The sequence below is a fragment of the Thermoflavimicrobium daqui genome, assembly GCF_003313465.1.
GTDB classification, from domain to species: Bacteria; Bacillota; Bacilli; order Thermoactinomycetales; family Thermoactinomycetaceae; genus Thermoflavimicrobium; species Thermoflavimicrobium daqui.
The window spans coordinates 1-115343 of the sequence record NZ_KZ845669.1; the positions used below are offsets into that span (position 1 = coordinate 1).

Annotated in this window: 111 protein-coding genes, 2 tRNA genes, 2 rRNA genes and 3 other annotated features (1 of these 118 running past the window's edge); of the genes, 102 read left to right on the forward strand and 13 right to left on the reverse strand. The window is 38.0% G+C overall.

What is annotated here, in order from left to right; all coding sequences use genetic code 11:
• The 10 genes from DL897_RS12330 to rsmI all read left to right on the forward strand — a co-directional run.
• Positions 1 to 91, forward strand: a 23S ribosomal RNA gene (locus DL897_RS12330); the annotation flags it as partial.
• A gap of 95 nt (positions 92 to 186) precedes the next feature.
• A 5S ribosomal RNA gene (rrf, locus tag DL897_RS12335) occupies positions 187 to 303 on the forward strand.
• A 370-nt stretch (positions 304 to 673) separates the two neighbouring features.
• The gene (locus DL897_RS12340) at positions 674 to 1711 is read left to right on the forward strand and encodes a tetratricopeptide repeat protein (RefSeq protein ID WP_240627432.1); all 1038 of its coding nucleotides are present in this window, start codon (positions 674 to 676) and stop codon (positions 1709 to 1711) included.
• Positions 1712 to 1929: 218 nt separating this feature from the next.
• Complete coding sequence (locus tag DL897_RS12345; RefSeq protein ID WP_113659460.1) at positions 1930 to 2118, forward strand: sigma factor G inhibitor Gin; 189 nt, start codon at positions 1930 to 1932, stop codon at positions 2116 to 2118.
• A 157-nt stretch (positions 2119 to 2275) separates the two neighbouring features.
• Positions 2276 to 3724, forward strand: a complete 1449-nt coding sequence (locus DL897_RS12350; protein WP_113659461.1) for an aminotransferase class I/II-fold pyridoxal phosphate-dependent enzyme — start codon at positions 2276 to 2278, stop codon at positions 3722 to 3724.
• 139 nt (positions 3725 to 3863) lie between these two features.
• A complete protein-coding gene (gene tmk, locus DL897_RS12355; protein ID WP_168188783.1) occupies positions 3864 to 4508 on the forward strand; it encodes a dTMP kinase in 645 nt (214 codons plus the stop codon).
• Between the two features lie 511 nt (positions 4509 to 5019).
• Entirely contained in the window at positions 5020 to 5826 is an 807-nt protein-coding gene (locus tag DL897_RS12360; protein WP_113659463.1) for a PSP1 domain-containing protein, read from the forward strand.
• Between the two features lie 273 nt (positions 5827 to 6099).
• Positions 6100 to 6462, forward strand: a complete 363-nt coding sequence (gene yabA, locus DL897_RS12365; protein ID WP_113659464.1) for a DNA replication initiation control protein YabA — start codon at positions 6100 to 6102, stop codon at positions 6460 to 6462.
• Positions 6463 to 6602: 140 nt separating this feature from the next.
• The gene (locus DL897_RS12370) at positions 6603 to 6890 is read left to right on the forward strand and encodes a GIY-YIG nuclease family protein (protein ID WP_206186525.1); all 288 of its coding nucleotides are present in this window, start codon (positions 6603 to 6605) and stop codon (positions 6888 to 6890) included.
• The gene (gene rsmI, locus DL897_RS12375; RefSeq protein WP_113659465.1) at positions 6868 to 7743 is read left to right on the forward strand and encodes a 16S rRNA (cytidine(1402)-2'-O)-methyltransferase; all 876 of its coding nucleotides are present in this window, start codon (positions 6868 to 6870) and stop codon (positions 7741 to 7743) included. Before DL897_RS12370 ends, rsmI begins: the two co-directional genes overlap by 23 nt.
• A 177-nt stretch (positions 7744 to 7920) precedes the next feature.
• Here the strand turns inward: rsmI and DL897_RS12380 are convergent, their stop codons facing one another.
• On the reverse strand, positions 7921 to 8193 hold the full coding sequence (locus DL897_RS12380) for an AbrB/MazE/SpoVT family DNA-binding domain-containing protein (RefSeq protein ID WP_113659466.1): 273 nt from the start codon (positions 8191 to 8193) through the stop codon (positions 7921 to 7923).
• A gap of 238 nt (positions 8194 to 8431) precedes the next feature.
• Between DL897_RS12380 and DL897_RS12385 the strand changes: the two genes are divergently transcribed.
• From DL897_RS12385 to DL897_RS12635, 51 genes are all read left to right on the forward strand, one after another.
• A complete protein-coding gene (locus DL897_RS12385) occupies positions 8432 to 9388 on the forward strand; it encodes a DNA double-strand break repair nuclease NurA (RefSeq protein ID WP_113659467.1) in 957 nt (318 codons plus the stop codon).
• Between the two features lie 17 nt (positions 9389 to 9405).
• On the forward strand, positions 9406 to 11244 hold the full coding sequence (locus DL897_RS12390) for an ATP-binding protein (protein ID WP_113659468.1): 1839 nt from the start codon (positions 9406 to 9408) through the stop codon (positions 11242 to 11244).
• 70 nt (positions 11245 to 11314) lie between these two features.
• Positions 11315 to 11549: a binding site (T-box leader), on the forward strand.
• Between the two features lie 90 nt (positions 11550 to 11639).
• Positions 11640 to 13619: a methionine--tRNA ligase gene (gene metG, locus DL897_RS12395; RefSeq protein ID WP_113659469.1), complete on the forward strand. Its 1980-nt coding sequence runs from the start codon at positions 11640 to 11642 to the stop codon at positions 13617 to 13619.
• A 231-nt stretch (positions 13620 to 13850) separates the two neighbouring features.
• Positions 13851 to 14393 (forward strand): signal peptidase I, encoded by a 543-nt coding sequence (gene lepB, locus DL897_RS12400; protein WP_113659470.1) that lies wholly within the window; start codon positions 13851 to 13853, stop codon positions 14391 to 14393.
• 15 nt (positions 14394 to 14408) lie between these two features.
• Positions 14409 to 15179, forward strand: a complete 771-nt coding sequence (locus DL897_RS12405; protein WP_113659471.1) for a TatD family hydrolase — start codon at positions 14409 to 14411, stop codon at positions 15177 to 15179.
• A 248-nt stretch (positions 15180 to 15427) separates the two neighbouring features.
• Positions 15428 to 16024 carry a ribonuclease M5 gene (gene rnmV, locus DL897_RS12410; RefSeq protein WP_113659472.1) on the forward strand — a complete coding sequence of 199 codons (597 nt, stop codon included), beginning with the start codon at positions 15428 to 15430 and terminating at the stop codon, positions 16022 to 16024.
• Positions 15990 to 16865 (forward strand): 16S rRNA (adenine(1518)-N(6)/adenine(1519)-N(6))-dimethyltransferase RsmA, encoded by an 876-nt coding sequence (gene rsmA / locus DL897_RS12415; protein ID WP_113659473.1) that lies wholly within the window; start codon positions 15990 to 15992, stop codon positions 16863 to 16865. Before rnmV ends, rsmA begins: the two co-directional genes overlap by 35 nt.
• Before the next feature lie 58 nt (positions 16866 to 16923).
• The gene (locus DL897_RS12420; protein ID WP_113659474.1) at positions 16924 to 17397 is read left to right on the forward strand and encodes a ribonuclease H-like YkuK family protein; all 474 of its coding nucleotides are present in this window, start codon (positions 16924 to 16926) and stop codon (positions 17395 to 17397) included.
• Positions 17398 to 17499: 102 nt separating this feature from the next.
• Entirely contained in the window at positions 17500 to 17781 is a 282-nt protein-coding gene (gene veg, locus DL897_RS12425; protein ID WP_113659475.1) for a biofilm formation stimulator Veg, read from the forward strand.
• A 142-nt stretch (positions 17782 to 17923) separates the two neighbouring features.
• Positions 17924 to 18112 (forward strand): small, acid-soluble spore protein, alpha/beta type, encoded by a 189-nt coding sequence (locus tag DL897_RS12430; RefSeq protein WP_113659476.1) that lies wholly within the window; start codon positions 17924 to 17926, stop codon positions 18110 to 18112.
• Positions 18113 to 18478: 366 nt separating this feature from the next.
• Positions 18479 to 19342 carry a 4-(cytidine 5'-diphospho)-2-C-methyl-D-erythritol kinase gene (gene ispE, locus DL897_RS12435; RefSeq protein ID WP_113659477.1) on the forward strand — a complete coding sequence of 288 codons (864 nt, stop codon included), beginning with the start codon at positions 18479 to 18481 and terminating at the stop codon, positions 19340 to 19342.
• Between the two features lie 54 nt (positions 19343 to 19396).
• Positions 19397 to 20239 (forward strand): pur operon repressor, encoded by an 843-nt coding sequence (purR, locus tag DL897_RS12440; RefSeq protein WP_113659478.1) that lies wholly within the window; start codon positions 19397 to 19399, stop codon positions 20237 to 20239.
• Positions 20226 to 20606, forward strand: coding sequence for a RidA family protein (locus DL897_RS12445; protein ID WP_113659479.1), 381 nt, complete (start codon positions 20226 to 20228; stop codon positions 20604 to 20606). Before purR ends, DL897_RS12445 begins: the two co-directional genes overlap by 14 nt.
• Positions 20607 to 20890: 284 nt before the next feature.
• Positions 20891 to 21187: a septation regulator SpoVG gene (gene spoVG / locus DL897_RS12450; protein ID WP_113659480.1), complete on the forward strand. Its 297-nt coding sequence runs from the start codon at positions 20891 to 20893 to the stop codon at positions 21185 to 21187.
• A gap of 715 nt (positions 21188 to 21902) precedes the next feature.
• The gene (gene glmU, locus DL897_RS12455) at positions 21903 to 23294 is read left to right on the forward strand and encodes a bifunctional UDP-N-acetylglucosamine diphosphorylase/glucosamine-1-phosphate N-acetyltransferase GlmU (protein ID WP_113659481.1); all 1392 of its coding nucleotides are present in this window, start codon (positions 21903 to 21905) and stop codon (positions 23292 to 23294) included.
• A gap of 19 nt (positions 23295 to 23313) precedes the next feature.
• Positions 23314 to 24264, forward strand: a complete 951-nt coding sequence (locus tag DL897_RS12460; RefSeq protein ID WP_113659482.1) for a ribose-phosphate diphosphokinase — start codon at positions 23314 to 23316, stop codon at positions 24262 to 24264.
• 68 nt (positions 24265 to 24332) lie between these two features.
• Positions 24333 to 24899: an aminoacyl-tRNA hydrolase gene (pth, locus tag DL897_RS12465; RefSeq protein WP_113659483.1), complete on the forward strand. Its 567-nt coding sequence runs from the start codon at positions 24333 to 24335 to the stop codon at positions 24897 to 24899.
• A 94-nt stretch (positions 24900 to 24993) separates the two neighbouring features.
• On the forward strand, positions 24994 to 25224 hold the full coding sequence (locus DL897_RS12470) for an anti-sigma-F factor Fin (RefSeq protein WP_113659484.1): 231 nt from the start codon (positions 24994 to 24996) through the stop codon (positions 25222 to 25224).
• Positions 25225 to 25490: 266 nt separating this feature from the next.
• Positions 25491 to 29036 carry a transcription-repair coupling factor gene (mfd, locus tag DL897_RS12475; protein WP_113659485.1) on the forward strand — a complete coding sequence of 1182 codons (3546 nt, stop codon included), beginning with the start codon at positions 25491 to 25493 and terminating at the stop codon, positions 29034 to 29036.
• Positions 29020 to 30063 (forward strand): peptidylprolyl isomerase, encoded by a 1044-nt coding sequence (locus DL897_RS12480; RefSeq protein ID WP_168188784.1) that lies wholly within the window; start codon positions 29020 to 29022, stop codon positions 30061 to 30063. The genes mfd and DL897_RS12480 overlap by 17 nt, the downstream gene beginning before the upstream one ends.
• Before the next feature lie 155 nt (positions 30064 to 30218).
• On the forward strand, positions 30219 to 30761 hold the full coding sequence (spoVT, locus tag DL897_RS12485) for a stage V sporulation protein T (RefSeq protein ID WP_113659608.1): 543 nt from the start codon (positions 30219 to 30221) through the stop codon (positions 30759 to 30761).
• 313 nt (positions 30762 to 31074) lie between these two features.
• Entirely contained in the window at positions 31075 to 32676 is a 1602-nt protein-coding gene (locus DL897_RS12490) for a putative polysaccharide biosynthesis protein (protein ID WP_113659487.1), read from the forward strand.
• 12 nt (positions 32677 to 32688) lie between these two features.
• Positions 32689 to 34167, forward strand: a complete 1479-nt coding sequence (gene yabN, locus DL897_RS12495) for a bifunctional methyltransferase/pyrophosphohydrolase YabN (protein WP_113659488.1) — start codon at positions 32689 to 32691, stop codon at positions 34165 to 34167.
• Positions 34168 to 34297: 130 nt separating this feature from the next.
• Positions 34298 to 34579 carry an RNA-binding S4 domain-containing protein gene (locus tag DL897_RS12500; protein ID WP_240627427.1) on the forward strand — a complete coding sequence of 94 codons (282 nt, stop codon included), beginning with the start codon at positions 34298 to 34300 and terminating at the stop codon, positions 34577 to 34579.
• 41 nt (positions 34580 to 34620) lie between these two features.
• Positions 34621 to 34908, forward strand: a complete 288-nt coding sequence (gene yabP, locus DL897_RS12505) for a sporulation protein YabP (RefSeq protein WP_113659489.1) — start codon at positions 34621 to 34623, stop codon at positions 34906 to 34908.
• Positions 34905 to 35444 carry a spore cortex biosynthesis protein YabQ gene (gene yabQ / locus DL897_RS12510; protein ID WP_113659490.1) on the forward strand — a complete coding sequence of 180 codons (540 nt, stop codon included), beginning with the start codon at positions 34905 to 34907 and terminating at the stop codon, positions 35442 to 35444. The genes yabP and yabQ overlap by 4 nt, the downstream gene beginning before the upstream one ends.
• 5 nt (positions 35445 to 35449) lie before the next feature.
• Entirely contained in the window at positions 35450 to 35836 is a 387-nt protein-coding gene (locus DL897_RS12515) for an FtsB family cell division protein (protein WP_113659491.1), read from the forward strand.
• 182 nt (positions 35837 to 36018) lie between these two features.
• Positions 36019 to 36094: transfer RNA gene (locus DL897_RS12520), tRNA-Met, on the forward strand.
• 7 nt (positions 36095 to 36101) lie between these two features.
• Positions 36102 to 36178: transfer RNA gene (locus DL897_RS12525), tRNA-Met, on the forward strand.
• 140 nt (positions 36179 to 36318) lie between these two features.
• Complete coding sequence (locus DL897_RS12530) at positions 36319 to 36801, forward strand: ribonuclease FAU-1 family protein (RefSeq protein ID WP_168188785.1); 483 nt, start codon at positions 36319 to 36321, stop codon at positions 36799 to 36801.
• 370 nt (positions 36802 to 37171) lie between these two features.
• Positions 37172 to 39631, forward strand: coding sequence for a stage II sporulation protein E (spoIIE, locus tag DL897_RS12535; RefSeq protein ID WP_113659493.1), 2460 nt, complete (start codon positions 37172 to 37174; stop codon positions 39629 to 39631).
• Positions 39632 to 39910: 279 nt separating this feature from the next.
• The gene (tilS, locus tag DL897_RS12540; protein ID WP_113659494.1) at positions 39911 to 41338 is read left to right on the forward strand and encodes a tRNA lysidine(34) synthetase TilS; all 1428 of its coding nucleotides are present in this window, start codon (positions 39911 to 39913) and stop codon (positions 41336 to 41338) included.
• A 56-nt stretch (positions 41339 to 41394) separates the two neighbouring features.
• Entirely contained in the window at positions 41395 to 41934 is a 540-nt protein-coding gene (gene hpt / locus DL897_RS12545; protein WP_113659495.1) for a hypoxanthine phosphoribosyltransferase, read from the forward strand.
• A gap of 89 nt (positions 41935 to 42023) precedes the next feature.
• A complete protein-coding gene (ftsH, locus tag DL897_RS12550; RefSeq protein WP_113659496.1) occupies positions 42024 to 44036 on the forward strand; it encodes an ATP-dependent zinc metalloprotease FtsH in 2013 nt (670 codons plus the stop codon).
• A 376-nt stretch (positions 44037 to 44412) separates the two neighbouring features.
• The gene (locus DL897_RS12555) at positions 44413 to 45198 is read left to right on the forward strand and encodes a type III pantothenate kinase (RefSeq protein WP_113659497.1); all 786 of its coding nucleotides are present in this window, start codon (positions 44413 to 44415) and stop codon (positions 45196 to 45198) included.
• A gap of 251 nt (positions 45199 to 45449) precedes the next feature.
• Complete coding sequence (gene hslO / locus DL897_RS12560; RefSeq protein WP_113659498.1) at positions 45450 to 46319, forward strand: Hsp33 family molecular chaperone HslO; 870 nt, start codon at positions 45450 to 45452, stop codon at positions 46317 to 46319.
• 83 nt (positions 46320 to 46402) lie between these two features.
• Positions 46403 to 47329, forward strand: a complete 927-nt coding sequence (gene cysK, locus DL897_RS12565; protein ID WP_113659499.1) for a cysteine synthase A — start codon at positions 46403 to 46405, stop codon at positions 47327 to 47329.
• A 152-nt stretch (positions 47330 to 47481) separates the two neighbouring features.
• Complete coding sequence (locus DL897_RS12570) at positions 47482 to 48063, forward strand: anthranilate synthase component II (RefSeq protein ID WP_113659500.1); 582 nt, start codon at positions 47482 to 47484, stop codon at positions 48061 to 48063.
• 108 nt (positions 48064 to 48171) lie between these two features.
• Positions 48172 to 49050, forward strand: a complete 879-nt coding sequence (locus DL897_RS12575) for an aminotransferase class IV (RefSeq protein WP_168188786.1) — start codon at positions 48172 to 48174, stop codon at positions 49048 to 49050.
• Entirely contained in the window at positions 49051 to 49905 is an 855-nt protein-coding gene (gene folP / locus DL897_RS12580) for a dihydropteroate synthase (protein WP_113659502.1), read from the forward strand. It abuts the gene before it with no gap.
• Entirely contained in the window at positions 49898 to 50257 is a 360-nt protein-coding gene (gene folB / locus DL897_RS12585) for a dihydroneopterin aldolase (RefSeq protein WP_113659503.1), read from the forward strand. The genes folP and folB overlap by 8 nt, the downstream gene beginning before the upstream one ends.
• Positions 50254 to 50787: a 2-amino-4-hydroxy-6-hydroxymethyldihydropteridine diphosphokinase gene (folK, locus tag DL897_RS12590; RefSeq protein ID WP_113659504.1), complete on the forward strand. Its 534-nt coding sequence runs from the start codon at positions 50254 to 50256 to the stop codon at positions 50785 to 50787. Before folB ends, folK begins: the two co-directional genes overlap by 4 nt.
• A 147-nt stretch (positions 50788 to 50934) precedes the next feature.
• Positions 50935 to 51942 (forward strand): tRNA dihydrouridine synthase DusB, encoded by a 1008-nt coding sequence (gene dusB, locus DL897_RS12595; RefSeq protein ID WP_113659505.1) that lies wholly within the window; start codon positions 50935 to 50937, stop codon positions 51940 to 51942.
• Positions 51943 to 51972: 30 nt separating this feature from the next.
• Positions 51973 to 53466: a lysine--tRNA ligase gene (lysS, locus tag DL897_RS12600; protein ID WP_113659506.1), complete on the forward strand. Its 1494-nt coding sequence runs from the start codon at positions 51973 to 51975 to the stop codon at positions 53464 to 53466.
• Positions 53467 to 54291: 825 nt separating this feature from the next.
• Positions 54292 to 54903: a nucleotide exchange factor GrpE gene (locus DL897_RS12610; protein WP_113659508.1), complete on the forward strand. Its 612-nt coding sequence runs from the start codon at positions 54292 to 54294 to the stop codon at positions 54901 to 54903.
• A 172-nt stretch (positions 54904 to 55075) separates the two neighbouring features.
• Positions 55076 to 56602, forward strand: a complete 1527-nt coding sequence (locus tag DL897_RS12615; RefSeq protein WP_113659509.1) for an Hsp70 family protein — start codon at positions 55076 to 55078, stop codon at positions 56600 to 56602.
• A gap of 31 nt (positions 56603 to 56633) precedes the next feature.
• Entirely contained in the window at positions 56634 to 57962 is a 1329-nt protein-coding gene (locus DL897_RS12620) for a tetratricopeptide repeat protein (RefSeq protein ID WP_113659510.1), read from the forward strand.
• A gap of 422 nt (positions 57963 to 58384) precedes the next feature.
• On the forward strand, positions 58385 to 58735 hold the full coding sequence (locus DL897_RS12625) for a hypothetical protein (RefSeq protein WP_113659511.1): 351 nt from the start codon (positions 58385 to 58387) through the stop codon (positions 58733 to 58735).
• Positions 58736 to 58939: 204 nt separating this feature from the next.
• Positions 58940 to 59113 carry a hypothetical protein gene (locus tag DL897_RS18285; protein ID WP_168188787.1) on the forward strand — a complete coding sequence of 58 codons (174 nt, stop codon included), beginning with the start codon at positions 58940 to 58942 and terminating at the stop codon, positions 59111 to 59113.
• Positions 59114 to 59574: 461 nt separating this feature from the next.
• Positions 59575 to 60444, forward strand: coding sequence for a polysaccharide deacetylase family protein (locus DL897_RS12630; RefSeq protein ID WP_168188788.1), 870 nt, complete (start codon positions 59575 to 59577; stop codon positions 60442 to 60444).
• A gap of 257 nt (positions 60445 to 60701) precedes the next feature.
• Positions 60702 to 61637, forward strand: coding sequence for a PIG-L deacetylase family protein (locus DL897_RS12635; protein WP_113659513.1), 936 nt, complete (start codon positions 60702 to 60704; stop codon positions 61635 to 61637).
• A 176-nt stretch (positions 61638 to 61813) separates the two neighbouring features.
• Here DL897_RS12635 and DL897_RS12640 read toward each other — a convergent pair whose 3' ends face one another.
• Complete coding sequence (locus DL897_RS12640) at positions 61814 to 63097, reverse strand: MFS transporter (protein WP_113659514.1); 1284 nt, start codon at positions 63095 to 63097, stop codon at positions 61814 to 61816.
• Between the two features lie 252 nt (positions 63098 to 63349).
• Here DL897_RS12640 and DL897_RS12645 point away from each other — a divergent pair, with 252 nt between their 5' ends.
• From DL897_RS12645 to DL897_RS12655, 4 genes are all read left to right on the forward strand, one after another.
• Positions 63350 to 64090: a protein kinase family protein gene (locus tag DL897_RS12645; RefSeq protein ID WP_113659515.1), complete on the forward strand. Its 741-nt coding sequence runs from the start codon at positions 63350 to 63352 to the stop codon at positions 64088 to 64090.
• A gap of 25 nt (positions 64091 to 64115) precedes the next feature.
• On the forward strand, positions 64116 to 66098 hold the full coding sequence (locus DL897_RS12650) for a tetratricopeptide repeat protein (RefSeq protein ID WP_113659516.1): 1983 nt from the start codon (positions 64116 to 64118) through the stop codon (positions 66096 to 66098).
• A complete protein-coding gene (locus tag DL897_RS18290; RefSeq protein WP_168188789.1) occupies positions 66095 to 66250 on the forward strand; it encodes a hypothetical protein in 156 nt (51 codons plus the stop codon). The genes DL897_RS12650 and DL897_RS18290 overlap by 4 nt, the downstream gene beginning before the upstream one ends.
• Positions 66251 to 66671: 421 nt before the next feature.
• Positions 66672 to 67781, forward strand: coding sequence for a site-2 protease family protein (locus DL897_RS12655; RefSeq protein ID WP_240627429.1), 1110 nt, complete (start codon positions 66672 to 66674; stop codon positions 67779 to 67781).
• 83 nt (positions 67782 to 67864) lie between these two features.
• Here DL897_RS12655 and DL897_RS12660 read toward each other — a convergent pair whose 3' ends face one another.
• The 3 genes from DL897_RS12660 to DL897_RS12670 all read right to left on the reverse strand — a co-directional run bounded on the left by DL897_RS12660 (position 67865) and on the right by DL897_RS12670 (position 70257).
• Positions 67865 to 68650, reverse strand: a complete 786-nt coding sequence (locus DL897_RS12660; protein ID WP_113659517.1) for a FixH family protein — start codon at positions 68648 to 68650, stop codon at positions 67865 to 67867.
• A gap of 154 nt (positions 68651 to 68804) precedes the next feature.
• The gene (locus DL897_RS12665; RefSeq protein ID WP_113659518.1) at positions 68805 to 69440 is read right to left on the reverse strand and encodes a response regulator; all 636 of its coding nucleotides are present in this window, start codon (positions 69438 to 69440) and stop codon (positions 68805 to 68807) included.
• Positions 69415 to 70257, reverse strand: coding sequence for a sensor histidine kinase (locus DL897_RS12670; protein WP_113659519.1), 843 nt, complete (start codon positions 70255 to 70257; stop codon positions 69415 to 69417). Before DL897_RS12670 ends, DL897_RS12665 begins: the two co-directional genes overlap by 26 nt.
• 248 nt (positions 70258 to 70505) lie before the next feature.
• Here DL897_RS12670 and DL897_RS12675 point away from each other — a divergent pair, with 248 nt between their 5' ends.
• The 9 genes from DL897_RS12675 to pssA all read left to right on the forward strand — a co-directional run bounded on the left by DL897_RS12675 (position 70506) and on the right by pssA (position 80051).
• The gene (locus DL897_RS12675) at positions 70506 to 71168 is read left to right on the forward strand and encodes an HAD family hydrolase (protein ID WP_113659520.1); all 663 of its coding nucleotides are present in this window, start codon (positions 70506 to 70508) and stop codon (positions 71166 to 71168) included.
• Positions 71169 to 71221: 53 nt separating this feature from the next.
• Entirely contained in the window at positions 71222 to 71914 is a 693-nt protein-coding gene (locus DL897_RS12680) for an MgtC/SapB family protein (RefSeq protein WP_113659521.1), read from the forward strand.
• Between the two features lie 125 nt (positions 71915 to 72039).
• Positions 72040 to 72513 carry a CtsR family transcriptional regulator gene (locus DL897_RS12685; RefSeq protein WP_113659522.1) on the forward strand — a complete coding sequence of 158 codons (474 nt, stop codon included), beginning with the start codon at positions 72040 to 72042 and terminating at the stop codon, positions 72511 to 72513.
• 6 nt (positions 72514 to 72519) lie between these two features.
• Positions 72520 to 73041, forward strand: a complete 522-nt coding sequence (locus DL897_RS12690; RefSeq protein ID WP_113659523.1) for a protein-arginine kinase activator protein McsA — start codon at positions 72520 to 72522, stop codon at positions 73039 to 73041.
• 13 nt (positions 73042 to 73054) lie between these two features.
• Positions 73055 to 74146 (forward strand): protein-arginine kinase McsB, encoded by a 1092-nt coding sequence (locus DL897_RS12695; RefSeq protein ID WP_113659524.1) that lies wholly within the window; start codon positions 73055 to 73057, stop codon positions 74144 to 74146.
• A 7-nt stretch (positions 74147 to 74153) separates the two neighbouring features.
• Positions 74154 to 76595, forward strand: a complete 2442-nt coding sequence (locus DL897_RS12700) for an ATP-dependent Clp protease ATP-binding subunit (protein ID WP_113659525.1) — start codon at positions 74154 to 74156, stop codon at positions 76593 to 76595.
• A gap of 217 nt (positions 76596 to 76812) precedes the next feature.
• The gene (gene radA, locus DL897_RS12705; protein WP_113659526.1) at positions 76813 to 78186 is read left to right on the forward strand and encodes a DNA repair protein RadA; all 1374 of its coding nucleotides are present in this window, start codon (positions 76813 to 76815) and stop codon (positions 78184 to 78186) included.
• Between the two features lie 24 nt (positions 78187 to 78210).
• A complete protein-coding gene (gene disA, locus DL897_RS12710) occupies positions 78211 to 79260 on the forward strand; it encodes a DNA integrity scanning diadenylate cyclase DisA (protein WP_113659611.1) in 1050 nt (349 codons plus the stop codon).
• Between the two features lie 107 nt (positions 79261 to 79367).
• Entirely contained in the window at positions 79368 to 80051 is a 684-nt protein-coding gene (gene pssA / locus DL897_RS12715; protein ID WP_113659527.1) for a CDP-diacylglycerol--serine O-phosphatidyltransferase, read from the forward strand.
• Positions 80052 to 80418: 367 nt separating this feature from the next.
• On the opposite strand, the gene DL897_RS12720 is transcribed toward pssA, so the two are convergent.
• Positions 80419 to 80817, reverse strand: a complete 399-nt coding sequence (locus DL897_RS12720) for a nucleoside triphosphate pyrophosphohydrolase family protein (protein ID WP_113659528.1) — start codon at positions 80815 to 80817, stop codon at positions 80419 to 80421.
• A 243-nt stretch (positions 80818 to 81060) separates the two neighbouring features.
• Between DL897_RS12720 and DL897_RS12725 the strand changes: the two genes are divergently transcribed.
• The 27 genes from DL897_RS12725 (at position 81061) to tuf (ending at position 107958) form a co-directional block, all read left to right on the forward strand.
• Positions 81061 to 81549, forward strand: coding sequence for a CarD family transcriptional regulator (locus DL897_RS12725; protein WP_113659529.1), 489 nt, complete (start codon positions 81061 to 81063; stop codon positions 81547 to 81549).
• 185 nt (positions 81550 to 81734) lie between these two features.
• Positions 81735 to 82832 (forward strand): PIN/TRAM domain-containing protein, encoded by a 1098-nt coding sequence (locus DL897_RS12730; protein WP_113659530.1) that lies wholly within the window; start codon positions 81735 to 81737, stop codon positions 82830 to 82832.
• 120 nt (positions 82833 to 82952) lie between these two features.
• Positions 82953 to 83597, forward strand: coding sequence for a 2-C-methyl-D-erythritol 4-phosphate cytidylyltransferase (ispD, locus tag DL897_RS12735; RefSeq protein ID WP_113659612.1), 645 nt, complete (start codon positions 82953 to 82955; stop codon positions 83595 to 83597).
• Positions 83594 to 84067 carry a 2-C-methyl-D-erythritol 2,4-cyclodiphosphate synthase gene (ispF, locus tag DL897_RS12740; protein WP_113659531.1) on the forward strand — a complete coding sequence of 158 codons (474 nt, stop codon included), beginning with the start codon at positions 83594 to 83596 and terminating at the stop codon, positions 84065 to 84067. Before ispD ends, ispF begins: the two co-directional genes overlap by 4 nt.
• A 285-nt stretch (positions 84068 to 84352) precedes the next feature.
• Positions 84353 to 85831, forward strand: coding sequence for a glutamate--tRNA ligase (gene gltX, locus DL897_RS12745; RefSeq protein ID WP_113659532.1), 1479 nt, complete (start codon positions 84353 to 84355; stop codon positions 85829 to 85831).
• Positions 85832 to 85937: 106 nt separating this feature from the next.
• Positions 85938 to 86164: a binding site (T-box leader), on the forward strand.
• Between the two features lie 46 nt (positions 86165 to 86210).
• Positions 86211 to 86939 carry a serine O-acetyltransferase gene (gene cysE / locus DL897_RS12750; RefSeq protein ID WP_113659533.1) on the forward strand — a complete coding sequence of 243 codons (729 nt, stop codon included), beginning with the start codon at positions 86211 to 86213 and terminating at the stop codon, positions 86937 to 86939.
• The gene (gene cysS, locus DL897_RS12755) at positions 86908 to 88308 is read left to right on the forward strand and encodes a cysteine--tRNA ligase (RefSeq protein ID WP_113659534.1); all 1401 of its coding nucleotides are present in this window, start codon (positions 86908 to 86910) and stop codon (positions 88306 to 88308) included. The genes cysE and cysS overlap by 32 nt, the downstream gene beginning before the upstream one ends.
• Positions 88305 to 88718, forward strand: a complete 414-nt coding sequence (locus DL897_RS12760) for a Mini-ribonuclease 3 (protein WP_113659535.1) — start codon at positions 88305 to 88307, stop codon at positions 88716 to 88718. Before cysS ends, DL897_RS12760 begins: the two co-directional genes overlap by 4 nt.
• Positions 88719 to 88722: 4 nt before the next feature.
• A complete protein-coding gene (rlmB, locus tag DL897_RS12765; RefSeq protein ID WP_113659536.1) occupies positions 88723 to 89466 on the forward strand; it encodes a 23S rRNA (guanosine(2251)-2'-O)-methyltransferase RlmB in 744 nt (247 codons plus the stop codon).
• Positions 89459 to 89998 (forward strand): NYN domain-containing protein, encoded by a 540-nt coding sequence (locus tag DL897_RS12770; protein WP_113659537.1) that lies wholly within the window; start codon positions 89459 to 89461, stop codon positions 89996 to 89998. Before rlmB ends, DL897_RS12770 begins: the two co-directional genes overlap by 8 nt.
• An 81-nt stretch (positions 89999 to 90079) precedes the next feature.
• Positions 90080 to 90745: an RNA polymerase sporulation sigma factor SigH gene (sigH, locus tag DL897_RS12775; RefSeq protein ID WP_206186526.1), complete on the forward strand. Its 666-nt coding sequence runs from the start codon at positions 90080 to 90082 to the stop codon at positions 90743 to 90745.
• Between the two features lie 234 nt (positions 90746 to 90979).
• Positions 90980 to 91234 carry a hypothetical protein gene (locus tag DL897_RS12780; protein ID WP_113659538.1) on the forward strand — a complete coding sequence of 85 codons (255 nt, stop codon included), beginning with the start codon at positions 90980 to 90982 and terminating at the stop codon, positions 91232 to 91234.
• A 160-nt stretch (positions 91235 to 91394) separates the two neighbouring features.
• Positions 91395 to 91544, forward strand: a complete 150-nt coding sequence (rpmG, locus tag DL897_RS12785) for a 50S ribosomal protein L33 (protein WP_113659539.1) — start codon at positions 91395 to 91397, stop codon at positions 91542 to 91544.
• Between the two features lie 36 nt (positions 91545 to 91580).
• The gene (gene secE / locus DL897_RS12790; protein WP_113659540.1) at positions 91581 to 91808 is read left to right on the forward strand and encodes a preprotein translocase subunit SecE; all 228 of its coding nucleotides are present in this window, start codon (positions 91581 to 91583) and stop codon (positions 91806 to 91808) included.
• A 50-nt stretch (positions 91809 to 91858) separates the two neighbouring features.
• A complete protein-coding gene (gene nusG, locus DL897_RS12795; protein WP_113659541.1) occupies positions 91859 to 92392 on the forward strand; it encodes a transcription termination/antitermination protein NusG in 534 nt (177 codons plus the stop codon).
• 144 nt (positions 92393 to 92536) lie between these two features.
• Positions 92537 to 92962 (forward strand): 50S ribosomal protein L11, encoded by a 426-nt coding sequence (gene rplK, locus DL897_RS12800; protein WP_113659542.1) that lies wholly within the window; start codon positions 92537 to 92539, stop codon positions 92960 to 92962.
• Positions 92963 to 92995: 33 nt separating this feature from the next.
• Entirely contained in the window at positions 92996 to 93736 is a 741-nt protein-coding gene (gene rplA, locus DL897_RS12805) for a 50S ribosomal protein L1 (RefSeq protein ID WP_420824137.1), read from the forward strand.
• Between the two features lie 55 nt (positions 93737 to 93791).
• Positions 93792 to 93918 (forward strand) — a sequence feature (ribosomal protein L10 leader region).
• Positions 93919 to 93944: 26 nt separating this feature from the next.
• Positions 93945 to 94457, forward strand: coding sequence for a 50S ribosomal protein L10 (gene rplJ / locus DL897_RS12810; protein ID WP_113659544.1), 513 nt, complete (start codon positions 93945 to 93947; stop codon positions 94455 to 94457).
• A gap of 49 nt (positions 94458 to 94506) precedes the next feature.
• Positions 94507 to 94869, forward strand: a complete 363-nt coding sequence (rplL, locus tag DL897_RS12815; RefSeq protein ID WP_113659545.1) for a 50S ribosomal protein L7/L12 — start codon at positions 94507 to 94509, stop codon at positions 94867 to 94869.
• A 158-nt stretch (positions 94870 to 95027) separates the two neighbouring features.
• Positions 95028 to 95630, forward strand: a complete 603-nt coding sequence (locus tag DL897_RS12820; protein WP_113659546.1) for a class I SAM-dependent methyltransferase — start codon at positions 95028 to 95030, stop codon at positions 95628 to 95630.
• A gap of 238 nt (positions 95631 to 95868) precedes the next feature.
• Positions 95869 to 99405, forward strand: a complete 3537-nt coding sequence (gene rpoB, locus DL897_RS12825; RefSeq protein ID WP_420824139.1) for a DNA-directed RNA polymerase subunit beta — start codon at positions 95869 to 95871, stop codon at positions 99403 to 99405.
• 86 nt (positions 99406 to 99491) lie between these two features.
• Positions 99492 to 103109, forward strand: coding sequence for a DNA-directed RNA polymerase subunit beta' (gene rpoC / locus DL897_RS12830; RefSeq protein ID WP_113659548.1), 3618 nt, complete (start codon positions 99492 to 99494; stop codon positions 103107 to 103109).
• 105 nt (positions 103110 to 103214) lie between these two features.
• Positions 103215 to 103466: a 50S ribosomal protein L7ae-like protein gene (locus DL897_RS12835; RefSeq protein WP_113659549.1), complete on the forward strand. Its 252-nt coding sequence runs from the start codon at positions 103215 to 103217 to the stop codon at positions 103464 to 103466.
• A gap of 135 nt (positions 103467 to 103601) precedes the next feature.
• On the forward strand, positions 103602 to 104015 hold the full coding sequence (rpsL, locus tag DL897_RS12840; RefSeq protein WP_113659550.1) for a 30S ribosomal protein S12: 414 nt from the start codon (positions 103602 to 103604) through the stop codon (positions 104013 to 104015).
• A 50-nt stretch (positions 104016 to 104065) separates the two neighbouring features.
• Complete coding sequence (rpsG, locus tag DL897_RS12845) at positions 104066 to 104536, forward strand: 30S ribosomal protein S7 (RefSeq protein WP_113659551.1); 471 nt, start codon at positions 104066 to 104068, stop codon at positions 104534 to 104536.
• Between the two features lie 40 nt (positions 104537 to 104576).
• Positions 104577 to 106652 carry an elongation factor G gene (gene fusA / locus DL897_RS12850; RefSeq protein WP_113659552.1) on the forward strand — a complete coding sequence of 692 codons (2076 nt, stop codon included), beginning with the start codon at positions 104577 to 104579 and terminating at the stop codon, positions 106650 to 106652.
• Positions 106653 to 106767: 115 nt separating this feature from the next.
• Positions 106768 to 107958, forward strand: coding sequence for an elongation factor Tu (gene tuf, locus DL897_RS12855; RefSeq protein ID WP_113659553.1), 1191 nt, complete (start codon positions 106768 to 106770; stop codon positions 107956 to 107958).
• A gap of 385 nt (positions 107959 to 108343) precedes the next feature.
• Here tuf and DL897_RS12860 read toward each other — a convergent pair whose 3' ends face one another.
• From DL897_RS12860 to DL897_RS12890, 7 genes are all read right to left on the reverse strand, one after another.
• Positions 108344 to 109048: a hypothetical protein gene (locus DL897_RS12860; protein WP_113659554.1), complete on the reverse strand. Its 705-nt coding sequence runs from the start codon at positions 109046 to 109048 to the stop codon at positions 108344 to 108346.
• 24 nt (positions 109049 to 109072) lie between these two features.
• Positions 109073 to 109963, reverse strand: coding sequence for an ATP-binding cassette domain-containing protein (locus DL897_RS12865; RefSeq protein WP_113659555.1), 891 nt, complete (start codon positions 109961 to 109963; stop codon positions 109073 to 109075).
• A gap of 24 nt (positions 109964 to 109987) precedes the next feature.
• Positions 109988 to 110512, reverse strand: coding sequence for a GntR family transcriptional regulator (locus DL897_RS12870; RefSeq protein ID WP_338067096.1), 525 nt, complete (start codon positions 110510 to 110512; stop codon positions 109988 to 109990).
• Positions 110513 to 110789: 277 nt separating this feature from the next.
• Positions 110790 to 111500 (reverse strand): hypothetical protein, encoded by a 711-nt coding sequence (locus DL897_RS12875; RefSeq protein WP_113659556.1) that lies wholly within the window; start codon positions 111498 to 111500, stop codon positions 110790 to 110792.
• A gap of 203 nt (positions 111501 to 111703) precedes the next feature.
• Entirely contained in the window at positions 111704 to 112852 is a 1149-nt protein-coding gene (locus DL897_RS12880; RefSeq protein ID WP_113659557.1) for an ABC transporter permease, read from the reverse strand.
• A 4-nt stretch (positions 112853 to 112856) separates the two neighbouring features.
• Complete coding sequence (locus DL897_RS12885; RefSeq protein WP_113659558.1) at positions 112857 to 113588, reverse strand: ABC transporter ATP-binding protein; 732 nt, start codon at positions 113586 to 113588, stop codon at positions 112857 to 112859.
• Positions 113589 to 114320: 732 nt separating this feature from the next.
• The gene (locus DL897_RS12890) at positions 114321 to 114506 is read right to left on the reverse strand and encodes a hypothetical protein (RefSeq protein ID WP_113659559.1); all 186 of its coding nucleotides are present in this window, start codon (positions 114504 to 114506) and stop codon (positions 114321 to 114323) included.
• Between the two features lie 443 nt (positions 114507 to 114949).
• Between DL897_RS12890 and DL897_RS12895 the strand changes: the two genes are divergently transcribed.
• Positions 114950 to 115343, forward strand: partial view of an NCS2 family permease gene (locus DL897_RS12895; RefSeq protein WP_420824138.1) — the start only. Its footprint extends 944 nt past the window's final position; 394 of the gene's 1338 nt are visible here — the first part of the coding sequence; its start codon is at positions 114950 to 114952; the stop codon falls past the right edge of the window.

Sequence of the window (115343 nt, forward strand, 5' to 3'; positions counted from 1 at the left end):
CCCCTTGTAGATGACGAGGTGGATCGGTCCGAGGTGTAAGCACAGCAATGTGTTTAGCTGACGGATACGAATCGGTCGAGGGCTTAACCTACTTACTCTCACTCTGACTTCATTTCCTTTCTAATTTTCAAGGTGTGTGATTCACACATCTGAATATTGTCCCAGAATCACAGATTCTGGGAAACGTCTGGTGATTATAGCGAAGGGGTTCCACTCGTTCCCATCCCGAACACGACAGTTAAGCCCTTCTGCGCCGATGGTACTTGGGGTGCAGACCCCTGGGAGAGTAGGTCGTTGCCAGGCATACCAAAAAGCCATCCAGAAAAACTGGATGGCTTTTTTATTTACTATAGACTATATTAGAATCAAGTTGCTCTGTACGTGAAAATGTTGAAGGCTATTATAATCGTAAAAGCTTAATGAATCTAATCTATTTTCGAAGGTCTAAATGACTAATTTTTCGCTTGGATCCATTTAAAAGATTATGTATAAATATCAGAATAATTTGTATACAATTCACCTGCTTGAGCTATTTTACACATAAAATAAGTGGAATATGTATTATATTACTAAATAGATTTATTTAAAATATAATTTAATTGACTGGTTTATTTTTGGGGATATAGTATGATGTCTAGGAGTTTATAAATAGGTGGTGATCAATTTGCCGAAAATGTATGGACATACACTTCATGAATTAAGTTTAGCAGCTCAATCAGGAGATGTTTGGGCTATGGGGCATTTAGGCTTCTGCCTTCTAGGTGAGGCTGCTCTCCCTTCCTATTGGAAAGAAGGAGAAAAGTGGCTACGTCGTTCTGCTCAAGCAGGTGGGAAAGAGGCGATGGGCTGGCTTGGCTATTGTTTAATCACTGGCTATAAATTACAAAAAAACATAAAAGAAGGAGAATGGTGGCTTAGAAAAGCAGCTGAACTAGGAGATGTTTGGGCTATGGATCAATTAGGGACATTACTTCTATCTGGCCATGGGCTAGCTAAAAACTTTAGAGAAGGAGAATACTGGCTTGATCGGGCATCTGTAGCTGGAAGTATCACATCCATGTTGAAATTGGGAAAACATTTGTTACATGTAGGAAATTATAGAGAGTATAGACAAAAAGGAGAAAAGTGGTTAAGAGAAGCAGCCAAATTAGGTAGTTATGAAGCGATGATTTGTTTGGGAAATCATCTACTTAAAAATACACAAAACCCAAAAGGAAAGCAAGAAGGAGCAATGTGGTTATTAAAAGTAATTGAATTTGAGGTAAAACAATATGAGTTTGATCTTAGCCAAATATGTGCACAGTTAATCATGGAATTTATGACAAGTAAAAATGACCCAACAAAATTAGAATCCTTATATAGGCAAATAAAAAAATTTAGTAATGTATGGACATTAAGAGAGATAAGCCGGTATATATCTAGTGGGGATTTATCAAGGTGTAACATTAAAATAATTCGAAAGGCTCTTTATAAGGCTGGAGAGGCAGGTGATATACAAGCAATGAGAGAGTTAGGAACACGGATGCTCGGAGGATATGAGATGATGAAAAGTCCTATTGAAGGAGAGCTTTGGTTACAAAAAGCAGCTGACTTAGGTGATCGGTTAGCAATGGGAATTCTAGGAGTTCGTTTTCTGAAAGGAGAAGGATTACCGAAAGATAAAAAAGAAGGGGTTCGTTGGTTAGGTCAAGCTGTTAGGTTATTAGCATGATAAATAAATACATATACCATTTCACCAAAATCAATTGAAATACTCCAAGGCTTTTCATTGATAGGAACTAATTTTATAAGTTTAGAATATATTATAAGAAATAAATATATCAGGGCTGTAGGCCTTTTTATAATTTTTGTTATTATTGTTTAAATATATCTTTTTTTGTTAATAATAGACAATAGATAGAACCATTTGACAAAGTAGGTGATGGAATCATGGGACAATTAGCGTCTTTAAATTGTTTAGTTTGTAAAAAGAATAGTTGGAAAGGAATTGTTGTATTGGAAAAACAGATCTGTCCATCTTGTGAGCAAAAAATAGTAAAATTAGATACAAGTGATCATACATACTTAGAATATGTTATATCCTTAAAACAATTATGGAGAGATAAACCCTCTATTTAGAGCTTCCCAGAAACGGAGGTTTCTTATAATATAAAATCTCGCTCATTTTATATAAAAAGGCTTGCATTATAGTCTGAAGTATTTATTATTCGATTTTTAATCTCAGACTAGTATTCAAGCCTTTTTTATAAGGTTGTATCGCTTTAGGAGGAGAATCATGTATAAACAAGATAGAGCACCCTTATTCGAAAAGATGTTGGAGCATTCCTATCAAAGCAAAGGAAATTTTCACGTCCCTGGTCATAAGCAAAGCAAGGCATTTGATCCTATAGCTAAACCGTACTTTCAGCCAATCTTACAGATGGATTTAACCGAAATTGGAGAGCTTGATGATTTACATGATCCAGCTGGAGTCATACATGAAGCGCAACAGCTAGCAGCAGAATTGTTTGGAGCAGAAGATACTTTTTTTTTAGTTGGAGGAACGACAGCTGGAATTATTGCTTCGATTCTTTCTTTATGCCAACCAAATGATATTTTGATTGTCCAACGTAGCTGTCACCAATCGGTTTTTCACGGCTGCTTATTAGCAGGGGCTCGACCTGTCTATCTAGAAAGTGATATAGATTTGCAAAGTGGCTTAGAAATACCTATTTCCCCTGAAGAGCTCGAAAGGGTGTTGGAAAATTACAACGAAGCTAAAGCAGTAGTCATCACTAGTCCTTCTTATTTTGGGATTGTGCAGCCACTCAAAGAAATCAAGAGGGTTTGTGATCAATTTAAAGTTCCTTTGGTAGTAGATGAAGCACATGGTGCTCATTTTTCTTTTCATCCTGATTTACCTAGGTCAGCGATGAATTGTGGTGCTGATATATCTATCCAATCCACACATAAAATGTTGACTGCAATGACGATGTCTTCGATGCTACATATACAAGGAGAGAATATATCTAGATCAGAGCTAAAGCGCTGGTTAAGGGTTATTGAGTCAAGCAGCCCTTCTTATCCTTTAATGGCTTCATTAGACCTAGCTCGACGGGATTTAGCGTTACGTGGTCGAGATTGTATAGAACGTACATTAAATGGCTTAAGATGGTTACGTAAAAAGTTATTAAATCTTAATTGTTTACATGAAGTAACAATGGATGTAGTTCAAGACCCGTTTAAGTTCGTTCTTCGTGCTAATAAGACTATTTCTGGTTATCAAATGGCGGATTGGTTAGCAAAGCAAGGTATTTATTCGGAGCTTGCTGATCATGAAAAAGTATTATTTTGTTGTTCATATGCTCATGATAAAGAGGATTTTCATAACCTATATGTCAAATTAAAGGAATTAGATAAATTTATCTCAGATTTTAATTCCAATCATGTAAAATCTTGGCCCAAATTTCCAAAGAGGGGCTCATCTATATATTCCTTATCTGATCTGAAAAGGGGTCAGAACCGTAAGCGAGTACCTCTCGATGAAGCGATAGGACAAGTGTCGACAGAGATGGTTATTCCCTATCCACCAGGAATTCCTTTGGTGCTTCCAGGAGAAATATTTACGTATGAAGTTGTTTCTTACCTTTTACATATAAAGGAATTAGGAGGAAAAATTAGAGGGGTTTTTGAATCTTTCACTCCTGAAGTGTACGTGTTAGAATTAAATAATACAAGTAAATAATTATTTTTATGTTTCTTGCAATATATTTTCCAGTATATTCATGAAGATCAACTTTATTTACTTGTAATAGGTATAAAATGATAAGCGGTAGGTTTTTTGAGGGCAACCTCTGTAATATATTAAGTTGGAGGCCTTTGCTGTGAAAGGATTATTCGTCAGCTTTGAAGGACCAGAAGGAGCTGGAAAGACAACACAGATTATGCTAGTGCGCAATTTCTTACAAGCACAAGGCATTCCCTGTGTCACTTATAGAGAGCCAGGTGGTACACGTATTGGTGATGCGATTCGCGAGATTTTGCTTAATCCTGAGCTAACGGAAATGAAACCTCGTACGGAAATGCTATTATACGCTGCATCAAGAGCACAACTAGTTGAACAAGAAATCCTGCCTGCTTTGACGAAGGGTTATACTGTTTTATGCGATCGATACGTGGATTCAAGCATTGTTTATCAAAGTATCGGGGCAAATTGGGAACTTGAAGAAGTAATTGCTGTTAATCAAATTGCTACAGGAAATCTAAAGCCTCATCGTACGTATTTATTGGATCTGCCTGTAGAACTAAGTCAAAAACGTTTACAAGCTCGGAATCAAAGAGATCGTATGGAATTAAAGGATGTATCTTTTCATAGCCGAGTACGAGAAGGATACCTCTCTTTGGCGAAAAAAGAACCAGAACGTTTCCGCATGATAAAAGCGATTGGGAATATTGAGGATATTGGTAAGCAAATTGCAAATGATTTACTCGATTTGGTTAAAGAGAGTCAAGCTAACCATAATTTTTGAGTAAAAATATACCATTAATTGAAAAAGAGGATGTTTGCTCTAGTATATTGTTAGATGCTAGAATGATGATAGGTGCCCTTAAAATGAAGCTTATTTTAATAAGTAACTAATCAGTCTAGATATTATATAGATAGAAGAAGTAAATCGGTTTTGTAAGAACCTACTTCCTCCACATAGAATATTGCTTTATTTGTTTTTAGAGCTCAGATCATTTTTGGGTGAGAGAGCAACGCTTTCATAAGTGGATGGAATAAGTACAAAAACGGTTAGCTAGTGAATAATAAGGGAACCGCTGAACCGCTAATTAATTAAAGATAAGCCTTGACGGTTTTTGCTTATAAACTTTCAGACCGTTTGTCTTTTTGCCTGTTTTATCCCTTCTTAATCAAATGGTAAACCACTTGATCTTAAAAGTAGTGGTTGCTAATGTTTGGAGCTTAGAATAGGGATGCTGCTCCTCCCTAAAGCCGTACTAGAGCAGAGGGCATTGGCTGCATAGGAGGGATTATCAATGTTAAAAGTGATTGGAGTTCGCTTTAGACAAGCGGGTAAGATATATTATTTTGATCCGGTCGATTTTCAGATTCAACGAGGGGAAAATGTTATTGTCGAAACAGTTCGTGGGATAGAATATGGCAAAGTTGTCATGGGGACCCGCTTTGTCAAAGAAGATCAAGTTGTCCTTCCGCTGAAAAAAGTTTTACGTATCGCAACTGAAGAAGATACAGCACAAATGGAGGCAAATCGTAAAGATGCATTATTTGCATTGAATGTTTGTCAAGAGAAAGTAAGTAGTCATGGCTTAGAAATGAAGTTAGTGGATGCGGAATATACTTTTGATCGCAACAAAGTCATTTTCTATTTTACCGCGGATGGTCGTGTCGACTTCCGTGAGTTGGTTCGTGATTTAGCTGCTGTCTTCCGAACAAGAATCGAACTCCGACAAATCGGGGTACGTGATGAAGCAAAAATGCTGGGAGGACTCGGACCTTGTGGACGGATTTTATGCTGCTCTTCATTTTTAGGTGATTTTGAACCTGTTTCGATTAAAATGGCCAAGGATCAGAATCTATCACTAAATCCTGCCAAAATTTCTGGATTATGCGGACGTTTAATGTGTTGTCTTAAGTATGAAAATGATCACTATGAAGCGAGTAAACAATCGATACCCGATATCGGTGAACAAGTATATACTCCGGATGGAGAGGGACAGATCGTTGTGCTAAACTTACTTGAGCGTAGAGCACAGGTCCAACTATTAGATACAGGGGTAACTGTAGAACATTCACTGGATGAGTTGTCTCCTGTTCATTCATAATAGAAACTCCTTAAAGAGGTATTAGGCTAGATTGGATGATCAATCTAGCCTAAATTACAAGGAAAATGCAAGCTGATTGGCAAACAAATAAGATAGGCTCTTTTTTAAAAAATAGGAGCTTGTTAAATTCGCTGGCTATCATGTAATGGCCTAAAGAGATGAGACCTCAAATTGATATGAATCGAACTGACACCAAGTCATTTGCTCATGTTCTGTGAAGAGATTCACGTAAGTGAATTTTTCTTATCATGTTGTAAGTAATGAGGTGGGGGCTTGGATAAACAAGCAATTTTAAAACAAGTAACACAAGTAGAAGAGCAAATTGGGGAGCTTTATAAAGAACTAGGTGGTTTAAAAGAGCAGATTGTAGAGCTAATGGAGGAAAATACCCGACTAGTCCTAGAAAATCAGCGCTTAAGAGAAGCACAAGAAAGGAAGCCTTCAGATATGCCTGTAAGAGATCTACAAGATAAAGAAGACAGCGAAGAGATGGAAGAGCGTGAAGGATACAACAATTTAGCTCAATTGTATGAAGAAGGATTTCATATTTGTAATGTACATTATGGTCGATTACGAGGTGAGGGCGACTGTCTGTTTTGTTTAGCTTTTCTTAATAAATCAACCAAAGAAGTATGACGCCGAAATAACTAGTTTGAGCTAAGGGATGAATAGATTAGGGGGTGGTTTTCCACTTAGGTTCAGAGGAAAATTTCTTCTTAGTCGATCATCCATACTGGTTGTCGGCGTTTTTTTTCATAAAAAGAAGGGAACAAAGGATGATTTACTTTGTTTATATTTTGGAGTGTGTAGATGGTACATATTATACAGGTATTACGAACAAGTTAAGAAATCGGATAAGAAGACATCAACAAGGTAAGGGAGCTAAGTATACAAGAGGACGTCTCCCTGTTATTTTAAGGTATATCGAGATTTGTTCTGGAAAGTCGGAGGCCTTAAAACGAGAATATCAGATTAAAAAGATGAAAAGAGGGGAGAAGGAATATCTGATCAAGATGTTTGATAAAGAGAGGATGAAAAACAGTGTATATCCAAAAGAGCTTTAAGCAAGAACAGGAGGTGGGCTCGCTTTATATAGTAGGAACACCCATTGGGAACCTTGAGGATCTGAGTCCAAGGGCTCAAGAAATTTTAACACAAGTTCAATGTATTGCTGCTGAAGATACGAGACAAACGAGAAAATTACTTGCTAAATTCTCCTTTTCAACTCCTTTGATTAGTTATCATGAGCATAATCAGCAGTCGAGAGGAGAGGAGCTAATAGAGAGGCTGTTAGCAGGAGAGTCCATTGCATTAGTAAGTGATGCTGGGATGCCAGCTATCTCAGACCCAGGCGAGGACTTAGTCCAAAAGGCAGTTCGTTCTCATATTCCTGTAATTCCTATTCCAGGGCCGAATGCAGCTCTATCTGCTCTTGTTGCATCTGGAATACAAACTCAGCCTTTTTTGTTTTTGGGCTTTTTACCACGTTCATCCAAGGCAAGAAAATGTGAGCTAGCAAAGTGGGCTAAACTCCCAGCTACTTTACTATGTTATGAAGCTCCACATCGTTTAGTGTCGATGTTAGAAGATGTGTATGAGATATGTGGTGATCGCATAGTAGCTATTTCTCGGGAAATGACGAAAAAACATGAAGAATGGCTAAGAGGATTGCTCAGCGATTGTTTAGCTTATATCAAAGAGTCAGGAACAAAAGGTGAGTACACCATTGTGATATCAGGAGTAGACAGTATCCAAGAAGAGGAAGAGAAAGTACTTTGGTGGGATCAGCTATCCATTTTGGATCATGTTAAGTACTATATAGATCAAGGAAAGACCAAAAAGGAGGCAATTCAATTGACAGCCAAAGAGCGTGGGTTACCTAAACGAGAAGTATATAATTTGTATCATACAAAGTAGAACCGCATGTTGTATAAACCTAGATCATTCCTAGAACTTTTAAGCAAAATCAAAAAGCGAGGCTTGCCCAGATAACCTCGCTTTCTTTTTCACAAATTATAATATGATTGGCAACTGTCTTAATATGTTTCGTTAGTCAATGTCATTTATGTGATGAGAGCCTGATTAGGTATTGTATTATTCAGAGGCGACTTTGTCGGTTAGAATCAGACGATACATCTCTTCAATGCACTTCTTGCTAACTACTTTGTTGCGATAACGAACGGTATCATCTACTTCACCTGTAAAGATACAAGCTGGTTCATATTTTTTTAGAACAATACGTTCCCCATCCACATAGATTTCTAATGCGTCTTTTTCACCAATTCCCAATGTTCGACGTAATTCGATAGGAATAACTACGCGACCCAGCTCGTCCACTTTACGTACAATACCGGTTGACTTAAGCATCTCAGTAATCTCCTCTCAATTCTGGTCTTTGGTTTTTTCGCATTATCTTTATAAATTGCCGTCAAATTTCGACATTGACGACATTAAAATCATCATACCAACGATTCCCAAACCAGTCAATATTACATTAGAAGCTTTATAGAAATTTTCTTGACTATCTGCTTGTTATATGTTTATTAAAATATGAAACTTTATATTATAAAAACGTGCTTTCCTTAGATTGAGGAGATGATTATCGTTGCTATCTGTTTCAGAAGAATTAAAAAGAAAACTTAAAAAAGTAAATGAATCATTAAGAAAAGTATATCCAATCTCTTCGCTAGATACATCCGCTATTCGAGATAGACTATCCAAAATTGGAAATTTTTATAAATTAGAGAAATGGAAGGATAAAGAATTAAAAAATTGGTTAAATGGAAAAACATTGGTAGGAGTTGACGGATCGGTCAATTCAACTAAAGGAATGCAGACACGAACGTTATCCGTTTTCCAAGCATTAGCAAAAGGAACGAAAGGTGAAGAGAAATGGGAAGCTGATGTTGTAACTCCTTTATTAATGCCTGAAGAGGAAAAAGAAGAGGGGAAAGCAGCTCGGGAAGCTAAACAGAGAGGGACTATTTTATCTATATTGGAGATGGAAGTTGCTAAATTTGCTATGAAAGAATGGGAACCAAAAGCTATATTAATGGATGGTTCGCTTCTGCATTACTATATTGATGATATGGAAACTTGGATAAAAGTGGCTGAGATAGCAAAGCAATATCAGGTCTTTATTACAGGTGTGGCTGAGGAAATTGGTACACATAGTTTGGTGAAAGAAGTGTTTCCTGAGTATCGAAACTGGTCGGACCGAGACTTGTTATATGGGATACTACAAGTGGGAGAGGTTTTCGAATGGGAAGGTTGGAGTCCTTCTGGAAGCCAGATGTGGAAGATAGTTATGCGCTCTTCACGTAGCCCTCAGCCGATCGGCATAGATGGAATCTTATCACAAAAAGAGCAACGCCTTGATTTAGCAAGATTGGTCTATACATTGACTCCTGAACAAGGACGAGGTATTCCCTTTTGGCTCGATATTGTTGATAATCAGGTGAGAGTTACGGACCCATTGGTTGAAATGATGGTAGAGGAATATATTGATCCAGACTTACGTTATCGTTTATTTGGACAAAAGAGAAGTGAGCGAGTCATATAAAATGGGAGGGGATATACATGCAAGTCGTTGGAGTAACTACACAACAAGAAGTACATATTGTCTCGCGTGAACGGAAATTTCGTATCAATGAAATTCTAGTAATTGAAGACCCATCTCTAAATGATCCCAAAGGGGAAGTTGTCGAAACAATGGCTTATAACCGTTTAATTCCGATGGGTTATGATAAATCATTAGTGGATCATCAAATTTTGGAGACCTTGCGTAATATCGGTTATGATATCGAATCGGATGAAATTAATTTGGCTAAGCTTAGGCTATTTGAAGAAGCACCTTATCCAGTGCGAACAGGATGTTCTGTACGTTTACCACAATTTGCTGAGGTAAGAAATTTACTAGTAAAAACAACCCCGCAAGATGGAATGGTACTAGGGGAAATACGAGGAACTGAATCGATGGTAGAATCGATGAGTGAAGATTTGCAAGATCAAGTGATGATGTTGGAACAAGAAGAACTGCGATCCCAATGTGGCGTTCCATTTATATTTGATATAAAAACGATGCAACAGTATCCACATGTGGGTGTGTTTGGTGGATCCGGTTCTGGAAAATCTTTTGGTTTACGTGTTATGTTGGAAGAATTAATGAAATTAAGGATTCCGACGATTGTATTTGATCCGCACTTTGAGATGGATTTTCGTGATCAAGTACCTCAGCTAAAAGATAAGTGTACCCGATTACATGATCGTTCTATCATTGTGCAAATTGGACAAAATGTAGGTATTTCTTTTAGTGAATTATCTACACGTGATGTTGAGCAGTTATTAGGGGCTGCGGGTGGTCATTTAACGGAATCGATGGTAAATGTGGTCCAATCTTTACATAAGCGTAGAGATTCATATACATCCTTTAGTGATCGACTCAATAATCTAGTCCAGGCACAAGATGAAGGAAGCAATCAATTAAAGCGAAAATTAAATGACTCAGAATTAACGCCTCTGGAAGCAGAACGGATTAAAGATCTACTCTCATTATTACAAGAATATGGAACACTTCCATCCGCTTCTGTAAGAGGGATTCATTGGAGGCTCAATCGATTAGAGAAAGCAGGGCTCTTTCAACATGATATTTGTGCGATTGAACAAGGTTTAGAACAAGGGAAATTGGTGGTTGTGCAAGGTTCTGCTTGGGTATTACAAGTATTTGCGACTTATGTAATCGGAGCTTTGTATCGAAAGAGAAGAGAATATAAAGACCGTAAAATGAATGGAGAAGAAGGGCACTTTTTCCCTCCATTTGTCATTGTGACGGATGAGGCGCATAATTTTGCTCCGAAAGGTGTTGATTCTCCAGCGAAACATATCTTAAAGGAAATTGCTCAAGAAGGACGGAAATATGGTGTATTTTTATTCCTAGCTACACAACGCCCAACATTATTAGATGAAACGATTACAGCTCAGCTTAACTCAAAGTTTGTGTTTCGAACAGTTCGTGGAACGGATATTCAAACATTAAAAGAAGAGACGGATCTAACTCCTGAAGAAGCTAAAAGGCTACCTTATTTACGCTCAGGGGATACCTTCGTTTCATCAGCTGCTTTTGGACGAACGATTTTTATTCGAATCCGTGCAGCTTATACTAGAAGTCCACATATCTCTAATCCATTTGATGAGTTAAAACAGATTGCCGAAGAGAGAGATGAAAAAGTAATTCAAGTAATTAGAAAGCATCTCCCGTTATTTGATACGGATCTTTTGCAAATCGTGGGTGTAGTGCGTCGTGAGTGTGGTTTAGACTGGGATGTAGCCCGTTTTAAACAAGAATTAGATCGCTTAGCGGAGGAAGGGCGCATTACAAAACACGAAACACCATTTACGACACGTTATGATCAAGCATAGGTAAAAATTAATCACAAGAAAGTTGAAATTTCGTTCACTAACTGTCTATAATGTAGTTAAATCATAAGCATGAAGATCAATGACGGGGATGAGTAATTCACTCTGAGCTATCAACAGAGAGCCGGGCAAGGTGAAAGCCGGTATAGCTAGATGGATGAACATGGCCCTTGAGATTTTCTACTGAAATTGGGTAAAAAGAGTAGGTAGAAACGCACACCAGCGTTATCGGGTTGACCAGAGGATATCATTTTTCTAGGTGATATCGAAATTGGGTGGTACCGCGTGAGCCATATCTCGCCCCAAAGTTGGGCGGGATTTTTTAGTTTATCTTGAGTATTGGAACGATCTGTTTTTTTATTTCTTGAAGCTCTATATCAAAGAAAGGAGATACAATCATGAGCAATAAACAAACATTTTATATTACAACTCCGATTTTTTATCCAAGTGGAAAACTACACATTGGTCATACCTATACGACCGTAGCTGCGGATGCTATGGCACGTTATAAAAGACTACGTGGTTTTGATGTTATGTATTTAACAGGTACAGATGAACATGGACAAAAGATTCAAAAAAGGGCAGAAGAAGCAGGGAAAGATCCTCAATCTTTTGTGGATGAAATGGTAGAAGATATAAAAAGTTTGTGGGAAAAGCTTGATATCTCTTATGATGACTTCATTCGTACAACGGAAGACCGACATAAAAATGTGGTCCAAAAGATTTTTCAGCGTTTTAAAGAGCAAGGAGATATCTATTTAGGTGAGTATGAAGGTTGGTATTGTATGGACTGTGAATCATACTTTACAGATCGCCAAGCCAAAGATGAGAAATGTCCTGATTGTGGAAGACCCGTGAAAAAAATGAAGGAAAAGAGTTATTTTTTCCGGATGAGTAAGTATGCAGGTCGATTGCTTGCTTATTATGAGGAACACCCTGAGTTTATTGAGCCATTCAATCGTAGAAATGAAATGATTGAAAACTTTATTAAGCTAGGATTAGAGGATTTATGTGTCTCACGAACAACGTTTGAATGGGGTGTAAAAGTACCAGATGACCCTGAACATGTGATGTATGTATGGCTTGATGCATTAACGAACTATATTACTGCCATTGGCTATCTTTCAGAAGATCCGGTACAAATGGAGAGATTCCGCAAATATTGGCCTGCTGATGTCCATTTAATCGGAAAAGATATACTGCGTTTCCATACCATTTATTGGCCTATTTTCTTAATGGCTTTAGACTTACCTCTGCCCAAAAAAGTATTTAGTCATGGCTTTTTCCTAGTAAAGGGAGAAAAAATGTCCAAATCGAAGGGGAATGTGATTGATCCTGTTCCATTGATTGATCGCTACGGTTTAGATGCAGTTCGTTATTATCTATTTCGTGAAGTACCTTTTGGTAGTGATGGTATATTTACGCCCGATGCCTTTATCGAACGGATCAATGCTGACTTGGCTAACGATTTAGGAAATCTGCTTCATCGTACTTTAACCATGGTTGAAAAGTATAATGGGGGTCTGATTCCAGAATCAATGAATCATGCTACCGATTTCGACCAGGACCTCATCCAGTTGACAGCTAAAACGATCAAAAGTTATGAAGAGACAATGGATAAAATGCAGTTTTCAGTAGCGTTAACCACTGTTTGGGATCTCGTTAGAGCTGGAAATAAATATATTGAGTCAACAACACCATGGAATTTGGCTAAGGACGAAGCGAAAAAGAATATTCTAGGGGCTGTTCTTTACAACTTACTTGAGGTATTACGGATTGTCAGTATCTTAATTCAACCATTTTTGATACAAGCTCCAGCGAAAATATGGCAACAATTAGGCTTGCAAGCTGGAGAACATACTCATTGGGACAGTATCTATCACTTTGGTCATCTACCAACGGGTATAAAAGTAAAAAAGGAAAAACCCATATTTCCACGTTTAGAAATGGAAAAAGAAGTGGAGGAGATTTTAGCGATGATGACAGGTCCAGCAAAAGATGAAGTAATTAAAAAAGAAGAAGTACCTAAAAAAGAGTCGAAAGATCAGGTAGAAGGGATCATTACCATTGATGACTTTATGAAAGTAGATCTTCGGGTTGCAGAAGTTGTCCAAGCAGAACCAGTAAAAGGAGCAGATCGTTTACTCAAATTGCAGCTTAACCTGGGTGGGCAAATTAGACAAGTCGTATCGGGAATTGCTGAGTTTTATCGACCCGAAGAGCTAATTGGGCAGAAAGTAATTTGTGTGGTTAACTTAAAACCGGTTAAACTACGAGGTGAAAAATCAGAAGGAATGATTCTAGCTGCCAAAGAAGGAAATCAGTTTGCTTTAGTTACTGTTTCTAGTGACATTCCGACCGGAGTACGTGTTAAATAATCCAAAATGACTACCTCCCTTTATGGGAGGTACATTTTTATAAGAGAATGTTGCATAAGCTGATCAAAATCTTTTATTAGAGCTAGATTAAGAGAGGGTTATTTATTATTGTAAATAGACTTTTCCTAGTGAAGGAAAAGAATTGAAAGTCATATTTGTTAGGGAAAGGGAAAATATTGATTAAGACTATGGGCTGTTACTGACTACTTAAGATAGAAAGTAGGTATCAGTATGAACAATAAAAATGCCCCTTTCCCGTACTGGATTATTATTTTGCTGATCACATTAGCGATCGCTTATTTTATCCGTCATGATGTGTTTACACCATATGAAGTACAAGGTAAATCGATGTATCCTACCTTATATGGTGGTGAAATACTAATAGTCAATAAATGGATCTATCAATTTGATGAAGTAGAATTTGGTGAAATTATTGTTTTCCATATGCATGAACCTGGAAAAAAATCGAAGGATTTTATTAAACGAGTGATTGGTTTGCCAGGGGATCATATTATCATCCAAGCCGGGAAATTAATTCGAAACGGAGAATTATTACAAGAAGATTATATTAATGAGCCAATGAATAACGATCGTCCAGTTGATATAACAATTCCGAAAGAAAAGCTATTTGTTTTAGGGGATAATCGAAATAATAGTAAGGATAGTCGAGAAATTGGCTTAGTAGATCTTCATGATGTTGTAGGTCGAGTCGAGGTTATCATATATCCTTGGGAGCGCATGAGATGCTTATCAGATGATGATGGAGCGAATTAATGGAGGAATTTTATTATGTTGTTTGATACACATACTCATCTAAACGATGTTCAATTTTCGGAAGATCAAGCAGAAGTCATACAAAGAGCAAAAGAGGAGTACGGAGTAAGTTATATATTAAATGTTGGCTATAACCGAGAAACCATCCCTACTTCACTTACCTTAGCTGAAAAATATGACTTTATCTATTCGAGTGTAGGATGGCATCCACATGATGCGGTGGACTGTACGGAAGAGGATTTAGAGTGGATTCGTTCGTTAACCAATCATCCGAAAGTGGTTGCACTGGGTGAAATAGGACTTGATTACTATTGGGATAATTCACCAAGAGATATGCAACAGGATGTATTTCGTAAACAAATTCGCATGGCACGAGAAGTAGGACTTCCTATTATTATTCATGATCGGGATGCACATGAAGATGTGGTCAAGATTTTAGCAGAAGAACATGCTGAAGAAGTTGGAGGGGTTATGCATTGTTTTAGTGGTGATCTCTCTATCATGGAGACTTGTTTAAAAATGAACTTTATGATTGGATTAGGTGGACCTGTAACATTTAAAAATGCAAAACTTCCTAAAGAAGTAGCTATTCATGTCCCAGAAGATCGTTTATTAATTGAGACAGATTGCCCTTATTTAGCTCCACACCCCTTTCGTGGTAAACGAAATGAAACGGGCTATGTTCGTCTTGTCGCCGAACAAATAGCTGAGTTAAGAGGAATTACGCTAGAGGGCTTAGCTCAAATAACGATGGATAATGCTAAACGACTTTTTAGAATCCCATAAACAGCATGACATAGATAGCTAGGAGAAAGAAAATCCCGATTGATTATCCAATGATTATGAACCTCTCCCACCCGTTGAGGTGGGAAACCTCTTGTATGAATATAGATTATATGAAATAAGGAGAGTCAGTTTCGTCCAAGAGATCTTCTAGTGTCCATCTCACCATTTTTTGTATTAGGGTAAATCGATATCACTGGGAAAGGCATTCAGTAAATAAAGTCTATGAGTAATAGAAAGAGGTTTATCTATTGAAATTAAAGAGAATAAAGGAAGTAATTGTAGTTGAAGGAAAGAATGATACGGCTACAATTAAACGGGCTGTATCAGCAGATACGATCGAAACAAGAGGATCTGCTATTAATAAGCAAATACTTGCTGAAATTGAGCGAGCACAGCATCTGCGTGGTGTTATTGTTTTTACAGATCCGGATTATGCAGGTGAACGGATTCGACGTATTATTTCTAAGCATGTTCCAGGGGTAAAACATGCTTTTATATCACAAAAACACGCTAAGGGAAAAGATAAAGTGGGTATTGAACATGCTTCTGATGAAGCGATTGTTCAAGCCTTAGAACAAGTACGTTCTCTGGAGAAGTTTGATAAAGGAGAAGCACCGATTACTTGGGAAGAATATTTAGACTGGGGCTTTGTAGGAAATGCAAATTCACGTGAGTTTCGTGAACGTGTCGCAGAGGAATTAGGAATTGGCTATGGGAATGCTAAGCAATTCTATCAACGAATAAACGTTTTATGTGTAAACCGAGAAGAATTATTACATGCAATTCAGCAAGTGAGAAAGGGTGCAAGAAATGAAGCAAAAATGGATACCTGCACAGACACGTGAAATATTAAATAAATATGGCATTACATTAAAAAAAAGCTTAGGTCAAAACTTTCTCACGGATTTGCATGTATTAGATAAAATTGTTCGTGCTGCGAATCTAACTGAAACATCTGGAGTCATTGAGATTGGACCAGGAATTGGGGCATTAACAGAACAGTTGGCTAAAGTAGCTAAAAAAGTAGTAGCTATTGAAATTGATCACCGATTAATTCCAGTTTTAAATGATTTATTTAAGGAAACAGATAATATAGAGGTTATTCATGGAGATGCCTTAAAAGTAGATTTACATCAGTTAATACAGGAACACTTTCAGGATGTCCAGTCTCTCCATGTTGTCGCTAACCTTCCTTACTATGTAACCTCGCCCTTAATCACTCGTCTTTTAGAGGGAAGATTGCCACTTAAAAATATGGTACTCATGATTCAAAAAGAGGTAGCGGATCGCCTAATCGCACATCCTGGAACCAAAGATTATGGTTCATTAAGTGTGTTTGTACAATACTTTGCTGAGCCTAGTGGAGTAGCTCGGGTTCCTAGTCATGTATTTGTTCCACGACCCAAAGTAGATTCAAGCGTCGTTAAACTTCATATTCGCGAGAAGCCGAACGTACAGGTTATCAATGAGGATTTGTTTTTCCGAGTTGTTCGCGCTGCATTTGGGCAACGTCGAAAAACATTGCTCAATACATTGCATACCCGTTTACTTTCCAATGTAAGCAAAACAGAAGTAGAAAATTTGATTACATCTGCAGGAATTGATCCGAAACGAAGAGGGGAAACATTAGATTTAAAAGAATTTGCAGCTTTAACCGAAGTGATCTATACATCTGCTAATCAATAAGATCAAGGGTCCCGTAGGTGAATTGAACATAACCAGATAGTTCTGGGAGGGATTAAAGTTGGAGTTTTTTCATCCGCGCAAAGGTAGATGTAGTTTAAGCCAAATGATCGAAGGAATCCAAGCCTATGTACGAGAAGACGAAGCTGCGGAGTATAAGGTTGTAATTGGAACCGACTCGCAAACACGGAATACTGAAACTTTATTTGTGACGGCGATTATTGTACAGCGAATCGGCCGAGGCGCATTATTTTACTATACTCGTTTTCAACATCGAGCGATTAAAGAACTGCGCTATCGGATTTATCGTGAGACAGAATACAGCTTGACTTGTGTTGAAATGTTAAAAGAGGAAGGATTTTTTCGGTTTTTTTCCAACTTTCCCATGGAAATTCACCTCGATGTCGGACAAAAAGGTGAAACAAGGAAATTGATCCAAGAAGTAGTTGGTTGGGTAACATCAGTTGGTTATACTGCTAAAATAAAACCAGATTCTTATGCAGCTAGTGCAGTAGCTGATCGATTTACCAAATAAAAATTTATTGACAAAATGATTGTCCCCTTGCTATAATACTTAAATTTGACTTACGCCCCCTCTTTATAGTATAATCTTCTATAAGTGAGGTGGTCGTAAGTCATGGGTAGAAATGCGCTATCTGAAATAAAATGTACACTAGATGGCTATATTGGGCAAAAAATTCGCCTAAAAGCCAATAGCGGAAGACGAAAGACCATTGAACGTACAGGGATTTTAGAGGAAACTTATCCGTCTGTCTTTATTGTCAAATTAGACGAAGAACAGCATGCATTTAAACGTGTCTCATATAGTTATGCTGATATTTTGACGGAATCTGTGGAGTTAACCATTCTCAATAATGATAATGAACTAGTCCCTGTCAAATATGTGAAAGAAACGTAACCAATAGAACACTGCGGTGTTCTATTTTTTTTACGAACTAGATGTAATTCTAACATAGATTAGGAACTGAATATAGTACAAGAAGTTGAACATAATAAGAACACCCTGTTAACTTCACTTGAATTAAAGGAGGGCTCTAAAAATGGCGCGTCGAAAAGGTGTCATGTCAGAAGCCTTAAAAGTCGAGTTAGCCAAGGAACTAGGATTTTATGATGTAGTTCAAAAGGAAGGCTGGGGCGGAATCAAAACTCGTGATGCCGGGAATATGGTTCGAAGAGCAATTGAGATCGCCGAAGAGCAGATGGCTAATCGTATGAATTCAAGTAAGTAACAGGGAGAAGGATGTAAAAGAGAGTGATCTTTCACATCCAAAATCACTCCGCAGCTCATTTGTTGCGGAGTGATTTATTTTTGATTGAACAAAGGGGATTGCGTTAACAATTATGATAAAATAAGATAAATTGTCTAGTTTTTTTGTACATAGATTGCTCGATGAAACAGACAGTAGAAGTTGCTTAATAGAAGAATCTTTTTAAAACAATAGAAGTTTTGTAAGGGATCAAATAGCATGTTCTTTGAGCAAAGTCAATAGCTGATAGCTATTTCGTCGAGTCGAGTAGCGCATCATCAGTAAATATATGGGATAAGAACTAGGATGCGACGATGTATGTAAAATATAAAAGAAAGGTGGGGAGCTATGTACGTATCTGAAAAAGCACCAGCTAAAATAAATTTGACTCTTGATGTATTATACAAACGTGATGATGGGTACCACGAATTAGAGATGATTATGACCACGATCGATTTAGCAGACCGTATTGATCTAGTAGATTTATCTTCAAATACCATTCAGTTGGAAAGTAGCTCAGGTCTTGTCCCTCAAGATGAAAGAAATCTTGCTTATCTGGCTGCTAAGTTATTAAAAGAGAAAACAGGAATTAAGCGGGGAGTGGCTATTCATATTTCGAAGCGAATTCCTGTAGCTGCTGGTTTAGCTGGTGGAAGTAGTGATGCAGCAGCAACCTTACGAGGTTTAAATAAATTATGGCAATTAGGCTTAAGTTTAGAAGAATTAGCGCAGATCGGAGCTGAAATAGGGTCGGACGTACCTTTTTGCGTATATCGTAATACTGCACTAGCACGAGGAAGAGGCGAAATGTTAACACCTTTACCTCCACCACCACCTTGCTGGGTAGTTTTAGCGAAACCTGTTCATGGAGTATCTACCGCTGATGTATTTCGTAATCTTCGTGTCGATCACATTGAAGAACACCCTTCAGCACAAGCGATGGCTCAAGCGATGAAAGATAAAGACTACGAAGCGATGAATAACCTATTGGGTAATGTACTTGAACCCGTCACCATGAATATGTATCCGGAAGTACAAAAAATTAAACAGAAAATGATACAATTTGGCGCAGATGGAGTATTGATGTCTGGAAGTGGTCCCACTGTATTTGGTTTGGTCAAACAAGAATATCGAGCAAGACGGATTGTTAATAGCCTTAATGGTTTTTGTCAACATGTATTTGCAGTAAGAATGTTAGGGTACCTTGATTGAAAGCAAGCAAAGTGATATATTTCCGTCAGGATATTGGATATTCGGAGGTATTTCATGGATAAATGGAAGCGAAGTGCACGTTTGGTTGATATGACAAGAATATTAATGGGAGCGCCACATAAACTGATCCCACTGACTACCTTCTCAGAGAAATATTCTTCAGCTAAGTCCTCCATTAGTGAAGATTTGGCTATTATTGAAGAGGTTCTGAGTCGCGAAGGATATGGTACATTGGAGACCTTAACTGGAGCGGCTGGAGGAGTTCGTTATATTCCTAAAATCAACATAGAACATGCCAAAAAAGTTGTCGAGCAGTTGTGTGACCACCTATCAAACCCAGAGAGAATTTTAGCGGGTGGATTCTTATATATGTCAGACTTATTAGGGGATGTTGATCTTTTAGATCAAATAGGACATATATGGGCTACGGTATTTGCGAAGGAAAAGATTGATGCGATAATGACTGTGGAAACGAAGGGAATACCGCTTGCTTATGCGGTTGCCTATTATCTTAGAGTCCCTGTCATTATCGTTCGTTATGATTACCGTGTGACAGAAGGATCAGTCGTAACAGTCAATACTGTTTCTGGATCAAGTCATAAAATTAAGCAATTATCTTTATCTAAGCGCAGTTTACAAGAAGGATCACGTGTTTTAATCATTGATGACTTTATGAAAGCCGGTGGAACGATTCAAGGCATGATTGAATTGCTTGGGGAGTTTAATGCAGAAGTTGTAGGTGTAGGTGTCATGGTTGACTCACCAGCAACTGAAAAGCTTGTCGACTCCTATGTTTCGTTGGTGAAAGTGACAGAAATCAACTCAAAACAGCGTCGGGTTTGTGTAGAGTTAGGAAACTTTTTTGATGTGGAGGGAGAAACAAATGAAGAAAATTGAAACGAAAAATGCACCACAGGCAATCGGACCTTACTCACAAGCGATTCAAGTGGGTGATTTTATTTATACTTCTGGCCAAATTCCGTTAACTCCAGAAGGAGAGCTAGTAGGCGCAGATATTGAAACGCAAACACATCAGGTATTAAAAAATATTCAAGCGGTACTAGATCAAGCAGGTTCGGACTTAACTCAGGTTATAAAAACGACTTTATTTATCAAAGATATGGATCAATTTAGTAAGATTAATCAAATTTATGGTGAGTATTTTAGTGAACATAAACCTGCTCGTTCTTGTGTAGAAGTTGCTCGGCTACCAAAAGATGTTCTCATTGAAATGGAAGTAGTTGCTTTAAAAAAGGATAAATAGAGTTGAGTATGGTGCATTCATTGATCAAATGGTTAGGTTACTTCACAAAGAAGGCTGTAAATCTCGACTTGTCTCTATTTAGGGAGTGACTTTGTAAGTCAAGAGTCATATTTATGGAGTGACTGGGAATCAGCAAAAAAACCATCCCATATACTTTTAGGATAAACTGATAAATATACAATGATGAAAAATTTTTAATTTTGTTCCATTTTTTTGCAGGAGAGAACACCACCTGTCTAGAATAGGAAAATAGAGACATCTTTGGAAATAGGTGGTGTATATAAGTGGAAATTACAGATGTTCGGCTTCGTAAAGTGAATCGAGAAGGTAGAATGCGGGCAATCGCTTCTATTACGATTGATAGCGAGTTTGTAGTCCATGATATCCGTGTGATTGATGGAAATAATGGAATGTTTGTTGCTATGCCAAGCAAGAGAACTCCAGATGGGGAATTTCGTGATATTGCTCATCCGATATCGCCAACAAGTCGTGAAAAGATCGAAGCAGCTGTTTTAGCAGAATATCATAAGACAGATGATCCCAAACCGGAGTTAAATATTTCAGGAAATACAGCAGTATAAGTTTGTATAGGGTAACCCTTTATAATTTTTTAGTCATGATTTTGATCGATTTGAATATAGAAGAAGGGACTGATACAAAAGTTGATTGATGACTTTTGTATCAGTCCCTTTTCTACAAAAAAGAATTTATTTTCATGAAAGTTGCCGACAGGAGACTCGCCAATTTATTGGCATAGAGGAATGGCGACGTTGTTCGGTATCCCCTCATAGGGGATGCTTAGAACAACAATTTTTCCTGTCTTACCTCCCTTCAAAGTGAAATTTTTCCCTTTAAGACAGCTTCAACCTTCGCTAATAAGCAAAGAGAATCATGAGGTCCAATGCCTAAATAAGCACATCAAACTCTCTTTAATATAAAACCCCCCATCAATTAGCACCCTTTTTTAGTAATATATGTAATTCTTGATTTTTAGGAATGAGAAAAAACCCACTTTGGTTTGTTTTTTATCCTAAAATAACTTTCTTAATCGTCGCAAGGAGATAATGAACTAGAGTAGTGAACAATATGGACAGAGTGAATTTTTGAATAGCGTAACTGTATACAAAAAGTGGGCTAACTCAAACATGGAGTGAAGCCCACTTTTGTTCGCTAGAAAAAAATAAGTATTTGCTGTGATATTTTGTGGAAATAAGTTCAGATGAAGGCTTATTGTAAAAAGAAATGCTTTAGGATATATTTGAAAAGGAAGTTTGCGTGGAAACGGGGGCGGGCTAAATGCAGGATTTATTTGCGGTAATATTAGCCGCTGGAAAAGGCACACGAATGAAATCGAAGAAACATAAGGTACTCCATTCTGTGTGTGGTAAACCAATGATTGATCATATTCTAGATCGTTTATCTGATTTAGGAACTGCAAAAACGATCCTTGTTGTCGGTCATCTAGCGGATGAAGTTCGAGAGCATTTAGGAGATCAAGTTATTTTTGTAGATCAAAAGCAGCAGTTGGGGACAGCTCATGCTGTTTTGCAAGCAAAGCCGGTCTTAGCAAAAGATACTGGAATCACATTGGTACTCAATGGAGATCATCCACTATTTACTACAGAAACCTTAACGGAATTGGTAGAAGAGCATAAAAAGTCGGGGGCTGCTGCAACTGTTTTAACAGCTAGGTTGGAAGATCCTACTGGATATGGCCGGATTGTGCGTCGAGAAGATAACAGTGTAGAGAGAATTGTAGAGCATAAAGATGCAACAGTTGAGGAACGGCAAATATGTGAGATTAATACAGGAACTTTCTGTTTTGATAATGAAAAGCTCTTCTCAGTCATTGAAAAGGTAAATAATAATAATGCCCAAGGTGAGTATTATCTGCCAGATGTATTAGCGTTATTACAAGAGCAAGGGGAAAAAATAGGAGCTAAAGTTATAAAAGATCACAACGAAGCAATGGGAGTCAATGACCGTATACAGTTGGCTGAAGCAGAAGCGATGATGCGTCAGCAAATTCTTAAAAAGCATATGCTAATGGGTGTAACGATCATTGACCCAGCAAACACTTATATTGAAGCAGATGTGGTTATAGGTCCTGATACAGTAATAGAACCAGGGACTTTTTTGCGAGGAAAAACGACCGTTGGTGAAGGATGTCGCATTGGACCCCATGCTGATTTGACTGATACAATTGTGAATGATTACACGTCAATTCAGTATGCTGTATTAGATTCAAGCCAAGTAGAAGATCAAGCAAAAATTGGACCGTTTACCTATATCCGTCCCGGTTCAAATATTGGTTCCCAAACTAAGGTGGGTTGTTTTGTAGATGTGAAAAAAGCTCAAATCGGTAAAGGTACCAAAATATCCCATCATGCTTATGTTGGAGATGCACAAGTAGGAGAAAATGTTAATATTGCTTGTGGTGTCGTCACAGTCAATTATGATGGTATTCAAAAACACCAAACAGTAATAAAAGATCATGCATTTATAGGTTGTAATACCAATTTGGTTGCTCCTGTAACTGTCGAAAAGGGAGCTTATATTGCCGCTGGGTCTACCATTACAGAGAATGTACCAGCAAACTCTTTAGCGATTGCAAGAGAACGGCAAGTGAACAAACTAGATTATGTGCCTAAGCTAATGCAAAAGATTAAAGACAACTTGGACAAATAAAATGGAGGCTTGTATTTCTATGTCTGATATGGTGCAAAGGCGTTTACAGGTATTTAGCTGTAATTCGAATATTAATTTGGCGAAGAGTATTTGCGATCAGATGAACATTCCACTTGGAGATGCGCAAGTAGGGAATTTTAGCGATGGGGAAATCCATATTAAATTAAATGAAAGTGTTCGTGGTTCAGATGTATATGTTATTCAGTCTACATGTGATCCAGTCAATCAACATTTGATGGAACTATTAGTCATGGTGGATGCGCTTCGTCGCGCCTCAGCTAGTACAATTAATGTAGTTATCCCTTATTATGGTTATGCTCGTCAAGATCGCAAAGCGCGTGCTAGAGATCCGATTACGGCGAAATTGGTAGCCAATCTAATTCAGACAGCAGGAGCACATCGTGTTATTACGATGGACTTACACGCTACTCAGATTCAAGGATTTTTTGACATTCCTGTTGATCATTTACTAGGAGTTCCTATTTTAGCTAGTTATTTTAAAGAAAAAGGACTTGAAGATGTGGTGGTGGTCTCACCAGACCATGGTGGAGTTGTGCGGGCTCGCCGTTTAGCAGAACGTCTAGAAGCTCCTATTGCGATTATTGATAAAAGACGTCCAGAACCCAATGTTGCTGAGGTTATGAATATTGTAGGGGATGTGCGTGGGCGTACAGCCATTATTATTGATGATATTATTGATACTGCGGGAACCATTACTTTAGCGGCTAACGCTCTTTTAGAGCAAGGAGCTAAAGAAGTATACACTTGTTGTACACATCCTGTTTTTTCAGGACCAGCTATTGAGCGTATCCGGGAAGCGAATATCAAGGAAATGGTCGTTACAGATACAATTCCATTACCCGAACACAAAAAGTTAGATAAAATTAAAGTACTTTCGGTTGCATCACTGATGAGTGAAGCTATTCTTCGAGTTCATAATGAGCAATCTGTGAGTAAACTATTTGATTAAAGGCAAGATGGACGCAGTCAAAAAGGTTGCGTCCTTTAAGCGTAATTTAACCTGTTGGAGGACGGTAAATGAAATTTATCGTGGGATTAGGTAATCCAGGGACGAAATATCAACTCACAAGGCATAACATTGGCTTTTGGGTGATTGATCAACTAAGTGAGAAATGGGGAATTCCTGTAACAAAGGAAAAATGGAAATCTCTTGTTGGTGAAGGCACGGTTCATGGTGAAAAAGTGATTTTGATGAAGCCACTTACTTTCATGAATCTATCTGGAGAAGCTGTTCGGCCTGCCTTGGATTATCTAAAGGGAAATATTGAAGATTTAGTTGTAATTTATGATGACCTAGACCTTCCTTTGGGACAGATACGACTTCGGTTAAAAGGAAGCGCGGGCGGACATAATGGGATGAAGTCGATTATTTCTCATATAGGAACACAAGAGTTTAAACGGATAAAGATTGGTATTGATCGCCCTCCTGTCAAGATATCTGTTCCTGACTATGTATTATCCCCTTTCTCAAAAGAGGAATTATCACTAGCTCAAGAAGCTGCTCAAATTTCAGCAAATGCAGTTGATGTGTGGATTTACAGCAACTTTTTAGAGGCGATGAATCGTTTTAATGTAAAGAAATAAAAAAGCATATGACATCTTTTTGCCTTCTAAGGTATGGATATTTTTTATTTGGGTCATACTATGACCGGAATAATTTGATTTAGGAGGCATATGGATGGCAATAGAATATGAGTGCCGATATTGTCATATGCACCTCGGGAGCATTGATCATTATGGCTTAACAGAGGCACAATTAGGTTTTGATCAGTTGACCCCAGAGGAACGGGAAGATATAATAACCAATGATATTACTGGTAAACAGGTCGTTCGTGTTATTTGTGAGACCTGCCAAGAAGTATTAGAAAGTTATCCAGAGCGTTCATTATTACCTTCACTATTTCATTGAGAGCAATTTGGAATATTACTTTAGTCTTGCATTTCTTTGCAAGACTCCTTTTGTCATAAATTGTAAAAACATTCTCCTTTTCTTGCATAGATTATCGAATGCTTATATTTTACGAACGATAGCTGCTATTTTGTTCAATACTAGTTTTGTCGTTTTTTCCTTGTCCAGAATACCATTTTCTGACTATATTGAAAACAGCCTTGGCTCGTACAAGCTGAGGCTTCTTTTCTATTTTATTTTTAATTAAACCTGAGGAGGAACAACGATTGGACTCTTTGAACCATCTGATTAAACAAGATCATGACTTCCAGTCGACTGTCATTGGGATCCAAAATTATTTAAAAGAACAATTAGTTGCTGGGTTAACAGGAACAGCCCGCGCTTTATATATTGCTACACTATATCAGGAGATTAAACGTCCTGTTCTTTTGGTAACTCATAATTTGAACCAAGCTCAAAAAATTACTGAAGATTTACTAGAGCTACTTCCAAAAGAACAAGTGGTACTTTATCCTGCAAATGAACTGGTAACTACCGAAATTGCGCTTGCTAGTCATGAAACTTTAGATGAAAGAATCGATGTATTATTCAAGTTATCAACAGGCTTTAGCGGTGTGCTAGTTGTACCTTTTGCAGGCTTACGCAAATTATTTCCTCCCAAAAGAATATTTGCTAGTAGCCCTATTACTTTTCAAGTAGGAAAAGAAGTTTTGATTGACCATGTAGTCAAACACTTAATTAGGATCGGTTTTGAGCGTGTAGAGATGGTAGAAAAACGAGGTGAATTTAGTGTACGTGGGGGTATAGTGGATATATTTCCAGTAACCTTTTCTGATCCTATTCGTATTGAATGGTTTGACAACGAAATTGATTCCATTCGCTATTTTTCGGTAGTTAATCAGCGATCTATTTCGAAAGTGGAGGAAGTAGTGGTACCACCAGCTCGTGAGTTGTTTGCTGAGAAAAGCTTACTGATGCAAGCAGGTTCGCGAGTGAAAGAATTACTAGAAGGTCGTCTGGCTGAAGTAAAAGATAAAGAGTTAAAGGAAAAAATAAATGAGAATATTACTTGGGAAATTGAGCAATTAAATGCAGGAGCTTTGTTTACGGGAATTTATAAATATATTTCACAGATCTATCCTGACTATCAAAGTTTAATAGACTATTTACCAAGAGATACTGTTTTGGTCTTGGATGAGCCTTCTCGTATTGCAGAAGGTGCAAAACAAATGGAACGAGAAGAAGGAGAGTGGCAGACTGCCCTTTTACAACAAGGTGAATTTCTTCCGCAGTTAAAACTATCTCTTTCTTATGATGATGTCATTTTAAAGAATCAACATCAACGTATCTATTTATCATTATTTATGCGGCAAATCCCAGGAATACAGCCACAAAATATTGTTCAATTTATTTGTCGGGGTATGCAGCAGTTTCATGGACAAATGCACGTGTTAAAAGCAGAATGGGATCGTTGGATTAAGTCGAATTATCGAGTGATATTTATCGCAAGTAGTGATGAACGCTTAGAAAGATTGGAACGTGTATTATCTGATTATGGAATGGAAGTGATCAGAGACTATTCTAATCAAGTGCTATTGCCCGGAAAGCCTGTCGCGCGAATTGGCTCTTTACAGAATGGCTTTGAAATGAATGCACTTCGTCTTGCGGTGATAACTGAAACAGAAGTTTTTACTCAAAAACAACGACGGATTCGGCGTTCAACAAAAATGGATCATGCCGAAAAGATTAAGGATTATCAAGAGCTAAAACCAGGGGATTATGTTGTACACGTTAATCATGGAATAGGTCGTTATGCTGGAATTGAGACGCTAAGTGTAGGAGGTTTGCATAAGGATTATTTGTTAATTCAATATGCTGGAAATGATAAGTTATATGTTCCAGTTGAACAGATTGACCAAGTTCAGAAATATGTGGGTAGTGAAGAGCGTACTCCAAAAGTGTATAGTTTAGGTGGCAGTGAATGGAGTAAAGTAAAAAACAAAGTTCGCTCTTCGGTTCAAGATATAGCACAAGATCTGATTGAGCTGTATGCAAAACGCCAACAAGCAAAAGGATACGCTTATTCTAAAGACACTTCTTACCAAAAAGAGTTTGAAGCCATGTTTCCTTATGAAGAAACACCTGATCAACTTCGTTCGATTTCAGAGATTAAGAAGGATATGGAACAAAGTCAACCGATGGATCGTCTATTATGTGGTGACGTAGGATATGGGAAAACCGAAGTAGCTGTTCGTGCAGCATTTAAAGCAGCGATGGAAGGAAAACAGGTAGCTGTTCTTGTGCCTACAACAATCCTAGCCCAGCAACATTATGAAACATTTAAAGAGAGATTTGCTGATTTTCCCGTATCTACTCATGTATTAAGTCGTTTTCGCTCTCGAAAAGAGCAAAAAGAAACGATTGAAGGTTTAAAGAACGGCACGGTTGATATCGTCATCGGTACACATCGTCTTCTTTCTAAAGATATTATTTTTAAAGATTTGGGATTACTAATTATTGATGAAGAGCAGCGTTTTGGTGTGAAGCATAAAGAAAGAATTAAGCAGTTAAAACACAATATCGATGTACTAACTCTGACTGCGACTCCGATTCCAAGAACATTGCATATGGCCATGATGGGGGTACGGGATTTATCTGTTATTGAAACACCACCTGAAAATCGTTTTCCAGTACAAACCTATGTCTTGGAATATTCTGGGGCATTGGTGCGCGAAGCTATCGAGCGAGAGCTGGCACGAGGTGGCCAAGTTTATTTCTTATATAATCAAGTACAAAACATCGAACAGATGGCAGAACAAATCCGAATGTTAGTCCCCGATGCTCGTGTGGCGGTAGCTCATGGGCAAATGTCAGAAAATGAACTAGAAAAAGTGATGCTAGACTTTTTAGATGGTGAGTCAGATGTTCTAGTTAGTACAACAATTATTGAAACGGGTGTAGACATTCCAAACGTAAATACGTTAATTATTTATGATGCAGATAAAATGGGCTTATCTCAATTGTATCAGTTAAGAGGGAGAGTAGGCCGTTCAAATCGTATTGCGTATGCTTACTTTACTTATCAGCGCGATAAAGTACTATCAGAGGCTGCTGAAAAACGTTTACAAGCAATTAAAGAGTTTACCGAATTGGGTTCGGGCTTTAAGATTGCGATGAGAGATTTAAGTATTCGAGGAGCCGGAAATATCTTAGGTGCTGAGCAGCATGGGCATATTGCTACAGTCGGATTTGAACTATATAGTCAAATGTTAAAAGAAGCAGTCGCTGAGTTACAAGGGAAGGAGACACAGATCGATACCAAAGAGCCACAAATTGAGCTTAAAGTAGATGCCTATCTTCCATCCGAGTATATTCAGGATGAAAAGCAAAAAATCGAGCTATATAAAAAGATTCGGGCGATTGCTACATTACAGGAAGTAAGTGAATTAGAGGAAGAAATTGAGGATCGTTTTGGTGACTTACCAGAGTCTGTACAGAGTTTGTTATTGGTAGCCAAGCTACGTGCTTATGCGATTAAGTATGGAATAGAAAGTATGGAGCAAAAAGGAACAGACATTATTATGAAATTCTATCCTGAACAAAATCAGTTCATTGATGGATCAAAATTGTTTCGGATTGCTCAGTTGTTCCCAGGGCGTGTTCGCTTTTCATCAGGCCAGCGAATAGGTGTGATTTTTAAAACAAATGGATTAAGTTCTAAATCTGCTCTAGAACTGGTAGAACAATTTTTGATACACTATGAATCAGTGCCCAAAGAGAAAGGAGCCATTAAAAATGTGGCAGTGGAATAAACGTGTGGTAACCGGGTTAGCAGCCGTGTTTTTAGGAATAACCATGGTTCTCACAGGCTGTAATACAGCCAAAACAGAAGATAAGGATAAAAAAGAAAAAACTCAGGCAGCGCCAAAGTCCATCTTGCCTTTGGATACATCAAGTAAAAAAGTAATTGGTGAGTATCAAAATGGTAAAGTAACAGAAGGAGAGCTTCATCGCTTCCTCAATTTGATGGGATTTTTGGATCCTCAGATTGATATGTTTTTAAGTTCACCACAGGCGAAAGAGCAATTAAATGGTTTAAAAGAAGATGCTCTAAAACAATATACAACGAGGCAGTATATTTTAAGTAAAGCTAAACCTGCAGATCAATATAATAAAAAAATTGAAGATGAAATGAAGAAAATTGAAGATATGATGAAGCAAAACCCAACACCCCAAGCAACAGGAAATGAAAAGGCACCGAAAAATCTCGATGAAGCTATTAAAGGTAAAGGTTTTACGAAAGATGAGTTCCGTGCATTTGTTTTAGATGATTTACGTATTGCTGATTATCTCGATGAACAGCTAAAGAAACAAGAGTATGATCATGTGAAAGTAAACCATATTTTGGTTTCCTTTACACAGAAAGATGCTCAACCTATGCCAGGTCAGCCAAACCGTTCTGAAGCAGATGCCAAAAAACGAATTGAAGAAGTGAAGAAAAAATTAGATCAAGGTGGGGATTTTGCGAAGCTGGCTAAGGAATACTCTGATGATCCCGGCTCTAAAGATAAAGCTGGCTTAGTAGAAGGCCCAGCTGATCAGTTTGTACCAGAGTTTGCTAAAGCAGCAAAAACAATTCCTTTAAATCAAATAAGTGATATTGTTAAAACCGAGTATGGATTCCATATCCTAAAAGTGACAGAACGAAAAAAACAAACAATGGATAAAGCTCCAGATCAATTTAAAGGACAACAACGTCAAAAAGTATTTACTGAAATCATGGATAAAGAAGTGAAGTTGAAATCTTTATTACCAAAAGAGCAACCTGCAAAAAAATAGAGAAGAACCAATAAAAAAACAAAGTATTTCATACTTTGTTTTTTTATATTCGCATAATATATTAGCGGCAGATTCATACTATGGGCAGATGAATTGGATAAAAATATGAGGAATCATTGATTACATTATTAGATGAAAGAGAGGCAGTTTTAGATATGAAAGCAACTGGCATCGTTCGTCGGATTGATGATCTCGGACGTGTGGTGATCCCTAAGGAGATTCGCCGAACACTTCGTATCCGGGAGGGAGATCCACTTGAGATTTTTGTTGATCGTGATGGCGAGGTTATTCTTAAAAAGTACTCACCTATAGGTGAATTAAGTGATTTTGCCCAAGAATTTGCTGAAGCCTTATATGAAAATTTACATCATGTAACTTTAATTAGCGATCGAGATCAAGTGATAGCAGTAGCAGGTACATCAAAAAAGGAATATTTAAATAAACCAATTGGTGAAGTCGTTGAAACTAGTATGGATCAACGACGATCAAAGACTGAAACAGCCACAAGTACCATTGATTTAATAAAAGGAGTACCTGAAGAGTTGCAATCTTATATAGTTGTTCCAATTAATGCGGGTGGTGACCCGATCGGATCTGTTATTTTGATTTCCAAAAAAGAAGGAAATAAAATGGGGGAACTTGAACTGAAAATCGCGAGTACGGTTGCTTCGTTTTTAGGCAAACAGATGGAACAATAAGCCATCCATAAGATGGGTTTTCTTTTATATAAACGATTTTTAAGAAATGCATAGTATCCGGTAAAAAAAAGGAACGGGACCATCCGGGTCGAGGTTTGAAAAGTTTTTTGAGCTTGATGGTTCTAAAGTCTTTGCTGACAAAAAAACCTTAATAAATTCATTAGGTCAAGTTATAGAAGGCCGGCTATTCTAAAAAGTAGTCGGCCTTCTAATATTGTTCTCAGTTTTTTATTTTCGTTCTGGATTTGCCAACCTTTCGTGCTTTTGTATAATGAGAATCAGTGCCATATTGAAAGGGGACTAAATCAGGCAGATGAAGCAATCCTTTATGAAAGGAGCAGCGATTCTTGGATTTGCTACCCTATTTTGCAAAATACTTGGAGCAATATATCGCGTTCCTTATCAAAATATAACAGGAAATGAAGGCATGTTTGTATATCAACAAGTTTATCCTTTATACAGTACACTCTTAGCGATGGCTACTGCGGGATTCCCAGTAGCGATTTCCAAGCTTGTATCTGAGCGAGTAGCAGCAGGAGATCATCAAGGAGCGAAAAGAGTATTCCATGTTTCCCTTGTCATACTCATTTTGATTGGGATCATTTTTTTTAGCGTATTATTTTTCAGTGCAAATCAACTGGCTGAATGGATGGGAAACCGTGAGCTATTAACTTTGCCGATTCAATCGGTTTCATTTGCTTTATTAATTGTACCCATTGTGGCAGCTATACGAGGCTTTTTTCAAGGCCAGCAAAATATGTTTCCAACAGCTATTTCGCAGACAATCGAACAATTTATACGGGTATGTACCATTATTTTCTTATCTTGGTATTTCATCGAATTTGGGTTTGGGATCGTCTATGCTGGGGCTGGAGCTGTGTTTGGTGCAGTAACGGGTGCTATAGCCTCGGTCGTTTTTCTCTTTGCTTTCTTATATAAAAAAGGGAAATATAAAGTAAAAGAGGAGGAGTCTAATACTTCTCCTGAAACCATCCAGAAAATTATAAAGCAAGTTCTCCTTTTATCATTGCCCATTTGTTTAGGAGCATTAGTCATTCCACTATTCTCATTGGTCGACTCTTTTACAGTTGCCAACTTATTAACCCGCCAGTTTGGGATGGATGAAGCCATTACATTAAAAGGTGTATTTGATCGTGGGCAGCCTCTTATCCAATTTGCTTCTTTTTTTGCTACAGCGATCTCTTTATCGATTGTTCCAGCAATTGCTGAAGCGAGGGCATTAAAAAATGACCAAGAAGCTTGTGAACGGGCAAAATTAGCTATTCGGATGACTTGGTTAACAGGACTACCTGCTGCAATTGGATTAAGTATTATTGCAATGCCGACCAATGTCATGTTATTTAAGGATCAACAAGGCTCAGTAGCTTTATCTATTTTGGCTTTTACAGCGCTTTTCTTAACACTTAATTTAACCTCAACAGGAATATTACAAGGGTATGGCAAGGTTTATTTACCTGTCATTTATTTGTTTATAGGTGTAGGGATCAAACTAATCGCCAATTTAATATTCATTCCGCTTTTTGATATAAGAGGTGCAGCTATGGCAACTGTCATTTCTTATGGAATATCTACCTTCCTAAATTTCCTTGCATTGAGGAAGATAGGTGTAACACTTCGTGCAAGCGGATTTCTAAAGAAACTAGGAATGGCAGTGATATGGATGTCAATGACTACCTTTGGAGCGATGTATCTTTCATTTTGGATTACTTCAGGTCTAACACTTCGTTTATCCATGACATTAACTGCACTATTTGCGGTAATGGTTGGATTCTTAAGTTTTGTTTGGGCAATATTTCGCTTTCAGGTATTAACAGTATCTGATTTAGAAAAAATACCAAAGCTAAAGAAAAAAATTGCCCCTATTTTACATAAATGGCGTTTACTTCGCTCGTAGAGGAGGAAAAAAATGAAGAGGAAAATAACTATTGTTGGTTTAGGATTTGGTGATGAAACAGCTTTGCCTATAGGAACATTAGCAGTTTTAAACCATGGCGATATGATTTGGCTACGTACAGAAAATCACCCTGTTGTAAAATGGCTTAGACAAAAAGAAATGAACTTTCATACTTTTGATCATGTTTATGAATCACTTTCTGACTTTGACTTAGTCTATCAAGAGATTGTCACCCGTTTATTAGAGCTGGCGGAAATGCATGAAAATATCGTTTATGCTGTGCCGGGACACCCAATGGTTGCAGAGCGGACAGTAAAACTACTTAAGGAGTTAGCGCCGAAACGAGAGATTGAGTTAGATATTCGTGGAGGAGGAAGCTTTCTCGATATTGCATTTGCTCGTTTAGGGATTGATCCCATTGAAGGATTTATGATGTTAGATGGCAATGATTTAAAGACTGAAATGATAAATCCTCGCTTACATATACTAATTAGCCAAGTATATGATCGATTGGTAGCATCTGATGTTAAACTAGCTTTGATGGAAATATATCCTGACGACTACGAGATAAAGGTAGTAACGGATTTAGGGATCGCTGATACCGAGATGATACGGTCCGTTCCACTGTATCAATTGGACCGACTTCATATTTTTAATGACTTGACATCTATATATATTTCTCCGGTTCGTGAGGAAAAGGTCTTATATAGGCGTTTTGACTATTTAGAAAATGTGATTGCTTTCTTACGGAGTCCAGAAGGATGCCCTTGGGATCGTAAGCAAACACATGAGACCTTACTTCCATATCTCATTGAGGAAGCCTATGAGTTTATTGAAGCTGTACATAATGACGATGTAGAAGCGATGGCGGATGAATTGGGAGATGTTTTATTACAAGTCATGCTACACTCGCAAATTGCCAAAGAAGATGGTATATTCGATATCTATGAAGTCATCAAGTGCCTTACTGAAAAGATGATACGCCGCCATCCTCATGTGTTTGGACAGGCAAGTGCAGAAACTGCTGAAGATGTTAAATACAATTGGGAAGAAATAAAAAAACAAGAGCAAGGGCAAGAGATAGGAAAGACATCTATCTTAGATGAGATTACCAAAGGTTTACCTGTTCTTTTACATGCGTATGAACAGCATAAAAAAGCGGCCAAAGTGGGATTTGATTGGGAGAAAAAAGAAGATGTCTTAATGAAAGTTGCGGAAGAGCTAGATGAACTAAGACTTGCCAAAACGAAATTCGAACAAGAAGAAGAGATTGGAGATCTCCTGTTCATTATGACTTCAGTAGCGCGAATGTATGAAGTAAATCCGGAGATTGCTCTTTTTAAGGCTACTCAGAAATTTGCCCGCCGTTTTCGTTATTTAGAAGAGAAAGCACGTCATATAGGAAAAGACATGGAAAAGATTGGGATGAATCAACTTGATGCATGGTGGGATGAAAGTAAAAGGATAGAAAAAGAGCAAAATAAGGAGTAATGCAAAAGGAGATGGAGGTAATTATCTTTTTCGTTTAAGTTTCTTTAAGAGATGATAAATATGGGAGGTATTTCCATTTTTATCACGAATTCAGTCAGAGGTGTATGAGATAGAAAGTAGTGATGATATGATGCGACTAGACAAATTTTTAAAAGTTTCTAGGCTTGTAAAGCGTCGTACACTAGCCAAGGAAGTTTGTGACCAAGGTCGGGTATTGGTAGATGGGAAACCAGCCAAAGCGGGGACAAATATCTCCGTTGGTGATGAATTAACGATTCGATTTGGACAGAAGATTGTAACAGTGCGTATTGAAAAAATTGTGGAGAATGCAAAAAAAGATGAAGCTGGACTAATGTATACTTTGCTTCGTGAAGAAAAGTTGCAATCCGATTCAGATGTTCTAAGCTTTTAATTTTGTCCATAACATGTACCAAGGAGAAGGAGGTACATGTTATGGTAGAACAAACAACACAGAAACAACATGAAGTTATTTTAAAGGATCGGAACATTTTAGAGGTAAGTGGTGTATTAAGTGTAGAGAGCTTTGATAGTGAAGAATTTTTATTACAAACAGACTGTGGATTCTTGGGAATTCGTGGACAAGAGTTACACATAAAAAATTTGGATTTGGAACAGGGATTCGTTACGATTGAAGGTCATTTCGTGGAGTTTTCTTATTTAGAGACGAGCCTTCCCCGAGCAGATAAAAGTAAAGGAATATGGAGTAGGTTATTCCGGTGACATTACAGACACAGGTATTAACCATGATGACGATGTTTGGCTCGGGGTTTCTCCTAGGAGCGATCTTAGATACATATCAAGCATTAAAGGACCGCTTTCGTCTAAAAGGATGGACTGTTTCTCTTATCGATTTATTATACTGGTTTGTGGCTACTTGGTTGGTATTTAGTTTACTGTTATGGAGTAATTGGGGACAACTTCGCTTTTATATTTTTATTGCCGTTTTGCTTGGATTGTTTGTTTATTATCAATGGTTAAGTAGATGGGTTGTCTATTTAATTGAACTAACTATATATTTGATGGAACTTTTGTTTCGTTGGATATTTCATTTGCTAAGGCTTTTGATTTGGCTTCCAGTAATTACGCTCTGTGGATGGTTAAATAGGTTATTGCAGTTGATTTGGAGACTGTTTACACTCCCGATTATTTGGTTACTTAAGCCTTTAAATTATCTTATTTCACCTGTTATTAAGAGGGCTTTTCATTTGTATAGTAGATGGAAAAAGTGGTGGCTTGATTTTAAGAAAAAGGGGTGAAATGAATGGCAGCGAAGTCTAAATCAGAAAAAGTGCTTGCTTTTCGTTCCCCTAGGTCTAAGATAATCGAAGGGAATCAAGAGTCTGCTAACCCAAAGCAAACCTTGCATCCAGCAGCACGAAGACGTAGAATGATTTGGCTTGGGTTGATGGTGTTTATACTTAGTTGGGCAGGAGTTCAATTAGTCATTCAACAATTTCGTATATGGAATAAAGAAGAAGTACTAATCCAAAAACAGAAGGAATTAGTCGTTGTGAAGCAACAGACAAACCAGCTAAAAAAAGAGGTTCAACAGTTAAATGATACGAATTTCCTGCTGGAACTGGCACATAAACTTGGCTACATCAAACCAGGGGAACAAAATTATGAAACAGAACATGAGAAGAAATAATCGAATGAGTTATATAAAATGACCTCTATTGCTGTCGAGCAGGAGGTCATTTTATATATAAGTGTTGAACTATTCTTCGCAACAAACTTTATGTAAAAAAAATATTATTAAATGCTTGACTTCGTTTATTGGTCTATATATAATAGATATTGTTCGCGGCTGAAATGAATAAAAGATAACGACGCGGGGTGGAGCAGTTGGTAGCTCGTCGGGCTCATAACCCGAAGGTCGCAGGTTCAAATCCTGTCCCCGCAACCAAAATTATGGCGGCGTAGCTCAGCTGGCTAGAGCGTACGGTTCATACCCGTGAGGTCGGGGGTTCGAGCCCCTCCGCCGCTACCAGATATGTATGTAGTTATAAGGCGAAGTACCTCCCTGGTCAAATGAGGGATGGGAAATCGCCTTTTTTTCATTTCGAAAAGGAACTTTTAGGGAATCCTGTTGGTGTTAGGGATGTTTTCCGAGAAAGTGTGGGAGTATATGTGAATGTAGTGATCAAAAAAATAAAATTTACAACAATTAATAAGACGTATACAGAGTTGGTAAGAGATTGGCGGGGGAGGCATTGTTTTGCAACACAGTATGCGAATCCAGATGGAAAACGTATTTTTTTGACCTATTATTTTGTAAAGAAAGGGTACACGATTTCCAAAGTTTTTAAACGATCAGGGGAATTTTTATACTATTACTGCGATGTCATGGAAATGCATCAAACCGGTCGCCTTCGCTATGTTATGGTAGATCTATTGCTAGATCTCATTGTTTATCCAGATGGACGGTATCATCTTATTGATGTTGATGAGTTTGCGGACTCTGTGGAAAAAGGACATTTGAAAAAAAGACAACAAGTTCATGCTCTCCGTACACTAGATCGGATGCTTCGTTTGACTACTGATAAAAACTTGATTCCTCCATTTATCCAAGAAGCAAAAATGTTTCCTTTGGTAGGAAGAGCAAGACGGTAGTATCTAAAGGAGTCACTAAATGGTAATAAGGAATCCCTTTTAGAAACGATCTCTATAAACAAACTGCAAAGTATATGGTGTTATAATCCAACCAACGATAAAATTGAAAAGTTTTGTCGTTGGCTTTTTTACTTTGAGTTAATTCGACAAAGAATGATTGAATTCTAGTTGACTTCCCCATCTATAGGGGAAGCTTTTTTTTACTGGTTTGTAGGAGTTGAAAAGAAGTAAACCCCTTTTATTTATTAGTGGAAAGGGATGCTGCAAAAAATGTCGGAAAAATTTTTTACTTTATGCAGCTAATTTGACAAACTTTCCCTATTCATCTCGCTATAATGGGTGTCACAAATGAGCTGAAGGGGTGGGTGTGATGAGTATGTCCGTATGTAAGGAGAATAGAAATGGTCTATGGGAGAAATGGATTCGGTCTTTCAAAAGTAAGCAAAAAAGATGGACCCATTATCTCTTTCATATGTGGAATATACCGATTATCTTTATGGGGTTTTTGTTAGGAAGGGCTATGATTTTGGAAACTGTTTCTCCTTTTGCTATAGCTTTCTTAGGTGTGATGATTCATTTAAAACGGAAAGCTTGGCTACTCATCTGGCTTTCATTAGTTTCGGGAGCATCTACCTTAGATGTAGTTCACTCAGTACGAATTGCTTGTTTTTTAACCTTATTTTTGCTAATACAGAAAGTTTTTACTTGGGTTGGAAAGGGACAAATCAATTATGTTCCGTTTGTCGTTTTGGCAAGCAGCGCCGTGGGCCACCTGATTTTGATATGGTGGAGTGGTTTTTCAGTATATCAATTGATGTTATCAACGTTAGATATTTTACTTAGTTGGATACTAAGTCTGATATTTATACATTCCTTGCCACTCGTTACAGTTAAGAAAAAAAGATTGACACTTAGACCAGAGGAAATCGTTTGTCTCGTTATCTTAGTCGGCTCGGTAATGACTGGGACAATGGGATGGTTTGTTTGGGATTTATCTATTGTGCATATTGTATCACGCTATATTGTCTTGGTATTGGCTTTTGTGGGTGGTGCTATGTTAGGTTCATCCATGGGAGTTGTAACAGGGATTATTTTAAGCTTATCGGATCCAAAAGCCATGCTTGAGATCAGTCTTCTTGCCTTTGCGGGACTCTTAGCAGGTTTGATGAAGGAAGGAAAGAAAATAGGTGTATCATTTGGTTTTCTCTTTGGTTCACTCATGCTAAATCTATATGATGGAACAGAAAAAGCGATTTGGATTTCATTTTGGGAATCATTGGTATCCATTTTATTATTTTGGTTAACACCTCAATTCGTTTATCAAAGTATCGCCAAGATAGTACCTGGTACATCAGAAAACCAAGTAGCTCACTATGATTATGCTCGTCGGTTGCGAGATGTTACAGCAGCAAAAGTTGAGCAATTTACGGTCTTATTCTATGAATTAGCCAGTAGCTTTGCTTCGGATGTATCTAAAGAAAGAAAAGAGGATGAAGATCTCGTTCATCAAATGATTTCAGAAGTGATGCAACAGTCTTGCTATGGATGTAAAAATCTTAGTAAATGCTGGGACAAGAATGTTATGCGTACCTTCCAAGGAATGACTGATTTAATGACTTTGGTTGAAATGAAAGGGAATCCAGTCCAATTAGCGGCACCGCGTGAGTGGGCAGAATATTGTATTCATCCTGAGCGAGTATTATCTGTAATACAAGATGAGTATTCGTATTACGAACAAAGTGTTTATTGGAAAGATAAGGTGAAAGAATCTCGACGCTTAGTATCTGAACAGTTAACAGGAATGGCTGAGGTGATGGAGAAATTAGCCGATGAAATTCGCCATGAGACTCAAGTTCAGGCGGCACAAGAAGAGCAAATCCATGAAGCGTTAGAGGAGTTAGGAGTTTCTATTCAACGGGTCGATATTATCAGTCTAGAAGAAGGAAGAGTAGAAATTGAAGTAATTATGCCTCACCAAGATGCACTTGATGAGTGTAGAAAACTGGTTGCTCCGTTATTGACAGAAATTGTTGGTGAGCCGATCGCTGTATTTCGTAAGGTCGTACAAGATCGAGCTCAAAGTGCTGTGATAACTTTAGGATCAGCGCAACGCTTTACACTTAAAGCAGGAGTAGCTACTGTGGCTAAGGGAGGTGGATTTGTATCAGGTGATAGTTATTGTTATATGAGTCTTGGTACAGGTAAATATGCTGTTGCTTTAAGTGATGGCATGGGGAATGGGGAACGGGCTCAAGAAGAAAGTAGTGCTGCTCTTAAACTTTTAAGGAGATTGCTCCAAGCGGGGGTACATGAGGAGCGGGCTGTAGAAACAGTGAATTCGATTTTAAGTTTGCGCTCTACAGATGAGATGTTTGCTACGATTGACTTGGCTATGATTGATTTGAATACTGCACATGCACGATTTATGAAAATCGGATCAACACCTGGCTTTATAAAAAGAGGGAAAGAAGTGCTTACCTTATTTTCCTCAAATCCTCCCATTGGAATTTTAAATGAAATCGATGTGGATGCTATCGAAATGAAATTAGAAGTAGGAGATATGCTTATTATGGTGACAGATGGTATTTACGATGCGCCAGGTCATACTGTTAATAAGGATTTATTGATGAAGCGCTTGATCTCGGAGATTGATACCAAGGATCCGCAAGGTTTTGCTGATTGTTTACTAGAGAAAGTGGTAAGGCAACATGGTGGGCAAATTCTTGATGATATGACAGTGATTGTTGCCAAATTGGAACGTTATGTCCCTGAGTGGTCAACGATTCGATTAGCTGGACTTTCACGTATAGAGCGCCCGAAAATGGCTTGATTTGTGCACGGTTTTTAGAATAGAGGGTGTAGTCTGTTCACAAACCAATTTCCTTTTTCCAGTTAGATGGAATTTTGCTAATTTTCATCCGAGGAGAATAGTACGAAAAAGAAAAAAAGGCTACTAGAAAACATTATATTTAAATTTAGAGTAGATTTGGTGGATTATTTGACAAAAAATTTCACAATTTGCTTCCAAAAATAAAAAGGAATAAGATAAGAAAAAGAGAAATGAGATAAATCCCGGATTTTCCGGGTTTTTCATTGTGAAGGGAAGGTTATGTTGTTTTTAAAACAGCTGGAAAAGGAAATAACAAAATATCACCTTCTATCTCCAGATGAAAGGGTATTAGTTGGTGTTTCTGGTGGCCCAGATTCAATGGCGCTTCTCTCTGGACTGCAACAGTTATCTGCAAAAAACAATTGGCACTTATATGTTATTCATGTCAATCATCAGTTACGTGGTCAAGAGAGTGAAGAAGATGCAGAGTATGTGGAAAACTATTGTCTAAAATGGCAAATCCCTTATCGAATTGAATGCGTTGATGTAATGGCTGCTCTTGAGTCAGGAGGGAACTCACAATCTGTGGCGAGAAGGCTTCGTTATGAGGCATTTCAACGAGCTGCAAAGCACCTACAGATTCGTACTTTAGCTTTGGCTCATCATGCTGATGATCAGGTAGAGACTATTTTAATGCGTTTTCTTCGTGGAACGGGTGTTGCAGGTCTTAGTGGTATGGCTATGAGTAGACAGTGGCAGGACCTTAAGATTATTCGCCCCTTACTACAGATCAGGAGAAAAGAGATTGAACACTACTTAGAAGAGCAAAAGATTATGCCGCGGCAAGATCAGAGTAACTTTTCACTAAAATATACGCGTAATCGAGTACGACTAAAGCTAATTCCTGAGCTTATGCAATATAATTCCAATGTACAAGAAGCAATTTTACAGTTAGGGGATATCGTTACAGAGGAAGAAAAAGTCTGGAAAAGCTTGGTACAAGAGGCTCTCTCTAAAGTGCTCGTCCAAGATAAACTAGATCGGACAGGGGTAAATATAAGGCGATTACTGAATCTGCCTATTGCTTTACAAAGAAGAGTGGTTAAACTAATATTAAGTTGTCTTGTGAACGACGGAACAAGTGAATTGACTCATGAAGCGGTTGAGAGAATCAGAGACTTTGCTAGACATCCGCATCCTTCTGGAACGATCCATTTACCACATGGGATACGCATATATCGTGAATATGAAGTAGTCTGGTTTACTACTAGGGATCTTCATGAAGAGGAATGGAATCATTCTCAAGGTAAATCGGTTACTTTAAAGATTCCTGGTGTAACTAAAATCCCTGAGCTTGGAGGAGCAATGGAGGTCAAGGTCACTAGTGAACCACTGAACAACTACTGCAACCATTCTTTTGAAAATGTTGCTGTATTTGATGCGGATGATGAGATTTTGAAACAACCCATTTTGATACGATCAAGAATGCCTGGAGATCGTATGACTTGCTTAGGTATGAAGGGTACTAAAAAGGTGAAAAAAATTTTGATGGAAGCAAAAATACCGCGACACAAGCGAGGACTTCAACCCGTTGTAATAGCAGGGGATCAAATTTTATGGATTGTAGGTACCAAACGGTCTAATATCGCTCCTGTTTCTTCAGAGACAAAACGATTTCTTTATTTTATATGGCATGTTGTTGAATGATAAGGCGTTTCTCATCCTATAATAGCTACATAATGGTTTGAACTAGGAGGATATTCATGCATCAAGATATTGAGGAGATTCTGATAACGAAAGAGGAAATTCAAGAAAGAGTAAAAAAGTTAGCTGATGAATTGCGTGAAGAATATACTAATCTACAGCCACTTTGTATTTGTGTTTTAAAGGGTGCAGTACCATTTATGGCGGATCTCACTCGAGCGATGGATATATCCCTTGAGATGGACTTTATGGCTGTATCCAGTTATGGTGCTTCTACGCAATCTTCAGGGGTAGTTCGAATCATCAAAGATTTAGAGGCATCTGTTGAAGGTAGACATGTTTTAATTGTTGAAGATATTATTGACTCTGGATTGACACTAAGTTATCTCATTGATCTTTTGAAAGCACGAAATGCTAAATCTGTAAAAGTCGTAACTCTGCTTGATAAACCCGAACGGCGAAAAACGAATTTATCTCCAGATTACTTTGGTTTTTCGATTCCGAATAAATTTATTGTCGGATATGGAATGGATTACGCTGAAAAGTATCGGAATTTACCTTATATCGGTGTTTTGAAAGAGGAACTGTATCGTTCATAGTTTTCCATACTTTTGATCTTTATTGACCTATTGAGTATGAATGTTTGCCTATGATACAATGAGAGAAGCGGATTGAGAGGAGGCCAGGAATGAAAAATAACTTCCTCAGGCATGGAATACTCTATGTCATTCTTATTTTAGTAACGATCGGCGTAATCAATATGATTGCAAACTCCGATTCGCAAACACAGAAGTTGAGTTATTATGACTATAGAACGAAGCTGATGCAAGGGGAGTTCGCAAAAGTCACTCTGCGTCCAGAGAATGGGACTTATCATATTGAAGGTGAATATAAGAAGCCACAAGACAAACGAATTAAAGGGTTTGTCTTACAAGCACCACAAAGCGATCGAGTGCTTGCTGATTTAGATAAGGCCAAGGACACAAATAAGATTGAGGATATTAATGTAGAAAAGGCCAAAGGAGATTCCGTTTGGTTAACCCTTTTCACTTCAGTGATTCCATTTGTCATTGTTCTTCTTCTCTTTTTCTTCCTGTTAAATCAAGCTCAGGGCGGTGGCAGCCGGGTGATGAATTTCGGCAAGAGTAAAGCCAAGCTCTATAATGAAGAGAAAAAGCGTGTCACTTTTGATGATGTAGCTGGAGCGGATGAAGAGAAAGCAGAATTAGTGGAAATCGTTGAGTTTTTGAGAGATAATCGTCGTTTTACCAAAATGGGAGCACGAATCCCTAAAGGAGTTCTCTTAGTAGGACCTCCTGGAACAGGGAAAACACTTTTGGCACGTGCAGTAGCAGGTGAAGCAAAAGTTCCTTTCTTCTCTATTAGTGGATCTGATTTTGTTGAAATGTTTGTTGGTGTTGGTGCATCACGTGTACGCGACTTGTTTGAACAGGCTAAGAAAAATGCCCCATGTATTATTTTCATCGATGAGATTGATGCTGTGGGTCGGCAACGTGGAGCAGGGCTTGGTGGCGGACATGACGAACGTGAACAAACCTTGAACCAGTTACTTGTAGAGATGGATGGATTTGACGCAAATGCTGGAATTATTATTATGGCTGCGACAAACCGTCCGGATATTCTTGACCCAGCTCTTCTACGTCCAGGGCGCTTTGATCGCCAGATATTGGTGAATAGACCGGATGTAAAAGGACGGGAGGCAGTACTCAAAGTACATGCTCGGAATAAACCAATAGCTGACAGTGTTAAGCTTAGTGTTGTGGCACAGCGGACAACAGGTTTTTCTGGAGCAGATTTAGAGAACTTATTAAATGAAGCGGCTCTCTTAGCGGCACGTGCAAATAAAGAAAAGATTAGTATGGAAGAAATCGATGAAGCTGTGGATCGGGTTATTGCTGGTCCGCAGAAGAAGAGTCGAGTTATTAGTGAAAAAGAGAGAAAAATTGTTGCTTATCACGAAGCAGGGCATACACTTGTGGGCTATTTCTGTGAACATGCAGATGTAGTGCATAAGGTTACCATTGTTCCACGTGGGCAGGCTGGTGGATATGCAATGATGTTGCCGAAAGAAGATCGTTTCTTAGCAACGAAAAATGAGCTGCTTGACCGGGTGACTGGTCTGCTTGGTGGTCGTGTAGCTGAGGAGATCGTCTTTGGTGAAGTAAGTACTGGCGCAAGTAATGACTTTGAAAAAGCGACTGCAATTGTTCGAGCAATGATCACTGAATATGGAATGAGCGATAAACTTGGTACGATGTTGTATGGACGCTCTTCTGGTCATGTATTCTTAGGTCGTGATTTAGGTCACGAACAAAATTATAGTGATAAGATTGCATATGAAATCGATCTAGAAATGCAAGATATGATTCGTAAGTGTTATACTCGAGCCAAAGAGGTCTTGCTTAAATATCGTGACAAGTTAGATCTATTGGCGCAAACTCTGCTTGAACGTGAAACTTTAGATGAAGAACAGATTAAGAATTTGATCGAGACGGGAAAGTTAGATGATGATGGGGTTAGAGTGAATATTAATAGTAAAGAAGAAGAGATCAAAGAGAGCTCTGAAACTGAGCAATCCTCTTCTCTTAATGAAGATAAGTATTCATCTAGAAAATATACCTCACCACAATCATTCCCACCTACAACGAGTCATATTGAAGATAAAAAAGATCAAATGTAGCCAAAAAGGAGGGGAAAATCCCCTCCTTTTTGTATGAATGGGTTTGTATCTTATTGAGGTTGCCCTCTTAATCAGCCACTCTCGTTTTTGAACTCACTTCCGCTAAAGGTTTGGCGCAAAGTTGATTCTATACAAAAACGATTTTGTCTAACTCCTAGTATGATCTGGATTTTCAATCGAATTATGCGACATGCTGTTATTGTATTACTTATCAAAAATACTGTATTTAAAAAAGGTGAATTCAGCTCGATTCACTATTAATAGGTAACGAGACGAGATATTTTTCGGCTAGGAGAACCCATCTTACGGAACAAGAAATGTCGAACTTCTATAATGTCTTCCTTATTTAGATTTTAGTGATGGAGCAGGTGTTTTTATGTTATTGGTCATTGATGTTGGGAATACCAATACTATATTTGGTATTTATGAACAGAAAAAGCTGCTTTTTCATTGGAGAGTGAAATCAGATCAACAAGCAACAGAAGACGAATATGCAATGGTTTTGAATAGTCTGATGGATTATAAAGGAATCGCTTTTAAACAAATTGCAGGAATGATTATTTCTTCTGTCGTACCACCTCTTACGTTTACACTAAGAAAGTTAGCAGAAAAATATTTGGGAATAGAGCCGATCATTTTAGGTCCTGGGGTAAAAACAGGTCTTAATATTAAATACGATAGTCCAAAAGAAGTGGGTGCTGATCGGATAGCTAATGCAGTTGCAGCTATCCACCTTTATAGTTCGCCTGTTATTATAGTTGACTTTGGTACAGCAATTACATTTTGTTTAGTAGATGAAAGTGGAAATTATCAAGGTGGTGCTATTGTTCCAGGTGTAAAAATTTCGGTAGAAGCTTTATATCAACAAGCAGCAAAGTTGACCCATATTGAGATCGTTAAACCAGAAAGTGTAATAGGACGTAATACGGTTAGTGCTATGCAATCAGGAATTTTTTATGGCTATGTAGGAATGGTCGATGGGATTGTAGGCCATATGAAGCTGCTATTAAATAAACAGCCTAAAGTGATTGCTACAGGTGGAATGGCTGAATTAATATGTAGTGGTACACACCAAATTGATGTAGTACATCCTTTCTTAACTTTGGAGGGATTGCGATTGATTTATGAAAAAAATCGGGGTCATTCATTAGAAAATAAGTGAGTAAATTTACATGATGGCCTAATATATGAGACTAAACAATGGGTGAAAGATTAAGAAGACAAGCTTACAGCATGTTGCATAATTCGGGTCAAAACCTAGATCATTCCTGAACGAAGTCATGAATCGATTTTTGTGTAGGATCGACTGTTGACTGATATTGGACGGGAGTGTGTGCAAGCGATGAGCGTCTGATTAAGAGGGTAACCTCAAATATACTTACTTATAAGCAAAATAATTGGAGGAAATGGATCATGAAAGATTACACAGTTCGAGCTATTTCTAGTGATGGTATGATTCGAGGATTTGCTGCTCTGACTACAAACTTAGTTCAGGAGTTACAAGAAAGACACCACATGTACCCACTCGCAAGTGCTGCACTAGGTCGTACTGCTACAATGGGAGCACTTATGGGATGTATGATGAAAGGAGAAAAAGATCGTGTGACGATTCAAGTGATTGGAGATGGTCCGCTTGGTCACATACGTGTAGATGCGAACAGCCATGGAGATGTACGTGGATTGATTGACCATCCTGAAGTAATGCTACCACTTAACGCGAATCAAAAGCTAGATGTTGCAGGTGGAGTTGGTAAAGGTACGATTTATATTTTGAAGGATCTTGGACTTAAAGAGCCATATCGAGGTAGTTCTCCTATTATTTCTGGTGAACTAGGGGATGATTTTACTTACTATTTTACAGCTTCGGAGCAAATTCCATCTTCGGTAGGATTGGGTGTATTGGTACAAAATGATAAAATTATTGTAGCAGGAGGTTATCTAGTGCAAGTACTTCCTGGAGCTTCGGAAGAAACCATTAGTAGTTTGGAAAAAAATATTTCTAAGCTCCAATCAATCACAGGAGTATTAAGAGATCAAGTAACTCCCGAAGAATTACTAGTAAAATTGATGGGGGAAAATACAGTCATTCTGGAGAAAAAACCGGTTCAGTTCCACTGTCACTGTTCAAAAGAAAAAACAGAAGAAATGTTAATTACCTTAGGAAGAAAGGAATTGTCTGCAATCATTGAAGAGCAGGGCCAGGCTGAAGTGGTTTGTCATTTTTGTAATGAAAAATATTTATTTACTCACGATGAATTAGAGCATTTACTTACAAAAGTGTAATTGACAGATGATTTTGTTCACTGTTAATATAAGTTTAAAATCGATAAAAGCAATATTTTTTATCGGATTAGGGGGTATTTAGATTGGCACAAGTGGCTAATAATATTTTAGAGCTAATCGGTCAAACACCTTTGGTTAAGTTGAATCGAGTAGTCGGAAAATCAGATGCAGATATTTATGTAAAGCTAGAGTATTATAATCCAGGCGGTAGTGTGAAAGATCGAATTGCCCTTAGCATGATTGAAGAAGCAGAAAAACGTGGAGAGTTAAAGCCTGGTGATACCATTTTAGAGCCAACTAGTGGAAATACAGGAATTGGTTTAGCAATGGTGGCCGCGGTAAAAGGATATAAAGCCATTTTAGTCATGCCTGATACGATGAGCTTAGAACGTCGCAATTTACTTCGTGCTTATGGTGCAGAGTTGGTTTTAACTCCTGGAGCTGAAGGGATGGGAGGAGCTATCCGTAAAGCTCAAGAAATTAAAGAACAAAACCCTCATTACTTTATACCTCAACAGTTTAAAAACCTTGATAATGTTAAGGTACACTTCGAGAAGACTGCACATGAAATCGTAGAACAAGTAGAGGGCCAGATAGATGCATTTGTAGCAGGAGTTGGTACAGGCGGCACCATTACAGGAGTTGGACGTGTTCTTAAGGAAAAATTCCCTCATGTTCATGTTGCAGCAGTAGAACCATCGGCTTCTCCAGTGCTTTCAGGAGAAGAAAAAGGACCACATAAAATTCAAGGAATTGGTGCAGGATTCATTCCTGATATTTTAGATACATCGGTTTATGATGAGGTAATCAAGATATCAGACGAAGAAGCTTTCGAATGGGCGAGAAGGCTCGCAAAAGAAGAAGGAATCTTGGTAGGTATTTCTTCAGGAGCCGCTGTGGCTGCGGCTGCAAAAGTGGCACGCCGTTTGGGAGAAGGTAAAAAGGTTGTTGCAGTCGTGCCAAGTAATGGAGAGCGTTACTTAACTACTCCATTGTATCAATTTGAATAAGAAATAGTGAAAGGAAAATGAGGAACGGAGCGATTGCTTCGTTTCTTATTGTTTTTTATTGAGGGAAAAGCGAAAAATAAATGAAGGTATGAGAGCTTTTCTTTCTATGCTAAAATAATAAAAATTAGTATGTAATGAAGGGAGTACCCGAAGTGATTTTAATGATTGATAATTATGATTCCTTTACGTATAATCTGGTACAGTATTTGGGAGAATTAGGGGAAGAATTGGTTGTAGTGCGTAACGACCAAATTTCCATCGCTGATATCGAAGCGAAATCACCAAAAATGATTGTTTTATCTCCAGGACCTAAAACACCAGATGATGCCGGGATTTGTTTGGAAATTGTGCAGAAGCTGTCAGGGAAGTTTCCGATTTTTGGAGTTTGTTTAGGGCATCAGACCATCGCTCAGGCTTTTGGAGCAAAGATTGTTCAAGCAGATAGGCTAATGCATGGAAAAACATCAAAGATTATTCATGATGAACAAACCATTTTTCGTGGTATCCCTTCACCTTTTACAGCAACGAGATATCATTCTTTAATAGTAGCACCAGAGACATTACCTTCCGATTTTACGGTTAGTGCTAAAACCGCAGAGGGAGAAATTATGGCGATTCGTCATCAATCATACCCGTTAGAAGGAGTTCAGTTCCACCCTGAGTCTATTTTAAGTGAGTATGGCAAGGAGCTACTTGTTAATTTCTTACAAACATACTGTACAAAAGGTTCTTAACTAACTAACCCATATTATCGATTTGAAACACTGAGAAGCTCGTTTATACATGAAAAGGAGATGGTTTAGAGAGAAATCTTATATGGAAAAATAAAGGGAGTATGAATGATGACGATTATGATCTTCAATGGTAGTCCGACTCAGGAAGCAGAAGCAGCAGTTTCTATTTGGGATCACGGTTTACTTTATGGGGTAGGAGCATTCGAGACTTTTCGAGTGTATGATAACCATCTCTTTTTGATTGATGATCATATGGATCGACTGGATCGAGCTTTAAAGAGAATGATGATTCGGAATCCGTTTACGCGATTAGAATGGGAGAATCAGATTCAAGAGGCTCTGCGGCAAAATGGAATCCAGAATGGTACAGTACGTCTATGTGTAACAGGAGGAGTAGAAGGGCTGGGGCTTCATACTGCTTATTATCATCAACCTACAACCATGATTTTTGTTCGCCCTCTGCCTTTTTATCCTAATCAACTTTTTCAAGAGGGGAAAAAACTACAAGTTGTATCTATACCCAGACAAGCTAATCGAGAAATTACTGCCTTTAAGTCTAATAACTTTTTAAATTTCGTTTTAGCCCGACAAGAAGTAGAAGGATTCCCGAAGACAGAAGGCCTTTTACTAACCGAAGATAATTACTTAGCGGAAGGGATTGTAAGTAATCTCTTTTTTATTTCCAAAGGAAAGATTTGTACTCCAAGTTTAGAATTGGGGATTCTGCCTGGAATCACTCGTAAATGGTTGCTTCATTTAGCGAAAGAGAAAGGCTATCCAACCGAAGAAGGATACTATACCTTAAGTGACTTAGATCGAGCTGATGAAATTTTTATGACAAATTCTGTTCAAGAGATGATACCTATTTACTCTTGGCAAGATCAACAGAAGCGTCGATCCTCATCAATCGTACAAGAATTATATCAAGCCTACCAAGAATATACGAAGAAACTGCGATCGGTTGATCAGTTTGTAAGAGGTGAGTAAATGAATGCAGAACGTATACTAAAGGTTGGGAAATATTCCTTTCCCTTGGGAAAAAGAACATGGATAATGGGGATTATAAATGTGACTCCTGACTCGTTTTCGGATGGTGGAAAATATCATACTGTTGAACAAGCGTTGAACCATGCAAAACAGCTTGCAGAAGAAGGAGCTGATTTTTTAGATATTGGTGGGGAATCAACACGACCTGGCTTTGCTCCTGTAAGCTTAGATGAAGAGTTGGATCGAGTGATTCCAGTCATTGAAAGAATTGCTAAAGAAGTAGACTTACCTATTTCTGTTGATACGTATAAGGCAGAGGTGGCTAGGCAAGCCATTCTGGCTGGAGCTCACATAATTAATGATATCTGGGGTGCAAAAAAAGATCCGGATATGGCAAAGGTTGCAGCAGATTTAGATGTACCTATTATCTTAATGCATAATCGTATAAAAGCAGAGTATCAGTCACTTATGGAAGAGATGCAAAATGATTTGCTAGAGTCTGTTCGCCTCGTAAAGCAAAGAGGAGTCCGTGAAGAAAATATTATCCTTGATCCCGGAATTGGATTTGGTAAAACTTATAAGGATAATTTAACGGTAATGAGACACTTGGATAAAGTAGTAGATTTAGGGTATCCTGTACTACTCGGAACTTCAAGAAAATCGATGATCGGTCATACACTGGATCTTCCTGTTGATGAGCGGATTGAAGGTACTGCAGCTACTGTTGCATTGGGAACAATAAAAGGTTGCCATATTATGCGCGTTCATGATGTGAAAGAGATGGTTCGTGTATGTCGCATGATGGATGCTATGCTACATGGACCGAGTAGGCAGGTGGAATCGTTTCATGGATAAAATCTTTTTTAATAAAATGGTTTTTTATGGATACCATGGCGTGTATGAAGAAGAAAATCGTTTAGGGCAGCGATTTCATGTGGATTTAGAGATGAAATTGGATTTATCAATAGCAGCTAAACAAGATGATTTACATCAGACTGTTGACTATGGACGTGTTTATGAAGTAGTAAAGCAAGAAGTTGAGGAAACACGAGTACAGTTAATTGAGACCTTAGCTGAAAATATTGCCGCAAAGTTACTTGCTAACTTTAGAATTATGGAGATTCTTGTACGTGTAACTAAACCAGATCCACCTATTCCCGGGTACTATGAATCGGTTGGTGTAGAAATTGTTAGGAGAAGGAAATGAATAAAGCTGTACAAGCCTTTTTAGGATTAGGAACGAATTTAGGTGATCGTATAAAAAGTTTAGAACAAGCGATCCAAATGTTAAGCAAGGAGTTAGGAATCTCCATTATTCAAATATCATCTGTTTATGAAACCAGCCCTGTTGGACTTTTAGAACAGCCTATCTTTTATAATATAGTCATGGAGATATCAACCACTTTACCTCCAGAGGAGTTATTAGGTAGGATATTAGAAGTGGAAAGAAAGTTACATCGAGTTCGCACGATCCGATGGGGGCCTAGAACGATTGATATTGATATTTTACTTTATGGAAATGAAATCATTGAGCAAGAGGGGCTGCAGATTCCCCATCCACGGATGACTGAACGTGCATTTGCACTCATCCCTCTACAGGAAATTGCAGGTGATATTATCATTCCGGGGATTCGACGATCTATCAATGAATTAATCGCTCATCTTCCCTCAGATCAAGTAGTACGCCAGTTAGAAATTCCATTTCATATAGACCAATTATCCCCGTCTTTTAAATAATATCGATGAGCAGAGCCATTTAGAATATATTTACCTATGTGATGAGTGATAGATGTAGTAAAATATAAACTTATTGGATACGATGGTAAACGACCAAGGAATTTGTCAACAAGCATATAGGTGTTTTTAAGAAGGGAGGAAGAACTGTTGTTTAAAATTGGTGATATTCAAATCCAAAATCAAGTTGTACTCGCTCCGATGGCGGGAGTATGTAATCCTGCTTTTCGTTTAATCGCTAAGGAATTTGGTGCAGGGTTAGTTTGTGCTGAAATGGTTAGTGATAAAGCGATTCTTCATGGAAATAAGCGTACAAAAGAAATGCTTTATGTCGATGAAAGAGAAAAACCATTAAGCTTACAAATATTTGGGGGAGACAAAAATAGCTTAGTAGAAGCAGCTAAAGTGGTTGATCAACAAACCAATGCAGATATTATTGATATCAATATGGGCTGTCCAGTACCCAAGGTTACAAAGTGTGATGCAGGGGCTCGCTGGTTACTGGATCCAAGTAAAATTGAAGAAATGGTATCGGCAGTTGTCCAAGCAGTGAAAAAACCAGTCACAGTAAAGATGAGGCTTGGCTGGGATGATGATCATATTTATGTGATCGAAAATGCTTTATCTGCAGAACGTGCTGGTGCACAAGCAGTGACCGTACATGGACGAACACGAGAACAGATGTATCGTGGTAAAGCAAATTGGGATATGATTCATCAGGTTAAACAGAGTGTGAATATCCCCGTTATCGGAAATGGCGATGTCTTTACTCCAGAAGATGCTCGCAAAATGCTAGATACAACTGGCTGTGATGGTGTAATGATCGGCCGAGGTGCCTTGGGGAATCCTTGGATGCTTTATCGAACGGTTCATTATTTGAAAACTGGAGAGCTTTTGCCTGAACCTAAGCCAATGGAGAAAATGAGAATCGCTATTATCCATATGGACCGATTGGTAGCACTTAGAGGAGAAGCTGTTGCAGTTCGAGAAATGAGAAAGCATGCTGCTTGGTATTTAAAAGGAATTCGAGGATCTACACGTATTAAGGATATGGTTAATCAACAAGAAACACGTGACGGTATGGCTGAACTTCTGCTAAACTTTGCTAGAGAGCTAGAAGAACAGCAAAAAGCAAATTTGGAAGCTAAGGCGGTTTAATGTTCTCCCAATACGCAGAGGTGGAAAAAAATGAACCATGAAGAACAAAATGAATTGATTAAAGTACGACTTGAAAAAATGGATGAATTGAAAGAAAGAGGAATTGATCCATTTGGCCAAAAATATTTACGTACTCATTCAGCCAATGAGCTAGAAGAGTTATATGGAGCCGTAAGTAAAGAAGAACTGGAAGAAATGCAAGTAAATGTTTCGATTGCAGGACGATTAATGACAAAGCGGAAACAAGGAAAAGCTTCTTTTGCCCATTTACAAGATGCAAGTGGCAGGATACAGATTTATGTTCGTTTAGATCGTGTTGGTGAAGAGCAGTATGAAACGTTTATGACTGCAGATCTCGGTGACTATTTGGGTATCCAAGGGGTTATTTTTAAAACAAAACTTGGTGAACTAAGTATTAGAGTGAATGAGGTTACCTTTTTAAGTAAATCCTTACGCCCTTTACCTGAGAAATATCATGGTTTAAAAGATGTAGAGTTGCGTTATCGTAAACGTTACCTTGATTTAATTATGAATCCGGAGGTTAAAGAATCCTTTGTTACCCGTAGTCGAATTCTTCGTTCTATACGACATTATTTAGATGACCTAGGTTTTCTTGAGGTAGAAACTCCGACGATGCATGTAATCGCAGGCGGAGCAGCTGCAAGACCATTTATTACGCATCATAATGCATTGGATATGCCTTTATATATGCGTGTTGCGATTGAGCTACATCTAAAACGACTTATTATTGGTGGAATAGAAAAAGTTTATGAAATCGGTCGTTGTTATCGAAACGAAGGAGTTTCTACACGTCATAATCCAGAGTTTACGATGTTAGAGCTTTATGAAGCATATGCTGACTTTAAAGATATTATGGATTTAACTGAGAAATTAATTAGCCATGTCTGTCAAGAAGTCTGTGGAACAACGAAAATCACCTATCAAGGTCAAGAAGTAGATCTTTCTCCAGGTTGGACACGTAAGTCCATGGTAGAACTGATTAAAGAACATGTTGGTGTCGATTTTAAAGAGCAGATGACAGATGAGGAAGCTCATCGCTTGGCTAAAGAACATGGAGTTGAAGTGAAAGAAACGATGACATTTGGTCATATTGTTAATGAATTTTTTGAACAAAAAGTTGAGCATCTACTTATTGAGCCCACATTTGTTTATGGACATCCGTTAGCCATTTCTCCACTGGCTAAGAAAAATGCTGATGATCCTCGTTTTACAGATCGTTTTGAGCTATTTATTGTGGGTCGAGAGCATGCTAATGCTTTTACAGAGCTAAATGATCCAATTGATCAACGCGAGCGCTTTGAAGCACAAGTTGCTGAGAAAGCACAAGGGAATGATGAAGCACATCCCATGGATGAAGATTTTCTTGAAGCGATGGAATACGGTATGCCACCAACAGGTGGTTTAGGAATTGGTATTGACCGTTTAGTCATGCTTTTTACAGATAGTCCTTCTATACGTGATGTATTACTGTTTCCTCATATGCGAGAACAACATGAAGGATAATGAGGAAGATGCATTTTCTCGGGATGAGAGAATGCATCTTCTTTACATATGAAAGATGAATGGTAAGATAAAGTAGGAAGTGAATTTTGATAATGGCGTTTGGAATGACTATGAAATAAATGAAAGTTTGTTTGCCAAAAAAATAACTATCTCTATGAAATTGTGATAAGGTTCTAGTATAATAATATTTGTAGTTTTCCGATAAAAATTAGAATAAGGAGGCTAAAAAGAAGAAGTTTTTATGTAGACTCATAAAGGGATTTGATCATAGATTAAGGTTTATTTTACTACGAAAAAGAGAATGTAAAGTATGAACGTTTTAAATAAAAATGGGTGCAAAGAATGTATGTGATTGGTACAATGGAAAAAATAGAAGAAAGTGAATCTTTGTCGAGAAATTATTGTATTCATGAAAGTGAAAATATGAAGCAAAAAAGGAAGTTGGAAAATAGTTATCCACAAGTTATTCACAAATTGCTTCAAACTGTGAATAAAATAACTTTTGATAAGGGTATTTTCTTCTATTAGCTTCATTGATAACAGTTCACTTCTAGAATATTGGTTATAATCCTATAAAGATATCCTTTTTCCTTGTTTATTTAAGAGAAAGAGTCTATAATGACCGTGTAGACATGTGAAGGTATTTACTAATTGCGAATGTTATTCGACAAAAATTGAAGGATTAGAAGTTGAAAATAGGGAATAGAATTACTGTGTTTCTATAGACTTTGACTATCATACTATTGAAGTAATTTTTACAAATACTTCTACTATACTAGGATTATGATCAAAAGAGATGTAAACTAGTAATAGGGAGGAACAACTATGAATCCCAACAAAGAGAGAAATGAATTATCAGGCCCCCTCGCGTCGCAAGATGCTCGGCGAATGAGGTTTCGCATGGCGAGAGATGATGGGAGACAAGATCGACAACACCAACAACAGCAAGTTCTCTCTTTTCTATCTAGTTTGCAAGCCAATTTTAGCTCATTAGTAGGTTTAATCGAGTCTAGATTAAGATATGATAAGACCAAAGAAGCTGCTTTTGAACGTCTATATCAAGAAATGGATGAACTAAAGCAAGATCAGGAGTTAAATCAACTACGCCCTTTATATATTGATTTGATTTTGCTAATTGATCGAATGAATCATATATATAAAGAGAATCTAAATTCTGGTACAGCTTCGCCAGAGATTACTAGCCTACTCGAATCTTTAAGTCATGAGCTAATTGAGATCTTGTACCGAAGAGGTGTTGAGTTAATTGTTTGTCCATCGTCTGTCTTTGATCCACGAGTGCAACAAGTTATGGAAGTAATCCCTACAGCCAATCCCGCCGAGGATAATCAAGTAGTTGAAGTAATTAGGCATGGTTTTAAGTACAAAGATGTCCTTCTTCGCCCAGAAGAGGTAGTAATTAAAAAATATAAGCCTTAGATAGAAAACATCCCAATGAGTTGATCGTTGGGAGTTGTTTTCATTTTGTGTCTTTAGTAGGTTTATATAGAGAGAATATGTTAAGGTTTCCTAAATGAGAAAATTACATCGATTATAACAACTACCCCTTTTTGTGGACTGTTTTCATTTTAACAAAGGAGTGAAAGAAGAAATGGGCAAAGTCGTAGGCATCGATTTAGGAACAACCTTTTCTGCTTTGGCAGTTGTTAACAAGTATGGTAAGGCAGAAATTCTGGTTAACCGCGATGGAGAGCGAATTACTCCTTCTGTTGTCTTATTTGATCAAGCAGGTCCCATTGTTGGAAGTATTGCTAAACGCTCAGCTGTAGCAAACCCATTTAATGTTGTTCAATTTGTTAAGCGGCAGATGGGGGATAAAAACTGGAAATTTCGTACAGAGGAAAATGAAGTTTATACTCCTGAAGAAATATCTGCTATGGTCATGAAACGGTTAAAAGAAGATGCCGAGACATTTCTAAATGAACCGATTACAGATGCGGTTATCACTGTTCCGGCATATTTTGATGATGCACAACGTAAAGCAACCCAAGATGCAGGACGTATTGCTGGGTTAAATGTACTTCGTATTATCAATGAGCCAACAGCAGCTGCTCTGGCTTATGGACTTGATAAATTACATATGAAGCAAACCATTTTGGTTTACGATCTTGGCGGTGGGACATTTGATGTTACCATTATGCGTTTAAATCCAGACGGTTTACGTGTACTTGCTACAGGTGGTGCTAAAAATTTAGGTGGGTTTGACTGGGACAACTGTATCATGAACTATTTAAATGAGGAATTTAAAAAAATGGGAGGGATTGATCTATTAGATGATCCCGTGTTAGAACAGGATTTGCGTGATAAAGCTGAGATTGCTAAGAAAAACCTTTCAAGACTAGATAGTACACAAGTTTTTTTGTCCGCAAATGGGGTTAACGCACGTATTACATTAACCAGACAAAAGTTTGAGGAATCTACCTCTCATTTACTCAGACAGACACAAACCATTATGCAGTTTGTGCTTGAAGATGCAGGTTTACAATGGAAAGATATTGATCGAGTGCTTTTAGTCGGAGGATCAACTCGTATGAAGGCTGTTCCAGCCATGATTGAGCGTGTAACAGGAATCCGCCCTTCATTAGACGTTAATCCTGATGAAGTAGTTTCGATGGGAGCAGCTATTCAAGGAATGATCATCTATAAAAAGCTAGGAAAGCATGATTTAGACGATAGTGCCGATTTCCCAACGATTAATGTTCAAGATGTAAACTCTCATAGTTTAGGTGTTGTAGCAGTAGATGATCGAAGGGATCGTGATGTAAATTCGATCGTTCTCAAGAAAGACACAGTAATTCCTGCTAAGGCTAGTGGATACTTTAAAACGTCTGTGGATCAACAAACACAGTTGCACATTCAAGTAACTGAAGGTGAAGATACAGAGCTCGATTATGTAAAAATTGTTGGAGAAGCAATTATTAATTTACCATCCTATCCCAAAGGTGCTCCGCTTGAAGTCATTTTTGAATACGATAGTGATGGGATTATCCATGTATCAGTGATTGATGTGACAGCAGGGAAGCTTTTAGGTGAATTAGATATTGATCGGAAATCGAACTTGACTGAGGAAGAAGTTCAACAAAAGCAATTGCGTGTTGGTAAATTGGCGATCGGTTAAAATTTTGCTAGAGGAGAAGGAACAATAAAAAATGCAGAATTACTATCAGTTGCTAAACATTTCTCCGTCAGCTAAAAAAGCAGAAATCCAAAAAGTAATTAATACAGAGTTGCGGAGGTGGACGCAGCGTACCAACTCACCGCAGTTTGAAAAAAGACAAGAAGCGGAACGTATGGTGCGTAAATTGGAAGAGATTGAAAAAATCCTTCTAGATGATGAAAAGCGTTCAAAGTATGATGAGCAGCTCGAGAGCGCCGATTTATCCCCCAATCAAACATCTCAATCTACACCAGAATCTTCGACTGAAAAGTCGAATCTAGCTCCCCAAAACATTCGTCAGCAGATTGCACAAGGATGGCAATACTTAGAGCAAGGAAGAACTTTTGATGCTCTCTTTTTGGCACGCAAAGTTGTTGAGCAAATGCCAGATAATCCAGAAGTTTGGGCACTTCTCGCATATGCACGTTTTCAGAATGGAGAAAAGCAAGAAGCTATCCAAGCAATGACTAGAGCATGTAGCTTAGATTCATCTCGTGCAGACTATTTTATTTTCCTTGGAGATGTTTATCGGAGCTTTCAACGGCTTGATCAAGCAGAAAAGCATTATCACCGTGCTATTGAACTGAATCATAAGGATATCATGGTTCAGTATAAATTGGGTCTTCTATTTCTTGAACTAAAGCAGTATCAAAGAGCGATTGATACTTTTGAGAAGTGCCTACAAGTGAGTCCAAGAAATCCAGAAGTTGAGCGTGAGTTAGCTCGAGCCTATATTGAGTTAGCTACAATAGATTGGATTCTTATTCCTAAAGGTCATGTTTACTTGTCAGAAGGCATTTACCCGGTCGGGCAGAATTTAAACCTAGCTAAAGCAGAGTCTTATTTAGAAAGAGCAAGTAGACTTTCTTTTAATGATCCTGAACTAAGAAAAAAGCTTCATTTAGCTAAGAAAAACTTAGGTGAAATCAAAGGGAGAAAGTTTACTGGAAGCTGGGTCTGGGCGATTGCAAGTGTAGTTATGTTTTGGTTAGTGATTTGGATTAAATACTTAATGGATGGTACTCCTTATAATGAGCAATTAGATAATATGATTGCTATGTTCTTAGAACCGGTCTTATATATTATTTCTGCCTTTAGCCCACGTTTACGTTATATTCAAGAGGCTGTGAAAAGGAAAAGCCCACGCACTGATTTTGCTTATTTATTTGACTGGCTAAGAGAGCGCACTGGGATGGGAGCTTACATTTTTACTGGATTGCTTATGGTTTTATGTATTCCTATCGTTAACTTTATTCTTCCGATCGTAATTGTTTATAATTTTTATAAAAACTACTTTAAATATTGGAAGCAAAGAGTATAGTGGACAGAGAACTGTCTATTGTACTCTTTATTTTTTTATTGCCAAAGTGGAATTTAATTGATAAAATAATTTCGATAAATTACACAAATTTACTATTATTAATATAAATGTAAATTTTGTAAGCAATAGTGATTCGAAAAAAGAAAACCGCCCTATAAGGAGACCTTGTTATCAATCTGAAAATCATTATGTAACTAACTACGATGTAGCATATATTCTTTCTTTAAGAGATTGTTTTATTACTATCTCTATGTAATTCTCTTTTTTTAGAAAGAAACATGAATGATTGGTAGTCCTTGTCATAATCTAATATTAAGAAAGTGAATAAGTTTGTTTTTGGAGGAATTGATTTATTTAATCAGGGGTTTCGCGTGTAGGTTTACTTGAAAAATGCTTTAGAGGTCAGAAGGAGTGATACGAGTTTGGGAAAATCTAAGTGGATTTTTTCAATGTTAATCGTATTTTTTGTTTTAAGTAGTACCTCTTCTCGTTCTACTACAATCCCAAGCATCGAGTCTATTGATCAAGCTATTCGTGATCTAAAACAAAAGATCAATAAGTTTGCCCCAGAAGATATTGAAACCTTAAAGAAAAAACAACAAATGATGAAATTACCCAATAAAAAATTTGATAAAGAAGTACAACGAATTATTCTTCCTCTAATAGAGCTTCAGCCAGATACAATTCAGTTTACCAATTCAAATGAAGGCAAAACAATACAGATTCGGTTAAAAAAATCAATTCAAAATACGTACCAAGCAAAGCACTTATAAATGGATGATATTCAATAAAAAAGTACTAAGGAAGAAAGATAGTGTGATCGTAGTATAGACGACTAGTCTTTTGATTTTTCGTCTAATTCTCCTTTTTACTTGTGAGTTCATATTCATCTGCAAATAGTTAGTGTATAGAAGAATTTAATAAAGGTTTTTGTAATAATAAAACATAATTAGTCTGAAAAAAAGGGGCAGCTACTTTTGGATAATCGTGGTACTGCCCCTTTTTTAATTGTTGACCTAAGATCATGGCAAGTTGTGCTGATCAAAATGGCAATGTTAGATGCATATGCTGTTATTCATGATACAGTCCGTGTCGCTACAACAACTCGATGCATTAAACTGAATAGGAGGTTAAAAGGCCTTTTTCTATGAAATAGATAATAGATCTATATTCTGTAGTATGTTATGAGATTTAATCAATATCTATATTAAAAAGCTTTCATATTTGTAATGAATATGTAAGAAAAGAATATTGTTTCCATGGTTCTATGATGTAAAATTTATATTGGTTTGATTGAATTGACAAAGAAGATGAATTGATAACTATTTGGCTGGTGTAAAATCTATCAAAGTATGTTAGAAGAAACAATGAAAAATCCATATATCATTTCAACTTAAATGTTATAAAACTTATACATTAATGGCATGGAAGTCTTTAATGTCTCTACTTTTAGAGCGAATCATTTTTATAGGATCGACTTTTGTGCCAAATCTTAGTATGAAGTGAGTTTGAAAATAATGAGCGGTGAAATTGGAGTACAGCTGTAATATAAGTAGATATTTAATATTTTAATAGATAAGATATGAAACTAGATAAAAGTTGGTGAAATATGGTGAAATGGATTCGAGTGGGAATAACCCTATTATTAGCGAGTTTTTTTGTAACAGCTTGTGGTTTTAATCAATCATCTTTCGAAGATATAGAAGCAAAAAACATGGAAGAGAAGAAACAGGCATCTTCCCAGCCCGAAATATCAAAACAACAACAATATGCCTCTGGTAAGAGCGAGAAAGAAAAAACAAAGGAAACCGGTCCTTTAACTTCAAAAGAACTGTCACACTTGAAGAAATATGAAAAAGACGATGTTGTATTTAATGGTAAAAGGGATAGTGAAAAATGGGTAGCATTAACGTTTGATGATGGGCCACATCCTGAGTATACTGAAAAGATCTTAGATATTTTACAAAAAGAAAAAGTAAAAGCAACTTTCTTTCTTATTGGGCAAAATGTTAAGTCGTATCCGAAGTTAGTGCAAAAGGAACTGGATGAAGGACATGTAATTGGTAATCACTCATGGGACCACCCATTTTTACCTGGACTTGGAAAAGAAGCAGCAACCGCTAATATAGAAAAAGCAAAAAAAGAGATTGAAAAAGCAGTTAAAAAGCAAGTAACTTTACTTCGTCCTCCATATGGTGCCGTCGAGGGAATTAAAAAAGAGTTAAAAAAGAGTGGATCTGTGATCGTGAACTGGGACGTAGATACAAATGATTGGCGTGAGGGTAGAACATCTGAACAAATTTTTGAAGCTGTCAAAAAGCATGTACAACCCGGAAGTATCATTTTGCAACATGATGGTGGGGGGAATCGTTCAGCTACAATTCAAGCCTTACCGAAAATTATCCGTTATTTAAAGGAGCAGGGGTATCAGTTTGCTACCATAGACCAATTGTTGGAAATGAGACCATATATTGAGGGATAGATCATTATTTTATTTTTTGTATAATTAATTCTGCTTAATTAAGTGTTTTTCGGTAAGAACATGGACTATAAGAAAAGGATTTGTAGCCTGATTGTGAGAATTGCGCAATCAGGCTAATTATTGTCAATGGTGAAGCACCATTGTTATTTAAATTAGTACTATAATGGTTAAATATTAGTGAAATTTTCATTAAATTAGGGGCCATAAGATATTTTTCTTTATATAATAATAAAATCATTTATCAGGCGGGATGTAGGATGATTTCTAGAAAGAGGATGTTTATAGCTATTATTTTTAGTTGCACCTTACTATTAAGCCTCTTCTTTATATTTAAGGGGAAGTTTCAAGTTGTTTCAGAAGCAATTTCAAATGAAAATGTTTCAGAAGCAATTTTAAATGAAAATAAGGTAGAGAGCTCTCCAAAAGATCATGATGTAATTTATTTTTCGCCTCATGCAGATGATGAAATGTTAACCTATTCAGTTTCAATTTTAAATGATATTCGTGATGGAAAAAAAGTACACTTAGTTTTAATATCAGATGGAGATCGTTCTTTTGCGCGTGAAATGATCAACGGTAAATATGATTATGAATCGCTTCATTTTGAACGAGCTGGTAAAAAAGTATTTTGTAAAATCCATCATACTTACCATGATCCTGAAAAAGAAAAGTACAAAGATGGATGGTTAAGTCGATTTGAAGTGGGGCAAGCCCGGATCCGCGAATTTTATAAAGCGGCTGAATTCATGGGGGTTCCACAAGAGCGAGTTGAAGTGTTTACATTAAAAAATGACAAGTATACTGTAAATGAAGTACGATCTATAATTCGTTTATATGTGGAACGTTATCCCCATGCAGAGTTTAAGACGATGTCTAAATTCGATAAACATCCTGATCATGCAAAGCTAGGTAAAGTGCTAGAAGAGTTTTATTTGGCCAAAAAAATTAAGAAACCCACGTTTTTCCTATCCAATTATATGGCTCGATTTTCCAAGAAACATCTGGTAGGACATCGTGTTTACTTAAAAGATAGTGCAGATCGTAACAAAGTAAAACAAGGGTTAAATGTTTATCGCACATGGAAGCCACAGGAAGGCTGGTATGGGCTTGGGATACACAGTGTTCCATCTCAGTTTGAGAGCATGTATAAAAATCCTTATACTATGATTGATATTTCAGATGCCAATAAATAGGGTGGTAAGGATAAGTTTATAGGCAAGTTTTCTTGGATACTAATTGTTTGTTCGAGTGAAAAGGTATAGGTTAATATTCAAATGATAAGTATGAAAATAGGCCTTTTTGGCTATCGAAATATCACTTATCCAAATAAAAACAGGGCTTCTCTGGAAAAAGAGGAACCCTGTTTTTGTTAAAGTGAATGTTCATGTTGAATCGCTTCATTTTTTCCTTTTTCGATATTAACAAATAATAAAATGATGATACCCATAATAAAGAATGCAGCCAAAGATATGATTCCCATCCGACTACTACCAAAAGATTGAGCTACTAAACCAAATACAGCAGGCCCGAAGATAGAGGAGAATTTCCCGGATAGACCGAAAAACCCGAAGAATTCAGCATTATAACTCTTAGGAACCATCTGACTAAAGATAGATCGACTTAAAGCTTGGCTTCCGCCTTGTACAAGTGCAACTAAAACCGCCAAAGCATAAAAATGAAATTCATTTTTCATGAAATACCCTAAGGTTACAATGACTAAATAAATAATCAAAGTAATAATTAAAGTGCTTTTTGAACCAATCTTTTCTGCAATACGTCCAAAGAGTAATGTACAAGGAAAGCCAACAAATTGTGTAATCAAAAGAGCAGTAATAAGATGAGTTTCACCAATATGGATCTCACTGCCATAGATTGTTGCCATTTTGATTATGGTATTGATTCCATCATTAAAGAACCAAAATGCAATCAAAAATTTGACGAGCTCAGGAAATTCACCGATTTTTCGTATGGTATGCCCTACTTTTTTAAATGCTTGTATGGTTAAAGGTATGGTTTTAAGTGGAGTAGATGTTTGTTTAGTCTTTTTTGTTTCGTGAACATGTCGAAATAGAGGAATTGAGAAAAAAAACCACCAAAATCCAACAGATAAAAATGAGAATTGTGAAGCTTGTGTATTAGTTAGATGGAATAAATCAGGCTTTAAAATCATGATTAAATTGAATGCAAGTAAGATCCCGCCACCAATATAACCATAAGCATAACCACGTGAAGAAATCATATCTCGATCCTTTTCAGGAGCAAGATCTGTAAGAAAGGCATCATAAAATACGTTGCCGCCTGAAAAGCCAAGGGTTCCAATGGTGATGAGTATACAGGCCCAAAACCATTCTCCTTGATCAATTGTAAACATCAAAATGGATGCAGCTACACCTAAATAAGTAAAAAAACGCAAGAATGACTTTTTTGAGCTAGTCGAATCCGCAATCGCTCCTAAAATAGGGGAAAGGATAACAATAAATATAAGTGCGATGGACTGAGTATAGCCCCAATAGGCTGTAGCTGTTGTGTCGCTAAGACCATGGCTAGCCACTTTTGAAAAGTAGATCGGCATGACGGCTGCCATAATTGTTGTGGCAAAAGCGGAGTTGGCCCAGTCATACATATACCAAGCCCGAACTGCTTTTTTATCCATAAAAGGCCTCCAACTTCTTTTAGTTTTTTAAAGCAAACAGGAAAGCATTGAAAATAATGAATAGATTATTTATAAAAACTATTATTATCATTAGTTTAACACAGAAATATTAACATTGTTTTATGAGTTGTTGAAATGAAAATGATCCATTTCATGTGTTTCAAGTTCATGATAGAATAAAAAGGCAGTAGTTTTTTTCTAATAAATTACCAAGGCGATAGGAAACAACAGCTTAAAGGGGAAATATTAAGTATGGAATTAAAAGGAAAAAACGAAATGATCGGGAATAGGTATCGAGTGCTACATTCGTTTCCATTTGTTAATGGAACGCTCTATTATACAGAAATAGAAGAAGAAGGCTTCAAAATTACTCGATATATGCATGCTATGGATATTCGTGCTTTTCGCAATCAAGTGAAAGAAGAGCAGCTATATGAGCGCGATGCTACCATTTTTTGTCCTTTATATGAAGTTTTCATTGAAGATGGGATTTTGTATCAAGTATTTGAGAAGATTGAAGGTAGCTTACTGGCATATCAGCTTATGAAGTCTTTACCTCTTCGTATTTCAGATATGGTTTGGGTAGCACATGGGATTACGAGTAACCTATTACAACTTTATAATGGGAAGCAATTTGCTCTGGTTCACCCGCAAAATATTTTTGTTACTTCCAGTAGACAAATTTATTTCTTATACGGTGGGTCTATTCATGCTTTTCCAAGAGGATATAGTATTGGAAAACGGGATGAAGACTCGATATTGAAAATGATTAATTCTTCAGATGCATACACCATTGGCGTAATGATGTATTGGATGATTACAGGTACTAATCCAATGATGAGTGGACTCCAAACTCCAAAGGTTACTGACTATGTACCTGATTGTCCAGTAGAATTAGCTGAAATCATTACAAAAGCCATATCCTTTGACACCAATAAGAGACCAAGTATTGAAGAGATGAACATGGTTTTGGGGCAGATGACAAGTAGATAATTGTAGTCATAGAGGGGGGTAGAAGGTGGAGATCAAAAGGAATGGTGACATCATTTATGGGAGATATCAGGTGCTTAATGTTTTTCCCTTTATATACGGGGTTTTTTATCTGGTAGAAGTACTTTCAGATAAAAAAAATTACTCCTCTTCGATGCTGCCTTCCAGACGTTTAATTCATGCGGTCGAGCTAATCAATCATCCAAATGAACAAACGAAAGAGAGCTTAATGGCCAGAAATGAAGATATATTTTATCCGATCCAGGAAGTCCTCATTGAAGATGGTGTTGTTTATCAAGTTTATGAAAAGATGGAAGGTCATTTGTTAGGAATTTACTTACTCCAGTCTGCCCCTCTCCCTTTAGGAGAAGCTGCTAATATCATTAAAATGGTAACGAGTCACTTAATGAAGTGTTATGATCAAGGACAGTTTGCGTTAGTTGACCTTAATAACATTGTGATTACTCCTAAAGGAGAGCTTCGCTTTTTATACGGTGGTCCAAATGGTATACTTCCTTATTATTGTACAGATGAAGCAAAAACAGGGCATGACGAGAGGGAAGATGTCAAGCAAGTTGCAAGGCTGTTTTATATGTTGCTAGCAAGGGAATATCAATCGTACCACTTAATTCCGCCCGAAAAATTACAATCGATCAATCAAGAAGTTCCACCCGAGATGCAAAATGTTTTATGGAGAGCTCTTTCGCCCAACCGTTTTAAGCGACCGCGGATGCATGAGCTGTGGAAGTCTGCTTATGAATTTGCAGATGAAAAGCCACTTTCTTTAACTGAGAAGCACACAGATTCATTTATTTTGCCAGAACTTATTCAGCCATTGATTATTGTCCAAAATGAAAAGACTTGGACAGATAAGAAATTATCAGTAAATGGAAATAAAAATCAAAAAAGGAAGAAAATTTATCTGCCTAAATCGGTTTTCTTTATTACGATTTGTTGTTTATGTATGGTGGCCTTCATTTTTTCTATTATTAAAATTCATTCAACTTCCGTTGCAGATGATACCTTATCGCAGGTAATTGATCCAGATATTACAAAAGATGACAAGCAAGCTGAACAGTGGTACCAAGCATCAGTGAAAGCACTGGAGAAAAAAGATAAAAAATCTGCTATTCAATTAGCTCGTAAGGCACTAAGTGCTAACTTAGACCAAGTTGAATACTACATACATTTAGCAAACTTATTTGGTATAACACAAGATTACCAAAAAGGAATACAAACATTGACAGCGGCGACTAAGAAGTTCCCAAATGACGCTAGTTTATATGATGCACTAGCTGTTCAAGCATATCTGGCTAAAGATTTACATATAGCAAAGCAAGCAAGTGATAAAGCAGTGGAGCTGGATAATAGAGATCCGCGTTATTTGTATCATCAGGCTAAAGTTTATGCTGGTTTAAAAAAGTATACCAAAGCAGTTAATATTCTTTCATATGCTATTTACATGCATCGAGATCATGCACTTTATTATAATGATCTTGCTGCTTTTTTGGTTCATTTGAATCGGATTGATGATGCGATTGATTATGCAGAGTTAGCTATTAGATATGATCCAAGCAAACCTTCGTATTCATTAACATTAGGAGCACTTTTTTTGAAGAAAAGAGAGCAGATTGAAAAGGATAAAAACTTAAAAGATCAACCGAAAAAGGAATTAATGTTCCATTGGACTAAAAAAGCAAATGAGACGTTTCATGAAGTGATTAAACAAGATAAAAACTCTGCAGAAGGTTGGTTTTACTATTCTATGTCTCTTTATTACTTGGGAGAGATCAAAGAAGCGAACAAAGCCGTACTCGAAGCGATTCAAATCGATAATGAAAATGCATCTTATTTTGACCAACTGGGAGTAACGTATCTAGCACTAAAAAATAAGGCAGATGCAATTGCTGCATTTCGTAAAGCAACCTTGCTTGAACCGAAAAACAAGCGATTTCAGACGGGATTAAAAAAAGCACAAGAAATGGAGGTTAAGAAAAAAGGAGGCAGATGAGAACAAAAATAAAGCTATTTTTATATGGACTTATTATTTTTTTAGGTATTTTGGCATTTTCTTTAAAAGGATATGCAATTATTTTTGTAAAGAGCTCTCCGCCGCAGATGGAGCCAGAAAAGGTTCAAGTTTCGCCTATTCCGTTTGAATAAGATCTGGTAGGTATATGATCCAGATCTTTTGTTTTATATTAAAAAAGCCGACATCGCTTCCCTACTCACTCCCGTAGCCTTAATCGGTTCATAGAGTTGTCTCAAGAGCTAAGCTCTAAGAAACTATTGAGAAAAAATCGATCTTACACAAAAGAGATTTGCGGCTTCGTCTAGGAATGATCTAGGTTTTGAATCAAATTATGTAACATGCTCTTATAAATTATGTTCTTTATAAATGAATTTTATTCTAAAATTATTTTTTATCATGATAAACTGTAGATGAACCTTGTCTATTGGAAAGAATAGGCGTGAACAGAGATTTTGAATCGAATCATATTATGGACTCAAATGAATGAAAGACAGAAGCTATCGTTCTATGTAAACAGGTTTTTTAACAAGTGTTAGAAAGGAGAGCTGGCTTTTGGCTGAAGATAAATCTAAAAAATCACGTAGTAAGTTTGTTTCATGGTTAATCGGAATCGGAGTTTTTTTACTAAGTGTAGGCGGAAAACTAAAATCTTTACTCCCATTGCTTAAGTTTGGAAAATTTGGTGGAACAATCATATCGCTTGCGATTTCTGTTTGGGCCTATGCAGTTTTTTATCCATTTGAAGTTGCGATAGGATTGGTTGTTATGATCTTAATTCATGAAATGGGACATGTATGGGCAGCTAAACAAAAAGGACTCCCCGTAACTGCACCAGCTTTTATACCTTTTATGGGAGCTTTAATTCTACTGAAACGCCAACCACAAGATGCAGTTACTGAGGCTTATATTGCCTATGGGGGTCCACTATTAGGAACCGTTGGTGCTCTAATCAGTTATGGATTGGGATTTGCGACAGGAAATGAAGTATTTTTTGTAATTGCGATGATTGGATTTTTCCTTAATCTTTTTAATTTAATTCCTGTCCATCCATTGGATGGAGGAAGAATCGTCGTTGCTATTACTCGATGGTTATGGATAGTTGGCTTAGTGGTGGGACTTGCCCTAATTATTTATTTACAAAGTTTACTCTTACTTGTGATTTATGCACTCTTTGTATGGGAGATTTGGGCTACATTTCGAAAGAGAAAACAAGGGATTAAACCAAGAACGATAGCACAGGGACTTGCAGTACCTGCGGAAATATTTCATGAAAATGGAGTATGGATTCCTGGAGAAAGTCATCGACGGGCTCTTTTTTTTAGACAATATTGTGACTTAGAAAGTAAAAATCTATATGTCGACATTGAATTTCCCGGTGTTGGGCTAATTGGGAGATTGGAAAACTTTGAGGGGCAAATAGAGAGAGTAGAGCTTATTCATACAAGTCGGTTAGAACAAGATCCTTCATTTGTGAAAATGATTGTGGAAATGACTTATTTTGTATCCAGTGAAGCAGTCAGACAAAAGGAGAAACGTTATTATCAGATTCCACTCAAATCAAGGATACAATTTAGCATTGCTTACGTTGGACTAATTGCACTTTTGGTTTATATGATGATTGTGACTTTCCCATATATTGATCAGTTGCCAGGCATAAAATAAGTAAGATAAAAAATAAACATCCCTCTCCACAGTGGTTTGGGATGTTTTTAAAGATGTGTTTTTTTAATTGAGCTTTTTTTATTCTACTGTACGGTTTTTGTTTCTTCTTTATGTTCATGAATCTTATCTTTCTCAACATGTAATTTAATATGGTATTTACTTGCTTCTAGGAAAGTATACGTGGCTGTATATTGTCCAGGGCTGCTTTCTTTTGTATCAACAAATTGATGTTGGTCCTTACCTTCTTGCCAAATTTCAAAGCGAACATTAGCTTTTTCAAGTGGCTTATAGTTCTGTTGTTCATTTTTGATGGAGGTTACTTGTTGTACATGTCCAACTAAGGTGACTTCTTTCCCTTTTTGAATAGAGTCGGGAAGCATCATATGAAGTTGAACAGCTTGACCATGACCATGATGGTGGGAGTGTTTTAAATTCCCGACTTGAAACTGTCCGCTAATCATTTGATGAACCTGAGGGGCGGTTACATGTACTACTACTAAATATTCCCCTGCTTTTGAGTAAGTTTGGTTCACATGATAAGTACCTTTTCCATCATGTTTTGCATCGAGCATCTGATGTTTTTCCTTACTATTTTTTTCCCAAACTTCAAATTTAACGGTTGCATCCGTAGCCGGTTTATCTCCCCTTTTTACAGTGGAGCTAAGTTGAATGGACTTTCCTACATCAACTTTGGATGGATTCGCTTTAAATTGAATGGCTAACTGTTGTGCCCCTTGTTTTGAGGTATGACTAGTTTGGTTGTGCTTTTGATGATCAGATGTTAGATTTGCTTGCTGTTGACAAGCAGTTATGGCAAGTATGATAAGTATTAAAGTTATAAGAAGGAATTTACGTGTTAGCTGGTACATTTGGGTATTCCCCTTTGGATTTTATTCGGATGTAAGTCCTATCTTATGTTATAACCGATAAAAGAAAACTTCTATCCCTCAAACGGACTATTTCCCTTCATAATCGATTGTTCGATTTTACCACTCCTATTCATAGTGTTTTTTTTAAATCATTCTATCGTCTAACCCAACCATTCTCATAAGCGTATCTTGTAAGCTGTACACGATTATTTAAATGTAGTTTCTGCATAATATTTTTAAGATGGTTTTTTACTGTATATTCCGAGATAAACAGGTCAGATGCAATTTCTTTGTTACTTAAACCTTGTGCAACTCGCGTTAGAATTTCTTGTTCTCTAGCAGTAAGAACGGTTTCCTCTGTAGGTTTAGATGGGTGAGTAAACTCATGTAAAATTCGACGAGCTACTTCTTTTGGCATCGGAGCATGGTCACGGGCCAATGAATGAAGATATTCTAACCAAATGGAAGGATTGAGGTTTTTAAGTAAATACCCTTGAGCCCCTTTTTTTAAGGCTTCAAATAGATCAGATACATCATCTGAAACAGTCACCATTACAATTTTGACATAAGGAAAACGTTCTTTAATAATCCGAGTAGCTTCTAAACCGTTTAAAATCGGCATGTTGATATCCATTAAAATCATATCAGGCATAAACTTTTCTGTCAGTTCAATTACTTCATTTCCATTGGTTGCTTCTCCAATGATTTCAAATTGGGGATCGTTTTCGATGATTAAGCGCATGGCTTGTCTAGCATGCTCATGATCATCTCCGATAAGAATTCGATACATACTCTCCCTCCCTTATAATAGCTAGTTTTGTTTGTTGATTTTCACGTTGCAAGGTAAGGGAAGCACTGATTTCAGCTGCCCTATCTTTCATGATTTTCAGACCAAAGTGATCCATTGTTTGAAAAGGATCATTCTGAAAGCCCACTCCATCATCGACAATTTCCAATTTCCATCCCTTTTCATATGGGATCAAACAAAGTGAAACTGCTTTGGCTTGAGCATGTTTACGGATATTGGTTAATGCTTCTTGAATACAAGCGAATAATTCCACTTTTTCTTTAGGACAAAGTGAATCAGTGGGATACTCGATCGTTACCTCAACAGATAATCCGGTATCTAGCTGATATTGGTTGATCCAATCTTTTACTTGTATTTGCCATTGATGATTATCAGATGTTGGAGGAGTTTTTAAGTTACTAATAGCATGTCGAACATAATCATGCATTTGTCGCAGGCTTTTTTCAAGATCAGCCCAATCGAAAGAAGGATTTTGTTTTTTGAGTTGATTAATTTGGACTGAATATAGAAATAAGGACTGAGCGATTCCGTCGTGTAATTCACGAGCAATTCGTTCACGTTCTTGCAAGATCACCTTTTCAGCTCTTTCTTGTTCAAGTTGAACCTGCATCTTTTCGTAGATTAAGAATAATTTCCTTAAAATGGTAATTGTTACTAAAAAAACAATTAGCGGAGATAACCAATTACCTAAATCCATAGAGATATAGGGGAGTAGAAATGCATGCCGTGTATATTCCCAAAGACCTATAATTAAAGTAGGGAGAATCAAAATCAATGCTTTAATTTGTTTATAACTCACCCAATCCACTCCTCTTTATTTGGGCTATAAAACTTGTATTATGAAGATGGCTGTTTTTAATGCATCATTAAAGGGAAAAATTTATGTTACGAATAGGATATGATTTAAATTAGTTATTTTAAGTTATTTTAAGTTCAGTATACTTACTAGAACAAGTTGTATTATTGGTTTGAAAGCTCAAGTCGTTCCTAAAGTAGCTGATTTAGAGGGTATCCAAATAAAGTATATCGTAAAAGAAGGTGTAAAAAGTGCGAGCAATTATTTTTGATTTAGATGGAACATTATTCCAAACTGAGAAAATTGTGATCCCTGCTTTCCAAAAAGCTTTTATATGGCTAAAAGAACAAGGAAAGTATCATGGTAAAATCCCAACAGAAGAGGAGATATTAGCTGTAACAGGGGATACGATCGATCATTTATGGGATCGTCTTTTACCTAATGCTGATATTCAGGTAAAAGAGACAATGAATAAGAAAGCATTAGAGATAGAGCTTGAGCTATTAAATAAAGGAAAAGGGGAACTATATCCAGGGGTAATCGATACATTAAATCAATTGCTTAAAGAGGGATGGAACTTATTTATTGCTAGCAATGGACTTGGACCATATGTAAAAGGAGTGTTACATGCCAAAGGGATTGATTCACTATTTACCGAAATATATGCTGCTGGAGAGGCTGGAACGAAAAGTAAAGTGGATCTGGTGTACAAATGCATCGAAGCACATCAAATTACAAAGGGGTATATGGTAGGAGATCGTAGCTCAGATGTAGAAGCGGGTAAAAAGAATCAGCTTTGTGTCATTGGATGTCAGTATGCAAATTTTCCACAGTTTGGTGAAGTAGATGAACTAAAAGATGCAGATATTAAAATTAAATCCATTAACGAGTTATTGAAAGTTATTACTCCATAAGATTGGATGTCGGATAGATCCCGGCATTATTTTTGCATAGGCAGGTGTCGAACATGAGTGATGTCTGGGTCATTTCCTATGGTGAACTAGCTTCGCGATTGGTTATAGCGGCAGTTTTAGGGGGACTTGTAGGATGGGAGAGAGAATTAAATAACTCACCTGCTGGTTTTCGGACACATATTTTGGTAAGTGTTGGCTCGACGCTGATTATGCTGATATCTATTTATGGCTTTTCTGATTTTATGAGTGAACCTCGCGTTACATTTGATCCTAGACGAATTAGTGCTCAAGTAGTAAGTGGTATCGGATTTTTAGGAGCTGGTACAATTCTTAGACAAGGTGTTACAGTGAGCGGTTTAACGACAGCTGCTTCATTGTGGGTTGTTGCAGGGATCGGATTAGCTGTAGGAACCGGGTTTATGTTTGCTGCAGTAGTGACGACGGTTATTGCCCTTGTTAGTTTAGAACTACTAAATCGGATTGAAACATTAATGCATAAAAAGCGATCCTTGCGTATCATTCATGTCACAGTCATTGATGAGCCGGGGAAATTAGGAGAATTAGCTTCTTGTATTGCTGGACAAGGTGGAAATGTTAGAAAGGTCAAGATCGAAGAAAGAGATGAAAATACAGCAGCTGAGTTAGATATTACTTTTACCATTCGTGTTCCAGAAGCTGTACCTATGGCAGAGATGCTAGACCATATTCGTTCGATTTATGGGGTAAAGCAGGTTCGCACTGAATAGTTTATGTGTATAAAAGCAGTTTTATGATGGGAAAATAATAAGAAATGACTTGGCAAAAAGATTTAACTTGTTTATAATAAAGTCAAAAGGTCAAAGATAGTCAAAGTCAGCAGGGGGAATGTCCGATGAGTAGCATTTCGGACATCATTGAGCTTTATCTAAAACAGATTTTAAGTGAAAGTGATTCAGGTGTAGTCGAGATTAAAAGAAGTGAGTTGGCCGATATTTTTCAGTGTGTTCCTTCTCAAATCAATTATGTGATTAGTACTCGTTTTACGATCGAAAAGGGATATATTGTCGAAAGTAAAAGAGGTGGTGGCGGTTTTATTCGTATTAAAAGAGTTCCGCTTCATCCTAAACAGGCCAATCTTTTTGAAGTCTTATTAGAACAAATTGGTCACTCGATTTCACAAGTGACCGCAGAACATATCATTAGTCGTCTCATTGAAAATGGATTGATGACAGAACGTGAAGCGTTATTAATGCGTCATCTTATTTCGAGAGAGACTTTACAATTGCCGATCCGATTTCGTGATGAACTGAGGGCGCGAATGATGCGGATGATGGTCACGATTCTATTTGCTAGTAAAGGAGAGTGACGACGGATGCTTTGCCCAGAATGCGGAAAACGTCCGGCGACGATTCATTACACCAAAATTGTGAATGGAAATAAGACAGAGCAATATCTATGTGAAGTTTGTGCACATGAAAAAGGGGAAATGCCTAACTTAGAAAGTGGCTTTTCTTTTCAAAAATTATTATCAAGCTTTTTAAATTTTGATCCTTCTTTTTCAGAACATGATAGCCGACCGGCAATGAAGGGGCAAACCCTACGTTGTCCTACGTGCGGCATGACCTATAACCAATTTGGTAAATTTGGCCGATTTGGTTGCAGTGATTGCTATGTTACCTTTCGTACACATCTAGAACCAATGTTACGTAGAATTCATGGGCATACAACACATTGCGGAAAAATTCCTGAGCGTACAAAGGGTGAGTTAAAGCTACGTAGACGACTTGAACAATTAAAAGAAAAGCTTGCACACAAAGTACAAGCGGAAGAGTTTGAAGAGGCAGCAAAAATTCGTGATCAAATTCGTGCATTACAAGAGCAGCTCGAAAAGTGAGGGAGGAAGTTTCATGTCACTCCAACATTTTATGAAAAATGCGATTAGTGAATGGATGCGAGTCAAAGGTCCACAATCTGATATCGTGTTTTCTAGTCGAATTCGGATTGCTCGAAACTTAGCTGGACTTCCATTTCCAACTTTAAGCACAGCCTCCCAAGCGGAAGAGGTTATTCGCATGGTATATGAGGCTTGGAAAAAAGATCCAAGTGTATCTTCTTTGAAAAAGGCAGCCTTTATTCGTATGAGTGAACTTACTCCTCTTGAGAAGAGGGTTCTCGTTGAAAAACATTTGATTAGTCCACAACTAGCTGAGGAATCTCCTAATGGTGCTGTTTTATTAAGTCAAGATGAATCGATTAGCATTATGATCAATGAAGAAGATCACATTAGGATTCAGTGCTTATTTCCGGGATTGCAGTTGGAAAAAGCTTGGGAAATGGCAAGTCAGATTGATGATTGGTTAGAGAAACACTTTGTCTTTGCTTTTGATGATCAGTGTGGATATTTAACAAGCTGTCCAACTAATTTAGGAACGGGGATACGTGCCTCCGTAATGGTTCATTTACCAGCACTAGCAATGACGCAACAATTACCACGGCTACTACCAGTGATTACACAAGTAGGCTTAGCTGTTCGAGGGATTTATGGTGAAGGTAGTGAAGCATTGGGACAGCTTTATCAAATATCTAACCAAGTCACCTTAGGGCAATCTGAAGAGGAAATTATTGATAAATTACAAAGTGTGGTAAAGCAAATTATTGAGCATGAAATAAACGCGCGTAGACGGATTCTTGCCCAATCTGGGATCGAGTTAGAAGATCGGGTTTATCGCTCGTATGGAACATTATCACACTCTCGAATTATCGATTCAAAAGAAGCGATGCAACGTTTATCCGATGTTCGCTTAGGGGTAGACTTAAATTTAATGAAAGATGTATCCGCTAGTGTGATGAATGAATTAATGGTATTAATTCAGCCAGGTTTTCTGCAGCAATATGCGGGACAACGTTTAGATCCCGAAGAACGGGATATCAGGCGTGCTAAATTGATCAGAGAAAGACTTTTACTTGAAAGTCAAGAAAATCCCTCAAGTGAGGTGTGAATGATCTATGTTATTTGGTCGATTTACAGAACGTGCACAAAAGGTACTTGCATTAGCTCAAGAAGAAGCAGTTCGTCTCGGGCATAGTAGTATTGGAACAGAGCATATCTTACTAGGATTGGTGCGTGAAGGTGAGGGTATTGCAGCAAAAGCTCTGATTGCTCTGGGCTTAGGACTCGAGAAAATACAAAAAGAAGTAGAAACATTAATTGGTCGTGGAACTGCTCAAACCCATAATATTGGCTATACTCCTCGTGCGAAAAAGGTGATTGAGCTTTCGATGGATGAAGCTCGGAAGTTAGGTCATACGTATGTAGGAACGGAGCATATTTTATTAGGACTCATTCGTGAAGGAGAAGGGGTAGCTGCACGAGTTTTAAATAATTTGGGAATTAGCTTAAATAAAGCACGTCAACAAGTTTTACAGCTGCTTGGTAGTAGTGAGCTTGGTGGTGCCCACCAAGGTAACAGCTCTCATGCAAATACACCTACACTCGATAGCCTTGCTAGGGACTTAACACAAGCTGCAAGAGATCATAATTTAGATCCGGTTATTGGAAGAAGTAAAGAAATAGAACGAGTCATCCAAGTATTGTCTCGTCGAACCAAGAACAATCCGGTTCTAATTGGAGAACCTGGTGTAGGGAAAACGGCTGTAGCAGAAGGTTTAGCTCAACGTATTGTGGATGGTGAAATTCCAGAGACGCTCCGTGGTAAGCGTGTAATGACTTTAGATATGGGGACAGTGGTTGCTGGTACAAAATATCGCGGTGAGTTTGAAGATCGTTTGAAAAAGATTATGGATGAAATTCGTCAAGCTGGAAATATCATTTTGTTTATTGATGAATTACACACCTTAATCGGAGCAGGTGGAGCAGAAGGAGCAATTGACGCTTCAAATATTTTAAAACCAGCTTTAGCTCGTGGTGAGCTTCAATGTATAGGTGCAACCACACTCGATGAATATCGGAAATATATTGAAAAGGATGCTGCACTTGAACGACGCTTTCAGCCGATCACTGTAGATGAACCAACAACAGAAGAAGCGATTCTAATTCTAGAAGGACTACGAGATCGTTATGAAGCCCATCATCGTGTTAAAATCACGGATGAAGCGATTGAGCAAGCTGTGAAACTATCTGATCGTTATATTACTGATCGTTATCTTCCAGATAAAGCGATTGACTTAATCGATGAAGCAGCTTCGAAAGTACGATTGTCTTCTTATACAGTTCCACCTGAGCTTAAGAAGTTAGAACAAGAAATGGAAGAAGTAAAGAAAGAAAAAGATGCTGCAGTACAAAGCCAAGAGTTTGAGAAGGCAGCCGCCTTGCGAGATCGTGAACAAAAGTTACGTGAAAAACTCGATCTGACACGAAATAATTGGAAGCAGGCACAAGGAAAGACAGACTCTGAAGTTACTGCTGATGACATTGCTGAAGTAGTGGCTAACTGGACAGGAATTCCAGTGAAAAAACTAGCACAAGCAGAATCAGAACGACTTCTTAAACTAGAAAGTATTTTGCATAGCCGTGTAATCGGGCAAGAAGAAGCTGTTAAATCCGTCTCACGGGCAATACGTCGAGCACGGGCGGGATTAAAAGATCCAAAGCGCCCTATTGGATCATTTATCTTTTTAGGTCCTACAGGGGTAGGTAAAACAGAATTAGCTCGTGCACTTGCCGAATCGATGTTTGGCGATGAAGATGCTATGATTCGAATTGATATGTCGGAGTATATGGAAAAGCATGCAACAAGTAGGTTGATTGGATCACCGCCTGGATATGTTGGATATGACGAAGGTGGGCAGTTGACAGAAAAAGTACGTCGTAAACCTTACTCAGTCGTTTTATTTGATGAGATCGAAAAAGCTCATCCTGAAGTCTTTAATATCCTTTTACAAGTATTAGAGGATGGCCGACTGACCGATGGAAAAGGAAGAACGGTTGACTTTAGAAATACGATTATTATTATGACGTCGAATATCGGTGCCCATGCGATTCGTAAAAACACTCGTTTAGGGTTTACTCAGTCCAATAATAGTGAAGATGATTATGAAAACATGAAACGAAGTGTCATGGATGAGCTAAAGAAGAGCTTCCGGCCAGAGTTTTTAAATAGGATTGATGATGTGATTGTCTTCCATGCACTAAAAGAAGAACATTTGCAAGAAATTGTGTCTCTGATGGCTGAACAACTTCGTAAGCGACTCCATGAACAAGAAATTGATTTTACTTTGACAGAGGAAGCCAAAAAACATTTAGCTAAAGAAGGGTATGATCCCACCTATGGAGCTAGACCACTTCGTAGAGCGATTCAAAAGCATATCGAGGATCGGCTTTCTGAGGAGCTTTTACGTGGTACCATCAACCGGGGAGATTCTGTCAAGATCGATGTCCAAGATAATCAATTAAGTGTTGAAAAAGTGAATCCAACCCATTCTAAGTAAAAGAGAAATGAAAAAACGCCTAGCATTTATTTTTAAAATGCTAGGCGTTTTCTAATCAAGTATATTGTATTAATGGATTGAAAAATCTGATATTGTAATGGAATAGATGGAAGGCTATGGATATGCTTGTCAATAACCTGAAACTTTCTATTTTAGTCGTTTTGTTATTTGTTTGATATAATTTGGCTGGAAGTTTTTTTAGAATAGAGGATGAGCCGTGGTAAAATCCAAAAGCAAGTTTGTATGCCAAGAATGTGGATATGAAACTCCAAAATGGATGGGGCGTTGTCCAGGGTGTCAAGAATGGAATACTCTAATGGAAGAAAGAGATTCGACTAAAAATAGAAACCTCGGGGCAACAAATAAAGGGAGAAGAAGAATAGAAAGAGCTACGCCGATTACTGCTGTAGAAAAATTAGAGGAACCACGTTTTGATACAGGAATTAACGAATTAAATCGAGTACTAGGTGGAGGATTAGTTCCGGGATCTCTGATTTTGGTAGGTGGTGACCCAGGAATTGGGAAATCAACACTACTGTTACAAGCTACATATCAATTGGCTAAACGAGGTATGCCTATTTTATATGTTACTGGAGAAGAATCGATGGAACAGATTCGTCTTCGGGCAGAGCGCCTCGAAGCTTTACATGAACAAGTTATGGTAGCATCGGAAACAGATTTAACTACAATCGAATCACTAATCGATGAGACAAAACCCAAGCTCGTGATTATTGATTCGATCCAAACGATGTTTCATCCCGAAGTGACTTCAGCTCCAGGATCAGTATCCCAAGTCAGAGAATGTACAGGGCAGCTAATGCGTTTTGCGAAAGACTTAGGGGTTGCTATTATTATTGTAGGACATGTTACCAAAGCGGGTGCGATTGCTGGGCCAAGAATGTTAGAGCATATGGTGGATTCCGTTCTCTATTTTGAGGGCGAACGTCATCATACATATCGAGTCTTACGAGCAGTAAAAAATCGCTTTGGTTCAACTAATGAGATTGGCGTTTTTGAAATGAAAGAAGTTGGACTAGCCGAGGTAGAAAATCCATCAGAAATGTTTTTATCGGGAAGGCCCATTGGTGCCCCAGGGACAGCTGTAGCGGCAAGTATTGAAGGAACTCGTCCTGTTCTTGTGGAATTACAGGCATTAGTAGCTCCGACTACCTTTGTAACCCCCAAACGTATGGCTACAGGAGTAGATCATCAACGAGTTACTATGATTATGGCAGTGCTTGAAAAAAGACTGGGTCTATTCCTACAAAATCAAGATGCATATCTGAATGTTGTAGGAGGAGTTCGATTGGATGAACCAGCTGTCGATTTAGCGATGGCAGTGAGTTTGGTCTCCAGCTTTCGGGATCAACCTACTGAAGCATATGATTTATTTATTGGGGAAGTAGGGTTAACCGGTGAAGTACGTTCGGTATCTCGGGTTGAATCACGAGTTTCTGAAGCTTATAATATGGGATTTAAACGTGTAATCCTACCAGCTAAAAACTTACATGGATGGACACCGCCTACTGGGATTAAGCTAATGGGTGTGAGGACTTTAGGGGAAGCATTGGAAGCGGCGTTAGGAGGGTAAGAAGTTGTGAGAGACGAAAGTCAAATGAGTGAAATCTTGCGCCTCACTGCTCCTGGAACCCCGCTTCGAGAAGGTTTGGATAATGTACTAGGAGCGAAAACAGGCGCACTGATTGTGATTGGTTATGATGATAGTGTTCATGAGATTGTAGATGGAGGTTTTTGTATTGATAGTCCATTTTCGGCAGCCAGTCTGTATGAATTAGCAAAAATGGATGGGGCGATTATTTTAAGTAATGACGGGAAAAGAATACTATATGCTAATGCCCAGCTTGTTCCTAATTCTTCTATCCCTTCTACAGAAACAGGAATTCGACATCGGACTGCTCAACGAACTGCCAGACAAACGGGGAAACTTGTAGTATCTATATCACAGCGTAGAAATACAATAACACTATATAAAGGTAGTACTCGTTATGCTTTAAAGGATATCGGTGTAATTTTAACAAAAGCCAACCAGGCAATCCAAACCTTAGAAAAGTATAAATCAGTTTTGGATCAAGCAACGACAAATTTAAGTGCACTTGAATTTGAGGAGATTGTTACATTAAATGAAGTCGCTATGGTATTACAAAGAATTGAAATGGTTTTACGAATTAAACGTGAGATTCAAAGTTATATTAATGAGTTGGGTATAGAAGGTCGATTGATTCAAATGCAACTTGAGGAGCTGGTTAATGATGTAGCAGAAGAAGCCTCTTTATTAATTAAAGACTATGTCATTGACTTAGGCATACCTACATCTGATGAGGTGCTTTCAGATTTAAAAAAGCTATCTGCTGATGAGTTACTTGAGCATATTCATCTCATACGGATTTTAGGGTATATGGGTAATATAAATATTAATGAAGAAGCTGTGGCTCCTAGAGGTTATCGTATTTTAAGTAAAATTCCACGTTTACCTTCAAATATTATTCATAAATTAATTTTACGTTTTGAAACCCTTCCGCGTATTATGACAGCAACGATTGAAGAATTGGATGAAGTAGAGGGAATTGGGGATGTTCGTGCTCGCGCGATTAAGGAAGGTCTTAAGCGCATTCAAGAGCAGGTCTTTATTGACAGACATATCTAAATAACCTAGAATGAATGAAACTAAACATATAAAAATGGGTGATGAGCGAAGGAGGGGGCATTAGCCGCCTTAAAGCGGTATTTGATTAACTTAGGAGGTTCCCTTTTATGTTTGCGAGAGCATTACCGAATTTTTTTACCGTTGGGAACTTATTTCTCGGTATTATAGCGATTTTATTTGCTTTCCAAGGGCATTGGAAATATGCAGCAATTATGGTCATTATTGGTATGTTATTAGATGGATTAGATGGGCGAGTAGCCCGTATGCTCAATACACAGAGCGATTTTGGTAAGGAACTGGACTCACTTTCGGATGTGATTTCATTTGGAGTAGCTCCCGCCTTTATCATGTATGTATCAGCTTTTCAAAGTACAGGAATTGAAGGCTGGATCATAACCGCTATCTTTCCAATCTGTGGAGCGCTTCGGTTAGCTCGATTTAATGTTAATCCAGGCGAGCCAGGGTATTTTATTGGTTTGCCGATTACAGCAGCTGGTGGTATTCTAGCTACATTTTCTTTATATACCCCCCATCTAAAGAATGTCTATATAGCCATGGCGGCTACGTTGTTCCTTTCTTACCTAATGGTTAGTCGGATCAAGTACCCTGCTTTTAAAAAGCAGGAGGTTCCACGGATTTTATATGTATTGGTTCCAGTCTTTTTCATTGTGTTAATTGTTTCGGCTATTCGTTATCCTGAGGACTTACCAAAGATCATTTGTATACCGCTTATTTTGTATGCTTTATATGGATTTAAAAAAACTTGGGAATTAAAACGGCGTAGATCATGATACTTTTATATTAGATATAAAGACAAATAAAAAACAATCTGGAATGTGAGTGTAAAAATATAGCAAATAGTACACTCATACCCGATTGTTTTTTATTATGTAGATGATATGTAAGTCCAGATAAAATACCGAATTTTTCATATTTTATAAAAATAATAGAAAGTGATTGATCCATATCCTATCTAAAATACAAAAATAACCAATATGAGGAGAAACAGGTTGAGTCAATCTGACTTTTTATTGACTAGAAACATTGCTTATTTTTTCAAAACTACTTTTCTATAGATTTGGATTTTCAAGTATAATGACATGGTTAGGAATAACGTAGGACGAACCCCCATATATTAGATTAGTTGTATTTTTCTCTTTAACGTAAGTTAAAAACACCTAGGGTATTTAACTTACTTGATTCTTGATCAATCACATCAGACAGATTCATTTCGAGGAGATTACACAAAGCAGCCAGATAAAACAAGTTTTTGCCCATTTCAGCTTTAACGATATCTAAGCAATTGTCACAAAGCTTGCCATCGAGATGTGTCTTTAGTCTTTTTTTTAAGAGTGAAATAGCTGCATCCTGTGGGAATGGCTGCCTCTCGCCCTGTACTTTAATACATCCACACTCTGTAATGGATTTCATTAAAGCACGATTGACACGGGCATTCGACTCTTGAAATTTTGATATAACATCTAAAAAACTACGGTGGCGCAATAATAATTCAGAGACTTGATGTTGAAAAGAGTGGACAGAGTAATCCTCACTCATGGATGGCACCTCTTTTTCTAAAGAGATATAACAAAATGGTTGGGTATCATTTGGTTATATCCCTATTATATCGGCTTTTATTCCTAAGTGTCAATTTTTTGTCAAATTAGGAAAGAGTATGACAGAAAGAAAAAGTATTGACGTATTTTGTAGTAATGTGCTAATATTTATTTTTATTTATTGACATTATTTTTTGCTTGTGATATCTTGGAAAATAGATATTTCCCCTGGAGGTGGGCCATTTTGTTCAATGTTGGTGATAAGGTCGTTTACCCAATGTATGGAGCTGGCGTCATCGAATCGATTGAAGAGAAAGAGATTTTAGGGGAAAGACAAAAATATTACATTATGCATATGCCCATCGGAGATATGAAAGTAATGGTTCCGGTAAAAAATGTGGAAAGCATTGGGCTAAGAGAAGTGGTTGATTCAAACACTGTCCAAATGGTCTTGGAACGACTACGTAGTAAAGATGTAGATGACACCGCAAATTGGAATCGTCGTTATCGTACCAATATGGACAAAATGAAGAGTGGAGATATTTATGAAGTGGCAGATGTAGTAAAGTCACTGATGCTCCGTGAAGGGGATAAAGGGTTATCTACTGGAGAACGGAAAATGTTAGACAATGCCAAGCAGATATTAATAAGTGAGCTGGCTTTAGCAAGTGATTTAAGAGAGGATCAGGCAGTTGAATTGCTGGAAGAAAGTGTTCCGGTGAGCGACGAATAGAAATAAAAAGACTGTGTTATTTGAATAAAGTCACGTTTGAAACATCTAAAAGAATAATCGTATATCACTACATTTGAAACGTTTAAGTATAATACGAAAAAAATCGGGGAATCTAGGTTTCCATTTTGATAGATTGTCTATAATAATGAATAGAATATGAATGAGTGGAGGAGGTGGAGCCCTCTATGCTAAAACGATTTGTGCAACTCGCCTTCATTGTAATTGGAGCATCTGCGGGCTACTATGCTGGTCCACCATTATTCCAGGTGCTTCGAACATCTCCTCTAAGACTTGGTGAGATTCCATATTCTCACTTAATTGGAGCAGGTTTAGGTGCTGTCATTGCTTTTGTCGCAACCCTTTGGCTAACTGACTATGTAGTAAAATGGATTCGTTGGATCGAAGAACGGCTGATTAAAATTCCAGCGGTAGATGGTTTGTTTGGGACAGTGGGACTTATTTTCGGACTTATTATTGCTTTTCTTGTTCAACAGCCATTGTCACTTCTACCTCTTCCTGGACTCAAAAGCGTTTTACCGTTTGTAGTTTCTGGAGTAATGGGTTACTTGGGATTTCGTGTAGGGTATAAAAAACGGGATGAACTTATCTCCATTTTTACATTAGGTCGTCAGGGAAAAGATAAGGATAAAAACAAAAAAGAAAATAAGGACCTCTTTGAACACAAAATTTTAGATACAAGTGTAATTATCGATGGTCGAATCGCAGATATTTGTCGTACAGGATTTTTAGAAGGGACATTAGTCATTCCGAGTTTTGTCCTAGAAGAACTTCAACATATTGCCGACTCGTCAGATGTATTAAAAAGAAACCGCGGGCGGCGCGGTCTTGACATTTTAAATAAAATTCAAAAGGAACTGGATGTCAAGGTTTTAATATATGAAGGCGATTTCGAAGATGTATCTGAAGTTGATAGCAAGTTAGTTAAGTTAGCTAAAGTATTATCAGGCAAAGTAGTAACGAATGACTTTAACCTAAATAAAGTATGTGAGTTGCAAGGAGTTCAAGTATTAAATATCAATGACTTAGCAAATGCCGTGAAACCAATTGTTCTTCCTGGAGAAGAAATCAATGTCCAAGTGATTAAGGATGGTAAAGAACATAATCAAGGTGTGGCTTATTTAGATGATGGTACAATGATTGTAATTGAGGGCGGTCGTGAATATATTGGTAACCAAATCGATGTCTTGGTCACAAGTGTTCTACAAACATCCGCTGGAAGAATGATTTTTGCTAAGCCTAAACTTTTGGAACGAGCTTTATAATATAACAAGCAAACTCTACGCCCGTGTCGGCCTAAGCCGCCGGGCATTCTTGTGTATGGAAAGGAGTTAGGGTAAGTGAAGGTTGGTGTAGTCATTCCAGCAGCAGGTCAAGGAAAACGAATGAGGACTAAGACAAGTAAACAGTTTTTAATGCTTGAAAATAAGCCTATTCTTATACATACTTTATTGGTGTTTGAATCACATCCTGATATAGATGAGATCGTTGTAGTTACTCAAGCAAAGGAACTAGAAGAAACACAAAAGTGGATTAGACAGTATCAGCTCAGTAAAGTAACCTATGTTTTACAGGGAGGGAAAGAGCGACAAGATAGTGTTTATGAAGGCCTTCAAATGATGAAAGCAGATTTAGTCTTGGTTCACGATGCAGTACGCCCTTTTGTATCCCATGATGCGATTGATCGAATACTTGAAGCGGTCAAAATGCATGGAGCAGCCATTTTAGCTGTACCTGTAAAAGATACTATTAAGCAAGTGGATCAAGCTGGAATTGTCGAGATGACTCCTGATCGGAACCGGCTTTGGGCAGTCCAAACACCGCAAGCTTTTCGGTACCAATTATTATGGGAAGCACATAAGCAAGCGAAGGAGCAGCAAATATTAGCTACAGACGATTCAATGCTTGTTGAAGAACTTGGGATTGATGTTCGTGTTGTTATGGGGGAATATACTAATTTGAAGTTAACCACACCTGAAGATTTATTTCTAGCAGAAATCATTTATAAAGCGAGGAGTCAGTCAGAATGATACGTGTTGGACAAGGATTTGATGTTCATCAGTTGGTTGAAGGACGGCCATTAATTATAGGTGGAATTGAGATTCCCTATCCAAAAGGTTTATTGGGACATTCCGATGCAGACGTATTATTACATGCTATCACTGATGCAATCTTAGGTGCACTGGCTTTAGGGGATATTGGTAAGCATTTTCCGGATACAGACCCAACGTATAAAGGAGCTGATAGTGCTCAGCTCCTAAAGGAGACTTGGAAATTAGTTCAAGAACGGGGCTATTTATTAGGGAATGTAGATGCGACTATCATTGCACAAAAGCCCAAAATGGCTCCATATATACCACAGATGACAGAACGGATCGCTAAGCTATTAGAAGCTGAGCCTACTCAGATCAATATCAAGGCAACAACTACAGAAAAACTAGGCTTTACGGGCAGAGAAGAAGGAATTACTGCTATGGCAGTTGTTTGTTTAATGAAATAATGAAATGGAATGAATTACAGTATGTTGCTCAATTCGAGCCAAAACCTAGATCATTCCTAGAGCTAGAGCAAATCGTTTTTGTGTAGGATCGACTTTTGAAGGATCAAGGCTACGGGAGTGAGTGGGGAATCAATGAGCGACCGATTAAGAGGGTAACCTCGAATTGATGAGTTATAGGAGTATGTTTCAAAGGATATTTAAGTGACTATTTTAGAGAGGAACCTCTGTCTATAATAGAACGATAGAGATGGTTTATCGAATGGGAAAATAAAGGAGCTACAGAAAATGAGAAGAGTTCGTACACGTTATGCACCAAGCCCCACTGGTCATTTACATATCGGAAATGCACGTACTGCTTTATTTAGTTATCTTTTTGCGAAAAAACATGGTGGAGATTATATTCTTCGTATTGAAGATACAGATACTGAGCGTAATATCGCTGGTGGAGAGTATAGCCAAATGGAGGGTCTACACTGGCTTGGGATCGATTGGGATGAGTCCATTGATAAAGGAGGATCTTATGGTCCTTATCGTTGTTTAGAGAGAATGGATATCTATAAAAAATATATAGATCAATTATTAGCTGAAGGTAAAGCATATAAAAGTTATAGTACGCCAGAAGAGATAGAAAAAGAAAGAGAAGAGCAATTAGCTCGTGGAGAAACGCCAAAATATAGTGGATGGGATCGAGATTTAACACCTGAGCAGCAAGCTAAGCTAGAGGCTGAAGGAAGAATACCCAGTATTCGCTTTCGGGTTCCAGAAGGGAAATCAATAATATTTGAAGATGCCGTGCGTGGTACAGTAAAGTTTGACTCAGATGGTATTGGTGACTTTGTCATTATGCGTCCAGATGGTCGCCCCACGTATAATTTTGCTTGTGTCATTGATGATGCACTCATGGAAATTTCCCATGTGATTCGGGGAGAAGAACATATATCCAATACACCTCGACAACTACTTATTTATGAAGCATTTGGGTTTGAAGTACCTCAATTTGCTCATCTCCCGCTGATTTTAAATCCAGAAGGTAAAAAGATGAGTAAACGGGATGAATCGATTATTCAATTTATTAACCAATATAAAGAGCTTGGGTTTTTACCTGAAGCATTGGTAAACTTTATGGCCCTTTTAGGTTGGGCTCCTGAGGTGGAGGAAGAAATTTTTTCTTTAGCAGAACTATGTCAAAACTTCTCATTAGAGCGTATATCTAAAGCACCAGCTGTTTTTGACACTGGAAAATTAAAGTGGATGAACAACCATTATATCAAAAAAGCTTCATTAGAACGGATTGTTGAGTTAGCACTGCCTTATTTTGAACAAGCAAATCGAATTACTCTCCCTTTATCGGAAATTCAAAAGCAGTGGTTCACACGTCTTGTAGCACTATATCAAGAGAAACTGGATCAAGTTTCCAGTATAGTGCCATTGACGGAAATATTTTTCCGAAGCGAGATAGAGTATAATGAAGAGGCAAAGCAAGTACTTACAGGAGAACATATTCCTATCGTCCTTTCTGCATTTCTTACACAATTGGAGGCAGAAGAAGAATTTACTCCGAACCAGATTAAAGCCATGTTTAAACGGGTACAAAAAGAAACAGGATATAAAGGTAAGCAGTTATTTATGCCTATTCGTGTTGTAGTAACTGGAGAAGTACATGGCCCTGATTTAAACGAAACATTATCTTTAATTGGTATGGAAACAGTGAAGCAGCGTATAAAAAGATTAGTTGACAGTCATGATTTGCTTGTTAGAAAATGAAATGTACTTTAGGATTGGTATTTTTGTAAGAACGATTTATTTGAAAAGCAATGTGTAACCTAGATTGAAAATAAAGTGCTACGTTTTTACTCGACAACAACATAAATGATAAGTGATGATTGGGAGAGTAAAGTCTGGTTGGAATCTCAGAGAGGAGCTATTTGGTGGAAAGCTTCATTTCTCCAGATTTGAAATGCACCCATGAGCTGACATCTGAATCGGCTTTTATGCTGTAGTAGGATGATCCGATATCCATCGTTAACGGAGTAGAGAGGAATTCTATTTTGGATGAATTCAAGCAGAGTGGAACCGCGGAGTGATGCCGTCTCTGTAGCATATGCTACAGAGACTTTTTTATTAAAGAGGGGTGAAACAAATCATGAACTGGTGGAGAAAACTAAAAGAAATACGTAAGGGAATGAAATCAGATATCCAAGCTGTATTTGATCGAGATCCCGCAGCGAGAAGTACGATAGAAGTGGTTCTCACTTATGCTGGTTTACATGCTATCTGGTCACATCGACTTGCACACTTCTTTTATCAAAAGCACCTATTTTTGATAGCTCGAATTATTTCACAGGTAAGTCGTTTTTTTACAGGGATTGAAATCCATCCAGGAGCTAAGATTGGTCATGGTGTGTTTATTGATCATGGAATGGGTGTGGTCATTGGTGAGACATGTGAGATTGGTGACTATGTGACGATCTATCAAGGTGTAACACTTGGCGGTACAGGAAAAGAAAAGGGGAAGCGTCATCCTACTATTGAAGAACATGTACTTATTTCATCTGGAGCTAAGGTATTAGGGTCGATCACTGTTGGAAGGTGTGCTAAAATTGGTGCGGGTTCAGTTGTCTTAAAAAATATCCCTCCTAATTCAACGGTCGTAGGAGTACCTGGACGAGTGGTCATCCAAGATGGCGTTCGGGTACAAACGGATCTAGATCATGTTAATTTGCCTGATCCTGTAGCAGAAATGTTTCGTTCTATGCAATCTGAGATTAGCCAGTTGAAAACAGAGTTAGAAGCGTTAAAAAGAGCAGTGGATTCGAATGAACAAGGAGGAACGAAAGAACATGGCAGTCCAGCTTTACAATACAATGACTAGGCGTAAAGAATTATTTGAACCACTAAATTCAAATCAAGTCAAAATGTACGTGTGTGGACCAACAGTATATAACTATATTCATATTGGGAATGCACGTGTATTTGTTTTTTTTGATGTTGTTCGTCGCTATTTACAATATTTGGGTTATGATGTTACCTATGTTCAAAACTTTACAGATGTGGATGATCGATTGATACAAGCTTCAATGGATACAGGACGCACAGTACCAGAGATCGCTGAAGAGTATATTCATGCCTATTTCGAAGATATGGATGCACTGAAAGTAAAACGGGCTGATGTCCATCCACGGGCGACAGAGCATATAGAGGAAATGATTTCCGCAGTGCAAACTTTAATCGAAAAGGGTTATGCTTATGAGAGGGATGGTGATGTTTATTATCGTTCTCTATATAAAAAGGATTACGGTAAGCTATCCCATCAATCTTTGGATGAATTAAAGTCAGGTGCGAGAATTGAGATCAACGAGCGCAAAGAACATGCCTTAGATTTTGCTTTGTGGAAGGCTGCAAAGCCAGGAGAAATTAGTTGGGAAAGCCCTTGGGGACCTGGACGGCCTGGTTGGCATTTAGAATGTTCGGTAATGGCGCGTAAATATTTAGGCGATACATTAGATATTCATGCTGGCGGGATGGATCTTTGTTTTCCCCACCATGAGAATGAAATTGCACAAAGTGAGGCATGGACCGAAAAGCAGTTTGTTAGATATTGGTTGCACAATGGATTTATTAATATAGATAATGAGAAAATGTCTAAATCACTTGGTAATATTATTCGAGTTGTGGAACTACGTAAAAACTATTCGGTACCAGCGATTCGCTACTTCTTATTATCTTCGCATTATCGTAATCCGATTAACTTTAACCAAGAAGTTATGCAGCAAGCAGAAGCTAGTGTGGATCGTATACAAACAGCTGTGTCTAATCTGCAGCATCGTAAAGAGACAGCACTCTCTGGTGATGTGCCTGAGGAATTAACACATGAATTGAAAAGATTAACTGATCAATTTACGTTAGAAATGAATGATGACTTTAATACAGCCAACGCCATTAGTGTCTTGTTTGATGCGGTTCGCTTATCAAATGAATGGGTTGCACGCTCTGTTGTTACGATTGAGTCACTCAATTTACTATTAGACTTCCTTCAAGAGATTGGTGGAAATATACTAGGGCTCATAGATACCCATGCACAAGAATGTTTGGATCAAGAGGTTGAAGTTTTAATTGCGGAACGACAGCAAGCGCGGAAAGATAAGAATTTTAAACGGGCAGATGAAATTCGTGATATGTTAAATGCGAAGGGAATTATATTAGAGGATACTCCTCAAGGTGTACGGTGGAGAAGAAAATGAATCAATTCTTCTCTTCTTCTCTACCTAAACTGCCCCAAGAGATAAATCCGCTCACCCTTGCTTATATGGGAGATGCGATTTATGAAATATATGTACGTGAGTATTTGATTGCACAAGGCATTTCCTTACCCCAACATTTGCAAAAAGAAGCAACCAAATATGTTTCGGCAAATGCGCAGGCAAAGGCATTTTACCAGATCAAATCACTTTTAAGTGAAGATGAATTAACCATCCTAAAGCGAGGTAGAAATGCAAAGTCAGGAAGTATACCCAAGAATGCCAAGGTCTCTGATTACCGTTATAGTACAGGGTTAGAAGCTTTATTTGGCTACTTATATTTGTCTGGAAAACAGTCACGTATCCAACAATTAATGCAAACGATTTTGCAAAAAGATCATGAAGAGGTGTAGTTTAGTGGGATCAGAATGGATAATCGGCAGACATGCGGTACAAGAGGCGATCCGCTCTGGCAGGAGTATTGATAAAGTTCTTTTCGCTGAGGGAGTTCAAAAGAAAAACTTAAAAGGAATTTTAGATCATATAGCTGTGGCTAAAGTACCTTATCAATGGGTTCCACGTTCAAAGTTAGATCAACTAGCAGAAGGTGGGAATCATCAAGGAGTCATGGCACAGGTAGCAGCTTATCAATATGCTACACTTGAAGAATGTTTTCAGCGTGCAGAGAGATTGGGAGAGTCCCCATTTTTTCTTTTATTGGATGGGATTGAAGATCCACATAACCTTGGTTCAATCTTACGAACTGCAGACGCTTCAGGGGTGCATGGTGTGATTATTCCAAAGCGCAGAGCGGTTGGACTTACAACAACTGTGGCTAAAACATCGGCTGGAGCGATTGAATATGTCCCTGTTGTGCGTGTACCCAACTTAAATCGGCTAGTTGAAGAATTAAAAGAAAGAGGAATTTGGATCATTGGTAGTGATGGAGAAGCTAAGCAGACTTATAACCAAGTCGATTATCAGATGCCGATTGCCATTGTTATTGGTAATGAGGGGCAAGGAATTAGCCCTCTTTTAAAGAAAAAATGTGACTTTTTGGTTCGCCTACCTATGTTAGGAAAAGTATCTTCTCTAAATGCTTCTGTTGCCGCTGGGATTTTAATGTACGAAGTACTACGTGGTAGGATGAGAAATGAATAAGCTAGAAGAATGGCTTGTTGTTGATGGTTATAATGTAATTGGCTCTAATACGGGGACAGATCGATCGATTCATTGGAATCCTTCTCAGTTGGAAGAAGAGCGAATCAAGTTGATCCGAGACCTTTCTGAATACCAAGCTGCATCAGGTAGACGAGTGTTTCTTGTGTTTGATGCTCATCGGACAGCTGGGAAAGAAGTCGTTGAAGAACAGGAAAAAATTACTGTGTATTATACTAGATATGGAGAAACAGCAGATGAGTTAATTGAGCGTTTTGTCAAAAAGTATAAGAGCCCCCATCGACGCATCTTTGTGGCAACCTCGGATTATTTAGAGCAGCGTATGGTGTTTGGTCAAGGTGCTTATCGCATTTCTTCCCGTGAGCTGTTACAAGAAATTAGGCTAGGGAAACAAAAATTAAGTGATAGATTACGTAAAAAGGGGAATATCAATATTACTTCAGGAAACGCCTTAGAAGAGAGATTATCTGATGAAATTAGAAACAAATTGGAAAAATGGCGAAGGAAAAATTAGTGAAAATTTGACGTTTTTGTTTCAGTTCAGCTATAATAGCATAAATCGGGTCTCTATGCTTACTTAGTCGGAGGGATAGCGGTGAGTGTAGATCTACAGTCCAGTGAATGGATTAATTATGATAAACTGGTAGATTATAAGTCATTACCCGACGAAGAGCTGGTAGAAGAAGTGCGTTTCGGCGATGATGAGGCTTTGGAATACTTGATCAATAAGTACAAAAATTTTGTTAGAGCAAAAGCAAGATCATATTTCTTAATTGGTGCGGATCATGAAGATATTGTGCAAGAAGGTATGATCGGCTTATATAAGGCGATTCGGGATTTTCGTGGAGACAAGCTTTCATCTTTTAAAGCTTTTGCTGAACTATGCATTACTCGTCAGATTATTACAGCGATCAAAACAGCTACTCGGCAAAAGCATATTCCACTTAATTCTTATGTCTCGTTGGACAAGCCTGCATATGATGAGGATTCTGATCGCACATTGATGGACAAGATTCCTGGTAGCCGACTAAATCCCGAAGAGATTTATATTACACAAGAGGAGTATAATGATATTGAAGGGAAGATTTCCCAGATTCTAAGTGATTTAGAACGAAAAGTATTAATGTTATATTTAGATGGACGTTCCTATCAAGAGATTGCTGTTGACTTAAATCGACATGTGAAATCGATTGATAATGCACTACAGAGAGTGAAACGAAAACTCGAACGTTATCTAGAAGTGCGTGAAATTTCACTTTAGACTGACATATCTTATTTTCCGAAAACAGGTACACAAATGGTACCTGTTTTTCATATTCGACAAAAAGTTACATATTCCTTTTTTGTTGTCATAAAAAGATGTGTAATAGAGTTAAAAGGCCTACCTAAAAAGTTCTTTTAAAGTGGGCTGAAAGAATGGAGTTGAAATGGTAATCGATTCGTTTATGAACGACTGGTGATCGGGAAAAATAGCGAAAAAAGGAGAAATGGGTAGATGGCTCATTCTCTGTTCTGTGAATATCTGATCAAGGTGGCAAATAAAGAGGAATTAGCAGATCTTGTTATTAAGAATGGACAGATAATGGATGTTTTCACCAAAGATATTTATATTGCTGATATAGCTATTGTTTGTGGAACTATGGCGGGGATATACTTCGTTAACAAGTCGCGGATTGGTTTAGGTATCTCAAGAGAGATATATTTCCATACAAGCATAATTTACAATCAAGTGCGTTTATATAGACAATAAAAAATGTTTGCAAATCTGTTTTTAGACATTTTAGAAGCGTTAAGATAAGAAAACAAGTAGGACATGACATTGACAGAAAAAGTTCATTATGATAATGTAATTTGGTGATTTTATATATTTATTTTATGAGCGGTTATTTTGAATCAAGGAGGTGCCGACCATGCGGGTAACAGTTACCATGCAATGCACAGAATGCCGCAATCGTAACTATACAACTTCTAAAAATAAACGGAAACATCCAGACCGTATGGAACTCCGTAAATTTTGTCCTCGTTGCAACGCACACACCGTACATCGCGAAACAAAATAAAGCTTTCGCGCTTTGTTAGAAGATGGGGGTGACAGCATGGCATCATTTATTAGCGGTATCGGTCGCGGGATCAAAAAAAGTGTATCCGGTACATCGGGCTTCTTTCGCGGTAGTATACAAGAGCTAAAAAAAGTACGTTGGCCCAGCCGTAAAGAAATGGTTAGTTATACCACTGTTGTATTATCAATTTGTATAGTACTTACAATCTTCTTTTTTATTATCGACTTGGGTATCGCTGAGATTGTAAAACTGATTATGAAGTAATAGTTAAGGCGTTATGCCATGAAGGGGGGATAGGGTAGACCCGATAGGTTATGGAAAAGCAATGGTATGTCGTTCATACGTATTCTGGCTACGAGAATAAAGTAAAAGCTAACTTGGAGAAGCGCGTTCACTCCATGGATATGCAAGATAAAATCTTTCGTGTCCTCGTTCCAATGGAAGAAGAGATCGAGCACAAGGAAGGTAAGAAAAAAACAGTCATGCGTAAAGTATTCCCAGGATACGTCTTAGTCGAGATGATCATGACTGATGACTCGTGGTATGTCGTACGGAACACACCAGGTGTAACCGGATTTGTCGGTTCGTCTGGGGCAGGTTCAAAACCGACCCCCCTTCGGTCGGAAGAAGCACACACCATCCTTCATCAAATGGGTCTAGAAGAGCCACGGGCAACTGCTGACTTTACTGTTGGTGAAAATGTCAAAGTAAAAGAAGGCCCATTTGCTAACTTTGTTGGTGTGATTGAAGAGGTGGATCTTAGCCGTTCAAAACTAAAAGTATTGGTTAATATGTTTGGGCGGGAAACGCCAGTGGAACTCGACTTCTTCCAGATAGAAAAAATTTAAAGTTTAGGAAGCCTTTCGTTTTCGGCTGTGTTGTGATAAATTAGTACTGTTTTAGTTGTACCCCTATCTTCGGGGCAGACGTCTGTCGTTGCCGTGGGAGGGTCAAACCCGAGAAAACCACATTCTTGAAGGAGGTAGATTTGCATGGCCAAAAAAGTGATTAAAGTGGTCAAGCTGCAAATCCCCGCTGGTAAGGCGAATCCGGCACCACCAGTAGGTCCGGCACTTGGTCAAGCTGGGGTTAACATTATGGGCTTTTGTAAAGAATTTAATGCCCGTACTGCAGAACAAGCTGGATTAATCATTCCAGTTGAAATTACAGTATATGAAGATCGTTCGTTTACTTTCATCACCAAAACACCACCAGCAGCAGTGTTATTAAAGAAAGCTGCAGGGATTGAATCAGGTTCTGGTGAACCAAACAAAACGAAAGTGGCAACGGTTAAACGGGATAAAGTACGTGAGATTGCAGAGCTTAAAATGCCTGATCTCAATGCAGCGAGCGTAGAAGCAGCTATGCGTATGGTCGAAGGTACTGCTCGTAGCATGGGTATTGTTATCGAAGATTAAGCATGACTACTCTGCCACGAGTAATCATGGCTTGTGGGAGGATTATCCGTTACGACCACGAAGGGAGGAAAAACAGTGGCTAAACATGGTAAAAAGTATTTAGAAGCACTTGGTAAAGTGGATAGCGAAAAGCAATATGATCCTATTGAAGCGCTTGAGCTTATCAAAAGTATTTCAACTGCTAAATTTGATGAGACCATTGAAGCAGCATTCCGTCTTGGGGTTGATACCAAACGTGCGGATCAACAAGTAAGAGGGGCTGTTGTACTTCCTCATGGAACAGGTAAAACGAAGCGAGTACTTGTTTTTGCAAAAGGCGAGAAAGCGAAAGAAGCAGAACAAGCAGGTGCTGAGTTCGTAGGCGATGAGGACCTCATCAACAAGGTAAGTCAAGGATGGCTTGACTTTGACGTGGTAGTTGCTACCCCAGATATGATGGGACAAGTAGGTCGTTTAGGGCGGATTTTAGGACCTAAAGGTCTTATGCCAAACCCAAAAACGGGTACCGTTACTTTTGAAGTAGCCAAAGCAGTTCAAGAAATTAAAGCTGGTAAAATCGAGTACCGTGCTGATAAATCAGGTAACGTGCATGCGGCGATTGGTAAGGTTTCATTTGATGTAGAAAAGCTAGCTGAAAACTTACAAGTTTTGGCTGAAACATTAATCAAAGCAAAACCTGCAGCTGCTAAAGGTACCTATATGAAGAATTGCACCATTTCTTCTACAATGGGTCCTGGTGTAACTGTTAATGTAGCTCGCTTATCTGGTCGTTAATTTTTGGCAAACCCTTGACAACGAGGTAGAATTTCAGTATCCTTAACCTCGTCAAAATTCGAATAAAAGATTACCGTAGACAGTAGGTGTGCATGTGCACTTAATTCCCTACCGAGGTGGCTTGGATAAAATGTGTATTTTTGCGGCCTTCGACTGTCTACGGAGGCTTTTTCTATTTCTGAAAAACTCCTGATGAGGAGGTGTACCCATGTCCAAAGCAATTGAGTTAAAAAAGCAAAAAGTAGCTGAGATCGTTGAAAAGTTATCTAACAGCAAAAGTACAATTTTGACTGACTACCGTGGTCTAACAGTAGCTGAGTCCAATGAGTTACGTAAGCAGTTGCGAGAAGCAGGGGTTGAGTTCTATGTACTTAAAAATACGCTGACTCGCCGTGCAAGTGCAGAAGTAGGATATACGGAGTTAGAGAAACATTTAACTGGACCTACTGCGGTTGCGTTTAGCAATGATGATGTGGTTGCTCCTGCAAAAGTACTCTATCAATTTGCGAAAGATCACGAAGCTCTCAAAATCAAAGCTGGAGTCGTAGAGGGAAATGTGGTAGATGTTGAGGCGATTACTGAGCTCGCTCAACTACCATCTCGCGAAGGTCTTTTGTCTATGCTGCTTAGTGTTCTTCAAGCACCAATGCGTCAATTTGCGCTTGCAGTTAAAGCTGTGGCTGAGAAAAACGAAGAAGGTGCTCCTGCTCAGGAAGCTTAATGCTGTTTGAAAAAATAAATATGGAAAGAATATAAGGAGGTAAACTCTCATGACGAAAGAACAAATCATTGAAGCGATTAAAGGAATGAGCGTTCTCGAACTGAACGACCTCGTAAAAGCAATCGAAGAAGAATTTGATGTAAAAGCAGCTGCTCCAGTAGCAGTAGTAGGACCAGTTGATGGTGGCAAAGAAGAAGAAAAAACCGAATTCGATGTTATCTTAAACAGTGCTGGTGCTTCCAAAATCAACGTAATCAAAGTGGTTCGTGGAATTACTGGTCTCGGACTCAAAGAAGCAAAAGCGCTTGTTGATGGTGCTCCAAGCCCAATTAAAGAAGGAGCTTCTAAAGAAGAAGCAGAAAAAATCAAAGCAGAACTCGAAGAAGCCGGTGCTAGTGTAGAACTGAAGTAATGCAGATTCCGGCCTGACCCGCCGTCATTGGTCGGCGGGTCGCTTTGTTCTATCAGCCGAGATGTTCCCGTAAGATTTGACGAGGAATTGATCGGCTTCTGATTTGTTAAGGCTCTCGCAAACCTCCATATCATTTTCCGTAGAGGAGGTTTCTATTCATGCACGAGCATTATTACTCGTCGAACCCATCTGCAAAAAGTGAAGAACGCTGCTTTCAAGCCCATCTACTAGAACACTCGTTTACCTTTTATACGGACAGCGGAGTATTCTCCAAAAAAGGCATTGATTTTGGAAGTCGACTTCTAATAGAGAATGTTTCTCTGCAACAAGAGAAGACTGTTCTTGATTTAGGAGCAGGTTATGGTCCGATTGGTATAACACTCGCCAGAGCATATCCACAGCTTTCAGTGGTGATGGTGGATATCAATGAACGAGCCATTGCACTTGCCAAACGAAATGCTGAAGTTAATCGTGTTATAGGACAAGTTGAGTGTATAGTCAGTGAAGGATTTAGTGAGCTTGCTAACCGTTCTTTTGATATGATTTTGTTTAATCCGCCCATTCGTATTGGTAAATCAGCTATTTACGAATTATTTTCTGAAGCAAAAAGCCATCTGGTCCCAGGTGGAAGTTTATGGATTGTCATTCGTAAAAAGCAGGGGGCAGAGTCTGCAAAAAAAGAGTTAGAACGAAACTATGATCATGTAGAAGTGGTAGCGCAAAAAAAGGGTTATTGGATCATTCAAGCGACAATTTATTGACATGTTTGTCCCTATATGCTAATGTAATAAATTGCAGAAAGTCTATCTGAACGAACTTAACCATTTTTTGCTAAGTACATTTCTTCTAGTTTTATTTTGCCATTAATTGGTTAAGATAGGTAAATAAACTACATCTAGGTTAAAATGAGGTATTACACCCATTTTCTTTTTTTAGGCACAAACGCCTTGATAGCGTCAAGCGACTCGGTACGAGGGGGGAGTTTGTTTGGCTGGTAAAATGATAGAGTGCGGTCGGAGGCAAAGAAGGAGCTATGCTCGAATTCATGAAGTCTTAGAACTGCCTAATCTGATTGAAATTCAAAAGAAGTCGTATGAGTGGTTTCTCGATGAAGGACTTCGAGAGATGTTTCGTGACATTTCTCCCATCGAAGACTTCACCGGAAATCTTGTACTCGAATTTATCGACTACAGTTTAGGTGAAACCAAGTACAATGTAGAAGAAGCCAAAGATCACCAAGTGACCTATGCGGCTCCTCTACGTGTGAAAGTACGACTCATTAATAAAGAAACTGGCGAAGTAAAAGAACAAGAAGTATTCATGGGAGACTTCCCACTAATGACCGAGACTGGTACCTTTATCATTAATGGTGCTGAACGTGTCATTGTTAGCCAATTGGTTCGTTCACCTAGTGTGTATTATAACACGAAAGTAGATAAGAACGGTAAACCAACTTATACAGCAACGGTAATTCCGAATCGTGGTGCTTGGCTCGAGTTTGAAACAGATGCCAAAGATATCATCTATGTAAGAATTGATCGTACTCGGAAAATACCAGTGACAGTTTTGTTACGTGCTTTAGGGTTTAGTAGTGATGCTGAAATCCTTGATCTTTTGGGTGATGATGAGTATGTTCGGAATACCTTGGATAAGGATAATACCGGAAATACAGAAAAAGCATTGATAGAAATCTATGAACGCTTACGACCAGGTGAACCACCTACTGCTGATAATGCCCGTAGTCTTTTATATTCCCGTTTTTTCGATCCAAAACGCTATGATTTAGCAGCAGTGGGTCGATACAAGATCAATAAAAAACTGCATATTAAAAACCGCTTATTGAACCAAAAGCTTGCCCAAGCTATCGTTGATCCTGAAACAGGTGAAATCTTAGCAGAAGCAGGTACAACATTAGAGCGTCGTGTTCTTGATAAACTACTTCCTTACTTAGTTGGAGACCAAGCTGTTGGTTTACAAGATCATTCGGTACGTGGTGGTGTACCTGATGAAGGGGCTATTCGATTGCAGACGGTACATATTGAATCACCGCTGCAAGAGGGTAAAGCGATCAAGGTGATTTCAAACGGAGAAATTGATCAGTCTGTTAAACATATTACTCCAGCTGATATTATTTCTTCCATCAACTATTTTATTAACTTACTACATGGTGTAGGTACAATTGATGACATTGATCATTTAGGAAACCGTCGTCTTCGTTCGGTTGGTGAGTTGTTACAAAATCAATTCCGTATCGGTTTATCTAGAATGGAACGGGTTGTACGCGAACGGATGTCTATTCAAGATGCGAATGCAATTACTCCACAGGCACTTATTAATATTCGTCCTGTGATTGCTTCCATTAAAGAATTCTTTGGTAGCAGCCAGTTATCACAGTTTATGGATCAAACCAATCCACTTGCAGAGTTAACTCACAAACGACGTTTATCTGCACTTGGACCAGGAGGTTTAACCCGGGAGCGTGCAGGGTTTGAAGTGCGTGACGTTCACCACTCACACTATGGTCGGATGTGTCCAATCGAAACTCCTGAGGGACCGAACATTGGTCTGATTAACTCATTATCCTCATATGCTCGTATCAATGACTACGGTTTTATTGAGACACCATATCGGCGTGTTGATCCTGAAACAGGACGTGTAACAGATCAGATTGATTACTTAACTGCTGATGAAGAGGATAACTACTATGTAGCGCAAGCAAATGCACTCATTGATGATGAGGGTAATTTTATCAATGATTTAGTAGATGTTCGTTATCAGGATGAGATCTTAACAGTACCACGTGATCGCGTAGACTATATGGATGTTTCTCCTAAACAGGTAGTTTCAGTTGCTACAGCATGTATTCCGTTTTTGGAAAACGATGATTCGAACCGTGCCTTAATGGGATCAAACATGCAACGGCAAGCTGTTCCATTATTAATGCCTCAAGCTCCTTTTATTGGAACGGGGATGGAGCATAAAGCAGCACGTGATTCAGGTGTTATGATTTTGGCTAGACGAGGTGGGACGGTTGAGCGTGTAACTGCCAATGAAATCTGGGTTCGTCATGAAAAAGAAGTAGATGGCGTTCTTGTAAGAGGTGACCTAGATAAATATAAGCTCACTAAATTTTCTCGTTCTAACCAAGGAACTTGTATTAACCAACGTCCTTTGGTTCGCGCAGGAGATAAAGTGAAAGCAGGAGACGTTTTAGGAGACGGTCCATCGACAGAGCAAGGTGAAATGGCATTAGGACGTAATGTAGTGGTAGCCTTTATGACATGGGAAGGTTATAACTACGAGGATGCTATATTGCTTAGTGAAAAACTGGTTAAAGAAGATGTATATACTTCCATTCACATTGAAAAACATGAAATAGAAGCACGTGACACCAAACTAGGTCCGGAAGAGATCACCCGAGATATTCCTAACGTGGGTGAAGAGGCTCTAAAGAACTTAGATGAACGTGGAATTATTCGTGTGGGAGCCGAAATTAAGGCAGGAGATATCTTAGTAGGAAAAGTTACACCGAAAGGAGTAACAGAGCTGACTGCTGAGGAACGGCTACTTCATGCTATTTTCGGAGAAAAAGCTCGGGAAGTTCGGGATACTTCTTTACGTGTACCGCATGGCCAAGATGGTATTGTAGTTGATGTAAAAGTATTTACACGTGAAAATGGCGATGAATTACCTCCAGGTGTAAATCAATTAGTTCGTGTCTATATTGCCCAAAAGCGGAAGATTTCCGAAGGGGATAAAATGGCTGGTCGTCATGGAAATAAAGGGGTTATTGCTCGGATTCTACCTGAAGAAGATATGCCATTCTTACCAGATGGTAGACCTGTAGAAGTGGTGCTTAACCCACTTGGAGTACCTTCGCGGATGAATATTGGACAGGTACTTGAAGTCCATTTGGGAATGGCAGCCAAAGCACTTGGGATACACGTGGCAACCCCGGTTTTTGATGGAGCTACCGAGATCGATGTATTTGATACACTCGAAGAAGCTGGCTTATCTCGTGATGGTAAAACAGTTCTTTATGATGGAAGAACAGGAGAGCCATTTGAAAATCGAGTTACCGTTGGTGTCATGTATATGATCAAGCTGGCACATATGGTTGATGATAAGATCCATGCTCGCTCAACAGGACCATATTCACTCGTTACGCAACAGCCATTAGGTGGTAAAGCGCAGTTTGGTGGACAACGGTTTGGTGAGATGGAGGTATGGGCACTTGAAGCTTATGGTGCAGCTTATACCCTCCAAGAGATTTTAACTGTGAAGTCCGATGATGTGGTTGGACGGGTTAAAACTTATGAATCGATTGTCAAAGGTGAAAATGTGCCTGAGCCAGGCGTGCCTGAGTCGTTTAAGGTATTGATTAAAGAGCTGCAAAGTCTTGGAATGGATGTTAAAATCCTTGCTGAAGATGAGAAAGAAATCGAGATGCGTGAGTTAGATGATGAGGATGAACCATCCAATGATAAGTTAGGCTTAGACTTAGATCCAGAAGAAAATGCCCGGTCAACTTCATAATGATGGATGATGGGGAGCGCTAAAAAGCTTGCTCCCTATTTCCACCCTACCTATATAACGGGATGAATCCTGAGGGAGGAATGCCCATGTTAGACGTAAATAACTTTGAATATATGAAAATCGGCCTCGCCTCTCCTGAAAAAATTCGCTCATGGTCTCGTGGTGAGGTAAAAAAGCCTGAAACGATCAACTATCGTACTTTAAAGCCCGAAAAAGAAGGTTTGTTTTGTGAAAAGATTTTTGGTCCAACGAAGGATTGGGAGTGTCACTGTGGTAAGTATAAGCGGGTTCGTTATAAAGGAGTAGTTTGTGACCGTTGTGGTGTTGAGGTGACTCGTGCCAAAGTACGTCGTGAGCGTATGGGACATATTGAACTAGCTGCCCCTGTATCCCATATTTGGTATTTTAAAGGGATTCCAAGTCGAATGGGCTTGGTTTTAGATATGTCTCCACGTTCACTCGAAGAAGTCATTTACTTTGCTTCTTATGTGGTGGTTGATCCTGGATCTACAACACTTGAGAAAAAACAGCTACTTTCTGAAAAAGAATATCGCAGTTATCGTGAGAAATATGGTAATGCGTTTGTTGCTACTATGGGAGCTGAAGCGATAAAGAGACTTTTACAAGATATCGACCTCGATAAAGAAGTAGAACTACTTAAAGAAGAGTTAGCTACCGCACAAGGGCAACGGCGTAATCGAGCTGTGAAGAGGCTAGAAGTACTTGAAGCATTTCGTTCATCAGGTAATAATCCAGAGTGGATGGTACTAGATGTACTACCTGTCATCCCACCTGAGCTCCGTCCTATGGTTCAGTTAGATGGTGGACGATTTGCTACTTCAGATCTCAATGATTTATATCGTCGTGTGATTAACCGGAATAATCGTCTCAAACGTTTGCTTGACTTAGGTGCACCCGATATCATCGTTCAGAACGAAAAGCGGATGTTACAAGAAGCAGTCGATTCATTGATCGATAATGGTCGTCGGGGTCGTCCTGTCACAGGACCCGGTAATCGTCCACTAAAATCACTATCCCATATGCTCAAAGGGAAACAAGGACGTTTCCGACAAAACTTACTTGGGAAGCGAGTAGATTATTCAGGTCGTTCTGTTATCGTTGTAGGACCATATTTAAAAATGTATCAGTGTGGTTTACCGAAAGAAATGGCACTGGAACTCTTTAAGCCTTTTGTAATGAAAGAGCTAGTAGCCAAAGGATTAGCTCATAATATTAAAAGTGCAAAACGGAAAGTAGAGCGCGTTCATCCAGAAGTCTGGGATGTGTTAGAGGAAGTAATTAAGGAGCACCCTGTTCTTTTAAACCGTGCACCTACCCTTCACCGCTTGGGTATTCAGGCATTTGAACCAGTTCTTGTCGAAGGACGGGCTATACGTTTGCATCCATTGGTTTGTACAGCGTATAATGCAGACTTTGATGGTGACCAAATGGCGGTTCACGTACCATTATCCGCGGAAGCTCAAGCAGAGGCACGACTGTTGATGCTTGCAGCTCAAAATATATTGAATCCGAAAGATGGAAAGCCTGTTGTGACTCCTTCTCAGGATATGGTTTTAGGTTGTTATTATTTAACCATTGAAAAAGAAGGAGAAAAAGGAGAAGGAAGTATATTCCATTCAATCGGTGAAGCAATTAACTCCTATCAACAAGGATATGTTACATTACACTCGCGGATTGCTATCCCAGCGAAAAATATTAAGAAATCCTCCTTTACTGAGAAGCAAAAACAGGCTTTATTAGTTACGACCGTTGGTAAATTAATTTTTAATGAGATTTTCCCAGCTGAGTTTCCATATCTAAATGAACCGACCTCAAGGAATTTTAATGGAACTCCTGATAAGTTCTTCATCTTTGAAAAAGGAATAAACGTAAAAGAATTTTTAAGTAAACTTCCTGATCCTGGTGCTTTTAAAAAGAAATTCTTAGGATCGATTATTGCAGAGATCTTCCGCCGTTTTGGAACAACCATTACATCAGAGACACTGGATAAGATTAAAGCCCTAGGTTATTCCTATTCAACCAAAGCTGGCATTACGATGTCGGTTTCTGATGTTAAGGTTCCAGAAGAAAAACAAGAAATTCTAAATGAAGCACAGAAAAAAGTCGATACGGTCTTGAAACAATATCGTCGGGGTCTGATTACGGATGAAGAACGCTATGAGCGAGTTATTTCGATCTGGAGTCAATCGAAAGATCAGATTACTGAAGTATTAATGAACAATATGGGTAAATATAATCCGATCTTTATGATGGCTGACTCTGGAGCACGGGGTAACGTTTCACAGATTACACAGTTAGCTGGTATGCGTGGTTTGATGGCAAACCCTGCAGGTAAAATTATTGAGCAACCAATTCGTACCAACTTCCGGGAAGGTCTTACCGTGTTAGAATACTTTATTTCTACTCACGGTGCGCGGAAAGGATTGGCAGATACAGCCCTTCGTACTGCGGACTCTGGTTATCTGACACGCCGTTTAGTAGATGTAGCCCAGGATGTTATTGTTCGTGAAGATGACTGTGGAACAGATAAAGGGCTTGCTGTCACAAAGATTAGCGATGGAAATGAAATTATTGAGGGCTTGTATGACCGAATTGTAGGTCGCACTGCTTTTGAAACAGTACGCCATCCTGAAACAGGAAAAATCATCGTGAAGCGCGGACAAATGATCGACGAAGAATGTGCTTCACATATGATTGAAGCGGGTATCGAAAAAGTTGTCATTCGCTCTGTTCTACTATGTCGTACGAAACACGGTGTCTGTAAAAAATGTTATGGTCGGAACTTGGCTCTAGGTACACCTGTCGAGATTGGTGAAGCAGTTGGAATTATCGCTGCTCAGTCCATTGGAGAACCAGGAACTCAGTTAACCATGCGTACTTTCCATACCGGTGGTGTAGCTGGAGATGATATCACACAAGGTTTACCGCGGATTCAAGAGCTATTTGAAGCACGGAATCCAAAAGGCTTAGCGATTATTAGTGAAATTAGCGGAAAAGTCATTGATATTCGTGAAGTGAAAGATCGCCGTGAGATTGAGATCGAAGGCGAAGTTGAAACCAAAGTACAGCATGTACCATATGGTTCACGAATTAAAGTAGCTGTTGGCGATATCATTCAAGCCGGTGATGAGCTTACTGAAGGATCAATTGATCCAAAAGAACTTTTACGTGTTAAAGGAATCAAAGGCGTACAAGGTTACCTATTGCAAGAAGTACAGAAAGTATATCGTTTGCAAGGGGTAGAAATTAACGATAAGCACGTGGAAGTAATGATTCGCCAAATGATGCGAAAAGTTAAGGTCACTGATTCCGGTACAACGGAACTACTTCCAGGAGCGACTGTAGATATTCATGACTTTGAAGAAGCCAATCGCAAAGTTCTTTTATCGGGTGGTGAGCCAGCTGTAGCCCGTCCAATTCTGCTCGGGATTACGAAAGCTTCGCTGGAAACAGAGTCTTTCTTGTCAGCAGCATCATTCCAAGAAACAACACGCGTTTTAACCGATGCAGCAATCAAAGGAAAGGTAGACCGATTACTAGGGCTAAAAGAAAATGTAATTATTGGTAAGTTGGTTCCGGCTGGAACAGGTATGGCACGGTATCGTACTTTACAACCAAAACTTGCTAACGAAATTACGGATGACTTAGAATCAGTCACTAAAGAAACCGTTCTTGTAGAGTAGAGATTTGGAAAAACGTTTTTTCATGACATTTTATTGACAGATGAATGCTTCGGTGGTAAGATATTTTCGTGTGCTTGGGAATTCTTCACTTTGGAGGGCGAATCGATGTCTTATGAAAAAGTGAAACAAGCAAAGTGGATCGCGATTGGTACCAAGCAAACAAGAAAAGCAATTGAGCAGGGAAAAACAGAAGAAGTTTATGTGGCTGTTGATGCTAAACCACATATTACGGATTTGATCATTTCACTGTGCAAACAACACGGAGTTGCTGTTGTTCGTGTCGATTCGATGAAAGAGCTCGGAAAGGCATGTGGCATCGAAGTATCGGCTGCTACAGCAGCAATTTTATCCGATTGAGCGACTATAGATTTGACCGCGTACAAATCAATGTGCGCGGTCCCATGTTGAAATAAGTCGTTCGTCTTTTTAGATTCAAAAATGAACCGCCTGGATCTGTGGTCTTAATTTATTGAAAAGAAGGAGGTGCGACGAATGCCAACAATTAATCAGCTAGTTCGTAAAGGTCGTAAGAGTAAAGTGACGAAATCGAAATCTCCTGCTCTTCAAGTAAGTTACAATAGCTTTAAGAAAGCACACGTTCCACAAAGTTCTCCACAAAAACGTGGTGTGTGTACTCGTGTTGGTACCATGACCCCGAAAAAACCGAACTCAGCTTTACGTAAATATGCGCGTGTACGTTTAAGCAACAATATTGAAGTCACAGCGTATATTCCAGGGATTGGACATAATTTGCAAGAACACTCCGTTGTTCTTGTTCGTGGTGGTCGTGTAAAAGACTTACCTGGTGTACGTTATCACATCGTACGTGGTACACTCGACACTGCAGGTGTGGCTAATCGTATGCAAGGTCGTTCTAAATATGGTGCAAAACGTCCTAAAAAATAAATGAATGATTAATGATAAAACATCAATCTAGGAGAAAAGGAGGGAAAAGCATGCCGCGTAAAGGCCCAGTACCTCGCAGAGAAGTACTGCCAGATCCTATTTACAACAGCAAGCTTGTTACTCGCCTTATCAATCGTCTTATGTACGATGGTCAAAAAGGACAAGCGCAAAGAATCTTATACGAAGCGTTTGATCGGATTCGTGAGCGCACGGGTAATGATCCAATGGAAGTATTTGAGCAAGCATTAAAAAATGTAATGCCGGTACTTGAGGTGAAAGCACGTCGTGTTGGTGGTTCAAACTACCAAGTTCCTGTTGAGGTTAAACCAGAGCGTCGTACCAGTCTCGGACTGCGTTGGCTCGTAAGCTATGCTCGCCTACGTAATGAAAAAACAATGCAAGAACGTTTAGCAAATGAAATCTTGGATGCTGCTAATAATACGGGATCAGCTGTGAAGAAGAAAGAAGATACTCACCGTATGGCAGAAGCAAACCGTGCGTTTGCACATTATCGCTGGTAATCGCATCAAATTCCTGTGAACATGAAGGGAGAAAATTCCGATGGCACGACAATTCTCCTTAGAAAAAACACGCAATATCGGAATCATGGCTCACATTGATGCAGGAAAAACAACAACCACTGAGCGGATTTTGTTCTATACTGGTCGTGTTCATAAGATCGGTGAAACACATGAAGGTGCTGCACAAATGGACTGGATGGAACAAGAACAAGAGCGTGGTATTACTATCACCTCTGCTGCTACTACTGCTCAGTGGAATGACCATCGTATTAATATTATCGATACGCCGGGTCACGTTGATTTCACTGTAGAGGTAGAGCGTTCACTGCGTGTATTAGATGGAGCTGTAGGTGTTTTTTGTGCAAAAGGTGGCGTAGAGCCACAATCCGAAACCGTATGGAGACAAGCTGATGGCTATCGTGTCCCACGGATTGCGTATGTAAATAAAATGGATATCCTAGGTGCTAACTTCGAAAGTGTTGTTGAGCAATTACGTGAGCGCCTCGGTGCTAATGCGATTGCGATTCAACTCCCAATCGGTGCCGAAGATACTTTTGAAGGAATTATTGACTTAATTGAAAATAAAGCGATGTTCTATCTTGATGATCTGGGTAAGGAATATGAAGTTCGTGATATTCCTGCGGATTATCAAGATAAAGCTGAAGAATATCGTACTCAACTCATTGAGGCTGTTGCTGAATTAGATGAAGATCTTATGATGAAGTATTTAGAAGGGGAAGAGATCACCATCGAGGAGATCAAATCCGCTTTACGTGAAGGAGTATGTAAAGTTCAAATTACTCCAGTACTTTGTGGATCTTCATACAAAAATAAAGGGGTACAATTACTCCTTGATGCAGTTGTAGATTACTTGCCTTCACCACTCGATGTACCAGCTATTCAAGGGGAACTTCCTGATGGATCTGAAGCGGTACGTCATTCTAGTGATGAAGAACCATTCTCTGCGCTTGCGTTTAAAATCATGACAGATCCTTATGTAGGTAAACTTACCTTCTTCCGTGTATATTCGGGAGTTTTGGATTCTGGATCTTATGTATTAAACTCTACAAAAGGTAAGCGCGAGCGGATCGGTCGTATCGTACAAATGCACGCAAATCACCGTGAAGAAATCAACAGAGTATACTCTGGGGATATTGCTTCTGCAGTAGGCTTAAAAGATACTACCACTGGTGATACTCTCTGTGATGAGAAGAACCCAATTATCCTTGAGTCTATGACATTCCCTGATCCTGTGATTGAGATTGCAATCGAACCAAAATCAAAAGCAGATCAGGATAAAATGGGCATTGCTTTAGCAAAATTGGCTGAAGAAGATCCCACCTTTAAAACCTATACCAATGAGGAAACAGGTCAAACCATCATTTCTGGTATGGGTGAGTTGCATCTAGATATCATTGTTGATCGTCTAAAACGTGAATTTAAAGTAGAGGCAAATGTGGGTGACCCACAAGTTTCTTACAAAGAAACATTCACTTCTTCTGCAAAAGTAGAAGGGAAGTTTATCCGTCAATCCGGTGGACGTGGACAATATGGTCACGTTTGGGTTGAATTCGAACCACTTGAAAGAGGTAAAGGTTTCGAATTCGTTAATAAAATTGTAGGTGGTGTGGTACCAAGAGAGTACATCCCTGCAGTTCAATCCGGTATTGAAGAAGCTCTCCAAAATGGCGTTTTAGCTGGTTATCCAATGATTGACGTTCGTGCAACTTTAGTAGATGGATCTTACCATGATGTAGACTCATCGGAAATGGCATTTAAAATTGCTGGTTCTATGGCTCTAAAAGCTGCTAAATCTAAATGTAACCCTGTTATTCTCGAACCGATTATGAAAGTAGAAGTAACGGTTCCAGAAGAATATATGGGTGACGTAATGGGGGATATCAATTCACGCCGAGGGCGCGTAGAGGGTATGGAAGCACGTGCTGGTGGCCAAATCATTCGTGCAATGGTTCCGCTTGCTAATATGTTTGGTTATGTAAATACTCTACGTTCTCGTACACAAGGTCGTGGTACCTTCATTATGCAGTTTGATCACTATGAAGAAGTACCAAAAAGCGTAGCTGAAGAAGTAATTAAAAAAGCTACTGGTGCATAATCACTATTTTTGTTATAAAGATACTGGAGAAGCGTTAACCCGCTTCCCCGGCTCTTTCAAATAAATCTTATACTTCACTCACATACTTACACTTGTATTTAAGGAGGATTTAATCATGGCTAAAGCCAAATTCGAGCGTAATAAACCTCACGTTAATATTGGTACTATTGGTCACGTAGACCACGGTAAAACCACTTTGACAGCTGCTATTACTGCTGTTCTTGCTCAAGCTGGTAAAGCTCAAGCACAAGCATATGATCAAATCGATAAAGCTCCAGAAGAAAAAGAGCGTGGTATCACCATTTCTACCTCTCACGTTGAGTATGAAACCGATAATCGTCACTATGCTCACGTAGACTGCCCAGGTCACGCTGACTATGTTAAAAACATGATTACTGGTGCTGCTCAAATGGACGGAGCGATCTTGGTAGTATCTGCTGCTGATGGCCCAATGCCACAAACTCGTGAGCACATCTTGCTTTCCGACCGTGTAGGTGTTGAATATATTGTAGTATTCTTGAACAAATGTGACATGGTTGACGATGAAGAACTTCTTGAACTCGTTGAAATGGAAGTTCGTGATCTTCTGTCTGAGTATGGTTTCCCAGGAGATGACATTCCAATCATTAAAGGTTCTGCATTAAAAGCTCTTGAAGATCCAACTGGAGAAGCTGCTAAACCTATCCATGAACTTATGGCTGCTGTTGACGAGTATATTCCAGAGCCACAACGTGATGTTGATAAAACATTCTTGATGCCAATCGAGGACGTATTCTCTATCACTGGTCGTGGTACTGTTGCTACTGGTCGTGTAGAGCGTGGAATTATCCAATCAGGTCAAGAAATAGAAATCGTAGGTCTTGGTGAAACTCGTAAAACCGTATGTACTGGTATCGAGATGTTCCGTAAAATCCTTGACCAAGCACAAGCTGGTGACAACATCGGTGCACTTCTCCGTGGTGTAGACCGTAAAGAAATCCAACGTGGTCAAGTACTTGCAAAACCAGGTACTGTTAACCCACACACCAAATTTAAAGCACAAGTATACGTTTTAAGTAAAGAAGAAGGTGGACGTCATACCCCATTCCTTAACGGATACCGTCCACAATTCTACTTCCGTACTACTGACGTTACTGGTGTAATCAAGTTACCAGAAGGTACCGAAATGTGCATGCCTGGTGACAACGTTGAAATGGAAGTAGAACTTATCGCTCCTATCGCTATTGAAGATGGTACTAAATTCGCTATTCGTGAAGGTGGACGTACGGTAGGTTCTGGTTCCGTAACCGCTGTTATCGAAAAGTAATGTTGATAAGACTACTGGCTATATGTCAGTAGTCTTTTTTTATATGGAATTTTTTTGGGGAGGGTACTTATTCATCAATTTGTGATGTTTTGTTGCGCCTCTAATAAAGTACTCTGGTTCAACTTAAGATAAAAAAGAACTTCTCTTACGTATGGTCTTTTTTATGTAAGAAGAAGTCCATTTTGTGATATGTTAAATTGGCAATGCTTAAAATCAATTTAAAGTATCTGATCACTTTTAGGAATAGAATGGATCACAAAGCTATTGAAATAAAGCAGATTGTAACGTGATTTTTTAGAGTTCCATTTGATGGTAAGAGGTCTTTATAGTTATTTCGATTGCCTAAATGAGGAATAGCATAACATTTATTCCCTCTATATCTTCTTTATCGAATGCCATGAGCTACTTTTTGAATTAATCCTTTTGCGCTTACTAAACTAGTGATTAATCCAACAATAAAAAAGAGTAAGCTACTTAGGTTACCATTTGATTTTACCATTTTTACTAGTAATAGTATGAGTGGTAAATGATAGACTCTCTCAATAGTAATAAACACAACCATAATTACTAAAAAATAAGCTCCAGAAATCCAGAAATATCTGTGACCAGGTTGTATTAATTCAATATAAAGATAGGGAATTAAAAGGAAAAGAAAGAGCCCAAAAAAGGAAAGAATCAATGAAAAGGTTTCTCCGGCTGTTATTTCAATTTTAAACAGAACAGGTATGCTAAAAAAAAGAATCATAAATATAAAACAGTATATAAATAACGCCATGATCAAGATATGAAGAAGGCGACTTATCAATATAGAGTGAGTAGAAATAGGAAATGAACGTAAAAAAGTGATTTCTTGGCGTATCTGATCTCGGTAAAATGATTGAAATGAGAAATGCTCTGATTTAATCATGGCTGGTAAGATTAACAGATAACTAAACAAATAGTTACGAGAGATCTCCAAGAGGAGATTATTATCTTTAGTATTTAAAAGCATGATTGGTAGACATATAAATACAGACAAGAGATTGATCAGGAATATATGCATAGAAGAACGGATAGATTGCTTAGTTAAACTAATCATATCTCTCCACATATTTTCTATCCTCCTTTTTATTTCTTATTTTATAAGACGATGTTTTCTGGTAATCTCTGTTATGATATCCTCGATCGCCATTGCAGTGACTTTCAGAATAGGGATATTTTTGGTTTGAAGGGCTTGAAGGGTTTTTTCAGCATTCGAACTAATTAAGCATGAAGTTGGTGCGCTTTGGTCGAGTCGTATTATATTTGGAATATCCTCGGTACTTTCTAGTGGTTTTTGCAGCCAGATTGTACGCCATTGTTCGATTAATGTATCTTTTTCAAAGGTGCCTAAAATCATCCCACGATCCATAAGGGTAATATAATCGGCTACTTTATTGATTTCTTCGCTAGAATGAGTAGCAATGACCGCTGTGCGATCGCCATCCTGAATCCAATTGAGTAATTGTTCATAAAAGATTTGCCTCGAAATGAAATCATATCCATTGGTAGGTTCATCTAAAAGAAGCAATTTTGTATGACATGCAAGTGCGAGTGAAAAGAGTAGTTTTCGTTTGCTTCCTGTTGATAAATTTATATATGGTTCACGGTCTGAGATCTCGAACTGCTCAAGAAGTGAGATAAAATACTGCTGATCCCAATTTGGATACCATTTATGATAGAAGTTAGCCAATTTTTGAGCAGACCATCTTTCTGGTCCTAAATATTCAGGAGGAATATAGCTAATTTGTTCTTTAATCTCTTTTTCTGCATGAGGATAGTTCATACCAAAGATAGAGATTTGACCTTGGTCAGGGATGATGAGACCCATGATTGTTTGTAGTAACGTGCTTTTACCTGCACCATTCGACCCGATCAATGCATGAACATACCCTTCTTCTATGGAAAGGTCGATTGGACCTAATTGAAATCTAGGGAACGAAAGCGATACTTGCTGTATTTGGATAACAGATGCTTTGGTCGTCATATGAATCACCTCATCATATAATGGTTATTCGGAGGGGAAAATTTCCGTACAGAGTTTTTGAAATAAGGCTTGTAACTCTTCTTTTGGATAATGAAGGCGGATGGCCGTCTGAATTGCTTCATTTAAGGCTTGTTCGATTACTTCTTGTTTATATTTTTTGCTTTGATCTGTCTTTACCTCTGCGACAAAAGTCCCTCTTCCTTGCCGTGTATAGATAAGCCCTTCATACTCAAGGTCTTGGTATGCACGACGCGTAGTAATGACACTACAAGATAAACTTTGTGCAAGAGCACGTATAGAAGGAAGGGAGGTTCCCGCAGGTAGCTGTCCACTAACAATGAGATCTCGTAGTTGATGCTTAATTTGATGATAAATGGGTTCTGAACTATTTAGATTCACTTCGATAGGTAAAATCAGAATCACCCCCTCGTAGATACGAGTAAATAAAAAAGTTAAGTAGACTAATAAATAACATGGGTATCCGATTAAGATCATCAGTAAAGCTAAAGAACGATAAGCATAATTTTCGATACGATAAGAGCCAGCCATGGTTAACATACTTAAAAAGATAAAGGATTCAATCTATGATACAAACCAAGGATGAAAATGGTAATCGATGTGGTTACCTAGTAAAATAAAGGTACATAAAATGTAATAGAATCAACCGAGAATGATCGTAGGAATTTAATCCTTTAAGGTGAAAGTGATTAAACTCCATATTCTCCTCATGCGTATAGTCTCCCTCTATCCATATTAGAAAAGTGAGGGTATAAAGACTAAATCATACTAATCTATTTAGCCATTTTCGTTTATGCTTGTTTCTAAATCATATTTTCTTCCATTTCGATTGTATGATCATAAACCAGCCGAATAGTATTAAATAACCCAATAACAAAATACAAATCGGATATAAAACTTGCTGTTCTTCTATCCAATATCTAACCTTACCGAGGAAATAAAATGAGAATATTGATTGAAGACTAGATAAAAGTAGGGTAAGCCCAGTAATATAACCTATACAAATCCAGATTATATTTTGAGAACTAAATATCGTCCAATAAAGAATAGGACCGATAACTAACATGGAAAGACCCATAAATATGAAAACAAGGAGAATGACTCCAGTAAGTGTAAAATGATTAGGATGATACACATCATATAAAATTGGAATGGAAATACCATAAATGAAGATCATCGCGATATTCATATAAATGAGCCGACTTAACAGAATACTTTGACTGTTAAGTGGCATAGTGTGTAAAAAGTAAAACTCCTTTCGATAACTGTAGCGAATGAAATCAAGATGTTTATTCATAATTAATTGGGCTGGTAATAAAGCAATACTAATCAGAACAAGGGTATCGAAAAAGAAAACGATAAAATTAACTCCAATGTTTGAAGTAAGATGAATGTCAAACAGTCGAATTTGAAATATGGGATTTAAGAGTAAGAAGGTCATAAGCCAAATAGGAATATTCCCTATCCAGAATTTTTGCAGAGCCTTTTTGCTTAGCCACCAAGCATCTTTCCATATCATCTACTTTTCACCTTCCTAGTTAAGTCTTGGCTTAATATAGAGGAATCCTTTTTTGTTGGCAATAGGGAAATTTTAAAATTGATATCTGCGTTTTTTTACAATTACTGATGTGATTTTATTTGGTATCATTATCTATATATGGCTTTGCAAGTAACTCTAGTTATGAAGAGTTGCTAGTCGATAGTAGCGACTAGCAACCTTTTTTAGTTTGCAAGCATTCGTTTAGGCTGTTTAAAGAGGCTAGCACTTATCCATATCATTAGTACGATAAACACAAAACTACTACCGATTGCGAGTAGGAGATGGGAGAAAGTGAGACTTTGGGCTGCACCTTCATAGACAACGGATTGAATATTGGAAAATGGAATAAAGAAGAATGTATGGGATAATGTTTCTTGACCTTGCATACCAAAACCGATATAAAAGGTAATCCCTCCGGGTACTAATAATACAGGTGTATAATACCCTTGTGCTTCTTTATAAGATTTTGCGAAGGTGCTAACGAAAAGAAGTAAAGCAGCACACATTCCAATATATAGGAGTAAAAGAATAACCAACCCGATATGAAAATGGATAGGAAGAGCTTTTAGCCAGCTAATATTCAAGGTTGGATTTTTCAGTAAAGGCTGAATTCCACTGTAGATGGAAAAAGAGATAATAACAGAAAGGGCTGAGTAGAAACAAACCGCTAACCATTTTCCACTCCAGATCGTGGTCGCAGAAAAAGGAAGGGATAGTATCGAGCGGATCGTTCCACGTTCTCTTTCTCCAGCGATCGCATCGGTTGCAATGGCTGAACCAGCAATTAAAGGAGTCATAGCGATAATGATATTGAACATAGCGAAGCCTTGGTATATTTTAAGGAAGGTGTTTTCCTTACCTTGTGTTTTCGAAGTGATTAGTTTGAATTGGTTTTTCGATTCCTTTGGTGATAGTTTACTTTGGTTTAGTTTGTATACATAGTTTTCGATTTGGGTGATTAATACAGGATTGGGTTCTTTATCTGAGACATAGAGTTTCATCTGCTTCGTATTCTTATCCAAATCGATATATACATTCGATTTACCTTCTTTTACTTCTTTGGCAGGATCTTTAGCGATATAGGTTTTAATGCCACTCATCTTGGTAAACTGATCTTGATCAGTTTTACTCCAAGCGGATGTTACAGCAACCTTGTAGTCCAAAGAAGTGTCACTTTGGGAAAAGTTTGAGCTATCACCAGCAAAGCGATCTGTTGCAAAAGCAATTCCGACCCACATCAAAACGGGTAAGAGTAGAGCATTGAAAATGGTTTTGCGATCACGAAATTGTTCTAGGATTTCTTTTTTAAAAATTAACCAAATGGCCTTCACTTTGTTACCCTCCGATCACTTTTCTCATTACTTCTGTTAAATTATTGGTTTGCATGGTTTCGTAAAGTTTAGTTAGAGTTCCTTGGAAGCTAACGATTCCACTTTGCAAGATAATAACTTGCGAGCATAAGGCTTCGACTTCTTCCATGATGTGTGTAGAGAAGATGATCGTTTTACCTTCTGCTTTTAGATCTTTAAGAAGATCTTGGAATGATAGACTTGCAGAGATATCCAAGCCTGTTGTTGGTTCATCGAAAAAGATGATATCTGGATCATGAATTAAAGTACGGATAATTGCTGTTTTCTGATGATTTCCTTTGGATAATGCACCAGCTGGTTTGTGTAAATGTGGAGTGAGTTGTAATCGTTCTGCCCAATCTTTAATGCGCTGATCATAAATAGATTGGGGTACACCAAAAAATTCAGCAAAATAAGATATGTTTTCATAGGCAGTTAATCGATGATAAAGACCTGTATCATTCCCAAATAATAAGCCAATATGTTTTTTTACGTATAATGGATCACTTTGCACATTTTTACCAAGTACCTTTGCCTCTCCAGAAGAGGGGATGATTAATGTAGACAAGATTTGTAATAAGGTCGATTTCCCCGCACCATTAGCTCCAAGGAGCCCTACAACTTCTCCTCTTTCGACCGAAAAGTCAACCTTTTTTAAGGCGATCGTTTTATCAAATTTTTTTTCTAAATTGCTGACTTCAATAACCTTATCAGTCATTGTTTCTCCTCCTTTATATCTGAAATTTATTAATAATGATTTGAATATTTCGAGTAGCTTTGGTGTTCGCCTTCGTATTTCATGTATAAAGAGTAATTTCTCCAAATAAGAATGCTCGTTAAAAATATTAAATATAATTGTATATGCAGTTCATACTGTGTATATCTATATTAACAGTATAATGATAACAAAGAACTGTCAATAAGATTTTTTTATTTATCAATAGAATAAGATATCATTGATATAAAGTACTGCTTATAAAAGGGATTATAAGGGGCTTTAAATGGATATTTTTCTTATAGATTGCATACAAAAGGTAGCTTGTATAGAGAGGGATATGAGGCGATGAGCGGCTGATTAAGAGGCCAACCTTAAGATAGTGTAATAAATCAGCTTTATGATTGCACCAGCAGGTATGAGCAATAAAAGGTAAAATTCCCTAAAAAAAGCTGACACATATAATTGGGTGTCAGCTGAGTACAATATGAATAAACTGGAGGAGACAACTCTGAAAATGTATTGCTGAAATTAAAGCTTGTAGAATCTAGCCTTAATGAGGCTTGAATTTCTACTTTCACAATAAATGATAATGATAATTATTTTCATAATCAAGTGTATTTTAGTAAATTATAAGCCCTCTACGAAATAATAATTTATTTTGTAAATAAAAAACGACATTATTCACAGCAAAAATTGTCATCGCTTGATATGTTTCACCATTCCGTTGTAAAGTTAATGACCTAGTGGTCTATGATTTGCAATTAACATGAGTAATTTTTGTGCAAATTGCGCTTCTTTTGGATCCGAAAAGGGATCGGAAACGATATTATCAAGATATGTATAAATATAGTTTAAAGTCATTGCTTTTTCTTGATCACTTTTTTTAACGATTTTTTCATGAAGCTCTTTGAGTACCATATGTAAAACTCCTCTCCATTTGGTTATTCTCATTTCTCATCCATTTACTAAAATATATATTTACTTACTAATAAATATTTATGAAACCATATGTTATTGATAAGGAAAGAAGCTAAGCTACTGTATCCCCATTGGTTTAAGCATCTATTCATTTTAGAGATACCCCAAAAAGGAGAGTTAAAACATTAACCTTACTTTCTGTCATAAATAGTATATAATTAACTCTATTTAGTACTTAATTGGTTGTTTTTTCTTTTTGTATATTCTCCGAGTATAATATGAAAAATAATAAAGAAATTAGCTTACTAGCAAGTATCTTTAAGTCCTGATTTATAAATATCGAATGAGGATAATCAGGGGGGCTCTGTCTCAAATAGCAGTAATTTAAACTAGGTTATCTATCTCATTTTTGTTATAATTTTACTTAATGTGTTTAATAACTTTTGGGTAGGGCGAGGGGCTATAATGAAGAAGGTACGAAGGCGAAGGTGCTAGAGAGATTTTTTCAACTAAAAAAATACCAATCATCTCTGAAACAAGAGTTAGTTGCAGGACTTGTTTCATTTTTTACGATTGTTTATATTGTTGTCGTTAACTCATCGATTTTAGCGGACGCAGGAATCCCTTTTGAAGCTGGAGTGATTGTGACTGCACTTACCTCATTTGTGGGATGTTTATTGGTAGGACTGTATAGTAATACTCCTATTATATTAGTACCAGGTATGGGGATTAACGCACTGTTTTCGTATACGATTGTAAAATCAATGGGACTTTCATGGCAAGAAGCCTTGGCAGCCGTTACTGTGTCTGGGCTTATTTTTGTCGTCGTTGCATTCA

Bases quoted from the DNA above. Each gene is read 5' to 3' on its own strand.
- DL897_RS12340 (WP_240627432.1), top strand. From the start codon at position 674: ATGTATGGACATACACTTCATGAATTAAGTTTAGCAGCTCAATCAGGA.
- DL897_RS12345 (WP_113659460.1), top strand. From the start codon at position 1,930: ATGGGACAATTAGCGTCTTTAAATTGTTTAGTTTGTAAAAAGAATAGT.
- DL897_RS12350 (WP_113659461.1), top strand. From the start codon at position 2,276: ATGTATAAACAAGATAGAGCACCCTTATTCGAAAAGATGTTGGAGCAT.
- DL897_RS12360 (WP_113659463.1), top strand. From the start codon at position 5,020: ATGTTAAAAGTGATTGGAGTTCGCTTTAGACAAGCGGGTAAGATATAT.
- DL897_RS12370 (WP_206186525.1), top strand. From the start codon at position 6,603: ATGATTTACTTTGTTTATATTTTGGAGTGTGTAGATGGTACATATTAT.
- DL897_RS12380 (WP_113659466.1), bottom strand. From the start codon at position 8,193: ATGCTTAAGTCAACCGGTATTGTACGTAAAGTGGACGAGCTGGGTCGC.
- DL897_RS12390 (WP_113659468.1), top strand. From the start codon at position 9,406: ATGCAAGTCGTTGGAGTAACTACACAACAAGAAGTACATATTGTCTCG.
- metG (WP_113659469.1), top strand. From the start codon at position 11,640: ATGAGCAATAAACAAACATTTTATATTACAACTCCGATTTTTTATCCA.
- lepB (WP_113659470.1), top strand. From the start codon at position 13,851: ATGAACAATAAAAATGCCCCTTTCCCGTACTGGATTATTATTTTGCTG.
- DL897_RS12405 (WP_113659471.1), top strand. From the start codon at position 14,409: ATGTTGTTTGATACACATACTCATCTAAACGATGTTCAATTTTCGGAA.
- rsmA (WP_113659473.1), top strand. From the start codon at position 15,990: ATGAAGCAAAAATGGATACCTGCACAGACACGTGAAATATTAAATAAA.
- veg (WP_113659475.1), top strand. From the start codon at position 17,500: ATGGGTAGAAATGCGCTATCTGAAATAAAATGTACACTAGATGGCTAT.
- DL897_RS12430 (WP_113659476.1), top strand. From the start codon at position 17,924: ATGGCGCGTCGAAAAGGTGTCATGTCAGAAGCCTTAAAAGTCGAGTTA.
- ispE (WP_113659477.1), top strand. From the start codon at position 18,479: ATGTACGTATCTGAAAAAGCACCAGCTAAAATAAATTTGACTCTTGAT.
- purR (WP_113659478.1), top strand. From the start codon at position 19,397: ATGGATAAATGGAAGCGAAGTGCACGTTTGGTTGATATGACAAGAATA.
- DL897_RS12445 (WP_113659479.1), top strand. From the start codon at position 20,226: ATGAAGAAAATTGAAACGAAAAATGCACCACAGGCAATCGGACCTTAC.
- glmU (WP_113659481.1), top strand. From the start codon at position 21,903: ATGCAGGATTTATTTGCGGTAATATTAGCCGCTGGAAAAGGCACACGA.
- DL897_RS12460 (WP_113659482.1), top strand. From the start codon at position 23,314: ATGTCTGATATGGTGCAAAGGCGTTTACAGGTATTTAGCTGTAATTCG.
- pth (WP_113659483.1), top strand. From the start codon at position 24,333: ATGAAATTTATCGTGGGATTAGGTAATCCAGGGACGAAATATCAACTC.
- DL897_RS12470 (WP_113659484.1), top strand. From the start codon at position 24,994: ATGGCAATAGAATATGAGTGCCGATATTGTCATATGCACCTCGGGAGC.
- DL897_RS12480 (WP_168188784.1), top strand. From the start codon at position 29,020: ATGTGGCAGTGGAATAAACGTGTGGTAACCGGGTTAGCAGCCGTGTTT.
- spoVT (WP_113659608.1), top strand. From the start codon at position 30,219: ATGAAAGCAACTGGCATCGTTCGTCGGATTGATGATCTCGGACGTGTG.
- DL897_RS12490 (WP_113659487.1), top strand. From the start codon at position 31,075: ATGAAGCAATCCTTTATGAAAGGAGCAGCGATTCTTGGATTTGCTACC.
- yabN (WP_113659488.1), top strand. From the start codon at position 32,689: ATGAAGAGGAAAATAACTATTGTTGGTTTAGGATTTGGTGATGAAACA.
- DL897_RS12500 (WP_240627427.1), top strand. From the start codon at position 34,298: ATGCGACTAGACAAATTTTTAAAAGTTTCTAGGCTTGTAAAGCGTCGT.
- yabP (WP_113659489.1), top strand. From the start codon at position 34,621: ATGGTAGAACAAACAACACAGAAACAACATGAAGTTATTTTAAAGGAT.
- DL897_RS12515 (WP_113659491.1), top strand. From the start codon at position 35,450: ATGGCAGCGAAGTCTAAATCAGAAAAAGTGCTTGCTTTTCGTTCCCCT.
- spoIIE (WP_113659493.1), top strand. From the start codon at position 37,172: ATGAGTATGTCCGTATGTAAGGAGAATAGAAATGGTCTATGGGAGAAA.
- tilS (WP_113659494.1), top strand. From the start codon at position 39,911: ATGTTGTTTTTAAAACAGCTGGAAAAGGAAATAACAAAATATCACCTT.
- hpt (WP_113659495.1), top strand. From the start codon at position 41,395: ATGCATCAAGATATTGAGGAGATTCTGATAACGAAAGAGGAAATTCAA.
- ftsH (WP_113659496.1), top strand. From the start codon at position 42,024: ATGAAAAATAACTTCCTCAGGCATGGAATACTCTATGTCATTCTTATT.
- DL897_RS12555 (WP_113659497.1), top strand. From the start codon at position 44,413: ATGTTATTGGTCATTGATGTTGGGAATACCAATACTATATTTGGTATT.
- hslO (WP_113659498.1), top strand. From the start codon at position 45,450: ATGAAAGATTACACAGTTCGAGCTATTTCTAGTGATGGTATGATTCGA.
- DL897_RS12575 (WP_168188786.1), top strand. From the start codon at position 48,172: ATGACGATTATGATCTTCAATGGTAGTCCGACTCAGGAAGCAGAAGCA.
- folP (WP_113659502.1), top strand. From the start codon at position 49,051: ATGAATGCAGAACGTATACTAAAGGTTGGGAAATATTCCTTTCCCTTG.
- folB (WP_113659503.1), top strand. From the start codon at position 49,898: ATGGATAAAATCTTTTTTAATAAAATGGTTTTTTATGGATACCATGGC.
- folK (WP_113659504.1), top strand. From the start codon at position 50,254: ATGAATAAAGCTGTACAAGCCTTTTTAGGATTAGGAACGAATTTAGGT.
- lysS (WP_113659506.1), top strand. From the start codon at position 51,973: ATGAACCATGAAGAACAAAATGAATTGATTAAAGTACGACTTGAAAAA.
- DL897_RS12610 (WP_113659508.1), top strand. From the start codon at position 54,292: ATGAATCCCAACAAAGAGAGAAATGAATTATCAGGCCCCCTCGCGTCG.
- DL897_RS12615 (WP_113659509.1), top strand. From the start codon at position 55,076: ATGGGCAAAGTCGTAGGCATCGATTTAGGAACAACCTTTTCTGCTTTG.
- DL897_RS12620 (WP_113659510.1), top strand. From the start codon at position 56,634: ATGCAGAATTACTATCAGTTGCTAAACATTTCTCCGTCAGCTAAAAAA.
- DL897_RS12635 (WP_113659513.1), top strand. From the start codon at position 60,702: ATGATTTCTAGAAAGAGGATGTTTATAGCTATTATTTTTAGTTGCACC.
- DL897_RS12640 (WP_113659514.1), bottom strand. From the start codon at position 63,097: ATGGATAAAAAAGCAGTTCGGGCTTGGTATATGTATGACTGGGCCAAC.
- DL897_RS12645 (WP_113659515.1), top strand. From the start codon at position 63,350: ATGGAATTAAAAGGAAAAAACGAAATGATCGGGAATAGGTATCGAGTG.
- DL897_RS18290 (WP_168188789.1), top strand. From the start codon at position 66,095: ATGAGAACAAAAATAAAGCTATTTTTATATGGACTTATTATTTTTTTA.
- DL897_RS12660 (WP_113659517.1), bottom strand. From the start codon at position 68,650: ATGTACCAGCTAACACGTAAATTCCTTCTTATAACTTTAATACTTATC.
- DL897_RS12665 (WP_113659518.1), bottom strand. From the start codon at position 69,440: ATGTATCGAATTCTTATCGGAGATGATCATGAGCATGCTAGACAAGCC.
- DL897_RS12680 (WP_113659521.1), top strand. From the start codon at position 71,222: ATGAGTGATGTCTGGGTCATTTCCTATGGTGAACTAGCTTCGCGATTG.
- DL897_RS12685 (WP_113659522.1), top strand. From the start codon at position 72,040: ATGAGTAGCATTTCGGACATCATTGAGCTTTATCTAAAACAGATTTTA.
- DL897_RS12690 (WP_113659523.1), top strand. From the start codon at position 72,520: ATGCTTTGCCCAGAATGCGGAAAACGTCCGGCGACGATTCATTACACC.
- DL897_RS12695 (WP_113659524.1), top strand. From the start codon at position 73,055: ATGTCACTCCAACATTTTATGAAAAATGCGATTAGTGAATGGATGCGA.
- DL897_RS12700 (WP_113659525.1), top strand. From the start codon at position 74,154: ATGTTATTTGGTCGATTTACAGAACGTGCACAAAAGGTACTTGCATTA.
- disA (WP_113659611.1), top strand. From the start codon at position 78,211: ATGAGTGAAATCTTGCGCCTCACTGCTCCTGGAACCCCGCTTCGAGAA.
- pssA (WP_113659527.1), top strand. From the start codon at position 79,368: ATGTTTGCGAGAGCATTACCGAATTTTTTTACCGTTGGGAACTTATTT.
- DL897_RS12720 (WP_113659528.1), bottom strand. From the start codon at position 80,817: ATGAGTGAGGATTACTCTGTCCACTCTTTTCAACATCAAGTCTCTGAA.
- DL897_RS12730 (WP_113659530.1), top strand. From the start codon at position 81,735: ATGCTAAAACGATTTGTGCAACTCGCCTTCATTGTAATTGGAGCATCT.
- ispD (WP_113659612.1), top strand. From the start codon at position 82,953: ATGAGGACTAAGACAAGTAAACAGTTTTTAATGCTTGAAAATAAGCCT.
- ispF (WP_113659531.1), top strand. From the start codon at position 83,594: ATGATACGTGTTGGACAAGGATTTGATGTTCATCAGTTGGTTGAAGGA.
- gltX (WP_113659532.1), top strand. From the start codon at position 84,353: ATGAGAAGAGTTCGTACACGTTATGCACCAAGCCCCACTGGTCATTTA.
- cysE (WP_113659533.1), top strand. From the start codon at position 86,211: ATGAACTGGTGGAGAAAACTAAAAGAAATACGTAAGGGAATGAAATCA.
- cysS (WP_113659534.1), top strand. From the start codon at position 86,908: ATGGCAGTCCAGCTTTACAATACAATGACTAGGCGTAAAGAATTATTT.
- DL897_RS12760 (WP_113659535.1), top strand. From the start codon at position 88,305: ATGAATCAATTCTTCTCTTCTTCTCTACCTAAACTGCCCCAAGAGATA.
- DL897_RS12770 (WP_113659537.1), top strand. From the start codon at position 89,459: ATGAATAAGCTAGAAGAATGGCTTGTTGTTGATGGTTATAATGTAATT.
- DL897_RS12780 (WP_113659538.1), top strand. From the start codon at position 90,980: ATGGCTCATTCTCTGTTCTGTGAATATCTGATCAAGGTGGCAAATAAA.
- rpmG (WP_113659539.1), top strand. From the start codon at position 91,395: ATGCGGGTAACAGTTACCATGCAATGCACAGAATGCCGCAATCGTAAC.
- secE (WP_113659540.1), top strand. From the start codon at position 91,581: ATGGCATCATTTATTAGCGGTATCGGTCGCGGGATCAAAAAAAGTGTA.
- nusG (WP_113659541.1), top strand. From the start codon at position 91,859: ATGGAAAAGCAATGGTATGTCGTTCATACGTATTCTGGCTACGAGAAT.
- rplK (WP_113659542.1), top strand. From the start codon at position 92,537: ATGGCCAAAAAAGTGATTAAAGTGGTCAAGCTGCAAATCCCCGCTGGT.
- rplJ (WP_113659544.1), top strand. From the start codon at position 93,945: ATGTCCAAAGCAATTGAGTTAAAAAAGCAAAAAGTAGCTGAGATCGTT.
- rplL (WP_113659545.1), top strand. From the start codon at position 94,507: ATGACGAAAGAACAAATCATTGAAGCGATTAAAGGAATGAGCGTTCTC.
- DL897_RS12820 (WP_113659546.1), top strand. From the start codon at position 95,028: ATGCACGAGCATTATTACTCGTCGAACCCATCTGCAAAAAGTGAAGAA.
- rpoB (WP_420824139.1), top strand. From the start codon at position 95,869: ATGATAGAGTGCGGTCGGAGGCAAAGAAGGAGCTATGCTCGAATTCAT.
- rpoC (WP_113659548.1), top strand. From the start codon at position 99,492: ATGTTAGACGTAAATAACTTTGAATATATGAAAATCGGCCTCGCCTCT.
- DL897_RS12835 (WP_113659549.1), top strand. From the start codon at position 103,215: ATGTCTTATGAAAAAGTGAAACAAGCAAAGTGGATCGCGATTGGTACC.
- rpsL (WP_113659550.1), top strand. From the start codon at position 103,602: ATGCCAACAATTAATCAGCTAGTTCGTAAAGGTCGTAAGAGTAAAGTG.
- rpsG (WP_113659551.1), top strand. From the start codon at position 104,066: ATGCCGCGTAAAGGCCCAGTACCTCGCAGAGAAGTACTGCCAGATCCT.
- fusA (WP_113659552.1), top strand. From the start codon at position 104,577: ATGGCACGACAATTCTCCTTAGAAAAAACACGCAATATCGGAATCATG.
- tuf (WP_113659553.1), top strand. From the start codon at position 106,768: ATGGCTAAAGCCAAATTCGAGCGTAATAAACCTCACGTTAATATTGGT.
- DL897_RS12860 (WP_113659554.1), bottom strand. From the start codon at position 109,048: ATGTGGAGAGATATGATTAGTTTAACTAAGCAATCTATCCGTTCTTCT.
- DL897_RS12865 (WP_113659555.1), bottom strand. From the start codon at position 109,963: ATGACGACCAAAGCATCTGTTATCCAAATACAGCAAGTATCGCTTTCG.
- DL897_RS12870 (WP_338067096.1), bottom strand. From the start codon at position 110,512: ATGGCTGGCTCTTATCGTATCGAAAATTATGCTTATCGTTCTTTAGCT.
- DL897_RS12875 (WP_113659556.1), bottom strand. From the start codon at position 111,500: ATGATATGGAAAGATGCTTGGTGGCTAAGCAAAAAGGCTCTGCAAAAA.
- DL897_RS12885 (WP_113659558.1), bottom strand. From the start codon at position 113,588: ATGACTGATAAGGTTATTGAAGTCAGCAATTTAGAAAAAAAATTTGAT.
- DL897_RS12890 (WP_113659559.1), bottom strand. From the start codon at position 114,506: ATGGTACTCAAAGAGCTTCATGAAAAAATCGTTAAAAAAAGTGATCAA.